107 protein-coding genes, 3 tRNA genes and 2 pseudogenes (2 of these 112 only partly in view) are annotated in these 113469 nt (G+C 60.5%); 44 read left to right on the top strand and 68 right to left on the bottom strand.

Features of this window, described 5'->3' with window-relative positions; all coding sequences use genetic code 11:
• The 7 genes from ACJ8IP_RS15505 to ACJ8IP_RS15475 all read right to left on the bottom strand — a co-directional run.
• Positions 1-247: the 5' portion of a patatin-like phospholipase family protein gene (locus ACJ8IP_RS15505; protein WP_033651706.1), read on the bottom strand. Its footprint begins 872 nt before the window's first position; only the first 247 of its 1119 coding nucleotides appear in the window; the start codon lies at positions 245-247; its stop codon lies beyond the left edge, outside the window.
• A 10-nt stretch (positions 248-257) separates the two neighbouring features.
• Positions 258-443, bottom strand: a complete 186-nt coding sequence (locus ACJ8IP_RS15500) for a CsbD family protein (protein WP_004933086.1) — start codon at positions 441-443, stop codon at positions 258-260.
• A 68-nt stretch (positions 444-511) separates the two neighbouring features.
• Entirely contained in the window at positions 512-673 is a 162-nt protein-coding gene (locus tag ACJ8IP_RS15495) for a DUF1328 domain-containing protein (RefSeq protein ID WP_004933089.1), read from the bottom strand.
• A 161-nt stretch (positions 674-834) separates the two neighbouring features.
• Positions 835-1449 carry a molecular chaperone OsmY gene (gene osmY / locus ACJ8IP_RS15490; protein WP_033641790.1) on the bottom strand — a complete coding sequence of 205 codons (615 nt, stop codon included), beginning with the start codon at positions 1447-1449 and terminating at the stop codon, positions 835-837.
• A 516-nt stretch (positions 1450-1965) separates the two neighbouring features.
• Positions 1966-3555, bottom strand: coding sequence for a peptide chain release factor 3 (gene prfC, locus ACJ8IP_RS15485; RefSeq protein ID WP_033641789.1), 1590 nt, complete (start codon positions 3553-3555; stop codon positions 1966-1968).
• A gap of 151 nt (positions 3556-3706) precedes the next feature.
• Entirely contained in the window at positions 3707-4150 is a 444-nt protein-coding gene (gene rimI / locus ACJ8IP_RS15480) for a ribosomal protein S18-alanine N-acetyltransferase (protein ID WP_033641788.1), read from the bottom strand.
• Complete coding sequence (locus tag ACJ8IP_RS15475) at positions 4095-4532, bottom strand: DNA polymerase III subunit psi (RefSeq protein ID WP_046688207.1); 438 nt, start codon at positions 4530-4532, stop codon at positions 4095-4097. The genes rimI and ACJ8IP_RS15475 overlap by 56 nt, the downstream gene beginning before the upstream one ends.
• A 146-nt stretch (positions 4533-4678) precedes the next feature.
• On the opposite strand from ACJ8IP_RS15475, the gene rsmC reads away from it, so the two are divergent.
• Complete coding sequence (gene rsmC, locus ACJ8IP_RS15470) at positions 4679-5719, top strand: 16S rRNA (guanine(1207)-N(2))-methyltransferase RsmC (RefSeq protein ID WP_033641786.1); 1041 nt, start codon at positions 4679-4681, stop codon at positions 5717-5719.
• A 51-nt stretch (positions 5720-5770) separates the two neighbouring features.
• Here rsmC and ACJ8IP_RS15465 read toward each other — a convergent pair whose 3' ends face one another.
• Positions 5771-6763, bottom strand: coding sequence for an aldo/keto reductase (locus tag ACJ8IP_RS15465; protein ID WP_164106951.1), 993 nt, complete (start codon positions 6761-6763; stop codon positions 5771-5773).
• Between the two features lie 118 nt (positions 6764-6881).
• Between ACJ8IP_RS15465 and ACJ8IP_RS15460 the strand changes: the two genes are divergently transcribed.
• The 4 genes from ACJ8IP_RS15460 (at position 6882) to ACJ8IP_RS15445 (ending at position 8237) form a co-directional block, all read left to right on the top strand.
• The gene (locus tag ACJ8IP_RS15460; protein ID WP_033651709.1) at positions 6882-7826 is read left to right on the top strand and encodes a LysR family transcriptional regulator; all 945 of its coding nucleotides are present in this window, start codon (positions 6882-6884) and stop codon (positions 7824-7826) included.
• Positions 7827-7898: 72 nt separating this feature from the next.
• A tRNA-Leu gene (locus tag ACJ8IP_RS15455) sits at positions 7899-7985 on the top strand.
• 36 nt (positions 7986-8021) lie between these two features.
• Positions 8022-8108 (top strand) — tRNA-Leu (locus ACJ8IP_RS15450).
• Between the two features lie 42 nt (positions 8109-8150).
• A tRNA-Leu gene (locus ACJ8IP_RS15445) sits at positions 8151-8237 on the top strand.
• Between the two features lie 89 nt (positions 8238-8326).
• Here the strand turns inward: ACJ8IP_RS15445 and ACJ8IP_RS15440 are convergent.
• Positions 8327-8611, bottom strand: coding sequence for a DUF1435 domain-containing protein (locus tag ACJ8IP_RS15440; protein ID WP_033641783.1), 285 nt, complete (start codon positions 8609-8611; stop codon positions 8327-8329).
• A 260-nt stretch (positions 8612-8871) separates the two neighbouring features.
• On the opposite strand from ACJ8IP_RS15440, the gene ACJ8IP_RS15435 reads away from it, so the two are divergent.
• Positions 8872-9951 (top strand): GGDEF domain-containing protein, encoded by a 1080-nt coding sequence (locus ACJ8IP_RS15435; protein ID WP_033641782.1) that lies wholly within the window; start codon positions 8872-8874, stop codon positions 9949-9951.
• A gap of 45 nt (positions 9952-9996) precedes the next feature.
• Here the strand turns inward: ACJ8IP_RS15435 and ACJ8IP_RS15430 are convergent, their stop codons facing one another.
• The gene (locus ACJ8IP_RS15430; protein ID WP_033641781.1) at positions 9997-10593 is read right to left on the bottom strand and encodes a TetR/AcrR family transcriptional regulator; all 597 of its coding nucleotides are present in this window, start codon (positions 10591-10593) and stop codon (positions 9997-9999) included.
• 136 nt (positions 10594-10729) lie between these two features.
• Between ACJ8IP_RS15430 and ACJ8IP_RS15425 the strand changes: the two genes are divergently transcribed.
• Positions 10730-11926, top strand: coding sequence for an MFS transporter (locus ACJ8IP_RS15425; RefSeq protein WP_033641780.1), 1197 nt, complete (start codon positions 10730-10732; stop codon positions 11924-11926).
• A gap of 10 nt (positions 11927-11936) precedes the next feature.
• Here ACJ8IP_RS15425 and ACJ8IP_RS15420 read toward each other — a convergent pair whose 3' ends face one another.
• A complete protein-coding gene (locus ACJ8IP_RS15420) occupies positions 11937-12848 on the bottom strand; it encodes a LysR family transcriptional regulator (RefSeq protein ID WP_033651358.1) in 912 nt (303 codons plus the stop codon).
• A 108-nt stretch (positions 12849-12956) separates the two neighbouring features.
• Between ACJ8IP_RS15420 and ACJ8IP_RS15415 the strand changes: the two genes are divergently transcribed.
• On the top strand, positions 12957-14159 hold the full coding sequence (locus tag ACJ8IP_RS15415) for an MFS transporter (protein WP_042783650.1): 1203 nt from the start codon (positions 12957-12959) through the stop codon (positions 14157-14159).
• 1 nt (position 14160) lies between these two features.
• On the opposite strand, the gene fucP is transcribed toward ACJ8IP_RS15415, so the two are convergent.
• Genes fucP through ACJ8IP_RS15380 form a run of 7 tightly spaced genes read right to left on the bottom strand, consistent with a single transcriptional unit; the run spans position 14161 to position 20322 of the window.
• Complete coding sequence (fucP, locus tag ACJ8IP_RS15410; protein WP_042783649.1) at positions 14161-15390, bottom strand: L-fucose:H+ symporter permease; 1230 nt, start codon at positions 15388-15390, stop codon at positions 14161-14163.
• A 40-nt stretch (positions 15391-15430) separates the two neighbouring features.
• The gene (locus ACJ8IP_RS15405; protein ID WP_197652758.1) at positions 15431-15790 is read right to left on the bottom strand and encodes an L-rhamnose mutarotase; all 360 of its coding nucleotides are present in this window, start codon (positions 15788-15790) and stop codon (positions 15431-15433) included.
• Entirely contained in the window at positions 15787-16563 is a 777-nt protein-coding gene (locus tag ACJ8IP_RS15400) for an SDR family oxidoreductase (RefSeq protein WP_033651361.1), read from the bottom strand. The genes ACJ8IP_RS15405 and ACJ8IP_RS15400 overlap by 4 nt, the downstream gene beginning before the upstream one ends.
• Positions 16541-17404, bottom strand: coding sequence for an amidohydrolase family protein (locus tag ACJ8IP_RS15395; protein WP_442524448.1), 864 nt, complete (start codon positions 17402-17404; stop codon positions 16541-16543). The genes ACJ8IP_RS15400 and ACJ8IP_RS15395 overlap by 23 nt, the downstream gene beginning before the upstream one ends.
• Positions 17405-17418: 14 nt before the next feature.
• On the bottom strand, positions 17419-18696 hold the full coding sequence (locus ACJ8IP_RS15390) for an L-fuconate dehydratase (RefSeq protein WP_094142306.1): 1278 nt from the start codon (positions 18694-18696) through the stop codon (positions 17419-17421).
• A gap of 14 nt (positions 18697-18710) precedes the next feature.
• Positions 18711-19556 (bottom strand): fumarylacetoacetate hydrolase family protein, encoded by an 846-nt coding sequence (locus ACJ8IP_RS15385; RefSeq protein WP_164106865.1) that lies wholly within the window; start codon positions 19554-19556, stop codon positions 18711-18713.
• A 25-nt stretch (positions 19557-19581) separates the two neighbouring features.
• The gene (locus ACJ8IP_RS15380) at positions 19582-20322 is read right to left on the bottom strand and encodes an SDR family oxidoreductase (RefSeq protein ID WP_164057718.1); all 741 of its coding nucleotides are present in this window, start codon (positions 20320-20322) and stop codon (positions 19582-19584) included.
• A gap of 235 nt (positions 20323-20557) precedes the next feature.
• Between ACJ8IP_RS15380 and ACJ8IP_RS15375 the strand changes: the two genes are divergently transcribed.
• Both ACJ8IP_RS15375 and ampH read left to right on the top strand, forming a co-directional pair.
• Positions 20558-21316 (top strand): FadR/GntR family transcriptional regulator, encoded by a 759-nt coding sequence (locus ACJ8IP_RS15375; protein ID WP_033641770.1) that lies wholly within the window; start codon positions 20558-20560, stop codon positions 21314-21316.
• Between the two features lie 125 nt (positions 21317-21441).
• Complete coding sequence (gene ampH / locus ACJ8IP_RS15370; RefSeq protein WP_033651366.1) at positions 21442-22584, top strand: D-alanyl-D-alanine-carboxypeptidase/endopeptidase AmpH; 1143 nt, start codon at positions 21442-21444, stop codon at positions 22582-22584.
• Between the two features lie 33 nt (positions 22585-22617).
• On the opposite strand, the gene hpaC is transcribed toward ampH, so the two are convergent.
• The 11 genes from hpaC to ACJ8IP_RS15315 form a co-directional block, all read right to left on the bottom strand.
• A complete protein-coding gene (gene hpaC / locus ACJ8IP_RS15365; RefSeq protein ID WP_089192550.1) occupies positions 22618-23133 on the bottom strand; it encodes a 4-hydroxyphenylacetate 3-monooxygenase, reductase component in 516 nt (171 codons plus the stop codon).
• A 16-nt stretch (positions 23134-23149) separates the two neighbouring features.
• The gene (gene hpaB, locus ACJ8IP_RS15360) at positions 23150-24712 is read right to left on the bottom strand and encodes a 4-hydroxyphenylacetate 3-monooxygenase, oxygenase component (protein ID WP_004933158.1); all 1563 of its coding nucleotides are present in this window, start codon (positions 24710-24712) and stop codon (positions 23150-23152) included.
• A 178-nt stretch (positions 24713-24890) separates the two neighbouring features.
• Positions 24891-25787, bottom strand: a complete 897-nt coding sequence (gene hpaA, locus ACJ8IP_RS15355; protein ID WP_004933161.1) for a 4-hydroxyphenylacetate catabolism regulatory protein HpaA — start codon at positions 25785-25787, stop codon at positions 24891-24893.
• A 34-nt stretch (positions 25788-25821) separates the two neighbouring features.
• Entirely contained in the window at positions 25822-27192 is a 1371-nt protein-coding gene (hpaX, locus tag ACJ8IP_RS15350; RefSeq protein WP_021505400.1) for a 4-hydroxyphenylacetate permease, read from the bottom strand.
• 3 nt (positions 27193-27195) lie between these two features.
• The gene (hpaI, locus tag ACJ8IP_RS15345) at positions 27196-27990 is read right to left on the bottom strand and encodes a 4-hydroxy-2-oxoheptanedioate aldolase (RefSeq protein ID WP_033641769.1); all 795 of its coding nucleotides are present in this window, start codon (positions 27988-27990) and stop codon (positions 27196-27198) included.
• A gap of 76 nt (positions 27991-28066) precedes the next feature.
• Entirely contained in the window at positions 28067-28870 is an 804-nt protein-coding gene (gene hpaH, locus ACJ8IP_RS15340) for a 2-oxo-hept-4-ene-1,7-dioate hydratase (protein ID WP_042783642.1), read from the bottom strand.
• Between the two features lie 14 nt (positions 28871-28884).
• A complete protein-coding gene (locus tag ACJ8IP_RS15335; RefSeq protein ID WP_004933172.1) occupies positions 28885-29271 on the bottom strand; it encodes a 5-carboxymethyl-2-hydroxymuconate Delta-isomerase in 387 nt (128 codons plus the stop codon).
• Positions 29272-29280: 9 nt separating this feature from the next.
• The gene (hpaD, locus tag ACJ8IP_RS15330) at positions 29281-30138 is read right to left on the bottom strand and encodes a 3,4-dihydroxyphenylacetate 2,3-dioxygenase (RefSeq protein WP_015376537.1); all 858 of its coding nucleotides are present in this window, start codon (positions 30136-30138) and stop codon (positions 29281-29283) included.
• A 50-nt stretch (positions 30139-30188) separates the two neighbouring features.
• Positions 30189-31643 carry a 5-carboxymethyl-2-hydroxymuconate semialdehyde dehydrogenase gene (hpaE, locus tag ACJ8IP_RS15325; protein WP_015376536.1) on the bottom strand — a complete coding sequence of 485 codons (1455 nt, stop codon included), beginning with the start codon at positions 31641-31643 and terminating at the stop codon, positions 30189-30191.
• On the bottom strand, positions 31640-32404 hold the full coding sequence (locus tag ACJ8IP_RS15320) for a fumarylacetoacetate hydrolase family protein (RefSeq protein ID WP_164106864.1): 765 nt from the start codon (positions 32402-32404) through the stop codon (positions 31640-31642). The genes hpaE and ACJ8IP_RS15320 overlap by 4 nt, the downstream gene beginning before the upstream one ends.
• On the bottom strand, positions 32401-33033 hold the full coding sequence (locus ACJ8IP_RS15315; RefSeq protein WP_033651368.1) for a fumarylacetoacetate hydrolase family protein: 633 nt from the start codon (positions 33031-33033) through the stop codon (positions 32401-32403). Before ACJ8IP_RS15315 ends, ACJ8IP_RS15320 begins: the two co-directional genes overlap by 4 nt.
• Before the next feature lie 328 nt (positions 33034-33361).
• On the opposite strand from ACJ8IP_RS15315, the gene hpaR reads away from it, so the two are divergent.
• On the top strand, positions 33362-33814 hold the full coding sequence (gene hpaR / locus ACJ8IP_RS15310) for a homoprotocatechuate degradation operon regulator HpaR (RefSeq protein WP_042783637.1): 453 nt from the start codon (positions 33362-33364) through the stop codon (positions 33812-33814).
• A gap of 104 nt (positions 33815-33918) precedes the next feature.
• Here the strand turns inward: hpaR and ACJ8IP_RS15305 are convergent, their stop codons facing one another.
• Genes ACJ8IP_RS15305 through ACJ8IP_RS15285 form a run of 5 tightly spaced genes read right to left on the bottom strand, consistent with a single transcriptional unit; the run spans position 33919 to position 38356 of the window.
• Positions 33919-34710 carry an SDR family oxidoreductase gene (locus tag ACJ8IP_RS15305; RefSeq protein ID WP_164106863.1) on the bottom strand — a complete coding sequence of 264 codons (792 nt, stop codon included), beginning with the start codon at positions 34708-34710 and terminating at the stop codon, positions 33919-33921.
• A 4-nt stretch (positions 34711-34714) separates the two neighbouring features.
• On the bottom strand, positions 34715-35512 hold the full coding sequence (locus ACJ8IP_RS15300; RefSeq protein WP_442524447.1) for a MoaF C-terminal domain-containing protein: 798 nt from the start codon (positions 35510-35512) through the stop codon (positions 34715-34717).
• Positions 35513-35522: 10 nt separating this feature from the next.
• The gene (locus ACJ8IP_RS15295; RefSeq protein ID WP_033641761.1) at positions 35523-36305 is read right to left on the bottom strand and encodes an SDR family NAD(P)-dependent oxidoreductase; all 783 of its coding nucleotides are present in this window, start codon (positions 36303-36305) and stop codon (positions 35523-35525) included.
• Positions 36298-36888, bottom strand: a complete 591-nt coding sequence (locus ACJ8IP_RS15290; RefSeq protein WP_033651372.1) for a DUF3156 family protein — start codon at positions 36886-36888, stop codon at positions 36298-36300. Before ACJ8IP_RS15290 ends, ACJ8IP_RS15295 begins: the two co-directional genes overlap by 8 nt.
• A complete protein-coding gene (locus tag ACJ8IP_RS15285) occupies positions 36863-38356 on the bottom strand; it encodes an APC family permease (protein ID WP_164106861.1) in 1494 nt (497 codons plus the stop codon). Before ACJ8IP_RS15285 ends, ACJ8IP_RS15290 begins: the two co-directional genes overlap by 26 nt.
• 96 nt (positions 38357-38452) lie before the next feature.
• Here ACJ8IP_RS15285 and ACJ8IP_RS15280 point away from each other — a divergent pair, with 96 nt between their 5' ends.
• The 5 genes from ACJ8IP_RS15280 (at position 38453) to ACJ8IP_RS15260 (ending at position 42966) form a co-directional block, all read left to right on the top strand.
• Complete coding sequence (locus ACJ8IP_RS15280; protein ID WP_164106860.1) at positions 38453-38617, top strand: hypothetical protein; 165 nt, start codon at positions 38453-38455, stop codon at positions 38615-38617.
• A gap of 361 nt (positions 38618-38978) precedes the next feature.
• On the top strand, positions 38979-39626 hold the full coding sequence (locus tag ACJ8IP_RS15275) for a helix-turn-helix transcriptional regulator (protein ID WP_033651375.1): 648 nt from the start codon (positions 38979-38981) through the stop codon (positions 39624-39626).
• Positions 39627-39766: 140 nt separating this feature from the next.
• Entirely contained in the window at positions 39767-40954 is a 1188-nt protein-coding gene (locus ACJ8IP_RS15270) for an MFS transporter (RefSeq protein WP_164106859.1), read from the top strand.
• On the top strand, positions 40951-42063 hold the full coding sequence (locus ACJ8IP_RS15265; protein WP_442524446.1) for a class II histone deacetylase: 1113 nt from the start codon (positions 40951-40953) through the stop codon (positions 42061-42063). The genes ACJ8IP_RS15270 and ACJ8IP_RS15265 overlap by 4 nt, the downstream gene beginning before the upstream one ends.
• 96 nt (positions 42064-42159) lie before the next feature.
• Positions 42160-42966 carry an alpha/beta hydrolase gene (locus ACJ8IP_RS15260; protein ID WP_164057711.1) on the top strand — a complete coding sequence of 269 codons (807 nt, stop codon included), beginning with the start codon at positions 42160-42162 and terminating at the stop codon, positions 42964-42966.
• Between the two features lie 46 nt (positions 42967-43012).
• On the opposite strand, the gene ACJ8IP_RS15255 is transcribed toward ACJ8IP_RS15260, so the two are convergent.
• From ACJ8IP_RS15255 to ACJ8IP_RS15245, 3 genes are all read right to left on the bottom strand, one after another.
• Positions 43013-43378 carry a cupin domain-containing protein gene (locus tag ACJ8IP_RS15255; protein ID WP_015376517.1) on the bottom strand — a complete coding sequence of 122 codons (366 nt, stop codon included), beginning with the start codon at positions 43376-43378 and terminating at the stop codon, positions 43013-43015.
• An 18-nt stretch (positions 43379-43396) separates the two neighbouring features.
• Entirely contained in the window at positions 43397-44698 is a 1302-nt protein-coding gene (locus ACJ8IP_RS15250; protein WP_033651379.1) for an NAD(P)/FAD-dependent oxidoreductase, read from the bottom strand.
• A gap of 101 nt (positions 44699-44799) precedes the next feature.
• Complete coding sequence (locus tag ACJ8IP_RS15245) at positions 44800-45558, bottom strand: helix-turn-helix transcriptional regulator (RefSeq protein WP_147838156.1); 759 nt, start codon at positions 45556-45558, stop codon at positions 44800-44802.
• Positions 45559-45787: 229 nt separating this feature from the next.
• On the opposite strand from ACJ8IP_RS15245, the gene ACJ8IP_RS15240 reads away from it, so the two are divergent.
• Positions 45788-46915: an iron-containing alcohol dehydrogenase gene (locus ACJ8IP_RS15240; protein ID WP_164106858.1), complete on the top strand. Its 1128-nt coding sequence runs from the start codon at positions 45788-45790 to the stop codon at positions 46913-46915.
• 135 nt (positions 46916-47050) lie between these two features.
• Here ACJ8IP_RS15240 and ACJ8IP_RS15235 read toward each other — a convergent pair whose 3' ends face one another.
• Positions 47051-47980 (bottom strand): LysR family transcriptional regulator, encoded by a 930-nt coding sequence (locus tag ACJ8IP_RS15235; protein WP_033651382.1) that lies wholly within the window; start codon positions 47978-47980, stop codon positions 47051-47053.
• Positions 47981-48115: 135 nt separating this feature from the next.
• Between ACJ8IP_RS15235 and ACJ8IP_RS15230 the strand changes: the two genes are divergently transcribed.
• The 4 genes from ACJ8IP_RS15230 to ACJ8IP_RS15215 all read left to right on the top strand — a co-directional run bounded on the left by ACJ8IP_RS15230 (position 48116) and on the right by ACJ8IP_RS15215 (position 53589).
• The gene (locus tag ACJ8IP_RS15230; RefSeq protein WP_033641748.1) at positions 48116-49456 is read left to right on the top strand and encodes an aspartate aminotransferase family protein; all 1341 of its coding nucleotides are present in this window, start codon (positions 48116-48118) and stop codon (positions 49454-49456) included.
• Between the two features lie 10 nt (positions 49457-49466).
• Positions 49467-50975 (top strand): CoA-acylating methylmalonate-semialdehyde dehydrogenase, encoded by a 1509-nt coding sequence (locus tag ACJ8IP_RS15225; protein ID WP_042783620.1) that lies wholly within the window; start codon positions 49467-49469, stop codon positions 50973-50975.
• 125 nt (positions 50976-51100) lie between these two features.
• Positions 51101-52477, top strand: coding sequence for an APC family permease (locus tag ACJ8IP_RS15220; protein ID WP_442524445.1), 1377 nt, complete (start codon positions 51101-51103; stop codon positions 52475-52477).
• 2 nt (positions 52478-52479) lie between these two features.
• A complete protein-coding gene (locus tag ACJ8IP_RS15215; protein ID WP_164106857.1) occupies positions 52480-53589 on the top strand; it encodes a DmpA family aminopeptidase in 1110 nt (369 codons plus the stop codon).
• Between the two features lie 34 nt (positions 53590-53623).
• Here the strand turns inward: ACJ8IP_RS15215 and ACJ8IP_RS15210 are convergent, their stop codons facing one another.
• From ACJ8IP_RS15210 to ACJ8IP_RS15190, 5 genes are read right to left on the bottom strand one after another with little or no spacing between them, the layout of a single operon-like run.
• Entirely contained in the window at positions 53624-54874 is a 1251-nt protein-coding gene (locus ACJ8IP_RS15210) for a phospholipase D-like domain-containing protein (protein WP_197752251.1), read from the bottom strand.
• Entirely contained in the window at positions 54867-55517 is a 651-nt protein-coding gene (locus tag ACJ8IP_RS15205; RefSeq protein ID WP_016929215.1) for a MotA/TolQ/ExbB proton channel family protein, read from the bottom strand. The genes ACJ8IP_RS15210 and ACJ8IP_RS15205 overlap by 8 nt, the downstream gene beginning before the upstream one ends.
• Before the next feature lie 46 nt (positions 55518-55563).
• The gene (locus ACJ8IP_RS15200; RefSeq protein WP_033651386.1) at positions 55564-57807 is read right to left on the bottom strand and encodes a TonB-dependent receptor family protein; all 2244 of its coding nucleotides are present in this window, start codon (positions 57805-57807) and stop codon (positions 55564-55566) included.
• 39 nt (positions 57808-57846) lie between these two features.
• On the bottom strand, positions 57847-58584 hold the full coding sequence (locus tag ACJ8IP_RS15195) for a TonB N-terminal domain-containing protein (RefSeq protein ID WP_089192536.1): 738 nt from the start codon (positions 58582-58584) through the stop codon (positions 57847-57849).
• 1 nt (position 58585) lies between these two features.
• On the bottom strand, positions 58586-58993 hold the full coding sequence (locus tag ACJ8IP_RS15190) for an ExbD/TolR family protein (protein WP_089192535.1): 408 nt from the start codon (positions 58991-58993) through the stop codon (positions 58586-58588).
• A 492-nt stretch (positions 58994-59485) separates the two neighbouring features.
• Here ACJ8IP_RS15190 and ACJ8IP_RS15185 point away from each other — a divergent pair, with 492 nt between their 5' ends.
• Entirely contained in the window at positions 59486-59788 is a 303-nt protein-coding gene (locus ACJ8IP_RS15185) for a DUF5862 family protein (RefSeq protein WP_033651388.1), read from the top strand.
• 174 nt (positions 59789-59962) lie between these two features.
• Here the strand turns inward: ACJ8IP_RS15185 and ACJ8IP_RS15180 are convergent.
• From ACJ8IP_RS15180 to ACJ8IP_RS15170, 3 genes and pseudogenes are all read right to left on the bottom strand, one after another.
• Positions 59963-60880: pseudogene (locus ACJ8IP_RS15180) on the bottom strand (L,D-transpeptidase family protein); the annotation flags it as partial.
• A gap of 233 nt (positions 60881-61113) precedes the next feature.
• A complete protein-coding gene (locus tag ACJ8IP_RS15175; protein ID WP_047025153.1) occupies positions 61114-61989 on the bottom strand; it encodes a helix-turn-helix domain-containing protein in 876 nt (291 codons plus the stop codon).
• Positions 61990-61999: 10 nt separating this feature from the next.
• Complete coding sequence (locus ACJ8IP_RS15170; RefSeq protein WP_103101794.1) at positions 62000-62377, bottom strand: hypothetical protein; 378 nt, start codon at positions 62375-62377, stop codon at positions 62000-62002.
• Positions 62378-62497: 120 nt separating this feature from the next.
• On the opposite strand from ACJ8IP_RS15170, the gene ACJ8IP_RS15165 reads away from it, so the two are divergent.
• Positions 62498-63319: an AraC family transcriptional regulator gene (locus ACJ8IP_RS15165; RefSeq protein WP_187048594.1), complete on the top strand. Its 822-nt coding sequence runs from the start codon at positions 62498-62500 to the stop codon at positions 63317-63319.
• Positions 63320-63355: 36 nt separating this feature from the next.
• Here the strand turns inward: ACJ8IP_RS15165 and ACJ8IP_RS15160 are convergent, their stop codons facing one another.
• The 7 genes from ACJ8IP_RS15160 to ACJ8IP_RS15130 all read right to left on the bottom strand — a co-directional run bounded on the left by ACJ8IP_RS15160 (position 63356) and on the right by ACJ8IP_RS15130 (position 70586).
• Positions 63356-64492, bottom strand: coding sequence for a porin (locus ACJ8IP_RS15160; RefSeq protein ID WP_442524444.1), 1137 nt, complete (start codon positions 64490-64492; stop codon positions 63356-63358).
• Positions 64493-64861: 369 nt separating this feature from the next.
• Positions 64862-65632, bottom strand: coding sequence for a 3-hydroxybutyrate dehydrogenase (locus ACJ8IP_RS15155; RefSeq protein ID WP_047025151.1), 771 nt, complete (start codon positions 65630-65632; stop codon positions 64862-64864).
• A 12-nt stretch (positions 65633-65644) separates the two neighbouring features.
• Positions 65645-67039, bottom strand: a complete 1395-nt coding sequence (locus ACJ8IP_RS15150) for a GntP family permease (protein ID WP_442524456.1) — start codon at positions 67037-67039, stop codon at positions 65645-65647.
• 42 nt (positions 67040-67081) lie between these two features.
• Complete coding sequence (locus ACJ8IP_RS15145; RefSeq protein ID WP_413714908.1) at positions 67082-68005, bottom strand: 3-hydroxyacyl-CoA dehydrogenase family protein; 924 nt, start codon at positions 68003-68005, stop codon at positions 67082-67084.
• Between the two features lie 18 nt (positions 68006-68023).
• A complete protein-coding gene (locus tag ACJ8IP_RS15140) occupies positions 68024-69208 on the bottom strand; it encodes an acetyl-CoA C-acetyltransferase (protein WP_442524443.1) in 1185 nt (394 codons plus the stop codon).
• Positions 69209-69222: 14 nt separating this feature from the next.
• Positions 69223-69876, bottom strand: coding sequence for a CoA transferase subunit B (locus tag ACJ8IP_RS15135; protein ID WP_025305151.1), 654 nt, complete (start codon positions 69874-69876; stop codon positions 69223-69225).
• An 11-nt stretch (positions 69877-69887) separates the two neighbouring features.
• Positions 69888-70586 carry a CoA transferase subunit A gene (locus tag ACJ8IP_RS15130; RefSeq protein ID WP_122004233.1) on the bottom strand — a complete coding sequence of 233 codons (699 nt, stop codon included), beginning with the start codon at positions 70584-70586 and terminating at the stop codon, positions 69888-69890.
• A gap of 168 nt (positions 70587-70754) precedes the next feature.
• On the opposite strand from ACJ8IP_RS15130, the gene ACJ8IP_RS15125 reads away from it, so the two are divergent.
• Positions 70755-71672 (top strand): LysR family transcriptional regulator, encoded by a 918-nt coding sequence (locus tag ACJ8IP_RS15125; protein ID WP_047572821.1) that lies wholly within the window; start codon positions 70755-70757, stop codon positions 71670-71672.
• Here ACJ8IP_RS15125 and ACJ8IP_RS15120 read toward each other — a convergent pair.
• A complete protein-coding gene (locus tag ACJ8IP_RS15120; protein WP_047572825.1) occupies positions 71662-71961 on the bottom strand; it encodes a helix-turn-helix domain-containing protein in 300 nt (99 codons plus the stop codon). The two genes, ACJ8IP_RS15125 and ACJ8IP_RS15120, sit on opposite strands and share 11 nt — an antisense overlap.
• Before the next feature lie 448 nt (positions 71962-72409).
• Between ACJ8IP_RS15120 and ACJ8IP_RS15115 the strand changes: the two genes are divergently transcribed.
• Together ACJ8IP_RS15115 and ACJ8IP_RS15110 are read left to right on the top strand one after the other, a co-directional pair.
• A complete protein-coding gene (locus ACJ8IP_RS15115; RefSeq protein ID WP_047572830.1) occupies positions 72410-72949 on the top strand; it encodes a hypothetical protein in 540 nt (179 codons plus the stop codon).
• Complete coding sequence (locus ACJ8IP_RS15110; protein WP_147880132.1) at positions 72946-73347, top strand: putative T6SS immunity periplasmic lipoprotein; 402 nt, start codon at positions 72946-72948, stop codon at positions 73345-73347. Before ACJ8IP_RS15115 ends, ACJ8IP_RS15110 begins: the two co-directional genes overlap by 4 nt.
• A gap of 15 nt (positions 73348-73362) precedes the next feature.
• Here the strand turns inward: ACJ8IP_RS15110 and ACJ8IP_RS15105 are convergent, their stop codons facing one another.
• Complete coding sequence (locus ACJ8IP_RS15105) at positions 73363-73662, bottom strand: hypothetical protein (RefSeq protein ID WP_164106855.1); 300 nt, start codon at positions 73660-73662, stop codon at positions 73363-73365.
• 236 nt (positions 73663-73898) lie between these two features.
• Here ACJ8IP_RS15105 and ACJ8IP_RS15100 point away from each other — a divergent pair, with 236 nt between their 5' ends.
• From ACJ8IP_RS15100 to ACJ8IP_RS15060, 9 genes are all read left to right on the top strand, one after another.
• A complete protein-coding gene (locus tag ACJ8IP_RS15100) occupies positions 73899-75269 on the top strand; it encodes a glutamine synthetase family protein (protein WP_413714905.1) in 1371 nt (456 codons plus the stop codon).
• A 32-nt stretch (positions 75270-75301) separates the two neighbouring features.
• Positions 75302-75712, top strand: coding sequence for a GNAT family N-acetyltransferase (locus ACJ8IP_RS15095; protein ID WP_033651400.1), 411 nt, complete (start codon positions 75302-75304; stop codon positions 75710-75712).
• 13 nt (positions 75713-75725) lie between these two features.
• The gene (locus ACJ8IP_RS15090; RefSeq protein ID WP_033641725.1) at positions 75726-76415 is read left to right on the top strand and encodes a trehalose-6-phosphate synthase; all 690 of its coding nucleotides are present in this window, start codon (positions 75726-75728) and stop codon (positions 76413-76415) included.
• A gap of 482 nt (positions 76416-76897) precedes the next feature.
• Positions 76898-78619, top strand: a complete 1722-nt coding sequence (locus ACJ8IP_RS15085; protein ID WP_033641724.1) for an ABC transporter permease — start codon at positions 76898-76900, stop codon at positions 78617-78619.
• Between the two features lie 16 nt (positions 78620-78635).
• Positions 78636-79427: an ABC transporter ATP-binding protein gene (locus tag ACJ8IP_RS15080; RefSeq protein ID WP_033651402.1), complete on the top strand. Its 792-nt coding sequence runs from the start codon at positions 78636-78638 to the stop codon at positions 79425-79427.
• A 31-nt stretch (positions 79428-79458) separates the two neighbouring features.
• Positions 79459-80541, top strand: a complete 1083-nt coding sequence (locus ACJ8IP_RS15075) for a porin (protein WP_108680133.1) — start codon at positions 79459-79461, stop codon at positions 80539-80541.
• A 585-nt stretch (positions 80542-81126) separates the two neighbouring features.
• On the top strand, positions 81127-81906 hold the full coding sequence (locus ACJ8IP_RS15070) for an ABC transporter ATP-binding protein (RefSeq protein ID WP_108680132.1): 780 nt from the start codon (positions 81127-81129) through the stop codon (positions 81904-81906).
• 111 nt (positions 81907-82017) lie between these two features.
• Complete coding sequence (locus ACJ8IP_RS15065; RefSeq protein ID WP_019453282.1) at positions 82018-82710, top strand: MgtC/SapB family protein; 693 nt, start codon at positions 82018-82020, stop codon at positions 82708-82710.
• 27 nt (positions 82711-82737) lie between these two features.
• A complete protein-coding gene (locus ACJ8IP_RS15060; RefSeq protein WP_033641720.1) occupies positions 82738-83622 on the top strand; it encodes a LysR family transcriptional regulator in 885 nt (294 codons plus the stop codon).
• A gap of 4 nt (positions 83623-83626) precedes the next feature.
• Here the strand turns inward: ACJ8IP_RS15060 and sfnG are convergent, their stop codons facing one another.
• Complete coding sequence (gene sfnG / locus ACJ8IP_RS15055; RefSeq protein WP_025305137.1) at positions 83627-84721, bottom strand: dimethylsulfone monooxygenase SfnG; 1095 nt, start codon at positions 84719-84721, stop codon at positions 83627-83629.
• Between the two features lie 436 nt (positions 84722-85157).
• On the opposite strand from sfnG, the gene ACJ8IP_RS15050 reads away from it, so the two are divergent.
• The 3 genes from ACJ8IP_RS15050 to yjiA all read left to right on the top strand — a co-directional run bounded on the left by ACJ8IP_RS15050 (position 85158) and on the right by yjiA (position 88805).
• Entirely contained in the window at positions 85158-87338 is a 2181-nt protein-coding gene (locus ACJ8IP_RS15050) for a carbon starvation CstA family protein (protein WP_046688159.1), read from the top strand.
• Positions 87339-87626: 288 nt separating this feature from the next.
• Positions 87627-87830 (top strand): YbdD/YjiX family protein, encoded by a 204-nt coding sequence (locus ACJ8IP_RS15045; RefSeq protein WP_004953088.1) that lies wholly within the window; start codon positions 87627-87629, stop codon positions 87828-87830.
• Positions 87831-87851: 21 nt separating this feature from the next.
• On the top strand, positions 87852-88805 hold the full coding sequence (gene yjiA / locus ACJ8IP_RS15040; protein WP_164106852.1) for a GTPase: 954 nt from the start codon (positions 87852-87854) through the stop codon (positions 88803-88805).
• Positions 88806-88892: 87 nt separating this feature from the next.
• On the opposite strand, the gene ACJ8IP_RS15035 is transcribed toward yjiA, so the two are convergent.
• The 6 genes from ACJ8IP_RS15035 to ACJ8IP_RS15010 all read right to left on the bottom strand — a co-directional run bounded on the left by ACJ8IP_RS15035 (position 88893) and on the right by ACJ8IP_RS15010 (position 96211).
• Positions 88893-90290 (bottom strand): lipopolysaccharide biosynthesis protein, encoded by a 1398-nt coding sequence (locus ACJ8IP_RS15035; protein ID WP_099785710.1) that lies wholly within the window; start codon positions 90288-90290, stop codon positions 88893-88895.
• Complete coding sequence (rffA, locus tag ACJ8IP_RS15030; protein WP_033651409.1) at positions 90287-91417, bottom strand: dTDP-4-amino-4,6-dideoxygalactose transaminase; 1131 nt, start codon at positions 91415-91417, stop codon at positions 90287-90289. Before rffA ends, ACJ8IP_RS15035 begins: the two co-directional genes overlap by 4 nt.
• A gap of 54 nt (positions 91418-91471) precedes the next feature.
• Positions 91472-92521, bottom strand: a complete 1050-nt coding sequence (locus ACJ8IP_RS15025) for a TDP-N-acetylfucosamine:lipid II N-acetylfucosaminyltransferase (protein ID WP_442524442.1) — start codon at positions 92519-92521, stop codon at positions 91472-91474.
• 75 nt (positions 92522-92596) lie between these two features.
• Positions 92597-93466: a glucose-1-phosphate thymidylyltransferase RfbA gene (gene rfbA, locus ACJ8IP_RS15020; RefSeq protein ID WP_033651411.1), complete on the bottom strand. Its 870-nt coding sequence runs from the start codon at positions 93464-93466 to the stop codon at positions 92597-92599.
• Between the two features lie 20 nt (positions 93467-93486).
• Entirely contained in the window at positions 93487-94551 is a 1065-nt protein-coding gene (rffG, locus tag ACJ8IP_RS15015) for a dTDP-glucose 4,6-dehydratase (RefSeq protein WP_042783600.1), read from the bottom strand.
• 640 nt (positions 94552-95191) lie between these two features.
• Positions 95192-96211: a LacI family DNA-binding transcriptional regulator gene (locus ACJ8IP_RS15010; protein ID WP_139276893.1), complete on the bottom strand. Its 1020-nt coding sequence runs from the start codon at positions 96209-96211 to the stop codon at positions 95192-95194.
• A gap of 284 nt (positions 96212-96495) precedes the next feature.
• Between ACJ8IP_RS15010 and ascF the strand changes: the two genes are divergently transcribed.
• Together ascF and ACJ8IP_RS15000 are read left to right on the top strand one after the other, a co-directional pair.
• Entirely contained in the window at positions 96496-97938 is a 1443-nt protein-coding gene (ascF, locus tag ACJ8IP_RS15005) for a PTS cellobiose/arbutin/salicin transporter subunit IIBC (RefSeq protein ID WP_182073998.1), read from the top strand.
• Between the two features lie 144 nt (positions 97939-98082).
• On the top strand, positions 98083-99513 hold the full coding sequence (locus ACJ8IP_RS15000) for a 6-phospho-beta-glucosidase (RefSeq protein ID WP_033651415.1): 1431 nt from the start codon (positions 98083-98085) through the stop codon (positions 99511-99513).
• 34 nt (positions 99514-99547) lie between these two features.
• Here ACJ8IP_RS15000 and ACJ8IP_RS14995 read toward each other — a convergent pair whose 3' ends face one another.
• From ACJ8IP_RS14995 to ACJ8IP_RS14985, 3 genes are read right to left on the bottom strand one after another with little or no spacing between them, the layout of a single operon-like run.
• A complete protein-coding gene (locus ACJ8IP_RS14995; protein WP_223084944.1) occupies positions 99548-99871 on the bottom strand; it encodes a contact-dependent growth inhibition system immunity protein in 324 nt (107 codons plus the stop codon).
• Positions 99868-100155, bottom strand: coding sequence for a contact-dependent growth inhibition system immunity protein (locus ACJ8IP_RS14990; protein WP_223084942.1), 288 nt, complete (start codon positions 100153-100155; stop codon positions 99868-99870). Before ACJ8IP_RS14990 ends, ACJ8IP_RS14995 begins: the two co-directional genes overlap by 4 nt.
• A gap of 4 nt (positions 100156-100159) precedes the next feature.
• On the bottom strand, positions 100160-100987 hold the full coding sequence (locus ACJ8IP_RS14985) for an RNase A-like domain-containing protein (RefSeq protein WP_223084940.1): 828 nt from the start codon (positions 100985-100987) through the stop codon (positions 100160-100162).
• Between the two features lie 515 nt (positions 100988-101502).
• On the opposite strand from ACJ8IP_RS14985, the gene ACJ8IP_RS14980 reads away from it, so the two are divergent.
• Together ACJ8IP_RS14980 and ACJ8IP_RS14975 are read left to right on the top strand one after the other, a co-directional pair.
• A complete protein-coding gene (locus ACJ8IP_RS14980) occupies positions 101503-101820 on the top strand; it encodes a hypothetical protein (protein WP_089192516.1) in 318 nt (105 codons plus the stop codon).
• A gap of 229 nt (positions 101821-102049) precedes the next feature.
• A complete protein-coding gene (locus tag ACJ8IP_RS14975) occupies positions 102050-103168 on the top strand; it encodes an HNH endonuclease (RefSeq protein WP_206356666.1) in 1119 nt (372 codons plus the stop codon).
• Between the two features lie 465 nt (positions 103169-103633).
• On the opposite strand, the gene ACJ8IP_RS14970 is transcribed toward ACJ8IP_RS14975, so the two are convergent.
• The 3 genes and pseudogenes from ACJ8IP_RS14970 to cspF all read right to left on the bottom strand — a co-directional run bounded on the left by ACJ8IP_RS14970 (position 103634) and on the right by cspF (position 106274).
• On the bottom strand, positions 103634-103861 hold the full coding sequence (locus tag ACJ8IP_RS14970; protein ID WP_241016028.1) for a hypothetical protein: 228 nt from the start codon (positions 103859-103861) through the stop codon (positions 103634-103636).
• Positions 103862-104690: 829 nt separating this feature from the next.
• Positions 104691-105504 (bottom strand): annotated as a pseudogene (locus tag ACJ8IP_RS14965) (primase-like DNA-binding domain-containing protein); the annotation flags it as partial.
• A gap of 557 nt (positions 105505-106061) precedes the next feature.
• On the bottom strand, positions 106062-106274 hold the full coding sequence (gene cspF / locus ACJ8IP_RS14960) for a cold shock-like protein CspF (protein ID WP_072022372.1): 213 nt from the start codon (positions 106272-106274) through the stop codon (positions 106062-106064).
• Positions 106275-107094: 820 nt separating this feature from the next.
• Between cspF and ACJ8IP_RS14955 the strand changes: the two genes are divergently transcribed.
• Together ACJ8IP_RS14955 and ACJ8IP_RS14950 are read left to right on the top strand one after the other, a co-directional pair.
• Positions 107095-107259, top strand: a complete 165-nt coding sequence (locus ACJ8IP_RS14955; RefSeq protein WP_216606217.1) for a YnfU family zinc-binding protein — start codon at positions 107095-107097, stop codon at positions 107257-107259.
• Between the two features lie 155 nt (positions 107260-107414).
• Positions 107415-113469 carry the 5' portion of a glycoside hydrolase family 94 protein gene (locus ACJ8IP_RS14950; RefSeq protein ID WP_135637751.1) on the top strand. 2528 nt of this gene lie beyond the right edge of the window, so 6055 of the gene's 8583 nt are visible here — the first part of the coding sequence; it begins with the start codon at positions 107415-107417; its stop codon lies off the right edge, out of view.

The raw sequence follows: 113469 nt of genomic DNA, 5'->3' as shown, positions 1-113469 counted from the left end.
TGATCACCCGACGCGCGTAGCCCATCTGCCCGCAGATATAGGCAGACAGATTCTGAGCGCCGGCCGATGTGCCGATCAGCAGATCGAAAGGGTTAAAGCCCGCGCGCTGAAACTCGTCCAGCACGCCGGCGGTGAAAATGCCGCGCTGGCCGCCGCCTTCGCAGACCAACGCCATTTTTCCTGGTCGAAAAGGTTTAGACGCCAGCGGTTCTATATTGCCGAGCGTGATGGGTATTCTGTATCCCAACTTGGCATCCTCAGTGAGACGTTTTCTCCGAGGATACCGCGTCTCGCTCTCTTCCGTAATCCTCTTGCAGCACGCCGACGAGGAAATCATTGCTGCCGGCCAACCAGGCACCATCGCTGCCGGACCATTCGGCCCAAGCCTGCCATACCTGACCTTTCAGCTGTTTCCAGCGCCCGACGATGATGTCGCTGTTCATGGCCGGCCCTCCCCGACGTGAGAAAAGGAATTAAGCTTTGTTACAGTTTGCAGGAAAATGCCGGCCGGCTAAGGGCGCCGACGGCCGGTGAACAGACTGACCAGGAACAGGATGATGCCGACAACGAACACGACTTTGGCGGCCCAGGCGGCGGTGCCCGCCAGCGAACCGAACCCCAGTGCCGCAGCGATAAGCGCGATGACTAAAAAGATAATGCCCCAACGAAACATAAGCTTCTCCTTACCATTGTGAAAAAATTCGCTGCCGTCTACCGCCCCGACAACGGGACATCGACGGCAAATCAGTTTCTTTTTTTGGTGGTACACGTCGGGCCGCCTTGACGGCCCGACAGATGCGGCTTGTTGTTACTTGTTACGGGCGCCTGGCGGGATTACTGCTTGACCACCAGGTCGTTTTTCACGCTTTTCACGCCGTCGATAGCCTTGGCGATGCTTTCGGCACGCTCAGACTGCGCCTGCGTTTTCACTTCACCGGAAAGCTGCACCACGCCATCGGTGGTTTCCACTTTCACATTGCGCGACGGCACGATGTCATCGGCCAGCAGCTTGGCTTTCAGCTCGCTGGTGGTGGCGGTGTCGCCGGCATACGATTTGATCGACTGATTGGCTTCATCTTTCACGTGCAGCTTGTCGCTGACGGTTTTGACGCCTTCCACCTTGCCGGCAACCGCAACCGCATGCTCCGCCTGCGCCTGGCTGCCGACAAACCCGCTCAGGATCACGGTGCCTTTTTCGGTTTTCACCGAAATGTCAGTGCTTTTGATGCTCTTATCGTCCACCAATGCACTTTTAACTTTAGCCGTTATCGCGCTGTCATCCATGTAACCGTCAACTTTTTTCATGGAGCTATCGATTTTGGCACCGGCACTGTCCGCGGCGTTAGACGCCTTGTTGAGCAGACTGTCTTCGGCCAGCGCAGTGCCGCTCACCAAAGCAGAACCCAAAACAACAGCCATCAGCGAGTGTGCAAATTTGGTCTTTTTCATCGATCTCTTCCTTTTGTTGGGGGCCCCAGCGCCAGAGCGCCGGAACCCTTCAGCCGCCTTCACGCGGACTCTCGGTAAATACTTCATCATCGCTATACGATTAAGCGTTCACGACAGGAATATTGCAACCGCCGTGCCAACTCCATAAACGCCTTAAAAATCAAACAAAAAAAGCGTTGAGTCGGATTTTTAATCAAAAAACTGTCGCCTATTGACGACAGACTAAGTGACACGAAACGGTAAAACAGTCATCTCATTGATATTTAAGGAAACAGACTGTCTCCTATCGGCAACACATCAGAATAACTCACCAAACAATAAGCGTATTACAGTGATTTACTCTCAAGCAATGTGCGGACATCTCGTTAAAGATAGACCATGCGGCGGAAAACGCAGGCCAATCGCGTCTCGCCTGGGCGACATCGATTCGCAGGATAAAATATGAGGAAGATTTATTAATTAGCGGAGTGAGAATACGGGGAATTGGCAGGGCGCACCGGGCGCCCTGCCGATGTATCAGTGTTCGCGGGTCTTGCGGAAGGTCACGTCAGGATAGCGTTCCTGCGTCAGGTTGAGGTTCACCATGGTCGGCGCGATGTAGGACAGGTTGTCCCCACCGTCCAACGCCAGGTTGATCTCGTTCTTGCGCTTGAACTCTTCGAACTTCTTCACGTCGTCGCACTCGACCCAGCGCGCCGTCGACACGTTGACCGACTCATACAGCGCTTCCACGTTGTACTCGCTCTTCAAACGCGCCACGACCACGTCGAACTGCAGCACGCCGACCGCGCCGACGATCAAATCGTTGTTGGCGATCGGGCGGAACACCTGCACCGCGCCCTCTTCCGACAGCTGCACCAGCCCCTTCAGCAGCTGTTTCTGCTTCAGCGGATCGCGCAGGCGAATGCGGCGGAACAGTTCAGGCGCGAAGTTCGGGATGCCGGTGAACTTCATGTCTTCACCCTGAGTGAAGGTATCGCCGATCTGGATGGTGCCATGGTTGTGCAGACCGATGATGTCGCCCGGATAGGCTTCTTCCACGTGCGAACGGTCGCCGGCCATAAAGGTCAGCGCGTCGGAGATCACCACGTCTTTGCCGGTGCGCACCTGACGCAGCTTCATGCCCTTCTCGTAACGGCCGGACACCACGCGCATAAAGGCCACGCGGTCGCGGTGCTTCGGATCCATGTTGGCCTGGATCTTGAACACAAAGCCGGTGAATTTCTCTTCCGCCGCCGTCACTTCACGGGTGTCGGTTTTGCGCGGCATCGGCGCCGGCGCCCAGGCCACCAGGCCGTCCAGCATATGATCCACGCCAAAGTTGCCGAGTGCGGTACCGAAGAACACCGGGGTCAGCTCGCCGCTCAGGAACGCCGCCTGATCGAACTCGTGGGAAGCGCCCTGCACCAGCTCCAGCTCATCGCGCAGCTGCGCCGCCAGATCTTCGCCTACGGCGACATCCAGCTCCGGGTTGTTCAGGCCTTTGACGATGCGCACTTCCTGAATGGTGTGGCCTTTACCGGTCTGGTACAGGTAGGTTTCATCCTTGTACAGGTGGTAAACGCCTTTAAACAGCTTGCCGCAGCCGATCGGCCAGGTGATAGGCGAACAGGCGATTTTCAGTTCGCGCTCGACTTCGTCCATCACTTCCATCGGATCGCGGATGTCGCGGTCCAGCTTGTTCATGAAGGTCAGGATCGGCGTGTCGCGCAGACGGGTGACTTCCATCAGCTTGCGGGTGCGATCCTCAACGCCCTTGGCGGCGTCGATCACCATCAGACAGCAGTCCACGGCGGTCAGGGTGCGATACGTATCTTCGGAGAAGTCCTCGTGCCCCGGGGTATCCAGCAGGTTGACCAGGCTGTCGCGATACGGGAACTGCATCACCGAGGTGGTGATCGAGATCCCACGCTGCTTTTCCATTTCCATCCAGTCGGATTTGGCGTGCTGGCTGGAGCCGCGGCCTTTTACCGTACCGGCGGTCTGGATCGCCTGTCCGAACAGCAGCACTTTTTCGGTAATGGTGGTTTTACCGGCATCGGGGTGCGAGATGATGGCGAAAGTTCTTCTTTTGGAGACTTCGCGGGCAAATTCACTAGGAGACATGGTTTTCAGGTTCTACGGTTAGTCCGCCCTGCGACATCATCAGAACGCGCCGATCGCGGCGCCGGGCAAAGCGGTGAATAAAAGATAACAGCCGGGCATTTTCGCCGATTTGCCAACCGGTGACAATCAATGCTTTTTCCGGCCGGGCTGATTACCCCAGCGGCAACGCCATCACGATCGCGTCTTCGCGGCCGTGGGCGCTCGGGTAATAATTACGACGCACGGTGACTTCGTTGAAACCGAGATCTTCATACAGCGCGATCGCCGCCTGGTTGGAGGCACGGACTTCCAGCCACAGCGTAACCACGCCGCGGCTCTCCAGCTGTTCGATCAACGCGTTGAGCAGCAGGCGGCCAAAGCCCCGGCGCTGGTGCTGCGGATGAATGGCGATGTTGAACAGCGTGGCTTCGTCCAGCACGATCTGCGTGATGGCGAACCCCGCCATCTCCCCATCGGCGCTCAGCTTCAGGTTAAGGTAGCGATCGCCCTGATTGCTGGCAAAGGTGGTTTCCGTCCAGGGGAAAGCGTGGCTGGCTTGCTCAATGTTGAAGGCCGTGGCCAGGTCGGCCGCCGTCAGGGTAGAAATCGTGTTCATGATGACAAATCTGCTGCCAGAGGGCGCGTTTGGCCCCCGCGTCTTGGGAAAGCTCGGCCAGCGCCGGGCTGTGTAGCTGCGCGCCGGCGACCGCGAGCGGTTCCGTCACGCCCAGCCGCCAACTGTTGCATGCGGTCTCTTCAGGCAGCATCGCCACCTGTTCCGGCGTCAGGCTGTAGGTTTGCGCCGGCGTCAGCCCCAGGCTGCGCAGCACGTCGCAAAACAGCGGATCGTCGGGCGCCGGCAGCGTCTGCGCCACCACCAGCAGGCGCGTCTCGGGCGGCAGACTGACCGCCACTTCGCCCTGCAACACGCCCGGGCGGCGCAATGTCCACTGCGTAATACCCAGTTGTTGTAACAGCCAGTCGCGTTTTGATGCCATGCCGATTCCTACCCGTTGTGGTGCGCCATGCCTGCCATGCGCCGCGCTATGCTAACAAACCCGCGCAGCCCGCGCCAACAAACCCGTCGAACATATCGCCACAAAGCTCTATAATCCCCGGTCTCATTTCCAGGAGCCAATATCTGATGTCTGCATTAACCCCCGCCAGTGAAGTCATGCTGCGCCACAGTGATGAATTTATCGAACGCCGCGTGCTGTTTGCCGGCGACCTGCAGGACAGCCTGCCGGCCCAATTCGAGGCCGCGGACGTGCGCGTCCACACTCAGCAATACCATCACTGGCAGTTACTGAACCGGACGATGGGCGATAACGTGCAGTTCGGTTTGACCGTCGATCCCGCTTTCGTCGCCGACTGCGACACGCTGGTTTACTACTGGCCGAAGAGCAAGCAGGAAGCGCAATTCCAGCTGTGCAACATCCTGGCGCTGCTGCCGGTGGGCGCGGACGTGTTCGTGGTCGGTGAAAACCGCAGCGGCGTGCGCAGCGCCGAGCCAACGCTGGAAGGCCACGTCACGCTGGTGAAAATCGACAGCGCGCGCCGCTGCGGCCTGTATCACGGCCGCCTGGACGCGCAGACCGAGTTCGACCTGAACGACTGGTGGGACAGCTATCAGCTGCACGATCTGGAAGTGAAAACGCTGCCGGGCGTGTTCAGCCGCGACGGTCTGGACGTCGGCAGCTCGCTGCTGCTGTCGACGCTGGAAAAACACATGAAAGGCAAGGTGCTGGACATCGGCTGCGGCGCCGGCGTCATGGCCTCGGTAATGTCCAAGCTGTCGCCGAAAGTCAAATTGACCCTCAGCGACGTCAACGCCGCCGCGGTGGAATCCAGCCGCGCGACGCTGGCCGCCAACGGCATCGAAGGGGAAGTGATCGTCAGCAACGTTTACTCCGACATCACCGGCCGTTTCGACATGATCATCTCCAACCCGCCGTTCCACGACGGGCTGCAGACCAGCCTGACCGCCGCCGAAACCCTGATCCGCGGCGCGGTGAAGCACCTGCCGATCGGCGGCCAACTGCGCATTGTCGCCAACGCCTTCCTGCCATACCCGGACATTCTGGACGCCACCTTCGGCAGCCACGAAGTGCTGGCGCAGAACGGCCGCTTCAAGGTGTACCAAGCGACCGTCGGCCGTCCGCCGCGCGCACCGAAGAAGAAATAATTCGCCGTTGGCGGAAAACGACAGAGCGCAGCCTGCAGGCCGCGCTTTTTTTTAACCGTTGATGTAGGTCATCGACTCCGCGCCGTAGCGATCGCCGGCCGCCGCGCTCAGCGGGAACACCGCTTCAATCGCCGCCAGCTCAGCCGCGCTCAGCGTTATCTCCGCCGCCGCGACGTTCTCTTCCAGGTAACGACGGCGTTTGGTGCCGGGGATCGGCACGATGTGTTCCCCCTGCGCCAACACCCAGGCCAGCGCCAGCTGCGAAGGTTTAACGCCCTTCTGCGCCGCCAGCTCGCTCACCTTCTCCACCAGCGCCAGATTGCGACTGAAGTTTTCCCCCTGGAAGCGCGGGTTGCTGCGGCGGAAATCGTCCTCGGCCAGATCCTCCGGCCGCTGGATAGCGCCGGTGAGGAAACCGCGCCCTAACGGGCTGTAGGGCACAAAGCCGATGCCCAGGCGCTCGCAGGCCGCCAGCACGCCCTGCTCGGCGTCGCGCGTCCACAGCGAATATTCGGTCTGCAGCGCGGTGATCGGATGCACCTTGTGCGCCCGCTCCAGCGTGGCGACCGACGCCTCGCTCAGGCCGATGTGGCGGATCTTGCCTTCGCGGATCAGATCCGCCATCGTGCCCACGACGTCCTCGATCGGCACCTGCGGATCGACCCGGTGCTGATAATAAAGATCGATCTCCTCCACGCCCAAGCGCCGCAGGCTGCCCTCGACGGAGCGCCGGATATACTCGGGCCGGCTGCTGACGCCGCGCGCCGAAGGATCCGCCGGATCGCGCAGAATGCCGAACTTGGTGGCCAGGAACACCTGTTGCCGCTTGCCTTTGATCGCTTCCCCCACCAGCTCTTCGTTGGTGTGCGGGCCATACATGTCGGCGGTGTCGAGCAGCGTGACGCCCAGCTCCAGCGCCCGGTGCAGCGTGGCGATGGCTTCCTGCCGATCGGCGCCGGTGGAGTAGAAGTCGCTCATGCCCATGCATCCCAACCCCAGGGTGGAGACGACGGGACCGTGGGAACCGAGTTTACGTTGTTGCATTGTGCTGCCCTCATGCGGTGAATGGATAACGCAGCAAAGTCTGGTTGTTTACGCGACAAAGATAAATAATGCAGATTGCACATCACTGTTCAAAAATCACCAACAATACGGAGTGGTAATGGATCAGGTTCAAGCCATGCGCATTTTTACCCGCATCGTCGAACTGGGCAGCTTCAGCCGGGCGGCCGAACGCCTGCAGCTGCCGCGCGCCACGGTCAGCAACGCGCTGAAACGGCTGGAACAGCGGCTGGGCGTGCGCCTGCTGATCCGCACCACCCGCCAGGTGCAGGTGACCAGCGAAGGCAGTCTCTACTATCAACGCTGCGTGCAGTTGCTGGGCGCGCTGGAGGAGGCGGACACGCTGTTCAGCCACCATAAGCTGCAGCCGTCCGGCAAAGTGCGCATCGATATGCCCCATTCGCTGGCGCGCGAGGTCGTCATTCCGGCGCTGGACGACTTCTACCGGCGCTATCCCGACATCACGCTGGCGCTGGGCGCCAACGACACCCACGTCGATCTGCTGCGCGAAGGCGTGGACTGCGTGCTGCGCGCCTGGGAAACCGAAGACGACAGCCTGGTGGCGCGGCGCATCGCCCAGTTGCCGCAGGTCACCTGCGCTTCTCCCGCTTACCTACAGGCCCACGGTACGCCGCTCGACATCGATAGCCTGACGCCGCACCGCGCGGTGGGGTATTTTTCGCTGGCCAGCAACCGCGATTACCCGCTGGAGTTTTGCCGCGGCGGCAAGCTGGAACTGCGCGAACTGCCCGCCCGGCTGAGCGTCAGCGGCGCCGACGCCTATATCGCCGGCGCGCGCGCCGGCATGGGATTGATACAGGCGGCGCGCTATTCGCTTGCCCCTTGGCTGGAACAGGGCGAACTGGTGGAAGTGCTGGCGGAAACGCCGCCTCCGCCGATGCCGATTTACATCATGTATCCGCCCGGCCGTTTCCTGGCGCCGCGGGTCAGAGTGTTGATTGATTGGCTGATTTGGCTGTTTGACCAGCAGAAAAGCGGCGATATGGCTGTTTTTCCAGCAAACGCCCGCAAAGCGGGGAAATAACTGTTGACGTGTCCGCCAAAATCTCTAGAATTCGCCTCCGTGGTAACGTTACTCCGGTAATGTTTCTGGTACGCGAAGGTGGCGGAATTGGTAGACGCGCTAGCTTCAGGTGTTAGTGTCCTTACGGACGTGAGGGTTCAAGTCCCTCTCTTCGCACCAAATAACCACATGATTTATATTGCACTCAGCATCGATGCGAAGGTGGCGGAATTGGTAGACGCGCTAGCTTCAGGTGTTAGTGTTCTTACGGACGTGAGGGTTCAAGTCCCTCTCTTCGCACCACGCTGGCGACGTAATATAAATCAAAGCAACAACATCGACTGTGCGAAGGTGGCGGAATTGGTAGACGCGCTAGCTTCAGGTGTTAGTGTCCTTACGGACGTGAGGGTTCAAGTCCCTCTCTTCGCACCAATTGATGATCTCCCCGGCAGTATCCTCGAAAAAATCCCAACGCATTGATGAATCACACGCTTAAGCGTGGTTTTGCCGTTTCCGGCGTTTCACCCGAAGCTGAAGTTCAGGCTGACAGCCGCCAGGCCGCCCGCCAGCGCCATACAGGAAGGCAGCAGCAGATAGTGGCGCAGCCGGCTGTTGAACAGCATCACCAGCGTGGCCAACATCGCTATCACGATCAGGGTGCGCAACTGCACCATATCCAGGTCGATCAAGGCCAGCAGCGGCATCAGCGCACAAGGCAGCAAAACGCCCCAGGCGCTGGCCAGGCGATCCCCGAGGCACCAACTGACGCCCCACAGCCCGCACGCGGCAATCATGGCGGTGAGCATGACAACCCCCCTTCAAGTGATAATGATAACCAATATCATATAACACTTTTTTGGCCGCCGCATCATTTTCACTGCGCTGACCAAACCCAGATGACACCAGCATGAAAAAATGATAATTTGACATAAGAAAATTCCTAGTCCTGTTTGCATGATAATAATCACAATACTCAACCATGCAATTCAAGTGGATATTCGCGCCAAAGGAATGCTTCTCAACCTTAATTATTCGACAGAACGACTTTGCAAAGAGTGACCTCCGTATGAACGCCCGTTCTTATCAGGAATTACTGAACAGCAAGCAGCGCCTGGCATTATTTCTTTTTCTGATAATGAATGCCGCCTCTTCCGTATTTACATTATTGTTCCCTTTTAGGGATACGCCCGCATTTACCCTACCTTTATTATGTATACCGCTATTTTGTCTGGTAGCCGCGCTATTGTCCCTGCAAACGCCACGCAAATACTTGTGCAAACTCAACCTGTTCGCCGGCGTGCTCGGCCTGCTCTGGGCCGCACATATTTACGTTAAAAGTCAATATTGCCTACCGAATAACCAAGATTTTTTATTAATTAGTTTGTTTAGCATCTTTTTTATCAGCGCTATTTCCCTGACGGACAACTTTACCGCCTTTTGTTTACACGCCGTGCCTTCCGCAATGGTGATCCTGGCTTTAGACGGCATGCATAATACCCTGCGGATATTATTCACCACGCTATTACCTATTATCGCTTTCTCCATCCACCACCTGATGTTGAAACGCAGTGAAATCTTTACTCACGCGCTGGTGGCCAACCTGTATAACGAGCGCGATAAATTCAATAATTTGAGCATGATCGATCCTCTGACCGGCCTTTATAACCGGCGCGGGCTGGAGAATAAGATCACGATGCTGCTGGAACCGCAAACCGGCCATCATTACGTGCTGTTGCTGGATATCGACCACTTCAAGGTCTATAACGACAGCTACGGCCACGCCATGGGCGATCGGGCATTGGTGCAGGTGGCGGTCGCCATCCGCGATGCGGTGCGTTCGCGCGACATCGTGGTGCGTTACGGCGGGGAAGAATTTTTGGTGCTGCTGACCAACGTGCACGAAGGCTACGCGGCGCAACTGGCCGAACGGGTGCGCCAGCGGGTGGCGGAGCTGAACATCCCGCACGGCGCCAGTCCGCAGCACAGCGGCACGCTGACGCTCAGCGCCGGCATCTCCGCGCTGGAAAAACTGGACATCGAATCGGCGATAGGCGCAGCCGACGCCGCGCTCTATCTGGCGAAGCACAGCGGCCGCAACAATATTCAGCTGGCGCAAAACGTCGAGCCCGCTGCCGTTCACTCTTAAGCCGCCGTGGTAACGGCGCGGCGGCTGACATCAACACTTATACGGCTATACGGCGGTGGAACGCAGCCCGTTCAGCAACAGGTTCAAACTGGCCAAGGCTTGTTCCAGCCCCACGTCTTTTTCCGGATGATGGGCGACCCACAGCGCGGCATCCATCAGGCCGCCGTTGATTAAATGCGCCAGCGCTTCCGGCTCGGCGATAGCGATACGCCGCTGCGCCATCAATACCTCCAATGCGCCCGTCATCCAGCTGATGCACGCCAGCTTGCTGGCCCGCAGATATTCAGCTCCCAGCACCGAAGGTGAATCACGCAACAGAATGCGTTGCGCTTGCGGCTCCGTCATCATGATCAGATAACTGCGGCAACGCGCCGCAAAAGCCTCCCAGTCATCCGCAGTACTCGCGGTTATCTCAGCCAGATGCGCATCCATCTCCGCGTCTATCGCCTGCACCACCGCCAGGAACAGCCCCTTTTTATCGCCAAAATGGTGATAGAGCGCGCCGCGCGTCAGGCCGGCCTGGGCGGTGAGATCATCCATCACCGTTTCGGCATACCCCACGTTGCCGAATTGCAGGCGGGCCGCCGCCACCAGCTTTTGTCGGGTTTCTTCAATCATTTCGGTACGCGCTTTACGTGCCATGGGTTCACTCCCGCCTCGTTATTGATGACGTTATAATTGACATACGCTATGTATGTCAATTAACGTAACATACGTGGCGTATGTCAATGATGGACATTGAGCGAATACCGAGCCGCAACATTCCGGAGCCCATTTTATGGCAAATCCTTATTTCAAACTGTTCACCGCCCCGGGCAGCAAGGCGTTTTCCTCTGCCGGGCTAATCGCGCGCCTGCCGGTCTCGATGACCGGCATCGGCATCATTACCATGCTCTCGCAGGTACGCGGCTCCTATTGGTTAGCGGGCGCGGTGGCGGCGACGTTCGCCTTTTCCATGGCGCTGCTCGCGCCGCAGATCGCGCGCGCAGCGGATCGCTTCGGCCAACGCCGAGTGCTGCCGTATGCCACCGGGACCAGCGCGATCGCCCTCTTGCTGCTGCTGATTTGCACTCGCTACCAGGCACCGGATTGGGCGCTGTTCGTCTTCGCCGCGCTCGCGGGCGGCATGCCCAGCATCTCCGCGATGGTCAGAGCTCGCTGGAGCGAAATTTATCGCGGCACGCCGCAGCTGCACACGGCATTTTCATTCGAGTCGGTGTTGGACGAAGTCGCCTTTATCATCGGCCCGCCGATCGCCGTGGGGCTCAGCGTTTCACTTTTCCCAGAAGCCGGCCCTCTGGTGGCCGCGCTGCTTCTGGTGGCGGGCGTCACGGCATTCGCCTTGCAAAAAAGCACACAGCCCCCGGTTTACACCCGCAACAGCGAGCGGCAGCGCGCCATTCTGGCTATGCCGTCAATGCAAATTCTGGTGCTGGCGCTGATCGCCCTGGGCACCATTGTCGGCACCGTGGACGTCATCAGCGTGGCCTTCGCCGAGCAGCAAGGCCAGCCGGCCGCCGCCAGCATCGTACTGTCGGTTTACGCGTTTGGCTCCTGCCTCGCCGGGCTGATTTTCGGCGCAATGAAGATCCCCGTCCCCTTGCCCCGCCTGTTCTTATACGCGGCGTTCGCCACCGCATTCACTACCCTGCCGCTGCTGTGGGTGCACAATGTCTTGACGCTGGCGGCGGCGATGTTTGTCGCCGGACTGTTTTTCGCGCCGACCATGATCATTGCCATGGGGCTGGTTGAAAACATCGTGCCCCCCGCCAGGCTGACGGAGGGATTGACCTGGATGGTCACCGGTCTGGGGATAGGCGTGGCGTTCGGCGCAGCCCTGGCGGGCCTGGCGATCGACGCTGCGGGGATAACGGCCGGCTTTGGCGTCACGCTCACGGCCGGCCTGGTCGTACTGCTGGTGGCGGCCGGCGGCTATCGCCTAATGCGGCGAACGCTGGCCTTGAAAGCGGCGTGAACCGCCTGCGCTAAACGGTTTCCCAAATCGCCTTGCCCTGCCAGCGCCGTTCGATCGCCGCCAGAAACAGTTTCACTTTGGGGGAGAGATGGCGTCGGCTGGGATAGACGGCGCAGATCGGCGGCCCCGGGCGACAATAGCGTTCCAGCACCGGCACCAGCGTGCCGGCCGCCATCTGTTCACCGACCAGAAACGCCCCTACCTGACACAGACCGGCCCCGGCGACGGCTGCATCCCGCAATGCCTCGACGTTGTTGAAACGCATCCGGCCGCGCACCGGCTGTTCGTGCAGTTGGCCGTTAACCCGATAGCGCCAGGGCGCCGGCAATCCCTGGTGGCTGAAGACCAGCGTCTCGTGATCGCCCAGCGCCTCCGGTGTCGCAGGCGTGCCGTAGCGCGCCAGATAGTCCGGCGCCGCGCAGGTGATCAGGCGGTGCGGCGCGAGCACCCGCCGCACCAGCCGACTGTCGTCGCTGCCGCCGACGCGGATCGCCACATCGATACCGTCGCGCACCAAATCGCTGTAATCGTCGGAGAAGCTGACGTCGGCGTCCACCTCCGGCCACTGCGCCAAAAATTCCCGCAGAATCGGCAAAATATGCAACCGCCCCAACGAGACCGGCACATCCAGCCGCAGCCGCCCGCGCGGGGTTTGCCGCCGCGTATTGAGCGCCGTTTCCGCCTCTTCGGCCTGCGACAGGATGCGCTGCGCATATTCGTAAAACACCGCGCCGTCTTCGGTCAGGCTGACGCTGCGCGTGGTGCGTTGCAGCAGCCGGGTCGCCAATCGCGCCTCCAATCGGTTCACGCATTTGCCCGCCGCCGATCGGGAGATGCCCAGTCTCTCGGCCGCCAGCGTGAAGCTGCAGGCGTCGGCGACGCGAATGAATACCAGCAGGTCGGTCAGGTTATCCAACGGCATAGACGGTAAATTAGCCACGCTTTGTCCCCAATGTTGCGCATTCAGGCCAGTTTATCAGCCATTTTGGCGCGGATACACTGAGGTTCGTCATCTGTTGGGAGAGTCATTATGAGTGCCTTACACGCCGACGGCGGCGCAAAAGCGTGGCTGGCGACCTTCGCGGTCGGCCTGTCCACCTTTACCGTCGTCACCGCAGAAATGCTGCCCGTCGGGCTGCTGACCCCGATCGTCAACACCCTGAACGCATCGATCGGCCGCGCCGGGCTGCTGATTTCCCTGCCGGCCCTGTTCGCCGCGCTGTTCGCCCCGCTGGTGGTGCTGGGCGCCCGGCGCACGGACCGCCGCAACCTGCTGGCGGGCTTTCTGCTGCTGCTGACAGCCGCTAACCTGCTGGCCGCCGCCGCCACCTCCCTGGCGCTGCTGTTCGCTGCGCGCATCCTGCTGGGCTTTTGCATCGGCGGTATCTGGGCCATCGCCGGCGGGCTGGCGGAACGCCTGGTGCCGCCGGCCTCCGTCGGATTGGCGCTGTCCATCATCTTCGGCGGCGTAGCGGCGGCCTCGGTATTCGGCGTGCCGCTCGGGGTATTCCTCGGCGAAGCGCTGGGCTGGCGCATGGCGTTTCTGGCGGTCGCCGTTCTGGCGGCGCTGACCCTGCTCCTGCTGGTGTGCGTGCTGCCGCCGCTGCCGGTCACGCAGGCGATCGGCTGGCGGTCGTTCACCGCGCAACGCGCGAATCGCCGGCTGCTGACCGGGCTGCTGCTGACGTTTCTGCTGGTCGCCGGCCACTTTATGGCTTACACCTTTGTCCGTCCGCTGCTGCAGACGGTCTCCGGCATCGAGAGCCGCTGGGTGGGGCCGCTGCTGTTCGCCTACGGCATCGCCGGCCTCGTCGGGAATTTTATCGCCGGCCAGGCCGCCGCCAAACGACTGCGCCGCACCCTGGCGCTGATCGCCCTCGGGCTGGCGCTCGCCGTCCTGCTGCTGCCGCTGCTGGGCCACACGCCGCTGAGCGGCGGCGCCTTCCTGCTGCTGTGGGGCATCGCCTACGGCGGCGTTTCCGTTGCGCTGATGGCGTGGATGCTCAAGGCGGCGCCCGATGCGGCCGAGGTCGCCTCTTCACTGTATATCGCGCTGTTTAACCTGGCGATTTCCTGCGGTTCGCTGGTGGGCGGGCTGGTGGTGGATGCCGGCGGCCTGACGATAAACGGCGCGCTGTCCAGCCTGGTGCTGCTGCTGGCGTTGGCCATCCTGATGGGGACCCGGCGGCAGAGGCCGAAAACGGCGGCGAAAGCCGATTCGCCGCCGGGGTGAGTCAGGCGCGGCGCTGCCGCAGGCCGTAAACCAACACCACCGCGAAACACAGCAGCGGCAGCAGATAAGAGAGCGCGGTGCTGTAACGGTCGGCCAGCGCCCCCATAAAGTAAGGCATGATGGCGCCGCCGACGATCGCCATGATCATGAACGAGCTGGCGCGCTTGGTGTGCTTGCCCAGATTTTTCACCCCCAGGGCGAAAATGGTCGGGAACATGATCGACATAAAGAAGAACACCGCGATCAGCGCCACCACCGAGACGCCGTCGACGCTCAGCATTACCACACCGCACAGCGCAATGTTGATCAGCGCATAGACCGCCAGCAGCGTCGCCGGTTTGACCCGTCCCATCAGCCAGGTGCTGAAGAAACGTCCGACCATAAAGCAGATCATGGCGATCGACAGCAGGTAAGAGGCGCTCTGGTTAGACACCTCGCGCCAGTGCTCGGTGGCGTAGTTGATGAAGAACGCCCCCACGCCCACCTGCGCCGCCACGTAGAAAAACTGCGTGATGACCCCGCCGACGAAATGCGGATGCTGCCACAACCCCTGCGCTATCACGCCGTGCACCGGTTTTTCCTCTTCGCGGATCGCCGGCAGCCGGGTGCGGCTGAACAACAGCGCGATCAGCAGCACCAGCGCGGCGATCGCCACATAGGTCATCTTCACCGCGCTCTGATCGCCGCCGCCGACGGACTGGCCGGCGGAGAAGAACAGCGTGCCGCCGATCAGCGGGCCGATAAACTGCCCGAGGCCGTTGAACGACTGGGCCAGGTTAAGCCGCCGTTCGGCGCCCTGCGCGTCGCCCAACACCGTGGCGTACGGGTTGGCCGCCGTTTCCAGGCAGCCCAGGCCGCTGGCGATAACGAACAGCGCGAACAGGAATACGGCGAAGCTGTTGGCCGACGCCGCCGGCACGAACAGCAGCGCGCCCAGTGCGTACAGGCACAGCCCGACCAGAATGCCCGCCTTATAGCCCTTGCGATCCATGAAATAACCGGCGGGCAGCGCCACCAGGAAATAGGCGCCGAAGTACGCCGCCTGCAGCAGCCCCGACTGCGCCTTGGTGACGTGCAGCGTCTCCTGAAAATGTTTGTTTAATACGTCCAGCAGGCCATAGGACAGCCCCCACATGAAGAACAGGCTGGTGACCAGGATAAAGGCCCAGCGCAGATTGGCGGTCACGGGGACGCCCGGCTGCGCGGAGGCCGCACTTTTTTCAGCAAGCATGGTGATACCCTCGTATCGTCTGGCGATGATGATGTTGGCGTTATTGCTGTTGCAGAGAGAAAATCCGCGCCATTTCCACCCATTTTTCGCCCTGCGGCGTCCAGGGGGTGGCGGCCTGGTAGTGCCACATCAGCGCTTCCCATCGCTGCACTTCGGGGTTGTTCAGGCTGGCGGCGTCAAAACGCGCGGCGTCGAAATCGGCGCTGACCTCCACGATCATGAACAGCCGGGTGCCTAACCGGTAAATCTCCATGTCCAGAATGCCGTGCTCGCGCAAATGCGCGGCGATGCCCGGCCAAATGCGCTGATGATGCTGCTGGTACTCCGCAATCAGCGCCGGTGAGTCAATCAGATCGAGCGCCTGGCAGAAACGGCGCCGCCCTGCCACCGCGCCGCTCACGTCAGCGCCCGATCGAGATGCAGGTAGCCGCCGTCCACCGACAGCCACTGTCCAGTGGTGTGTGATGACCGCGACGACAGCAGAAACGCCACGGTATCGGCGATCTCCTGCGGCGTGGTCATGCGCTGCCCGAGCGGAATGCGCGCGGTGATCTTCTCCATCTGCCGCTGCGGCTCGGCGAAGGTGTTGAGCCAGCGCTGGTACTGCGGGGTGATCACCTCCGCCGGCACCACCGCGTTCACCCGCACCCCATCATGGCGCAGCGACACCGCCCATTCGCGCGTCAGCGCCAGCACCGCGCCCTTGGCGGCGGTGTAGCCGCTGGTGCCCCCCTGCCCGCTGAGTGCGGTCTTGGAGGCGATGTTGACGATGGCGCCCCGGCTCTCCCGCAGCGCCGCCTGGCACAGGTGCGCCATCAGGTAGTAATGCACCAGATTCTTTTCCAGCGAGCCGACGAACGCTTCGCGCCCCGCCTCCAACCCGACGCCGTCGTTGACCCCGGCGTTGTTCACCAGCCCGTCAATGCGGCCGAAGGTCGCCAGCGTCTGGCTGACCGCCCGGCGGCAGGCCGCCTCGTCGCACAATTCGGTGAGGATCACCCCGGTGCGCGGCTGCAACCGCTGTAAATCGGCCAGCAGCGCCGCCTCCGGCGCGGCGTTGGTGACCAGCACCGGGATCGCCCCTTCCTCGGCCAGCACATGAGAAATCGCCGCGCCGATGCCGGCACCGCCGCCGGTGACCAGCACCACCTTATCTTGCAGATACAGATCCATAACCAGACTCCGTTAACCCGTAAATTTTCCAGGCGGTGTCGCCCCAAATCGCCGCCTGCTCGGCAGCCCCCAGCGTCGAGAGGGCCCGTTCACACAGTTGCACCACCTGGCGGTAGTCGCCGGCCAGCAGGCACACCGGCCAATCGGAGCCGAACATCAGCCGCTGCGGGCCAAACGCCTCCAGCGCGGCATCGAAGAACGGCAGCAGTTCTTCCGCGCGCCACCGGCCACCCGGCGCCTCGGTGATCAGCCCCGACAGCTTGCAGGCCACGTGCGGCAGCGCCGCCAACGGCCGGATTTGCTGCGCCCAGTGCCGCGCGCCGCGCATGATGTCCGGCTTGCCGAAGTGATCCAGCACCAGCCAGTGTTGGTCGTGGCGGCCGGCAAACGCCGCCGCGGCCGCCAGATCCCGGTGCGTCACCAGGATCTCGTACACATACCCGGCGCGCTGCAGCGTTTGCATGCCGCGATCCACCTCCGGCCGCGCCAGCCAGGCCGCCGGATCCGCTTCGTCCTGCACCTGATGACGCACCCCGCGCAGCGCGCTGTAAGGCCGCCAGGCCTCCAGACGCTGCGCCAGCTGTGGCGCGGCGATATCCAACCAGCCCACCACGCCGCATACGCCCTCGCTCTGCTCAGCCAGCGCCAGCAGGGCCAGCGTCTCGTCCTCGCTGGGGCGCGCCTGCACCGCCAGTGCGCCGTCGAAGCCGTGTTCCTGCAACAGCGGCCGCAGCCGGGGCGGATCGAAATCCTGTCGCAGCACGCGCATCCGCTCGTCGATCCACGGGTAGTGCTGCGGGTGGTAGCGCCAGTAGTGCTGGTGAGCGTCGATGCGCGGCATGCGATCCTCCCGCCTCACCCGCGGAACCGATACTGCTCGATCGACGACGGATGCATCTCGATCGAGTAACCGGGACGGCTCGGCGGCATGTAGGCCGCGCCGTTGATCACGCAGGGATCGACAAAGTGTTCATGCAAATGATCGACGTACTCGATCACCCGCCCTTCGTGGGTGCCGGCGATGCACAGGTAGTCGATCATCGACAGGTGCTGCACGTATTCGCACAGCCCGACGCCGCCGGCGTGCGGGCAGACCGGCAGCTGGTATTTGGCCGCCATCAGCATCACCGCCAGCACTTCGTTGACGCCGCCGAGACGGCAGGCGTCGATCTGCACCACGTCCACCGCGCCGCGCATGATGAACTGCTTGAACATGATGCGGTTCTGGCACATCTCACCGGTGGCCACCTTGACCGGCGCCACCCCTTCGCGGATGCGGCGATGCCCTTCCACGTCGTCCGGGCTGGTCGGTTCTTCGATAAACCAGGGGTTGGCGAACGCCAGATGTTTCACCCACGGAATGGCTTCGCCCACCTCCCACACCTGGTTGGCGTCGATCATCAGCCGGCGATCCGGGCCGATCACCTCACGGGCGATGCGCACCCGGCGAATGTCGTCTTCCAGATCGCGCCCGACCTTCAGCTTCAGGTAGGAGAAACCGGCGTCGACCGCTTCCTGGCACAGGCGGCGCAGCTTGTCATCCGGGTAACCCAGCCAGCCGGCGGAGGTGGTGTAACAGGGGTACCCTTCCTGCAGCAGTCGCTCCAGGCGCCGTTCTTTGCCCTCGGCCCGCTGTTTCAGCAGCGCCAGCGCTTCCTGCGGCGTGATGCAGTCGGTGATGTAACGGAAGTCGATGCAGCGCACCAGTTCCTCCGGCGTCATCTCCGCCACCAGCCGCCACACCGGCTTGCCGACCGATTTGGCCCACAGATCCCACACCGCGTTGACCACCGCGCCGGTCGCCAGGTGAATGGCGCCTTTGTCCGGCCCGATCCAGCGCAGCTGGCTGTCGCTGGTGAAGCGCCGCCAGAAGGCGCCCATGTCGGCGGCGATATCCTCCAGCCGCTCGCCGACGATCTGATGCTCCAGCGCGCGGATCGCCGCGCAGCAGATCTCGTTGCCGCGGCCGATGGTGAACGTCAGTCCGTGGCCGCTGAGATCCGCGCGATCGGTCTCCAGGATCACGTAGGCGGCGGAATAGTCGGGATCCGGATTCATGGCGTCGGATCCGTCCAGCCCCAACGAGGTGGGGAAACGAATGTCTTCAACCCGCAGTGCGGTAATGGTGGTCATGGCGGCGCTCCCGGTTAAGCCTGTACGGTTTGCTGGCGCTGTTCGCCCAGCCCTTCGATGCCCAGACGCATCGTCTGGCCCGCCCGCAGATAGACGGGCTGCGGTTTCTGCCCCATGCCGACGCCCGGCGGCGTGCCGGTGGAGATCACGTCGCCCGGCTGCAGGCTCATAAAGCGGCTGAGGTAGCTGACGATTTGCGGAATGCGGAAGATCATGGTGCTGGTGTTGCCGTCCTGATAGCGCTTGCCGTCCACCTCCAGCCACAGGTTCAGGTTGTGCGGATCGGCGATTTCGTCGGCGGTCACCAGCCAGGGGCCGATCGGCCCGAAGGTGTCGCAGCCTTTGCCCTTGTCCCAGGTGCCGCCGCGCTCAATTTGATACTCGCGTTCGGAGACGTCGTTGATCACGCAATAACCGGCGACGTGGCGCATCGCGTCCGCTTCGCTGATGTAGCGCCCGCCCAGGCCGATCACCACGCCCAGCTCCACTTCCCAGTCTGTTTTCTGCGAGCCGCGCGGGATCTCCACCCGGTCGTAGGGGCCGACCACCGCGCTGGTCCATTTGTTGAACACCACCGGTTCTTCAGGAATGGCCGCGCCGGTTTCCGCCGCGTGATCGGCGTAATTCAGGCCGATGCAGATGAACTTGCCGATGCCGCCGACGCAGGCGCCGAGGCGCGGCTGCCCCTCGACCAGCGGCAACGCGGCGCTGTCCAGCGCGCGCAGTTTGGCGAGCGACGCCGGCGATAACGCGGCGCCGCCCACGTCGGCGATATGCTGCGACAGATCGCGCAGGCGGCCCTGCGCATCCAACATGCCGGGGCGCTCTTGCCCGGGTTCCCCGTAACGTAAAAGTTTCATGCGTTCCTCTCTCAAAAATGGCGGCTCAGTTGCTCCAGCCGCCGTCGATGATCTGCACCGTGCCGGTGGTGTACGAACTGGCGTCGGAGGCCAGATACAGCGCCAACTGGGCAATTTCCTCGGTGGTGCCGATGCGCCCGATCGGCTGGCGGGCGACGAACGCCTGATACACCTCTTGCTCGCTGCGCCCCTGCTCGCGCGCCTGCTCGGCGATGCGCTGGCGCAGCGACGGCGATTCCACCGTGCCGGGGCAAATGGCGTTGCAGCGGATGCCCTGGGTGACGTAATCCGCCGCCACCGAGCGCGTCAGGCCGATCACCGCCGCCTTGCTGGCGCCGTAGGCGAAGCGGTTCGGCACCCCTTTCACGCTCGAGGCCACCGAAGACATGTTGATGATCGAACCTTTACCGCGCGCCAACATGCCCGGCAGGAAGGCGCGGATCATGCGGAACATTGCGGTCACGTTGAGATCGAGCGCGAACGCCCACTGATCCTCGCTGCAATCGAGGATCGATCCGCTGTGCACCACGCCGGCGCAGTTGAACAACACGTCGATCGGGCCGATCGCTTCCGCCGCCGCCGCGATGGCGGCCGGATCGGTGACGTTCAGCGTCAGCGCGCGGATCCCGGCGCAGCCCTGCAGGCGCTCGAGGTTGATGTCGCTGGCGATCACGTCGGCGCCGGCGGCGGCGAACAGCCTGGCGGTGGTGAATCCGATCCCTTGCCCGGCGGCGGTGATCAGTACGCGTTTCCCGGTTAAATCCATCTTGACTCCTCGGCCTAAAGGTCTAATGGTCAGGCCACTAAGGGCGATTAAAGGTCAGGCCTCTAACATGACAAAAGACGCTTTACGCGTTATCGTTGGGGGAAGAAGTTAATAAAACAGCCTTGAAACCACATTTCAATTAACCATTTTTTTACACTTGAATAACGATTACTCAAGCGCCTTGTCGCATAATTGTGCGCCAAATCACTGAACGCCGAATCGTCAAAGGTCAAAAATGCCGATTACCCGACTGGAAAACCCAAGGATTTACAGACAGATAGCCGACCAGCTCAAACGTCTTATCGAGAACAACGAATTTCCGCCGGGCAGCCGCCTGCCCTCGGAGCGCGATCTTGCCCAGCAGTTGCAGGTCAGCCGCGCGTCGGTGCGCGAGGCGCTGATCGCGTTGGAAGTGATTGGCCTGGTGGACGTCAAGGTGGGCAACGGGGTGATCGTGCGTTCGCAAACGCCGCCGCCGGCGTCGCAAGAACCGGTCATGGCCCAGGCCGGCCGCAACCAGTGGGCGGAAATCGACGACGAACTGAATATCGAGCTGGATTTCAACGCCGAGCTGCCGCCGTTTTCACTGCTGCAAACCCGCCTGTTGATCGAACCGGAGACCGCCGCGCTGGCCGCGCGCCACGCCACCGACGAAGAGCTGGCGGGCATCCGCGCCGCCTATGAGCAGAACTGCCGCGATAACCGGGCCGGCTCCGCCACCCACCCCGGCGATCGGCTGTTCCACATCCGCATCGCCCAGGCCAGCGGCAACCCGGCCTATGCGTTCATCATCGGGCACCTGCTCGGCCACCGTTACGGCAGCATGTTCCGCGTGCTGCAGCGCCACTATACGCCGGACGACATGCCGCACCGTTCCGAGCTGGAACACCGGGCGATCCTGGCGGCAATTGAAGCGCGCGATGTGCGCGGCGCCCGCAAGGCGATGAAGGCGCACCTGGACGAAGTGATCGCCATTTTCGCCCGCGCGCAATAGGCCGCGGCGGTTAAAAATTTTTATCGCCACCGCTCTTTTTTCTACATGCAGCAGGGGCCTGGGGGCATTACACTGGGCGACGAATAACGCCCTTTCCCGCTGCATTGTTAAATGGATAACGACCGTTGAAGAACTCTGTCTCCGCTTTATTGCTGGCGCTGGGCCTGTGCGCCGCGCCGCTGGCCGTGCAGGCCGCGCCCCCGCAGCTGGCTTCGCAAATCGTCGACCAGTATGCCGAACATATTTTCTACAACAGCGGCGCCACCGGCATGGCGCTGGTGGTGATCGACGGCAATCAAGTGGTTAACCGCAGCTTTGGCGACACCAAGCCCGGCAACAACCTGCGCCCGCGCCCGGATTCGCTGATCCGCATCGCCTCGATCACCAAGCTGATGACCAGCGAAGTGATGGTGAAGATGGCGGCGGAAGGCCAGGTCAAGCTGACCGACCCGCTGCGCAAATATGCCCCCAAGGGCGCCTATGTGCCGGCTTACAACGCCGGCCAGCCGATCACCTTATTGAACCTGGCGACCCACACCAGCGCGCTGCCGCGCGAGCAGCCGGGCAAGAAGCCGCCGAAAACGCCGGTGTTCACCTGGCCGACCAAGGCCCAGCGCTGGCAGTGGCTGGCGCATGCCAACATCACGACGCCGCCGGGCGTGCACGCCGCGTATTCCAACCTGGCGTATGATCTGCTGGCCGACGCGCTGTCGCGCGCCGCGGGCAAGCCATACAACGCGCTGCTGAAAGAGAAAATCACCGCACCGCTCGGCATGGTCGACACCACGCTGACGCCGAGCCCTGAACAATGCTCGCGCCTGATGGTGGCGGCGGCCGGCCCAAGCGCCTGTCGCGACACCACCGCCGCGGCCGGCAGCGGCGGCGTCTACTCCACCCCGCGCGACATGCAGCGCTGGATGCAGCAGTTCCTCTCCTCCAGCGCCAGCGGCCCGCGCAAAGCCACCGCCGCCAGCGAGCAAACCATGTACTTCCAGCGCCACGATCTGGTGTCGCTGAAGGGCATGGACGTGCCGGGGCAAGCGGATGCATTGGGATTGGGCTGGGTGTATATGGCGCCGAAGGACGGGCTGCCGGGCATCATTCAGAAGACCGGCGGCGGCGGCGGATTCATCACCTACATGGCGATGATCCCGGCGAAAAACGTCGGGGTGTTCGTGGTGGTGACCCGTTCGGAGCTGAGCAAGTTCACCAACATGAGCGATCCGGTCAACCGACTGGTGAGCGATCTGGCGGCCAACAAGAGTTGAGATGGGGGGCGCAGCTGGCTGCGCCCCCAGGCGTCAGGCCGGCACCGCCATCTGATGAATCACCGTATGGAAGTTGCGCTTGAAGTAGATCAGGCCGTTGCCCGCTTCGCTCAGCGCGATCTGCTTGATCTGCACCAGGTACATCTGGTGGGTGCCGATGCTCTGGATCTGCTCGATCTCCCCTTCCAGGCTGGCCAGGGTATTGCGCAGCACCGGCTGCCCCAGCGCGCCGAGCTGCCACTCTTCCAGCCGGAAACGATCTTCCATGCTGACGCCGGTCATGCCGGCGAAGTGGCGCGCCATCAGCTCCTGCTCGTGGTTAAGCACGTTGACGCACAGCCTGCGGTTTTCCTGAAACACCGGGTTCATCGCGCTGTTGCGGTTGATGCACACCAGCAGCGTCGGCGGCGTATCGGTCACCGAACACACCGCCGTGGCGGTGATGCCGCAGCGCCCCGCCGGGCCGTCGGTGGTGACGATATTCACCGCCGCCGACAGGCTGGCCATGGCGTCGCGAAAGCGCAGGCGCTGTTCATTTTCCTGAGACATACAACCTCCTCCTGAATTACTTCAGCAGATTATCCAACTGATTAATATCGTCATTGTTACGCAGGTGCGGCACCTTCCAGCCGTGCTGATCGTAATCGGCCAGGCACTTGTCGACCATCTGCATCATGCGATCCATGTTGCCGGATCCCTGCGCGTGGCGCAGGCACTGCAGGCGGATCTCATCCTGGCTGCCGGCGTAGTTGATCTCATACAGCTCGTGGCGCCCGCCGAACTCGCTGCCGATCGCATCCCACATCAGTTTGAGGATCTTGATACGCTCAACGTGATCCATGCCGTCCGATCCGCGCACGTAGCGCGCCAGGTACTTGTCGATCTCCGGGTTGTTCATGTCGCGCACGCTGGACGGCAGGTAGATCAGGCCGCTGGTGACGTTCTTCTCGATGATGTGTTTCACCTTGGTGTAGGCCATCGGCGCCATCACGCGGTAGGTTTGCAGCGCGGCGGAATCCGGCAGGTAGGCGCCGTTTTCCCATTGCGTGGCTTCGGCGCACATCGCGTCGCTCAGCGACCAGAACAGGTTGCGCCAGGCCACCACTTCGCCCAGATCGGCCTGCACGCCGCGGAACTCCAGCACGCCGGTGCACGAGAGGCTCTTTTGCAGCAGCGCGGTGATGAAGTCCATCTTCACCGCCAGGCGCACGCAGGCCTGCAGCGGGAACAGCCGGGCGAAACCGCCCTGGGTGCTCCAGCGCCGACAGCGGTCGAAATCGCGGTAGATCAGCACGTTTTCCCACGGGATCAGCACATGATCCATGATCAGGATTGCGTCGTTCTCGTCGAAGCGGCTGGTCAGCGGGTAGTCGAACGGCGAACCGGTCGCGCCGGCCACCAGCTCGTAGGAGGCGCGCGAAATCAGCTTCACCCCTTCGGCATCCATCGGCGCCACGAACATCAGCGCAAAGTCCGGATTATCGCCCATCACCTGCGCCGAACCGAAGCCGATGAAGTTGTAGTGGGTCAACGCCGAGTTGGTAGCCACCACTTTGGCGCCGCTGACGATGATGCCGGCGTCGGTTTCTTTCTCCACCTGAATGTAAACGTCCTTCACCTCGTTGACCGGCTTATGACGATCGATCGGCGGGTTGACGATAGCGTGGTTGAAATAGAGCCCAGTTTCCTGAATGCGTTTGTACCAGTGGCGCGCGTTGTCGGCGAACTGGCCGTAGAACTCCGGATAAGCGCCCAGCGCGCAGCCGAAGGCCGCCTTATAATCCGGCGTGCGCCCCATCCAACCGTAGCTTTGGCGCGACCAGTCGGCGATGGCGTCACGCTGCTGGCGCATCTCTTCCGGGCTGCGGGCATAGCGGAAGAACTTGTGGGTGTAACCGCCGTTACCGGTGTCGGTATTCCAGCACAGGCGATCCTGGCTGGCCGGATCGTGCAGCGCGTCGTACAGCTGGCCGACCGAGGCCGCCGCATTGCGGAACGCCGGGTGGGTGGTGACGTCTTTTACGCGTTCGCCGTAAATGTAGATTTCGCGGCTGTCCTGCAAACTTTTCAGGTACTCGGCGCCGGTGAACGGACGCTTGCTGTCGGCACGAAAGTCTTCTGGTTTCATCGGGTCTTCCTCGTAATCGGCATTTTTCAGGCCGTGGAGTCGGCCATTTGTTAAAATAATGTTTTCTTTTGGTTGCTTAATTGAAGCTGCCAAAGCCGGTTTCGAGAAGAGACTTTTGCGGCAATCGCCGGTACTTTTCAGGTCAGTTTGCCGCTTTCGCGGCAAACTGTGATCGCGGTTACGAAAGGGCGTGTTGCGCCGCGCGGTAGGTTGAAGGGGAACAGCCTTCCAGCCGATTGAAAAAACGGGCGAAATAGGCCGGATCCTTGAAGCCGAGGCTGTAGGCGGTTTCATGCACCGTGCAGGCGCTGAACAGCAGCATGCGCTTGGCCTCGCGCAGCAATCGATCGAAGATCAGCCGCTTGGGCGGCCGGTTGGCGAAGCGCCGACACAGGTCGTTGAGCCGCGATTCGGTCACGCCCAACGCCTGCGCATACTCCGGCACCGGCAGATGCTCACGGAAACGCTCGTCCACCATCTTGTTGAAGCGTTGAAACAGCTGCAGTTCGCCGCGCACGCCGCTGTTGGCGCTGTCTTCCAGCGCGGTGTTGCGCAGCAGCAGCGTGAACACCGCCTGCGCCAACAGCGCCAGCGTCTGTTCGCGCCCGGCCAGGTTCTGCGCGAACTCGCGGCGGATCAGCGCCCAATAATGGCTGAGCGCAGTCAGCTCCTGCGGCGCATCGGCCAGCGACAGGCAGATGCCCGGCATGTCCAGCGCCAGATTGCTGCCGGGATACAGGCGCTCCAGCAGCGGCCAAATCAGCTCCTGACGCACCGTCAGCACGTGGCCGTCGCTGTCCGGTTCGGTGAAGAACGCATGCGGCACCGACGGCGGCGTGAGGATGAACAGCGGCGCCTGCACCGAATAGTGCTGATCGTCGAGCTGCAGCTCTATCTTGCCGGTCTCCAGAAAATGCACCTGGAAGAAGCAGTCGTGCCAGTGCACCTGCATGTCGCGGCCGAAGAACGCCGCCAGCCCGGCGAAGGTTTCGTAGTGCACCTCGTCGGCGGCGTAGCGCGCGTCATACTCTTTGCAAATATCGATGTTGGCGATAAAACCGGTACTTTTCCGCACCTCATTACCTCCTGCAATCCTGCCTATCTGCGTATCAAGGTGTCGCTCTCGGGCGCGAATCCTTCATCGGGATGCGCCACACCAGCACGGCGCCGACGATCAACAGCGCCGAGACGAAATACAGCCCGGAGTTGAAGCTGCCGGTCATGTCCTTGAACCAGCCGATCAACAGCGGGCTGAGCGCCGATCCGATATTGCCGGTGGCGTTGATCACGGCGATCCCCACCGCCCGCGCTTCCAGGCTGATCGACTGATCCGGCGTGGTCCAGAAGATCGCCATGGCGGTAAAGGAACCGACCGACGCCATCACGATCCCCAGCAGTTGGATCAGGCTGTGATCGGTGGCGGAAGCCAATAGCCAGCCGGCGGCGGCGAACAGATACGGCAGCGCGGTGTGATGCTTACGCTCCTGCAGCCTGTCGGATCGTTTGCTCCACCACACCATGCCGGCGATGGTGCAGATCTGCGGGATCGCCGCCAGAATGCCGATCGTCACGTTGCTGCTGCCCTGGTTGAAGCTCTGCAGGATCTGCGGCGTCCAGATGTTGATCGCGCTCAGGGTGTTGGTCAGACAGAAATAGGCCAGCGTGTACATCAACACGATCGGCGTGAAGATCTCGCGCCACAGGCTGCGCTGCTGCAGCGCGCGGTGGCTGCTCGGCCCGTTGGGTTGCACCAGCTGCAGCTTGTCGGCCTCCATCATCGCCTTCAGGCTGGCTTTTTCCTCGTCGGTCAGCCACTTGGCCTTGGCCGGGGTGTCGTCGAGGTAGAACCACACCACCACGCCCAACAGCACCGACGGGATCCCTTCCAGCAGGAACAGCCACTGCCAGCCCTTCAGGTTCATCACCCCGTCCAGCGCCAGAATATAGCCGGAGACCAGCGAACCGATCGCCATGGTCACCGGCATGGCGATCATGAACAAGGCGTTGGCCCGGGCGCGGTAAAACGCCGGGAACCAGTAGGTGAGGTACACCAGAATGCCCGGCAGGAAGCCGGCCTCGGTGATGCCGACGATCATGCGCAGCACATACAGGCTGGTCGGCCCGGTGGCGAACATCGTGCAGGTGGAAGCGATGCCCCACAGCACCATGATGGTGGCGATCCAGCGCCGCGCGCCGACCCGGCTCAGCATCATGTTGCTCGGAATGCCGAAGATCACGTAGGTGGCATAGAACAGCGTCGCCGCCAGCCCGAACATGGTCGAGCTGAGGCCGAGATCCTTGCCCATCGTCAGCCCGGCGAAGCCGATGTTGATGCGGTCGAGGAAAGAGAAAACAAACAACACGAACAGGAAAATAATCAGGCGCCGAAACAACTTTTTAATCACCGATTGCTCGGCGGCGGTTAACGCTTTATGTTGCTGCGCCGGGTTGGCCGGCGGCAGCGAATCGACGTGGTTCATGGTTCAGTAGACTCCCGATGAAGGCGCTTGCGCCCCGCCCTGTTTGAACTCGTTCGCCAGGGCTTCCGCCGCCCGCGCCAGCAGGGTGGTATCCACTCCTACCGCGACGAACAGCGCGCCGGCTTCCAGATAGCGCTGCGCCAGCGCCTTGTTGGCCATCAAAATGCCCGGCGCCTTGCCGGCAGCGCGGATGCGCGCAATGGCGTCATCGATGGTGCGCTGCACCTCCGGATGCTGCGGATTACCGGCGAAGCCCATGTCGGCGCTGAGATCCGCCGGGCCGATAAACACGCCGTCCACCCCTTCCACCTGCAGGATCGCCTCCAGGTTTTTCACCGCCTCGCGGGTTTCAATCTGCACCAGCACGCACATCTGCTCGTCGGCCTGCTGCAGGTAATCGGGCACTCGGTTCCAGCGCGAGGCGCGCGCCAGGGCGCTGCCGACGCCGCGCACGCCATGCGGCGGATAGCGCGTGGCGCGCACCGCGTCGCGCGCCTGTTCGGCGTTCTGAATCATCGGGATCAATAAGGTTTGCGCGCCGACGTCCAGCAACTGCTTGATGATCACCGCATCGTTCCACGGCGGCCGCACCACCGGCTGACTCGGGTAAGGGGCGACCGCCTGCAGCTGCCCCAGCACCGTCTGCACGTTGTTGGGCGCATGTTCGCCGTCGATCAGCAGCCAGTCGAAACCGGCGCCGGCCAACAGTTCGGCGCTGTAGCTGCTGCACAGCCCGAGCCACAGCCCGATCTGCGGGCGTTTTTCCTGCAGCGCTCGCTTGAAGTGGTTGGTTAACATCGCATTCTCCCTGACAAGCGGGCGCGGCACGTGGCCCCCGCCCGGTTATTGCGGCTCGGTTCGCCGAGCCTGCTTATTAGACGAAGCGGCAGCTGATGCAGCCCATCGGGCCGTAATCGACGTGGAAAGTATCGCCGCGCCGCGCCGGCACCGGCCGGGTGAAAGAACCGCCGAGGATCACCTGCCCCGCTTCCAGCTCCACCTCATACGGCGCCAGCTTGTTGGCCAGCCAGGCCACGCCGTTAGCCGGATGATTGAGCACCGCCGCCGCCACGCCGGACTCTTCAATCACGCCGTTGCGGTACAGCAGCGCAGAGATCCAACGCAGATCCAGCGCATCCGGCTTGATCGGCCGCCCACCCATCACCACCCCGGCGTTGGCGGCGTTGTCGGAGATGGTGTCGAACACCTTGCGCGGCCGCTGCGTCTCGGGATCGACGTTGTGGCTGCGCGCGTCGATGATCTCCAGCGCCGGAATGACGTAGTCGGTGGCGTTGTAGACGTCGAACAGCGTGCAGTTCGGCCCGCGCAGCGGCTTGGCCAGCACGAACGCCAGCTCCACCTCCACCCGCGGCACGATGAAGCGATCGATCGGAATGTCGCTGCCGTCGTTGAAGAACATGTCGTCCAGCAGCGCGCCGTAGTCCGGCTCGGTGATCTGCGAGCTGACCTGCATGGCGCGCGAGGTCAGGCCGATCTTGTGGCCTTTGAGCGCGCGCCCCTCGGCGATCTTCAGCTCCACCCACTGCCGCTGAATGGCATAGGCGTCTTCAATGGTGATCTCGGGATGATCGAGCGACAGCGCGCGGATCTGCTCACGACTCTTTTCCGCCTGATGCAGGCGCTGCACGGCGCGGTTAACCTGCTCTTTATCCAGCATTTACGACCCCTTATTCACGCTTTATTGAACAGCGCGTGGACATTGTTCTGTTTGTAATTCAGCACCGGATCCAGCTCTTCCATGGTGAAAGAGAGCGCCAGGTAACGCTGCGCCATCAGCGCGGCGAAGTGTTCCTTGATCAGCGCAAACAGCATCTCGCCCACCTGCTGACGGCTTTCCAGACTGCGGCCGTGGCCGATTTTCAACGTCATGTGCACGAAGGCGTAATCCTGCTTGCCGTCGGCCATCTGCCAGGTATCGAGCCAGATGGCCCGGCTGCGCACGCCGGCCAGCGGGAAGATGCCGGTCGCCGCCAGCGCCTCGTTAACCTTGGCGAACAGGGTAGGCAAATCCGCCTCGCGGCGGATGTTGTCGGTACATTCAGCGTAAAAATGGGGCATTCACACACCTCAGGCTTCAGCGGGCAAAGGGAACACGGCGTTGACCTGCCCGGTGCCGGAACTGGCGAACAGCGGGGTGATGAATTCCACCTTGCCGTCGTACTTGTCCCAGCCGAGCAGGCCCAGCAGCATCACGGTGTCGTGCATGTTGCCTTCGCCGTAGCAATAATCGGCATACTCCGGCAGCATTTCGCAGAACTCGCGAAAGCGCCCCTCTTCCCAGAGCTTGACCACCCGTTCGTCCATTTGCTGGTCGAACTGACGGGTGTAGCTGTTCATGCCCTCTTCGGCGCGCTGATCGTCGATAAAGCGGTGCGACAGCGAGCCGCTGGCCAGCACCGCCACGGTGCCGTCGTATTTCTCGATGGCGCTTTTGAGCGCCTCGCCCAGCCGGCGGCTGTCGGCGAAGTCATGCACGGTGCAAAACGCCGAGATCGACACCACCTTGAAATGCTTGTCGGCGTTCATGTAACGCATCGGCACCAGCGTGCCGTATTCCAGCTTCAGGCTCGGGATGTCGTGCGCCTTGGCGCGTACGCCCCGCTTGCAGGCCTCATCGGCGATCAGCTGGCCCAGCGCCGGGTTGCCGTCGTAGTCGTAAGTCATGTCGCGGATGAAATGCGGCAGCTCGTTGCTGGTGTACACGCCGGAGAAATGCGCGCTGCAGTTGATGTGATAGGCGCTGTTCACCAGCCAGTGGGTGTCGAACACCACGATGGTGTCGACGCCCATCTCGCGGCAACGCGCGCCGATCTCTTTATGGCCGTCGATGGCCGCCTGCCGGCAGCCAAAGTTTTTCCCAGGGATTTCCGACAGATACATCGATGGCACATGTGTAATCTTGGCGGCTAACGCTAACTTACCCATAAGTCCTCACATGAAACAAAAATGATTCCGTGAACGATGCCGGGGCCTGATTAAACGCCCCAGCGTGGGATCGGGTGATCACCCATGGAAATGCACACGTTCTTCATCTCGGCGAACACTTCGAAGCTGTATTCCCCGCCTTCGCGGCCGGTGCCGGAGGCTTTCACGCCGCCGAACGGTTGGCGCAGATCGCGTACGTTTTGGGTGTTGACGAAAACCATGCCCGCTTCGATACCGCGGGCCAGGCGCAGAACCTTGCTCACATCCTGCGTCCAGATGTACGACGCCAGGCCGTACTCCACGTCGTTGGCCATGCGCAGGCCGTCTTCTTCTGATTTGAACGGCAGCAGGCAGGCCACCGGCCCGAAGATCTCCTCCTGCGCCACGCGCATCCGGTTGTCGACATCCGCCAGCACCGTCGGGCGCAGGAAGTTGCCGTGGCTCAAGCCGGCCGGTTTATCCGGGCCGCCGGCCAACAGGGTCGCCCCTTCCTCCACCCCGAGGCGGATATAGCCGGAGACTTTTTCCCAGTGCTGCGGGCTGATCAACGCGCCCACCTGGGTGTTGGGATCTTGCGGATCGCCGACGCGCAGACGGTTGGCGCGCTCGGCGAAACGTTTGACGAATTCCGGGTAGATGCTCTCCTGAATGAAGATGCGTGAACCGGCGGTGCAGCGTTCGCCGTTGATCGAGAAGATGGTGAACAGCGCGGCGTCGAGCGCCCGCTCGATGTCGGCGTCTTCAAAGATCAGCACCGGCGACTTGCCGCCGAGCTCCATGGAGAATTTCTTCAGCCCGGCGCTTTCAATGATGCGCCGGCCGGTGGCGGTGCCGCCGGTGAAGGAGACCGCGCGCACGTCTTTATGGCGCACCAATGCGTCGCCGGCGGTGGCGCCGTAGCCCTGCACCACGTTCAGCACCCCGGCCGGAATGCCGGCTTCCAGCGCCAGCTCGCCCAGGCGATCGGCGCTCAGCGGCGACAGTTCGGACATTTTCAGCACCGCCGTGTTGCCCAGCGCCAGGCAAGGCGCGGTTTTCCAGGTGGCGGTCATGAACGGCACGTTCCACGGCGACACCAGCGCGCATACCCCCACCGGCTGCACCAGCGTGTAGTTGAGCATCTTGTCGTCCACCGGGTAGGTCTTGCCGTTCATCTGCTGGCACACCTCGGCGAAAAATTCGAAGTTGTGCGAGGCGCGCGGGATCAGCACGTTTTTGGTCTGATGGATAGGCAGACCGGTGTCGGCGGTTTCCATTTCGGCGATCTGCGGCACGTTCTGGTCGATCAGTTCACCCAAACGGCGCATCAGGCGCGCGCGCTCTTTCATCGGCGTATTCGCCCACTTGGGGAACGCCTCTTTCGCTGCGGCCACCGCCTGGTCTATCTCCAGCTGGCCGCCGGAGGCCACTTCCGCCAGCACCTCGCCGTTCGCCGGGTTGGTGGTGGTGAAATACTCTTTGCTGGCGACGTTCTTACCGTTGATCCAGTGGTTGATGGTTTTCATCGCAGGCTCTCCTCGTAATCTTTTTCACTGATAATGTGGTTAACCAAACGGCCGATACCTTCGATCTCCACCACCACTTCGTCGCCCGGCTGCACGTCGGCCAGCCCTTTCGGCGTGCCGGTGGCGATCATGTCGCCCGGCTGCAGCGTCATGAATTCGCTCAGGTAGGCGATCAGGAACGGAATGTCGAAAATCATGTCGGCGGTGCTGCCGCGCTGGCGCAGCTCACCGTTGACGTAGGTGCTGAGCGCCAGCCGATGCGGATCGGCGACGTCGTCGCGATCGACGATATACGGCCCGATCGGCGTCAGGGTATCGCGGCTCTTCACCCGCAGATTCGGCCGGTAGTAGTTCTCCAGGTAGTCGCGGATGGCGTAGTCGTTGCACAGGGTGTAACCCGCCACATACTCCATGGCGCGCTCGCGGCTGACGTTGCGCGCGGTCTTGCCGATCACTGCCACCAGCTCGGCTTCGTAATGCATGTACTCCACGCCGGCCGGACGCACCGACACCTGACGGTGACCGATCAGGGTGTTCGGCGCCTTGAGGAACACCAGCGGCTCTTCCGGTGCTTTAAATTCCAGCTCGCTGGCGTGGTCGGCATAGTTCAGTCCCAGGGCGAACACCGTGCCCTGCGCCGGCGGCAGCCATTCCACTTCACGCTCCTGCAGCACCTCGCCGTTCGGCAGCGTGACGCGCAGCTGGTCATCTACCTGAACGTTGACGATCTGGCCATGATGGCGAATACGGGCATGTTTCATGATGCGGCTCCTGCCTGGGTGACGCGGTTGGTCAACGTGGGCAGGCCGGCGGCGCGCACCGTCACCTCATCCCCCGGTTTGATCGCCACCCGCTGGTGCGGGGTGCCTATCAGCACCGCATCGCCCGGCTGCAGGGTGATGAAATCGCTGATGGCGGCGATCAGCTCCGGTACCGAGCGCACCAGATCGGCGGTGGACCAGCGATCCTGCTCCACGCCGTTGATCTCGGTGACGATCTCCAGCCGATCGGCGTTCTCCAACTGCCCCATCTCCCCCAGCGGGCAGAAGCCGTCGCGGCATTTGGCCTTGATCGCCGGGCGATAGAAGCTGCTCTCCGGCAGGCTGACGTCGTTGGCCAGCGCGTAACCGGCCAGATAACGGCTCACCTGCGCCGCCGGCACCTTGCGCGCGGTGTCGCCGATGATCACCGCCAGCGTGCCGCCGCTCTGCACGGTTTCACCGGCCGGAAACGGGATCGCCCCGCCGTTGGCGAGGTGGGTATTGCGCGGTTTGATAAACCACACCGGGGTTTTGGGCGGGGTTTGATACGGCGGCTGGTGAAACGCCTGATCCCAGGCGTCCAGTTGGCTGCGGTGGTTCAGCGCAACGGAAAATACGGTGCCTTTCATGCGAACTCCTCCAATGGCAAAAACATGACAACCGGCATTCATTAATATATTAATGATTACTTTTATACGCTGTGCAGCTTTTACGCAACGCGCTTGGAGTGATTTGTGATCGTGATAACAAAATATTCACAAATTACGAACATTAGCGTGATTATTCAATGCATTAACCATTTTTCACGCCATTTTTAGCTGCGCCTCGCATTTTTGCTTTATCCCTACGGGTAACTTTGGCTACTATTAAGTTATTAACAAAATCGGGCTTTGCGGGGCAGGCGCCCCCATAACGAGCGCCGTAACAACGAACACCTTGATAGCTAAGGCCAAACTTATGCATGAATCGTTAACCATCGCCCTGCTGCAGGCGCGTGAAACCGCCATGGGGTTCTTCCGCCCGATCCTGAAAAGCCACAATCTCACCGAGCAGCAGTGGCGCATCATCCGCGTGCTGGCCAACAGCCGTTCGATCGAATTCCACGAACTGGCGGCGGAAACCTGCATCCTGCGTCCCAGCCTGACCGGCATTCTGTCGCGCATGGAGCGCGATAAGCTGATCTTCCGCCTCAAACCGGTCAACGATCAGCGCAAGCTGTACGTGTCGCTGACCCAGCAGGGTCAGGAGCTGTATGAAGTGGCGCGCCATCAGGTGGAGCAAGGCTACGCCGAGATTGAAGCCGCCTTTTCGCGGCAAAAAATGGACCAGTTGATGACGTTGCTGGACGAGCTGATCACCCTGGGCGACAGCCTGCCCGCCAACGTCACCGCGCATCCCGCCAAGAAGTGATTTAACCAACCGGAATTCTCACATTAATTGGCGTTGCAGCCAGGCGGCCAAAGCGTAAATCCCCCGTCGCTTACTCAAGTAAGCGACGGGGGTGCGTGGCTGCGTCAAGTAAGCAGAGCATTCGTTTCCGGCAACAGCGCGCCGCCGTCCACCACCAGCGTCTGGCCAGTGATGTAGGCCGCCGCCGGCGAGGCGAGAAACACCATCGCCGCGGCGATGTCTTCCGGTTCCCCCAGCCGCCCGAGCGGCACCGCGGCGGCGATCGCCTGATTCACCTGCGCGTCGCCCAGGTTGGCCATCGCCGGCGTGCGGATCATCCCCGGCTCCACGCCGTTGACGCGAATGTTCTCCGCCGCCAACTCCAGCGCCGCCGCGCGAATAAAGCCGTTTACCCCGGCCTTGGAGGCGGCGTAATGCGCCAGCCCCGGATACGCCACCCGCGGGCCGGTCACCGACGAGGTCACCAGCAGGCTGCCGCCGCCGGCGCGGCGCATCCACGGCAGCGCCGCCTGCGCCAGAAAGAACGGCGCCATCAGATTGACGCTCAGCGTGCGTTGCAACAGGGCCGCGTCGATGGCGGTAAACGGCGTCAGCGGAAAATAGGCGGCGTTGTGGATCACCACGTCCAGCCGTTGGTGCCGCTCGCCCACCGCCGCCACCAACTCGGCAATCTGCCCCGGCTCGGCCAGATCGCAGGCCAGCGCCTGCACTTTCCACCCTTCGCCCCGCAGCGTTTGCGCCGCCGCCTGCGCCTGCGGCAGCTGCACGTCCGCGATCGTCACCTCGGCGCCCAGCCGGGCAAAGGCACTGACGATCGCCAGCCCAATGCCCTGCGCGCCGCCGGTCACCAGCACCGCCTGCCCGGCGAAGGCGTCGGCCGCATAGGTTGCGCTCATCGGCCTATCCTCGCGGGTGGCGCGTGGTGTTCAGCACCTGTGCGTGGGCACCGACCGCAAAGTTGCTCAGCGCGCTGAAATCGCTGCCCTGATAACCGAGGATCTTGCCGTCGGTGCGCATGCCCTGCAGATCGATCACCACCACGCCCAGCGTCGGAATGATCTTCTCGCGCCAGACGAACAGATAAAGCTGCTCCGCCACCTTCACGTAGTGGCAGCGATCGACGTCCGCCAGCCCCTTCTCCACTCCGTCCAGACACTGCCAGGCGTAAAAGTTGTCGTTCAGGTAGATGTGCTCGTACCGTTCGGTCGGGCTGTAGGTGTACATGTTGCGCATGCCGATCAGCTCATCGGTAAAGCCCGGCGGCGCCGCGTCGGCGTCATCCAGCGTGCCGAAGCGGAATTCGGCCTCGACCGCGGTCAGCGGCAGCCCCTGCTCCACCCGGCTGAAGGCGTCGAGCCGCGCCTGCGCTTCGTCCGGCAGCTGGCCGTATACCGCAGTGAAGTTGCCCTGATTGCGGTCGCACACCAGCGTAATGCTGGCGTTGGCACGGGCGAGATCGAGAAAATCGATGAACAGCACGCCGGGGCGAATGCTGGTGGCGCGATAGGCGATACCGCGCCGCGCCCCCCACTCCAGCGTCTGCGCATCGGTAAACCGACAGCGCTGCGTCGCGCCGTCGCTGAAACGCAGCGTCAGCGTGGTGCCCGCCAGGCCGTGCTGGCGTTCCAGCGTATTGCTGTGCGGCGCAAAGCCTTCCGCCAGCGCGCCAACCTGAATGAATACCGCTTCTGAACTCATGGAATGCTCCTTACAGGGAAGTGAAAGCCAGGGTCGGCACATCGACAATGGTGGAGCCGCCGTCGGCCACCAGCGCCGCGCCGGTAATGATTGAAGCTTCGCTGGAGCAGAGGAAACGGCAGACGCGGGCGATCTCCTCGGCGCTGGCCGGCCGGCGCAGCGGCACGTCGCGGCAGACCATCTGGTAAGCCTGTTCCAGCGAAATCTGATGGGCGTCCATCAACAGCTGCATCTCTTCGTCCGCCATCGGCGTGGTCACCCAGCCCGGGCACACCGCGTTGGCGCGCACGCCCAGCGGGCCATAGTCGCGGGCGATGGAACGCATCAGGCCGATCAGCGCGTGCTTGGCGGTGACGTAGCCGCAGACCTCCGGCCCGGCGGCCAGCGAGGCGATCGACGCGACGAACAGCAGGTTGCCGCCGCTTTTAATCAGTTCCGGCAGGCAGGCGCGCGCGCTGGCGAAAGCGCTGTTGAGGTTGCTGTCCATCGCCCCTTGCCACTGCGCGTCGCTCATCTCGGTAATGCGCTTGAAGCCCATGCCGCCGGCGCTGCCGATCAGGCAGTCGATGCGCCCGGCGTCGCGCAGAATCGCCGGCAGCAGCGTGTGGGCCCAGCTCTCGCCGCTGGCGGCGTCGCCCACCAGCGCCTGCGCGCCGATCTCTTGCGCCAGCGCCGCCAACGGTTCCGGGCGGCGGCCGATGATGAACACCCGATCGCCCTGCGCCGCCAGCAAACGGGCGCAGGCGGCGCCGACGCCGGTGCCGCCGCCGGTAATCACAACCACTCTATTCATGATTCAGCTTCTCCATCAGTTGGCCGATCATCAGCAGGCTGCTCAACAGCAACCGCCGCTGTTCGGCATCCAGCCGCAGATAGCGGCGGCCGGCCGGCACGCGGCTGACCACCTCCGAGGCGGCGAAATGCTCGATATCCGCCTGCCAGCGCCCGTCGCTCACCGTCAGCCGCACGCGGCGAAAATCCAGCTGCGCCAGCGTCTCGCCGATCTGCGGGTAGCGCAGCAGACCGTCCAACAGCCGCCGCGCGGCCGCATGGCGCTGGCGCAGCAGATAGCGCACTCCGCGCCGCCGCAGCCAGCCGCCGGCCACCACGTCCAGCGTCAGCGGAGGCTGCGCTGTGCACGTGCCCTGCAACCGAAAGCGGTGGCTGACGATATGCGCCATAAACAGCCCCTGCACCTGTTCGCTGACCTCGATCTGCGGCCCCTGCGGCAGCGTCAGCCGCAGCAGGCCCGGCGCCAGGCGTTCGCACGCGTAGGGTTCCAGGTTGCGCGCCAGACGATCCAGCGCGGCGCCCGGCCGATAGCCCGATGGCGCTCGCCGCCAGGCGCGATTAAGTGAGGGAAGTAAGCCGATCAAACTGCGCCTCCTCGTTTTCGCCCTTGGCGAACGCGTTCTCCAGCACCTGCTCGACCGGCACCGGCTTGAACGGATTCACTTTCTGCACGCACAGCGTCCAGAACAGCGCATAGGCGGCGGTCAGGCCGATCATCCAGCCGAAGGGAATGTAGACGTCGCGCGGGTTCATCCCCGGCGGCGTGATGTAGACGATGGCCAGCACGATGCCGACGCTGGAGACGATCTGCGGCAGCGGGAACCACGGCGATTTATAGGCGCGCGGCAGATCGGGGCGGCGCAGGCGCAGCAGCACCACCGAGCAGGTCACCAGCAGGTAGGCCACGCCCCAGGCGCACACCGCCGCCAGCACCAGCGGAATGATCCTGTCGAGGTTGCCCTGAATGGCGAAGGCGTGTACGCAGGGGATTAACACCGCCACCAGAATGCCGACCACCGGCGTTTTAAAGCGCGGGTGCAGATAGGCGAACATGCGCGGCAGCGCGCCGTCCAGCGCCATGCCGTACAGAATGCGCGGCACCGCCGCCATCAGCGTGTTAATGGTTGCTGCGCCCGCCAGCAGCAGGCCGACGCCCAGCCAGTATTTGCCGAACTGGCCCATCACCTGGCCGGCGAACGCCGGGATGGCCATCGGCGTTTCCAGCAGGCGCGTGCCGCTGGCGGCGTCGATTACCACGTTTTCCACCTGGTGGCTGAGCGCCGCGCCGTACAGCGCCATGCATACCGCCACGCCGCACAGCCCGAGCGCCATCGCCCGCGGGATCACCCGATCGCAGCGTTTGATCTCCGGCGCCATCGGCGTCACCAGTTCGCAGCCGACGAACATGAACATCGCCATGCCGATCAGGCTGAACACCGCGAAGGGATCGTTCAGGTTCAACGTGCTGCCGAACCAGCCTTCGAGCGGCACCGCATGCGGCGACAGCAGCCCGACGATGCCAAAAATCACCAGCGTGCTCCACATGGCGAAGGTCAGCACGATCTCCGCCTTGCCGAAGGCCTCGATGCCGAACGCGTTGAGCATGCCGAACACGACAACCAGCCCGACGCCGACCATCCAGGAGGCGTTGTGGCTTTCCATCAGGGTGTTGAGGTGTTCGAAGTTCACCAGCGCCATAATGCCGGAGAGAATGGTCTCGGCGGTGCCGGCGAAGATATGCACGATCAGGTAGGCCGACAGCGCGCCGGTGATGGCGAAAAAGCGCCCCATGCCGCAGGAAATATAGTCGTAAACGGAACCGGAGGTCGGCAGCAGCGCCGCCGCTTCGGAGAAGGTGGTGAGCTGCGCCTGCATCATGACGAAAGCGATCAGCATCGCCAGCGCGAAGGTGTCGCCGCCGATGCCAAAGCCGCTGGTGACGGTCAGGATCACCGGGCTGGCCATGATCACCCCGACCGAACTGGCCAGGGTGGTGGGAAAGCCGACCTTGCCTCGAGCCAGGTGGGCGTGCAACCGCGACGACAGGTTCATGGTTATTTCCTCTTATAGTTTTGGCCTGATGCATGCAGGTGCTTGCAGGTTTTTCACCGCCAGCGGCGGTCATCTCACTATAGAGAGGAAAGGAAAATGCTGACTATCGTCCTTAAGGACGAGACGGTTTCAACCTGCGGCCGCGCTCACGGCGGCGCGCTCGCTCAGCATGAAGCGGATCGGCTCAGCCCAAGCAAGGTCATCATTTTTTCGTCTTATACGTTTGGCGCCGCCTGGCGCTATCTTCAATTCGCAGTGTAGGAAGCGGTGGAAAAGCCTGGCTATCGTTCTTAAGAACGAGGGGCGGCGACGGTCGCGCCGGTTGTAGCACGCGCAGGGCGGCGAGGGCTTCGTCCAGGCAAGCAGTGAAAAGCGCTGTAAATTCAGCGGGAAAAGCGGTGAATTATTTCATTAACCTATTAATGAAAACCGCAGAAAATCCGACCTGAAAACCCCTGACCATTGCAGTGTCATCTTGTTATTTCTGTGTTTTATTGCAATAGGCCTCACGTTGTTAATATGTTTTTATTGTGTTGCCAAATTGCTACAACTATGCTTGTATCGTTCATATATTGACCGCCAACATTCTCCAGATTGAACGATAAAGGGAGGAACACGAATCATGCACAGCACAGCATCCGATGCCTTTATCAACAGTTGTTTGGCGACCATCACGCACCTGATCCCGGTGTCCGCCGGGGTGTTTTATCTGGTCGATCGCGACCTGCGGCCGGATCACTACATCCTGCACGGCATGCCCGATAAAACGCATCAGCAATACCTGAACCACTTCCAGCAAATAGACCCGCTGCAGCCGGCCAACTTCCATCGGCAAGACATCACCATGGTCGGCATGAGTCCGGCGGCGATCGCCGACAACCGCCGCTATTACCACGACTTTATGCTGCCGAACGACATGCGCGACATGACGGAAATTTTCATTCGCCAACGCAAACGCATCGTCGCCGGGGTGTCGTTGATCCGCGATACGCCGTTTACCGAATTGGAGCGCGGCCGCCTGCGCGCGGTGCTGCCGCTGATTGAGCTGGCGACGCGCGATCTGCTGCCCGACAGCGAGGCGCAGCTGCTGACCGCCAAGGAACAAGAGATCGTCAACCTGGTGCGCGAAGGCGCCAGCAATAAGCGCATCGCCCTAAAGCTGGGCATTTCTCTGTCCACGGTGAAAACCCATATGCGCAACATTTTCGCCAAAACCGACGTGGTGAACCGCACCGAACTGGTCGCCGGCGGCTTTCTCGCCCACGGTTAACGCCCAATAACGGCCGCCGCTGCCGACGGCCGGAAAATAACGCCAAAACGTATTCGCCATTTATGGCGCGGCTCCCCCCTGCCCGCAATCGGGCCGGGCGGGATATTTCATCGTCACTCAACGCTTGGGGAATAAGGTTTATGTCCAGTGATTCGGTTTCCGCGCCCGCCGCCGGCGCGGCGCTCCCCTGCCCGCCGCGGCTGCTGACCGCCATTATCGTCTTCGCCGCCATCGCGCCGGGCATTCTGATGACCGCCCCCGCCGTGGCCGCCCAGCTCGCCGCGCAGTGGCAGCTCGGCCCGGCGCAGATCGGCCGCCTGTTCTCCACCGAACTCGGCGCCATGAGCCTGGCCACGCTGCCGGCGTGGTGGTGGATCGGGCGCATCAACTGGCGGCGGGTCGCTGCGCTGTCGGCGCTGGTGTTTATCGCCGGCAACCTGGCTTCGGCGCTGGTGCAGGATTTCACCCTGCTGCTGCCGCTGCGCTTTATCGCCTCGCTGGCGGGCGGCACCCTGATGATCCTGTGCATCACCTGCGCCGCCGGCACCGCCAATCCCAGCCGCGTCTATGCCTTCTGGGTGCTCGGCCAGCTGGTGCTGGGCGCGGTGGGGCTGCTGGCGCTGCCGCCGCTGTTCGCGCACTTCGGCCTGATGGCGGTCTACCTGATTTTGGCCGCCATCATGCTGTGCTGCCTGCCGCTCATCCCGGCGTTTCCCAACGGTTTCACCGCCGCGCGCAGCGCCCGCAGCGGCCCCGCCGCCTCGCCGACGCGCAAGCTGTGCGCCGTGCTGGCGGTGCTGACCTTTTACATCAGCCTGAGCGCGGTCTGGACCTTTATCGGCGGCATCGCCGCCGGCGCCGGGCTGTCGCCGGCCCACAGCGGCCAGGTGCTGGCCGTCGCCACCTTGCTCGGCATCATCGGCGCCGGCGCCGCAGCGTTGATCGGCGCGCGCTTCGGCGGCGGGCACCCGATCGCGCTCGGTTACGCCCTGCTGCTGGCCAGCGTGGCGCTGCTGGCGGGTCAACCCTTGCTGCTGCGCTTCGCCCTAGCGGCCCTGCTGTTCAAATTCACCTGGACCTTCGTGCTGCCGTTCATTCTGGCGCGGGTCGCCGGGTTGGATAACGACGGCAAGCTGATGAACGGCATCAACCTGGTGATCGGCGGCGGCATGGCCATCGGCCCGACGCTGGCCGGCTATCTGATCGAATCTTCCGGCGGTTTCAACGCCTTGCTGTTCGGCGCGCTGGGCTGCGCGCTGCTGTCGCTGCTGTTGATTTCGCTGGCTGCACCGCGCGCACCGCGCCGTATAACAGGAGGAGAAAGGTGAAAAGAACAACCGGTTTCTTGTTTGATGAACGCTGTTTCTGGCACAGCACCGGCCTGCACGCCACCACCCTGCCGGTCGGCGGCTGGGTGCAACCGCCCTCGAGCGCCGGCCATGCCGAATCGCCGGAAACCAAACGGCGCATGAAGAACCTGATGGACGTGTCCGGCCTGTCACGCCAGCTCACCCTGCTGAGCGCCGAACCAGCGACGGAAGAAGACCTGCTGCGCATCCACCCCGCCCACTATCTGCAGCGCTTCAAACAGGTGAGCGACAGCGGCGGCGGCCTGCTGGGGGAAGAGGCGCCGCTGGGGCCGGGCAGCTATGAAATCGCCAAACTCTCCGCCGGGCTGGCCTGTGCGGCGGTGGAGGCGGTGCTGCAGGGAGAGCTGGATAATGCCTATGCGCTGTCGCGCCCGCCGGGCCACCACTGCCTGCCGGATCAATCGATGGGCTTCTGCTTCCTGGCCAATATCCCGATCGCCATCGAGCGCGCCAAGGCCCGTTACGGCCTCGGAAAAGTGGCGGTGCTCGACTGGGACGTGCACCACGGCAACGGCACCCAGCACATCTATTGGCGGCGCGGCGACGTGCTGACGCTGTCGCTGCATCAGGACGGCTGCTTCCCGGCGGGCTATTTCGGCGAACAGGATCGCGGTGAAGGCGCCGGGGCGGGCTGCAACGTCAACGTGCCGATGCTGGCCGGCGCCGGCGACGACGGCTACCTGCACGCCATGCGGCGCATCATCATCCCGGCGCTGGAAAAATTCGAGCCGGAAATGATCATCGTCGCCTGCGGTTACGACGCCAACGCGCTCGATCCGCTGGCGCGCATGCAGCTGCACAGCGACAGCTTCCGCGCCATGACCGCGCTGGTGCAGGAGGCCGCCGATCGGCTGTGCGGCGGCAAACTGGTGATGGTGCATGAAGGCGGCTACGCCGAATCCTACGTGCCGTTCTGCGGGCTGGCGGTGATGGAACAGCTGAGCGGCGTGCGCACGGAAGTGCAGGATCCGCTGCTGGCGTTCATCCAGCAACAGCAGCCGCGCGACGCGTTCAACCGCTTCCAGCGCGAAGCGCTCGACGCGTTGGCGCGCCAGTTCGGCCTGTAATCCCCCTCTCTGCGGGCGCCGCACCCGGCGCCCCTGACAACCTCGCCGCCAGCCGCTACGCTGAAGGGCAACCCTACCCACCATGAGAACAATAACATGTCCGAACAAACCGTCAGCTTTATCAAAGGCCGTCACGGCGACATCGCCGTGCACGACTGGGGCAACGACAAGCCGCGCTATCTGGCGCTGCTGGTGCACGGCTACGGCGAGCACCTCGGCCGCTATCAATACGTGGCGCGTACGCTGCAGGCGCAGGGGGCGCGGGTGTTCGGCCCCGACCACCTCGGCCACGGCCTGTCGCAGGGCGAACGCGTGCTGATCGAAGATTATGACGCCGTGGTCGACGACGTGCAGCGCGTGGTCAGCCATTTCCGGCAGCAATACCCCGCCTTGCCGCTGGTGGTGATCGGCCACTCGATGGGCGGCATGATCGCCACCCGCTACGTGCAGCGCTACGGCGAGGAAGTGCGCGCCTTGGTGCTGTCCGGCCCGCTGCTCGGCGACAGAACGGCGATTTCCGATCTGGCCGAACTGCCGACGATCCCCGACGCGCCGCTGGATACCGCCACCCTGGCGCGCGATCCGGCGGTTGGCGCGGCCTATCAGGAAGATCCGCTGGTGTGGCACGGGCCGTTCAAGCGCCCCACCCTGCGCGCCATGCAGCGGATCCTCGCCGCCATCAACGCCGGGCCGGGCTTCGGCGCGCTGCCCACGCTGTGGATCCACGGCGACGACGATCGGCTGGTGCTGCTGAGCGAAACGCAAACCGCGCTCGATCGTCTGCAGGGCGACGATTTCGAACGGATGATCAATGCGGGCGGGCGGCACGAGAGCTTTAACGAAACCAATAAGGATCAGATCCTCACGCGGGTGACCGATTTTATTGCGCGGGCGTTAGGCTAAGGCGCTCCCCCTCGGCATGCAGCCTGCTGAGGGGGGCATGACGGCGTCAGCCTTCGACGATGGCGAGGTAGTGCTTGACGAAGCGATCCGAGGTGATGTCCCAGCGCACCGGGGTGCCCTTCTCGACGAACCAGGAATCGCCGGCCTGATACTGCACCGATTCGCCGGTGCGTTCGTTGGTCAGGGTGGCGCTGCCTTCCCACACCGTGGCGTGCTCTGCGAACGGGTACTCCATCACGAAGCTGCCGCGGGTGCAGCTGAACACGCCGCAGTTCAGGTTGTCGGTCGGTTCGCCGAAGATGCTGGCCACGCCGACGTTCGGCGTGCCGGCGATCACCGTGGCGCCCAGGTTGCTGACGCTGCCGATCTCCAGCAGTTCCGGCAGCGGTTGTTTAAGCAGTAACGGTTTCATGTCATTCTCCTCTGAGGGTTAACGGCGGCCTTTCCAGTAGCCGGATGTCTGGTGCCAAACCTTGCCGGCGGTGGTCATCACCCGCCGCAGCTTGTCCTTGCCGAAAATGTTGACGTGCGGGATCGAGCTCATCAGATCGTAGCGATCGGATCCTTCGCTCATGCCCTCCGCCAGCACCTTGCACACGATGTGGCTCGGCGTCACGCCGAAGCCGGAGTAGCCCTGCACGTAAAACACGTTGTCGCGATCCGGCAGCGTGCCTATCTGCGGGAACAGGTTGGCGCTACAGCACAGCGGGCCGCCCCAGGCCAGATCGATCTTCACGTCTTTCAGGTACGGGAACACCTTCAGCATCAGGTTGCGGTTCCAGGCCTTGAGATCCGACGGGAAGTATTCGATCAGGCGGGTGGCGCTGCCGAACAGCAGCCGGTTCTCGTTGGTCACCCGGTAATAGTCGATCACCGGGCGGATGTCGCTGTAGGCGCCGCGGATCGGGCTGATCTGACGGATCAGATCGTCAGACAGCGGCTCGGTGGCCAGCTGGAAGGCGTAGGTATTGATGGTCTTGCGGTAGATCTGCGGCTCCATGCCGTTGAGAAAGCCGTTGCAGGCCCACAGCATCTTGTTGGCGCGCACCGAGCCCATGGCGGTGCGCACCGTGATGCGCGGGCCATACTCGACGTTGAGCACGCTGCTGTTCTCGAAGATTTTCACCCCGTAGCCGCTCAGAGCCTTGGCCTCGCCCAGCAACAGGTTAAGCGAATGCACGTGGCCGCCGCCCATGTGTTTCAGCGCGCAGGTGTAGGCGTCGGAGCCCACCACCTGCTTCACTTCTGCCCCGGTGTAGAGCTCAATTTCCTCCTGCGGCGCCACCGCCCTGAACTCCTTCAGCCAGCCGCGCAGGGTCTTCTCCTGGCGCGCATTGCTGCCGAGGTAGCCGTAACCGAAGCAGAAGTCGGCGTCGATGTCATATTTCTTGATGCGCTCGCGGATAATGCCGGCGCCGAGGTTGCTGATCTTGAAGATGGTTTCCAGCCCGGACGGGCCGACGTGGCGTTTGATCTTCTCCAGATCGTGGCCGATGCCGGCCATCACCTGGCCGCCGTTGCGCCCGGTGCCGCCGTAGCCCAGATAGCGGCCCTCGAGAATGGCGATGTTGGTGATGCCCTTCTCCGCCAGCTCCAGCGCGGTGTTGATGCCGGAGAAGCCGCCGCCGATGATCACCACGTCAACGTCCAGATCCTCTTCCAGCGTCGGGAAGCGCAGATCGTATTTTTTGGTCGCCGCGTAGTAGGTTAAGGACTCGATTTCGTTGTTCACTGCCGCACTCCCGATTGCCTATGCCATGACATCGGATTATCGGGAGCAGTGGGATCGTCCGCTATGTCCCCTTAGGGACATTCGCTACAAAAAATTAACATTCACGCGCTGCGTCGCTGCGGGGCGGCCAGCAGCAGGCTGAACAGTTCGGCTTGCGAACCAATGTTCAGCTTGCCGTAGATGTTTTTGCGGTGGTTTTTTACCGTGCCGAGGCTGATGAACAGCCGGTCGGCAATCTGCTGCGAACCGCAGCCGGCGAGGATCAGATCGACAATCTCACGCTCGCGCGGCGTCAGCAGATAGCGCGCCTGGGCGCCGTCATCGTTCACCGTCGCGGCCTCGGCCGGCGCCACCACCACTTCGCCGTGCAGCCGCGCCACGCTTTTCACCAGCGTCAGCGCGCTGCGCAGATCCGCCCGCTGCGGGTAGCGCACCGCCACCGTGCGGCGCGCCGAACCGAAAAAGACGCCCAGCCCGCGCTCCGGCGTCAGTTGCAGCAGCACGCCGGCCTCGTCGTGCCAGCCGGTCTTGCGATAAAAATTACGGTAATAGTCGCTGTGATAAAACCCGCAGGGCGCCAGCTGGCGCAGCGTGAGCACCTCGCCTTCGCCGCCGTCGTTCAGCGCGCGGTAAAACGGATCCTGCAGGTAGGCGCCCTGCTGGTAGAGCTGATTGACCGCGTCGCTGTTTTCGCGCTCGGTTTTAATCAGGCAGCGCGGCGGCCGGCCGCGTTCGAAGGCATAGACGATGGCGTTGTCGAAGGCGAAAAACCCTTCCAGCCAGTTCAACAGGCTGGGATAAAAGCGTGGGCTGGCCACCGCATCGATCACCGCAGACAAGCGTTCAACCTGAATTTCCATACCCGCCTCGCCATTATTAATACATTAACAATCTACCGATTTCGGATGGGGTTGGCCGCACGACGGCCGGTACTGTTAAAAAAAGCATCCGCAGCGCCGAAATGCAAGAGCGCGATCGTTTACATGTTAAACAACTCACAGGTTGCCGCGGCGGGGAAAGCGGTGGCCGCTCCGCGCCCGCTGGCTTATGCTGTGGCATCGCGACCTGCAACGCCGTCAAGGAGACCTCATGTCCGTCAGCCACATCATCGCCAACCGCCAGACCTGGTTCGGCCGCGGCAGCATCCAGCAGCTGCCGCCGCTGCTGCTTGCCGACCCGCAGCCGACGCTGCTATTCAGCTGCCGCTCTTTTCTCAACGGCCCGGTGTACGCCGGCCTGCGCGAAGCGCTGGCGCCGCTGCTCATCGGCACCGAAATCGTCAGCCACGAGGCGTCGCCGCAGGAAATCGACGCCTGGGTGGCGCGCTGGCGCGGCCAGGCGCGGCGCGTGGTGGCCATCGGCGGCGGCAGCGTGCTGGACGCCGCCAAAGCGTTCTCCGCGCTGGTTGAGCACCCGCTGCCAACGCTGCGCTATATGGAAAAGGTGGGCGACAGCAAAATCAGCGGCGCCACCCTGCCGCTGATAGCCATTCCCACCACCGCCGGCACCGGCAGCGAGGTGACCCAGAACGCGGTGATCACCGATACCCAGGTCAGCAAGGTGAAAGCCTCGCTGCGTCATAACAACTTCGTGCCGCACACCGCCATTCTCGACCCGCAGCTGCTGACGGGCGCCCCGGACAAGGTGCTGGCCTACTGCGCCATCGACGCCTTCACCCACCTGTTCGAGGCCTATCTGTCGAAAACCGCCGGCGCCATGACGCGCGATATGTCGCTGAGCGGCATCCGCCACTTCCTCGCCGCCTGGCCGGCGCTTAACCGCAGCGACGCGGCGCGCGAAGCCATTATGCAGGCTTCCTACCTCGGCGGGCTGACGCTGAGCGCCGCCGGGCTGGGGGTCATTCACGGCATCGCCGGCGAGATCGGCGCGCTGCGCGACTACCACCACGGGCAGGTGTGCGGTCGCCTGCTGCTGCCGTTCCTCGCCCTGTTGGAAACCAGCGAACAGCCGCAGCAGCGCGCGCTGATGGCCGAGCTGGCCGCCAGACTGTACCCGCACTGGCAGGGCAGCCCGGAGAGCTACCTGACCGATTTCATCACCCGCCACGCCATCGCGCCGTTCTGGCAGGACGATTTGCCGATTTCCGGCCAGGAGCTGGCGGTGGCGCTGGAGAAATCCAACAGCAAGAATTCCTGGATCGACTATGCGCCGGCGCAGCGGCAACGGATGATCAAAGAGGCGTTTCGCGTCGAATGATTATATAATCAGATCAACGCACTAGCAGGAGTTAAGGAAATGGGCATCATCGGCTGGATCTTCGCCGGCATCGCGGTCGGCATCCTGGTCGGCGCGCTGATCAGAATCTTCGGCAAGAAGAAAGAGCAGTAAGCGTCACGCTGTTCCGTGGGCCGCCAGCAGGCACTCATGGAACAGCTTCACCACCCGTTGCGGCACCGGCGAGCGGCGCAGCACGCTGGAGTACTCGCAGTGATAGCGGAACAGCGCCGGTTTGATCGCCCGCATCAGGTTCTGCGCCACAAAAAACGCCGCGTAGTGATCCGGCAAAAAGCCGACGTATTTGCCGGACAGGATCAGCGTGGCGATCGACTCTTGCGCGAACCCCGTCGCCTTGCGATGCAAATGTTGCTGCAGGCTCAGTTCCATATTCGGCGAATGGTAGCCCAATCCGGCGAAAGCATAATTGTGCAGCAGATCCCAATTTAATGTTTCATGGCGGGCGGAAAATAATTCATGCTGCGCGCCGCAATATAAGAACATCCTCTCACTGAATAACGAATGATAAGATAAACTTTCCGCACTGCGGTGCATGGGAATAACACCAACCTGAAATTGCCCGTCAATAACGCCACGTTCAATGGTATTAATCGGCTCCACGTACATTTGCAAAGAAACCTCCGGCGCGCGCTCGCTGAATAACGCGATGGCCCGGCCGATCTGCGCCTGCGGATTGCTGACCGTATGGTCGAATATCGCCACGTGCAGCTGCCCGCCCATGCGCTGGTGCACCTCATCCACCCCGCGCCGGAACGCCTCGGTGGCCGCCAGCAGGTTGACGGTTTCCTGGTAGATAATCAGCCCCTCGTCGGTGACCGCAAAGCCCTCGCGCCCGCGCTGGCACAGCGTCAGGCCCAGCCGCTGCTCCAGATCCTTGATGTGCTTGCTGATAGTCGACAGGCTGATATTCAGCTCCAGTTCGGCGGCGCTCATGCCGCCGCAGTCGACCACGGCCTTGAATACCCGCAGCAAACGCAGATCCATATCCGACAATTGTCCCAGCAACGCGCGCTTTTTTACTTGCATAAAACCTTAAGTAAGTTTCGACATATGATTATTCACAGTAGAGAACAAGCGGTACATAGTCAATTTCGCACAACAATTCGTTAACAACTCATTTTATTTAATTAATCGCTCTTATTTTCCTGCCCGGAGGAAAACATGGCCGCTGAAAATTATTCGCTTAATCGTCTCGATGCCGAAGGGTTAGAAGCCCATTGGATGCCTTTTACCGGCAACCGCAATTTTAAAGCGCAGCCGCGCATCATTACTCAGGCCGCAGGGGCGTATTACACCAGCCACGACGGCAGAAAGATTTTCGACGGCCTGTCCGGATTGTGGTGCTGCGGATTGGGGCACGGCCGGCAGGAAATCACCGACGCCGCCCAGCGCCAGTTGGCGACGCTGGATTACTCGCCGGCGTTTCAGTTCGGCCACCCGCTGTCGTTCGAGCTGGCCAACAAAATCAAGGCGCTGACGCCGGCGGGGCTGGATTACGTGTTCTTCACCGGCTCCGGCTCGGAAGCGGCGGACACCTCGCTGAAAATGGCGCGCGCTTACTGGCGCGCCAAAGGCCAGGCGGGCAAAACCTGCTTTATCGGCCGGGAAAAGGGCTATCACGGCGTTAACTTCGGCGGCATCTCGGTCGGCGGCATCGCCGGCAACCGCAAGGCGTTCGGCGCCGGCGCCGAGGCGGACCATCTGCCGCACACCCTGCTGGCCGGCAACGCTTTTTCGCGCGGCATGCCGCAACAGGGGGCGGAGCTGGCGGAAGAGCTCAACCGCATCATCGCGCTGCGCGACGCCTCGACGATCGCCGCGGTGATCGTCGAACCGTTCTCCGGCTCCGCCGGGGTGATCGTGCCGCCGGTCGGCTATCTTCAGCGCCTGCGCGAGATCTGTACCCAGCATGACATTCTGCTGATCTTCGACGAAGTGATCACCGCCTTCGGCCGCTGCGGCGCGATGACCGGCGCCGAGGCGTTCGGCGTCACGCCGGACATCATGAACATCGCCAAACAGGTGACCAACGGCGCGCAGCCGATGGGCGCCGTGGTGGTGCGGCCGGAGATCTACCAAACCTTCATGAACGGCGGCGAGCCGGACTACCAGCTCGAATTCCCGCACGGTTACACCTACTCCGCCCATCCGGTCAGCTGCGCGGTGGCGCTGGCGACGCTGGACATCCTGCAGCGCGAACAAATGGTGGAGCGCGTACAGGCGCTGGCGCCCTACTTCGAGCGCGCGGTGCACAGCCTGCAGGGGGCCAAACACGTCGCCGACATTCGCAATATCGGCCTGGCGGCCGGCATCACGCTGGCGGCGCGGCCCGGCGAACCGGCGCGGCGGCCCTTCGAAGCGGCGATGCGCTGCTGGGAAAGCGGGTTTTACGTGCGCTACGGCGGCGACACCCTGCAACTGGCGCCGCCGTTCATCAGCAGCGAAGCGCAGATCGATGCGCTGATCAACGCCGTCGGCGATGCCCTCAACGCCACCGAATAAGGAGCGAACCATGACCATTACCCATTGGATCAACGGCGAACCCGCCGCCGGCGGCGAACGCAGCCAGCCGGTTTACGACCCGGCCACCGGCCAATCGGCGCAGGAGGTGCTGCTGGCCGATCGCGCCACGGTGGAGCGCGCCATCGCCGCCGCCGAGCAGGCTTATCCCGCCTGGCGCGACACGCCGCCGCTGAAGCGCGCGCGCATCATGATGAAGCTCAAGGATCTGCTGGAGCAGCACGCCGATGCCATCTGTCAATTGATCACCGCCGAGCACGGCAAAGTGCTCAGCGACGCCCTGGGCGAACTGCAGCGCGGCATCGAGAATATCGAATACGCCGGCTATGTGCCGGAACTGCTGAAAGGCGAACACAGCAAAGAGGCGGGCCCGGGCATCGACAGCTGGAGCGAGTTTCAACCGCTCGGGGTGGTGGCGGGCATCACCCCGTTCAACTTCCCGGCGATGGTGCCGCTGTGGATGTGGCCGATGGCGGTCGCCTGCGGCAATACTTTCGTGCTGAAACCTTCCGAGCGCGTCCCTTCCGCCGCGCTGTATATCGCGCGGCTGGCGGCGGAGGCCGGGCTGCCGCCGGGGGTGCTCAACGTGGTCAACGGCGATCGCGAAGCGGTAGAGACGCTGCTGCATGACGGACGCGTGAAGGCGATAAGCTTCGTCGGTTCGACGCCGGTCGCGGAACACATCTATCACACCGGCTGCGGCCAAAACAAACGGGTGCAGGCGCTGGGCGGCGCCAAAAACCACGCGGTGGTGCTGCCGGACGCCGATATCCCCGGCGCGGTCGGCGCGCTGATGGGCGCGGCGTTCGGCTCCTGCGGCCAGCGCTGCATGGCCATCCCGCTGGTGGTGGCGGTGGGCGACGGCACCGCCGACGCGCTGATCGCCGGGCTGCGGCAACAGATGGCCGCCATGCGCGTCGGCCCCGGCAGCGACAACCGCAACGACATGGGGCCGCTGGTGACTCAACAGCATTATCAGAAGGTGAAAGGCTACATCGATCAGGGCGTGGCCGAAGGCGCCGAGCTGCTGGTGGACGGCCGCGAACTGCGCGTGACGGACGCCGACGGCCGCCCCAGCCAGGGGTATTTCCTCGGCCCGACGCTGTTCGACCGCGTGACGCCCGGCATGCGCATCTATCAGGAGGAGATCTTCGGCCCGGTGCTCGGCGTGGTGCGCGCGGCGTCGCTGCAGGAGGCGATGGCCTTGATCGACGCCCACGAATACGGCAACGGCACCTGTCTGTTTACCCGTGACGGTGAAGCGGCGCGCCACTTCTCCAGCCGCATTCAGGTCGGCATGGTGGGGATCAACGTGGCGCTGCCGGTACCGGTGGCCTACCACTCGTTCGGCGGCTGGAAGCGCTCGCTGTTCGGCGATCTGCACGCCTACGGCCCGGACGCGGTCAGGTTCTACACCAAACGCAAGACCATTACCCAGCGCTGGCCGGCCTCCGGCGACGCCCGCCGCGCCAGCTTCAGCTTCCCGTCGGGGCAGGGGTAACACATAAGAACAATAAACTTCCGGGGAGCAACGCTCCCCGGCATTTAGCGCGCTCCATTTGATTTCTGCGTACAGCCTGTGCAGCAAAACAATTACTCACTCACACGTTAATGGAGTCGTTAACCATGAAAGAGTCCGCCCCTGAACACACTTTCAAAGGCAATCTCAGCGTCCTCGACGTGGTGATGATTACCGCTTCCGGCGTGACGCCGGCCAGCTCGATCTTCGTCATCGCGCCGCTGGCGATCGCCAGCGCCGGCAGCGGCGCCTTTCTGTCGTTTCTGATCGCCGCCTGCGTCGCCGCCACCATCGCGCTGTGCTATGCCGAGCTCGGCGCCGCGCACCCCAGCGCCGGCGGCGAATACAGCATCATCAAACGCCTGTTCGGCACCCTGTGCGGGTTGCAGACCTATCTGTTTATTCTCAGCGCCGCGCTGTTCGTGCCGGCGGTGCTGGCCACCGGCGCCGTGCCCTATCTGAATACCGCGTTGGGCACCTCATTCGACGCCTCCACCGCCGGCATGATCACCGTGCTGATCGGCGGCGCCTGCGCCATTTTCAACATCAAGGCCAACGCCCTGCTGACCGGCGCCTTTCTGGTGGTGGAAGTGGCGGTGCTGGCGCTGATCGCCTGGCTCGGTTTCAGCCATCCGCATCAAAGCGCGGAGATCCTCACCGCGCCGGTGATGCTGGACGCGCAGGGCAGCCTGGCGCCGGTTTCGCTGCCGCTGATCGTCGCCATGGTCGGGGTCGCGCTGTTCTCCTACAACGGCTACGGCGCGGCGGTGTACATGGCGGAAGATATGCGCGAGCAGGGCAAACCGATGGCGGTCGCGATCATGCTGACGCTGGTCATCGTGGTGCTGGTGGAACTGGTGCCGTTCACCGCCCTGCTGATCGGCTCGCCGTCGCTGGCGGAGATGGCCAAACAGGCCGATCCGGTCGGTTATGTGGTCACCCAGCTCGGCGGCCCGACGCTGGCGCGGGTGGTGAGCGGCGCGATCTACCTGTCGGTATTCAACGCCATCATCGCCATCGTGGCGCAGTTCAGCCGCATGATGTTCGCCAGCGGGCGCGACGGCTTCTGGCTGCCGACGTTCAACCGCGCGCTGAAAATCATCCACCCGCGCTTCGGCACCCCCTGGATCGCCACCCTGCTGTTCGGCGTTCCCTCGGCGCTGCTGGCGTTTTGCTCCGACCTCGAATCGCTGACCTCATTCACCGTGATCCTGCTGCTGCTGGTGTACATCATCATGGCGGTGGCGGCGCTGATCAGCCGCCGTCGACGCCACTTCCATCACCCGTACCTGATGCCGCTGTGGCCGCTGCCGGTGGCGGCGGCGCTGCTGTGCTGCCTGTACGTGCTGTGGACGATTTTGATCGCCAGCAGCCTGAAAGACTTTATTATCATTGCCGGCATCATCGGCTTCGGGCTGGCGCTGAACCACTTGCGCGGCCGCCAGACGGTGCCCCTCGCCACCCCCTCAATAGAAGGAGAATAACCATGACGCAGCGCGCTCAGGATCTGGGCATCACCATCGGCCAGGGCATGCCCGGCCCGCTGAACGCCATCACCGACGTGCCCGGCGTGCGCGTCGGCCATGCCAGCCTTCATGCCGATTTGGCGGACGGGCGCAGCGTGCGCACCGGCGTGACGGTGATCGAACCGCGCCCCGGCTCCGCTCGCCACGCGCCCTGCTTCGCCGGCGTGCACGTGCTGAACGGCAACGGCGACGCCACCGGCCTGGAATGGGTGCGAGAAGCGGGCCTGTTGACCAGCCCGATCGCCTTCACCAACACCCACAGCGTGGGGGTAGTGCGCGATGCGCTGATCGCGCTGGAGCGTGAAACGCTGCCCGCGAGCGACAACGCGGTGTACTGGAATATGCCGGTGGTGATGGAAACCTTCGATGGCCTGCTCAACGACATCAACGGCTTTCACGTCAAGGCCGAGCACGTACGCCAGGCGCAGCAGGCGGCCCGAGGCGGCTTGCCGCAGGAAGGCGCGGTCGGCGGCGGCAGCGGCATGATCTGTCATGAATTCAAGGGCGGCAGCGGCACCGCATCGCGCCGCTTGCCCGCCGATCAAGGCGGCTGGACGGTGGGCGCCATCGTGCAGGCCAACCACGGCAAACGCGAGTCGCTGCTGGTCGGCGGTTACCCGGTGGGCCGCCACCTGGGGCATATCCCCTCGCCGTTCACGCCGCAGTTGCCGCATCCCGGCATGGGCTCCATCGTGGTGGCGCTGGCGACCGACGCGCCGCTGCTGCCGCACCAGTGCGCGCGGCTGGCGCAGCGCGCCAGCATCGGCATCGCCCGCACCGGCGGCGGCACCGAGGATTCGAGCGGCGATATCTTTATCGCCTTCGCCACCGGCAACGACGGCCTGCCGCCCGCTGACTACGCCAATAAAGGCGATTTCACCACGCCGCTGCGCATGGTGAACAACGACTACATTTCGGCGCTGTTCGCCGCGGCGGCGGAAGCGGTGGAAGAGGCGATCGTCAATGCGCTGCTGGCGGCCAATACCGTCAGCGGCAACGGCCATCGGGCGGAAGGGTTGAGCGCCGAACAGCTGGTGACGGCGCTGGAGAAGGCCGGCTGGCGGCGGTAAACAACGCGGGGCGCGGGTTAATGCGCCCTGATTATCAGGATTCGCCGCCCGGTTTGGGCGTCGGGTAATCGTAATCCAGCTTCAACGGCTCGGCGTAGACGCTGTCCCACAGCTGTTGGTACAGCCTGTCCAACCGCCCGCTCATCGCCGTGCTGTGCAGCACCAGCTCCAGATTGCGCGAGTTGTCCAGATAGCCGCCGGTCCAGTTGCTGGTGCCCACCCAGGCAATCTCATCGTCGATGGTCATCAGCTTGCTGTGGATCACCCGGGCAAACGGGATGAAGCCGCTGCTGGCCGGCGGAATGGTCACCACCTTGATCTGCACGTTCGGCACCAGCGCCAGGCTCTTCAGCCAGGCGATATCCGGCTTTTTGGTGTTCCAGTTGGCTACCATCAACTCGATCTGCACGCCGCGCGCCGCCGCGCCGCGCAGCGCGTTGTCGATGACCGCATAGAAGGGGCGACTGCGCTCCGGGCCAAACGACAGCGGCGCGTAATCCATTACCTGCACCCGCACCCGCCGCTTGGCGTCAGCCAGCAGACGCGGCAGCTCGGCCTGCGAATCGAGCACGCCCGCCGGGTTGTAGGCGCGCGGGCTGGCCACCAGATAGTTGCCCTGCGGGGGCGCCGTCGGCGGCGAATCGGGCAGCGTCGGCACCGGCTTATCCTGCGCCAGCAGCGCCTGCGCCCGCCAGTCCTGTTCGAAGATCGCCTGGATCTGCCCTACCACCCTGGCGTCGCTGATGCGCAGCCCGGTTTCGTGAATGTGTTCCAGCGCGCGCCAGTCAAAGTTCTGGCTGCCGACGAACGCCTGCTCGCCGTCCACCAGCAGATACTTGGCATGCAGAATGCCGCCGCTCAGCTTCTGGTATGGGATGATGCGCAGCTCCAGATTGGGGATCGCCTTCAGCCGTTCCAGCGTCTCGGCGGTGGAGAGGCGAATGCCCTTCTCTTCCAGCAAAAAGCGGATTTTCACCCCGCGCTCACCGGCAGCCTTCAGGTGCTGCAGCACGCCGTCCAGCAGCGAACCGTCCTGATTCGCCACGTAGAACTGCCCCAGATCGATGCGGGTTTTCGCCGCGTCGAACATCTCGCGCCATACCTCGGCGGTGTTGCGCAGGTCGTCGGCCTGCAGCGCGGTTTCCACCGGCGCGGTGTACACCAGCTCGTAACCGGGAATAGCAAAACGCGCCGCAGCGCTCTGGCTCAACATCAACAAACAACCGCTCCACAATGCCGTATAAAGGCGGCCTCTCGGCCGCCGTGCTGGATGGCCATTAGGCATAGCGCGGCGCTCCGCTGTCAACCCATTGTTCGCCGCTGCCGCTCTCCGGACGGCTGGCCGGTTGACCGGCGCGGATCAGCAGCACCTTCAGCAGTTCGTTGATGCGCTCCATGCGGCTCTGCAGGAAATTGTTGGCCACCAGGCACAGCAGCGCGATGGCGATGCCCAGCCCGGTGGCGTACAGCGCGGTGCCCATGCCGGCCGACACCAGACTCGGCTCGGACACCCCCGAGGCGGCCAGCGCCTTGAAGGTTTCGATGATCCCCATCACCGTGCCCAGTAGCCCCAGCAACGGCGCGGCGGTGACCACGGTTTCCAGCAGCCACAGGCCGCGCGCCATCGGCGGCTTGCTCAGCAGGTACTGGGCGTCGATCAGATCGCCGATCGCCTCACGGTCGCCGGCGCGGTGTTTCTGCGCCAGCACCGGCGCGATCACCGCCATCGGCAGGCTGTTGCGCTGCGTCAGCGCGTCGGGCAGATCGGCCGCTCGGCGTACCTCCGGCGTCAGCGCCTGCTCCAGCCGGCGCGCCTGACGCTGGGTGTAGGCGAAGTACAGCGTGCGTTCGATGATGATCACCAGCGCGATCGCCAGCGCGGCGTACATCACGTAGAAAATAATGTCGTGCAACAGATTGGCGTCCATACAGGGTTCCTCTTCCCCGCCGCCGGGCAGACGGCGGGGCATTCAGTTAAAAGGTGGCTTCCAGCGAGACGCTGAAGGTGCGTTCTTCGCCGACGTTGTAATACGGGGTGCTGGCCTTCACGCCGCCGTAGGGCGCCGCGTTGAAGGTGGTGGTGCGCACCGAGGTCAGGTATTCCTTGTCAAACAGGTTGCTGATGCCAAAACGCAGCGCGGCGCTTTTGACGATTTTCTTGTCCACCGGCAGATGCACCCCCGCCGCCAGATCGAACACCGTGCGCCCGCCGATCTTCTCGTCGTTGGTCAGATCGCCATAGAATGCGCTGACGTACTTGCCGCTGACGCTGCCGTAGTACAGGCCGTCGTCATAACCCAGCGTCATGTTCAGCAGGTTTTTCGGCACGTTCGGCACCTCTTTGCCGGAGGTCGGCAGCGGCAACCCGCCGTTGCTGACGATGTCGCTCTTCTGCTTCGATTGGGTATAGGTATAGGACGTGTAGTAATTGAAGTTATGCGGCAGTTGGCCGCTCCACTCCAGCTCCAGCCCTTTGTTCTCCACGTTGCCGATGTTCATCATCTCGTAGTCGCCGGCCGCGTTGGTGGTGGAGATCTGGCGGTCGCTGTAGCGCATGTAGAACAGCGTGGCGCTCAGCAGCATGTCTTCCTGTTGGAAGCGCCAGCCCAGCTCGTGGTTCCAGCTCAGCTCCGGCTTGGTGCTGAGCGAATCGCCGACGTTGTACAGCACATAGTTCGGCGGCGTGCGCATGTTACGCGTCAGGTTGTAGAACACCTGGTTTTCCTGATTCACCTTATAGCTGGCGCTGAAGTTCGGCAGGAATTCATGATAGGTGGCTTTGCGTTTCTCCGGCGCGTTGTACAGGCTGCCGCGATTGTCCCCTTTACGTTCCACGTACTGATAGGCCAGGCCGCCGACGAAGGTCCAGTCCGGCGTGGCGAACCAGGTATCCTGCAGCCACACCTTCTGCGCCGGGGTGATGGTATACTGGTTGCGCCCCTGAACGGTGTTGCCGTTGGCGTCCTTCACCTGATCGGAACCGCCCGGCGGCCCCCAAATCTGCGACGGGTTGCCGTCGCCCTTGATGCTGATGAACGGCTGGGTCTGCAGCTGGCGCGCGCGCTCATACCAGTAACCGATATCCAGACTGTGCTGATCGTTGATGTCCCACTTCAGCTTGGTGGTGATGCCCGGCCGCCAGGTCTGCGTCCACGACGGGCGGTAGTAGGTGTTGGATTTCAGGTTGCTGAGATCGTACTGCCCTGCCCTGTCCGACGTGCTGGACAATACCGACGCGGTTTGACCGTTGAAGCTGCCGCCGTTGCCCCAGTAGTAATACGGTTGCAGGGTCAGCGACAGGTTGTCGCGCAGCTGCAGCTTCTGGGTGAACGACAGCGTGAAGTTCTCGAACGGGTTGCGCTCGAGCTTGTAATACTTGTTCAACTGTCCGCGGCTGTTGTACTCCGGCGTGGTGGCATAGTCGGTGTCGCGGCCGTCGTTTTGGAACTGCGCCTTGCTCAGGGTGTTGTAGTTGGTGTTGTTCTGGCGGTTGTACTTCATCACCAGATTGCTGCTGTTGCCGTTGCCGTCTTCGTACAGCGAGTTCATCTCGAACTTGTCGGAGTACAGCCGCCCCTCGCCGCGCCACTTCTTCGCCTCGGTGTGCGAATAGGAGAGCCAGTTGCTGAAGCCGTTGTACTCGCCGGTGTCCAGCCGGGCGAAGGTTTTGCTCAGGCTGTTGCTGCCCAGCGTTTGCTTGACGAAACCGCCGAAGTCTTTCGCCGGGCGGCGCGTTACCAGGCCGATGTTGCCGCCGCTGGAGCCGATATGCGGGCCGTCCGCTTCGGAAGAGCCCTGGGTGACGAACACCTCTTCCAGGTTCTCCGCATCGCCCAGCAGGTTCGGGTATACCGCGTAGTTGCCGGAGTCGTTGATCGGGATGCCGTCCATCGACAGGCCGATCTGATCCGAGTTCATGCCGCGCATGGTGTAGTCCACGCCGCTCAGGCCGCTGGCGTCATTGCTGTTGACGTTGAGGCCCGGCGTGAACTTCAGCTTGTCGATGGCGTTGGCCGCCGACGGCATTTTATCCATCGCCTCTTTGGTGACGGTGGAGCGCGCTTTGGCGCTGTCGTCCTGCACCATCATGCCGCCGCCGAGCGACTGCCCCTTGACGCTGATGGTGCCGACGTCGGTGCCGTCGGCCGCCAACGCGGCGCCCGGCAGCATCGCCGACATCACCGCCAGATAGATCCCAGAACGATTGAACGATTTCATGGTGTGCATCCCTTAAAAATCAAACGATTAACCCTTGCGCTAAGGCGCCTGATAATTGAACGTCGCGGTAAATCTTTTGGTTGTTTGCCCGGCGAACGCGTCGCTCGGGAATGGCTTTACTGAACTGATGCTTTGCAGGCTGCTCATCGCCGCGCGATTCAGCAGCATGCTGGCGGCTTTGTTGGCGATGCCGGAAGAGACCACCCGCCCGCTGCGATCGACCTCCAGCCACACCTCGACGTTGCCCTGCGGGCGCTCGAGGGAGGCCTGACGGCCGGTCGGGTAGCGCTTGCGCTGTTCCAGTTCGCGGCGCAAGGCCAGCAGATAGCCGTTTTCAATCGCCTGCGCATTCACCTTCGGCGCCGCCGGGGCGGCCGGTGCGGGTTGCGCCGCCGGTTTACTGACCAGCGCGCGCGGCGCGGCGGGCGCCGGCGTCGGTTTAGGCTTTTCCACCGGTTTGGCTTTCTCTTTCACCGGCTTGGGTTTGGGCTTCGGTTTCGGCACCGGCTTGGCTTCCACGATCGGTTCCGGCGCCGGCACCACCGGTTCGGGGATCGGCTCCGGCTCGGGCGGCGGTTCGGGCTGGGGGTCCGGCGGCGTTTGCGGTTGAGGTTCAGGCGCCGGTTCAGGCTCCACCAGCGCCAGTTCGATGGCGGTTTCGTCGTAGCGCGGCTGGATCTTCAGCGCCGCCTGCTGGCTGGCGAACAACAGGCAGCCGGCGACAATCAGCGCCGGCAACCAGCTGAAAAGATGACGTGAGCGATAGAGCAGATACATGTCACAGCTTCCGTGTCGCGATGGAGACGGAGAAGAAACCGCCCTGGCGCAGGTTATCCATGACCGCCACCAGCCGCTCGACCGCCACGCCTTTGTCGCTGTTGACGATGATGGTGGTGGTCTGGTTGGCCTGCTGCTGTTGCTTGAGCGTCGTGACCAACGCGTCGAGCGCGATCGGCTGGCCATCCAGCTGCAGCTGTTCGTCGGCCCCCAGCGTGATAATCGCTTTCTTCTGCGGTTTCAGCTGTTGCGCGCTGCCGGCGGACGGCAGCTGCGTTTTCAACCCGATCGCCGGAATGACGTTCAGGCTGATCAAGACGAAAAACACCAATAAAAACATCATCACGTCGATCATCGGGATCAGTTCGATGTGCGCTTTGTTCTTTTTCGGTTCGTTCCAGTTACGCATGACACTCCCTCACAAAAGCGAAGCAGCCAATATAGGAGGGGTTTGTTTACCTTTTGTTACGCTTGTGTGATCTTATTTTCACAGTGCGGATTTTTTGCGAGAATTTTTTCAATAACTAACGATGGCAAGGGCTATATAACCCATTAATTAGCGATAGTTTTTATCGGAATAATTGCAATGTGGGCCTAACGCCGTGCGGATGACGAGACAATAAATGTGAAAATAGTGACAAGCTGCGCCAACCGGCGGCGGCTTTGCCTCTCACCTTCCAGCGATATCTGCTATTTTTCCCAAGAACATTCCCAACCCCCCTCTTTAAAACACTCGCCAAAAATGAATGCGCCTATATTTAACCAAATAATACCCTTCATTGAATAGAATATTGCCAATCAAATATCAGCTGTTATATTTTTAAAGTGAAATAGCGCTACGGCGTTATTTTAGAATTTAATTAAACCCACTAAGTCACCCTTTTATTTATAAGGATTGTATATGAAAGTACTTAGTCAATATGAAGAACAGTACGTTAGCGGTGGCGATCTGAACGCGGCCTGGGATGGGCTGTTGGACGGCGCCATGACCGGCGCGCTGATTGCAGGCAAATCCGCAGGCGCAGGCGGCTTTATTGCCGGTGCGGTCGGCCAATTGGTTGGCACCCTCATCGGCGGCGTTGCAGGCGGTGTGGGGCTGGGTCTTTATGGCCTGACGCATACGCAGCAGGAAGTGGCCGACTACGCGAAACATTTCCGCGAGACGATCGGCTCCACCTCGACCTCGGTCGGCGGCAGCCTGTAATAGAAATAAAATGGCCGCCGGCGCGGCGGCTATTTTATTTTTGACGCGCGGGGAATAAAAAAACCGTTAATCCCGGAGACGCGCCGGCGCAAATATCCTGACAGCACTTCGGCTCATAAAAAAAGACGCCCGCAGGCGTCTTCTTGGTATTGTCACTGAAGCCCGAGGCGATCAGTTCACTTTCACCGGCATACCGGAACGAGCCTTGATCGCCGCATCCACTTCGCTCTGGTTGACGCCGGCGTCCATCAGCACTTTGCCGACCGGCGCGGAAATGGTCAGCGGCACCGGATCCTTGGATTGCAGCTGCTCTTCGTTGGCCGACAGCGGGTTGTGCACTTCCACGTAGCGCGAGCCGTCCGGTTCGACGGTGGCCTTCATCGGTTCGTTGATGAACTGCACGCGGGTGCCGACCGGCACGTTCTGGAACAGGTACTTGATGTCGTCGGCGCGCAGACGCACGCAGCCGTGGCTCACGCGCAAGCCGATGCCGAAGTTGGCGTTGGTGCCGTGAATGGCATACAGGCGGCCAACATACAGCGCATACAGCCCCATCGGGTTATCCGGGCCGGCCGGGAACACCGCAGGCAGGATCTCGCCGTCAGCCGCGTATTCGGCGCGCATTTTGGCGGTCGGCGTCCAGGTTGGGCCGTCTTTCTTGCGCTGCACGGTGGTGGTCCAGTTCAGCGGGGTGTCTTTACCCAGCTGGCCGATGCCGATCGGCAACACCACGACGGTGTTGGAACCTTTCGGGTAGTAGTACAGACGCATTTCGGCGCTGTTGATGATGATGCCTTCACGCGGCGCGTCCGGCAGGATCAGCTGTTGCGGGATGGTCAGGGTGCTGCCGGCCTTCGGCAGGAACGGATCCACGCCCGGGTTGGCCTCCAGCATGTTGCTCAGCCCCATCTGATACTGGGCGGCGAAGCTCTCCAGCGGCAGTTTGCTGTCTTCCGGTACGGTGATTTGGATATTTTCGCCCACCAAACGGCTGTCTTTTGGCGGCAGCGGGTAGACGACGGCGAAGGCAGCCTGGCTGAATGCAACCAGTGCCGTAAACAGGGTTAATAACGCGCGAATGCTCATTTTCATCTTCGTGTTGGTCAAGGCCACTGGCGATTATGGGTATTGGTTTCTACGGCCACTTTGCCCCGTTGAATTTCAGCCGGCAGCCAACGGCGCTGCGGCCTGAAAACCCAGGGGGGATTTGACCGGATGCGCATTATATGTGCACATCAATCAAAGTGTGAACCATTACCGATGTAATATCGCAATTTTTTGTAACCTGACGCGCCACGAAGGCGATTTTCTGCGAGAACCGCCGCCTAACTGGCGGCGGCCAGCGCCTCCGCCCGCCGAATGGGGATCAGATATTCACAACGGATCGCCGCGCCGCCAAGCGGGCAACTGCCCTCCTGCGCCGGGTAGAACCGCTCGATATCCTGCCCTGGCCGGCGGATGGCGTTCATCTGCGGCATGGCGGTGTCATACAGCCGGACAATAAAGTTTTGTAACCCTTCCGCCTGCCCCTGATAGGTGAAACGGGCATATTCCCCCTGTTCGATGGTCACCCGTTCCCCCACCGCCCCTTCGTCCGGCAAAGCGGCGGTATACGCCATGCGCGGGCAGCCCCGACGCTGCCGGTCGATCTCCAGGCTGGTAAGGCCATACATCACTTCGGGCAGCGTCTGCGGCCGCAGCAGTTGCCGCCAGGCATGGCGACGCAGCTCGCATTTGGAAGCCGCCAACTGCCCCAGCGTAAAGCTGCGGCGTTGCGTGTTGCCCACCAGCTGCATGGCGGGCAGCGTCACGATATCGGCCTGCGGCAGCGGCGCTTCGGTCAGCCGCAGCGGCGGCTGCAGACCGTAGCTCGACCAATCCTGGCTGCGACGATAGCTGGCCGGCGGCAGACCAAACTGCTTGCGGAAGCAGCGGGTGAAGGTCTGCTGCGAATCGAACTGGTACGTATCGGCGATACAGGCCACGCTGGTGCCGGTCAGGCGCAGTTCGCGCGCGGCGGCGGTCAACCTTCTGCGGCGGGCGTACGTGCCAAGGATATGGCCGGTGTGCTGCTTGAACATCCGCTGCAAATGCCACTTGGAATAGCCGGATTTGGCGGCGATGTCGTCCAGCGTCAGCGGCTGATCCAGGCTCTGCTCGATCCAGGCCAGCAGCTGCTCAATCACCTGTTGCTGGTGCATGGTGTTCCCCTTATTTGCTCAGTAATGTCAGCGCCAACATCCGGCCTGCGGCTTCATCGGCGGCCACCAGTACCGGATAGCCCCAGAATTTGGCGCCGTATTCGGCGAATGCTTCCGCCGCCGCGCGTTTGGCGTCGTCCGGTTCCAGCATGATCATGCCTTTCGCCCACCGCTTCAGCGCCGCGCGGTTATCGCGCTTCCACAGCGCTACCTGAGTGCGGGCGTCGCGATCGTGCTCTTCACCTTCATCGCCGACGCTGCGATCGGTCATCAGGACGAAAGGCTCGGCGCGCGCCAGCAGCGCGCTGAATTCAGCCAGCTCGGCCTGGGTATCGCGCCCGTTTCGGCGCATCCACACCAGCGGAAAATCGGCGGTATCGAGTGACATAATCAGTTTCCTCGCGAAAGGGTTTAGGACTGGCGCTTACTTTATCGGCACCGGCGCTAGACCACATTGCGCAATCAGGACATAATACTTTTCAATTCCGCCAAATTGAGAATTGTTCTCATGAAAGTCCAGATCCCACGCCGCAATATCGATATCGATCAGGTGCCGCGCCCGCTGTTCGCCGTGCAGAGTTCCACCATCGCGCAGGACTGGGAAGTCGAGCCGCATCGTCATCAAAAGGCGCAGCTGATCTATACCGTGCGCGGCATGATCCGCTGCGAAGTGGAAAACGGCCTGTGGCTGGTGCCGCCGCAGTGCGCGCTGTGGATGCCGGGCAACGTGTTGCACAACGCCCAGGGCGCCGGCTCGACCGAGGCTTACTGCCTGTTCGTCGATCAACACGTCGTCGCCGGCTTGCCGCAGAGTTGCTGCACGCTGTCGGTCTCGCCGCTGCTGCGCGAACTGCTGCTGCAGGCCACCACCTTCGAACCGCTCTACGACGAACAGGGCGCCGAAGGGCGCCTGACGGCGGTGTTGCTGGATCAGCTGGTGGCCGCGCCGATCGAGAATCTGCATCTGCCGGTATCCGACGATGCGCGCATACGGCAGTTGACCGAAGGCATGCTGAGCTGCCCGGCGGACAAATCCACCCTCGGCCAGTGGGCGCAGCGCATCGGCATGAGCGAGCGCTCCCTCAGCCGCACGCTGCAACAACAGATGGGCATGAGCTTCGGCCACTGGCGTCGCCAGCTGCACGTGATGCTGGCGCTGCAGCGCTTGACGCAGGGCGAGAGCGTACAGACGGTGGCGCTGGATCTGGGTTACGAGAGCGCCAGCGGCTTCGTCACCATGTTCAGAAAGGCGGTGGGCAAACCGCCGGCGCGCTACCTGGCGGAACGCAACGCCGCCGGGCAATCTCCGGGCGGCGCGATCAGCATGTGAACGGCCGGCACCCGCGCCGGCCTGGCAAGAGGCGGATCAGAAGTCGTAGAACACCGTTATCCAGGTGGAATCCGGCTCGTTGTCGCTGCTGTTGGCCAGCGTGCGCTCCACATACACCGACAGACCGTAACCGATGGTGGTGCCCGCGCCGAGGTAGACGTGGTTGGCGTGATACGCCTCGTCTCCTTTCAGCCGCAGCGAGTCCGCCGCGACGTAAGGCTGAACGGATTTGAGGAACGGCTTGTCGATATTGAAGGTGTAACCGACGAAGCCTTCCAGCCCGTAGCCGTCGCCGGCGAATAAGTGCGACAGCGTGCGCTGGCGGGTGCTCGGCACATAGTCTTTGTAATAGCTGGCGGTGCCGACGATGTACCAGTTGTTCGGCTGCCAGGTCAACGCGGTGCCGGACAGCTGCTGGTGATAATCCTTTTCGTTGTACAGATTATCTTTGATCTTCGCCTCGGTATAACTGTAGGCGGCGCTGAAGGTGAAATCCTTCGTCACCTTATAATCGAAGCCCAGCCCGCCACCGCCCTTGCGGCGGTAAATCAGGTTATCCGCGGTGTGCAGATCGTCTTCCGGCAATAAATAGTTGGCGTACAGCGTTACCGGCCCGAAATCATTGGTGTATTTGATGCTGTTTTTCGGTTTATTGCCGCCGTCATAATCGCCGGAAATACCGATGCCGGTGCCGCCCGCGTGGCCGTCGTTATCCCAGACGTCGCTTTTGATGCCGACCACGGAATAATAGATGCCGTACTGGTGGCCATAGGTCAGGGTGCCGTAACGATCGTCCTTGAAACCGGCGTACAGCTGGCGCTGATAGTCGCGTTTGCCGTCCTCATTGTAGTGCCCGTCCCAGCTGAGCGCGTGCGCCAGATCGACGCCCCACTCGTAATAGCCGATGATCGAGGTGTCCTGCGTCAGCGCATAGTCGCCGCTGAAGCGAAAACGCGTGCCGCCGTCGTGACCGTTTTTGTCATAGCCCGGCTCCGGGCCGTTATTGAAGATCCACTCGGGGCGAATGCTGCCGCCCACCTTTAAACTGAGCGGCGCCAGCAACACATTGCTCTGCGGGTTTTTATCCAGAATGGTGATCTCGGCCTGTGCGCCGGCGGATAACGCCGACAGCAAGACGCCGCCAATGAATATTGGCGTTGTATTCTTTCTCATTATTACCCCTGCCCGAAAAAATTATTGTTATAAACACGGTGGTCTTAAGCCACGCGGAAATAATTACCCGATGTCAACAGCGCACGCAAGATATAAAAATTCACATCATAATCTGCCATTATTTCAGGTTGGGCTTATTTTCAGCAGAAACGTGTTCACCTGTAACACGGAGAAAAATAATGTAATAACCGCAGCACGAAATAAACCAATCCGCATCTTTTACCCAAAATAACCCGGCGTGATTATCTGGGAATAAAGATAGCAAATAACAAATAAATATTATTGCCGCAGGTAAACCGTCACGCGATGGAATTAATTAATGGCGGGAAATAACGACGGAGCGCGTTGCGCGCTCCGAGAGAGAATTCACTACTGCGCCAACCAGCCGCCGTCCATGTTCCAGGCGGCGCCGCGCACCTGCGCCGCCGCATCGCTGCACAGGAACAGCGCCAGCTCGCCGAGTTGCTCCGGCGTGACGAACGCTTGCGACGGCTGCTTCTCCGCCAGCAGCTCATCGCGCGCCCGCTGCGGATCGATGCCGGCGGCAATGCGCTTGTCGATCTGCTGTTGCACCAGCGGCGTCAGCACCCAGCCGGGGCAGATGGCGTTGCAGGTCACGGGCGTGCGGGCGGTTTCCAGCGCCAGCGTCTTGGTCAGCCCCACCACGCCGTGCTTGGCCGCCACATAAGCCGATTTGTCTTTCGACGCCACCAGCCCGTGCACCGACGCCACGTTGATGATGCGCCCCCAGTTGCGCTCGCGCATGCCCGGCAGCGCCAATCGGCAGGTGTGGAACACCGCCGACAGGTTGATGGCGAGGATGGCGTTCCATTTCTCCACCGGGAACTGATCCAGCGGCGCCACGTGCTGAATGCCGGCGTTGTTCACCAGAATGTCCACGCCGCCGAACTCACGCTCGGCATAGTGCATCATGTCCGCTATCTGGGCCGCATCGCCGAGATCGGCGCCGTGATACCCCGGCGCGGCGCCCAGCCGGGCAACCTGCGCCTTCGCCGCTTCCACATCGCCAAAGCCGTTGAGGATCACGCGCACGCCGGCGGCGGCCAGCACGGACGCTATCCCGAGGCCGATGCCGCTGGTCGAGCCGGTCACCAGCGCGGTTTTGCCTTGTACACTCATGGTATCGCTCCTTTAAACAATGCCGGTCAGGTAGAACACGCCAATCACAAACAGCACCGCGGCGCTTTTGATCAGGGTGATGGCGAAAATGCCGCCATAGGCCTGCCGGTGGCTAAGGCCGGTGATCGCCAGCAGGGTGATCACCGCGCCGTTGTGCGGCAAGGTGTCCATGCCGCCGCTGGCCATCGAGGCCACCCGGTGCAGCACTTCCAGCGGAATGTGTGCCGCATGGGCGGCGGCCACGAAGTTATCGGCCATCGCCGCCAGCGCGATGCTCATGCCGCCGGAGGCCGACCCGGTGATGCCGGCCAGCAGGGTGACGCTGATCGCTTCGTTCAGCAGCGGATTGGGGATCGCCGACAGCGCCTGCGACAGCACCAAAAAGCCCGGCAGCGCGGCGATCACCGCGCCGAAGCCGTATTCGGAGGCGGTGTTCATCGCCGCCAGAATTGCGCCGCCGACCGCCGTCTTGCTGCCTTCCGCCAGCCGCCCGCGAATATTGCGAAAGCCGAACGCCACCACCAGCAGAATACCCGAAACCAGCGCCGCTTCCACCGCCCAGATGGCGGTGATCTTCGCCACATCGGTGGTGATGGGCTTGGCCAGCCCCGGCAGCGTCAGCTCGTGGCTGGCGCCGTACCACTGCGGGATCCAATGGGTGAAGCCAAGGTTGAATACCCCGACCAAAATCAACGGCAGGATGGCGATCAGCGGGTTCGGCAGGTTGATGTCGTCTGGGGTTTCCGGCTCGTTCAGCAGATCGATGCCGTACCCCTCCCCCTTCAGCTGCGCCTTGCGCCGCTGGCGTTCAAGATACAGCAAACCGACCGCGATGATGAACAGCGAGCCGATCAGCCCCAGCCAGGGCGCGGCCCAGGCGTTGGTGCCGAAGAAGCTGGTCGGGATGATGTTTTGGATCTGCGGCGTGCCGGGCAAGGCGTCCATGGTGAAGGAGAAGGCGCCGAGCGCCACGGTGGCCGGGATCAACCGCTTGGGGATGCCGCTCTGGCGGAACAGCTCGGCGGCGAACGGATAAACCGCGAACGCCACCACGAACAGCGACACCCCGCCGTAGGTCAGCAGCGCGCACACCAGCACGATCACCGGAATGGCGTGGCGTCGGCCGAGAATGCGGATCGCCGCCGCGACGATCGAACGGGAGAAGCCGGACAGCTCTATCAGCTTGCCGAATACCGCCCCCAGCAGGAACACCGGGAAGTAGAGCTTCACGAAGCCGACCATCTTCTCCATAAACAGCCCGGTGAAGGTCGGCGCCACCGCGCCGGGGTCGGTCAACAGCACCGCGCCCAGCGCGGCTATCGGGGCGAACAAAATCACGCTGTAGCCGCGGTAGGCGGCCAGCATCAGTAATCCCAGTGCTGCCAGGGCAATCAAAACGCTCATCAGGCACCTCGCTATCGTTGTTATTGTCAGGTACGGCGTGCGAAATTACGGTTTCAGCGCAAAGCGCAGCTGATGCGCCCGTCGCCGTTGAATGCGTTCCCTGCGCGCTTCATCCCAAAGATAAAATCCCCGGCCGCTGCGCTGGCCGATATCGCCGCGCTGCAGCCGCTGTTCCACCAGCGCCGTCATCTCGTCGCCGGTCGCCAGTTCCGGGAACAGGTGGCGGGCGATGTCCGCCACCGTCGAGAGCCCGGTCATGTCGGCGGCCTCCAGCGGGCCGACCATGGCGTAGCGCCGCCCCAGCGAGGCGCGCATCACCTGATCCACCACCTCAGCGCTGGCGATGCCGCTGTGGACGATGTGCAGCGCTTCACGCAGCACCGCAAACTGCAGCCGATTGCCGACAAACCCCGGCGCGGCGCGTTCCAGCAGCACCGCCTCCAGCGCCATCTCGCCGAGCAGCGCCTGCACCGCCGCCAGATGGCGCGGCTCGGTGGCGCTGCCGGGCACGATCTCCACCAGCGGGATCAGGTGCGGCGGGTGCCAAAAGTGGGCGATCAGCAGCCGCTGCGGATGGGTCATGCGCGCCGCCAGCTCGTCCGGCGGCAAGCCGCTGGTGTTGCTGGCAATCACCGCGTCGTCAGCGATCAGCCCTTCCAACTGCTCATACAGCGCGTGCTTCAGCTCGAGCCGTTCCGGGATCGCCTCGATAAGCAGCCGGGCGCGCGCTACCGCGTTCAGATCGCCGGTCACGCGCAGCCGCGCCAGCGCCGCTTCGCGTTCGCCGCGATCAAACTGCCCGACGTCGCTCAGCTCGGCCAGAATGCCGCTCGCTACCGCCGGCGCTTCCGCCCGGCGCTGCGGATCCGGTTCATACAGCAGCACCTCATGGCCGTGGCGAATAAAGTGGGTGGCGATGCCCACCCCCATAAGCCCGGCGCCCAGTACCGCATAGTCAGATGACTGCATCGTGCCTTCCTCGGTTGTTTACGGGCGCTCTACCGCCAGCGCCACGCCCTGCCCGCCGCCGATGCACAGCATCGCCAGCCCCTTGTTCACCTCGCGGCGCTGCATTTCGTACAGCAGCGACACCAAAATGCGGCAGCCGGACGCGCCGATCGGATGCCCCAGCGCGATCGCTCCGCCGTTGACGTTCACCCGCTCCGCCTCCCAGCCCAGTTCTTTGCCCACCGCCAGCGCCTGCGCGGCGAAGGCTTCGTTGGCTTCGATCAGATCGACCTCCTCCAGCCGCCAACCGGCTTTATCCAGGCAGCGGCGCGCGGCCGGCGCCGGGCCGATGCCCATGATCGCCGGATCGACGCCCGACGAGGCGTAACCGGCGATGCGCGCCAGCACCGGCAAACGCAGCGCGGCGGCTTTTTCCGCGCTCATCAGCAGCACCACGGCGGCGCCGTCGTTGAGCGACGAGGCATTGCCGGCGGTCACCGTCCCCTCTTTGCGAAACGCCGGGCGCAGCCGCGCCAGCGCCTCCAGGCTGGTGTCGCGCGGCTGTTCGTCGCGCTCTACCCGCAGCGCTTCGCCCTTCGGCTGCGGCACCGTCACCGGCGTGATCTCCTGCGCGAAACGCCCGGCCTGCTGCGCCGCCTGCGCCTTCTGCTGCGAGCGCAGCGCGAATCTGTCTTGTTCTTCTCTGCTGATGGCGTATTTCTCCGCCAGGTTCTCGGCGGTGATGCCCATGTGGTAGTCGTTGAACGCGTCCCACAGGCCATCGTGGATCACGCTGTCCACCATCTGCGCGTGACCGAGACGCAGACCGGCGCGCGCGCCGGTCATCAGGTAAGGCGACCGGCTCATGCTCTCCTGGCCGCCGGCGATCACCGCGTCGGCGTCACCGCTGCGGATCGCCTGCACCGCCAGATGCACCGCCTTCAAACCGGAGCCGCACACTTTGTTGATGGTCAGCGCCGGCGTCGTAAACGGCAGCCCGGCGTTCAGCGCGGTCTGGCGCGCCGGATTCTGCCCGCAGCCGGCGGTCAGCACCTGGCCGAGGATCACTTCATCGATCTGCTGCGGCGCCACGCCGCTTTGCGCCAGCAGCCCCTGCACCGCCGCCGTGCCCAGTTCCACCGCCGTCAGCGGCGCCAGCGCGCCATGAAAACTGCCGACCGGCGTGCGCGTCGCCGCCACGATCACCACTTCACGTTGTTGCACATTCACCTCCCGTTTCAGAAACGCATTTCCGGCACTTGCTCCGGCACGATCAGCCGGCCGGCGGTTTTGGCGACAATCTCCGCCACGCTGACGCCCGGCGCGCGTTCGCGCAGCACGAAGGCGCCGTCTTCAATTTCCAGATAGGCCAGATCGGTCAATACCTTGCGGATGCAGTTGGCGCCGGTCAGCGGCAGCGTGCAGCGCGGCAGCAGCTTGGACTCGCCGCCCTTCGCTGCGTGGGTCATCACCACGATGATGTTCTCCGCCCCCGCCACCAGATCCATCGCGCCGCCCATGCCCTTGACCATCTTGCCGGGGATCATCCACGAGGCGATGTTGCCCTCGACGTCCACTTCAAACGCCCCCAGCACGGTCAGATCGACATGGCCGCCGCGGATCATGGCGAACGACTGCGCCGAATCGAAGATCGACGCGCCGAGGCGCGCGGTGACCGTCTGCTTGCCGGCGTTGATCATGTCGGCGTCCAGCTGTTGCTCGGTCGGGAACTCGCCCATCCCCAGCAGACCGTTTTCCGACTGCAGCATCACGTCCATGCCCGCCGGCACGTAGTTGGCCACCAACGTCGGGATGCCGATGCCCAGATTGACGTAGTAACCGTCCCTCAGCTCTTGCGCCACGCGCTGCGCCATTTGTTCACGGGTAAGCATGCGAATTCTCCTTATGCCCGCAGGGTGCGTTGTTCGATACGCTTTTCGAAGGTGCCCTGGATCAGCCGATCGACATAGATGCCGGGGGTGTGGATCGCCGCCGGATCCAGCTCGCCCGGCGCGACGATCTCTTCCACTTCCACCACCGTGATGCGCCCGGCGGTCGCCATCAGCGGATTGAAGTTCTGCGCGGTGTGGCGGTAGATGACGTTGCCGAAGTGATCGGCCTTCCAGCCTTTCACGATGGCGAAATCGCCGGTGATGGCGGTTTCCATGATGTAGGGGCGGCCGTTGAACTCGCGCACCTCTTTGCCTTCGGCGATCGGCGTGCCGTAACCGGTGGCGGTGAAGAATGCCGGGATGCCGGCGCCGCCGGCGCGGATCTTCTCCGCCAGCGTGCCCTGCGGCGTGAGATCCACCTCCAGCTCGCCGCTGAGCGCCTGCTGTTCGAACAGCGCGTTTTCGCCGACGTAAGATCCCACCACCTTGCGGATCTGATGGGTTTCCAACAGCCGCCCGAGGCCGAACCCGTCGATGCCGCAGTTGTTGGAAACCACCGTCAACCCGCGCACGCCGCGCCGGCGGATCTCTTCGATCAGATTCTCCGGGATGCCGCACAGGCCAAAGCCGCCCGCCAGCACCGTCATGTTGTCCGTCAGGCCTGCCAGCGCTTCCTGGTAGCTGCCGACGCGTTTGTCGAGCCCTGCCATATCGTTGCCCCTGCATGTTGCGGCGCAGGGCGAAATGCCCTGGCTTGCGTGAGGGCATCTTCAGGTCACAAAAATGATTTGTTAATTTTGTTTTTATGCCGCATTCATTTAGAATTTTTATTAATCACTCGTTAACCGACAATTAACAAAGAGTTAACGCCAGCCAAAATGAAAATGAGCATCAAACAGTTACGCGCGTTTTTAGCGGTAGCTCACACTCTGAATTTCGCCCAGGCCAGCGAGCGGCTGAATATTTCTCAGCCGGCGCTCAGCCTGGCGATCCGTGGGCTGGAAGACGCGCTGGGCGGGCCGCTGCTGCTGCGCACCACCCGCCGGGTGACGCTGACGCCGGAAGGAGAAACCTTCTTCCCGATGGCGCGCCAGCTGCTGGCGGATTGGGATAACGCGGAAGAGGCGATGCGTCAGCGCTTCACCCTGCAGATGGGCAAGGTGGCGATCGCCGCCATGCCGTCGTTCGCCGGCAACCCGCTGCCGCCGATCCTCAAGGCGTTTCGCGATCGCTATGCCGGCATCAACGTGGCGGTGCACGACGTCATCAACGAACAGGTGTTTGAAATGATCCGCGAAGGCCGGGTGGAGATGGGCATCGCCTTCGAGCCGGAGCCGAGCGACACCCTGCACTTCACCCCGCTGTGCCGCGATCGCTTTCTGGCGGTGGTGCCGAAGGATTCGGCGCTGGCGCGCAAGGCGCAGGTGAGCTGGAAGGAGCTGCTGACGCTGGATTTCATCACCCTGCAGCGGCCATCGGCGGTGCGGCTGCTGCTGGAGCAGGAACTGGCTCGCAGCGGGCGAACGCTGGAGGTGGCGTTTGAGAGCCACCAGCTGGTGACGGTCGGGCGCATGGTGGCCAACGGCCTCGGCGCCAGCGCGGTGCCGGCGCTGTGCGAGCAACAGATGGATGAACTGGGGGCGGTGTGCGTGCCGCTGATCGGCCCGATCATCGAACGGCGCGTGGGCCTGATCCGCCTGGCGCAGCACCAACTCTCTTCCGCCGCGCAGGCGCTGGCGACGGTAATCGAACGGGAGATGGCGGGGAGTGGCGGGCAGCCTGCGCTTAAACCGTAAACCCGACGTGCTTGCCGCCCGGCAGTTCAATGTCCAGGCGCAGCGTGCCGCCCATCGCTTCCACGTAGCGTTTCAGGGTCGAAATCTTCAGCTCATTACCGCGCCCTTCGATGGCCGCGACCGAAGGCTGAGAAATGCCCAGCGTTTTCGCCAGTTCCTGTTGGGAAATATTCAACGCTTCCCGCAGCTGATGCAGGTGCGTTTCAAACAGCATCTCTTCGGCCATTTCTTCGATACGCCGGCGGCTCTCCGGGGAGCGGGAGGCCAGCAGTTGCTTTAGGGTGCTCATGGGTTACTCCTTGAAAACTCTTTACGTTGTCATTACCGTCCACATGGCATCGCCAGATTATAGATTGAAATCTATATAAACGATAGACTGGAATATATAATTCTCTCCAGACCGCCATTGGCGTTTTGCCTGGCAGCTGGCAAAAGAAAGTGGTTATTGCCTTGCGGCTTGAACAGGGGATGCAACGAGAGACGGGAACAGCGACATCAGCATCGGAAAGAGATGAAAACATGCGGGTTTGGCGAGGTAATAAAGCACGCAACCCGGTTTTTATTTATGAATGAATATAAAAATAATAAAGTCATTCCCCATATCAATCAATTAATTACGCCAAACACACTTTTGCCTTTCCGTCTTGTGAGCGAACGCAAAAGATTGTGACAAAGTGGGTTAATCATGTCTGAACTTTCGTTATGGTGTTTTTTTCATGTTTTAACGGATTAAAACCATGGCCACAACTCACGGAAAGTCAAGAAAGCTTACGGCCGGTGAAATCACATTGGCCAGGCAGCTCTACAAAAATGCTGTCGATTACTCACGCGTTCGCGTCCATAACGGCAGTTATTTCCCCTTCGGCTTACAGCATGAAGATACGGCCGTAACACCAAATGGCACGCTCTATTTTATGCCCAAACACTTCAAAGAAGACTTTGCCACGGCAAACGCCTACGATCAGCATTGGTTTATCCATGAAATGGCGCATGTCTGGCAATATCAATTAGGCATGAACGTACGCCTGCGCGGGTTGGCTAGTTGGGCGGTGTCCTATCAGTATTCCTTGCCCAATTATCATCTTCTATCCGATTATGGAATGGAGGCGCAGGCAAGTATCATTGCAGACTATTTCTATCTCACTAAATTCGGGCGCAATGGCTTTCAAGTAATCACCAACTACAGCGGCATTATTGGGCCAGACATCAAAAAACGTTATGAATGGGTATTGCGAGCTTTCCTGAACAATCCAAAGAACCGGAACACCTTGCTATGACAAGACCTTATTTCTCTTTACTGTGCGCACTGCTGCTGAACGGCTGCCAATCCACTCAGCCTTGGTACCATCCGTTAGACGTCTCGCTCAAAGACAACCAACCTTGCTTTGCCGTGCCTATCAACAGCGTTCGCAGCGGCGACAGCCTGCAAAACAGGGGAGTGATCGTCTCACGACAGGAACAACAGCAATGGCATATCGTCTGGACCTCACCAGAAGTCACTCCGTTGCCCGACCTGAAGCCAGGGCAATGCGTCACTTATCCGCAGGTAAACTGGGCTGCGGGAGAATACTCGGTCTTGCTCGGCGTCTCGATGAATAACGATACGGAAAGGCGTAAATACATGAAAGAATTCAACTTAATAATTAATCCCAAGGGAGAAATACAGCTACAGTAAGGAGGCTGGGATTATTTATTCCCCCTCCACCGCCTGCACCGCCGCCTTCTGTGTGGCGCGCTGATATAAGCACAGCTCCCTGCCCGGCTGGTTTTTCATAAACGGCTGCGGGTAGCGCCCGCCGATAAACAGCGCCGAATAGCCGACGTCATCACCGTAGTGAATAATATCCCCTTCCATCCTGGCGTTTTTTAGCCCGCTGGCTTTCAGGCAGGCGGCGCGCATCGCCCGTTCGCTCTCGGCCCACGCCTGTGGGGAAGACGCGGTGGCGTGGAACGCGGCCAGCGCGGCGATAAGCAACCCTATTCTCTTCATCGTTATCTCTCCTTCTACGGCCCGTCTCGCCAGTATAGACCGTGCCGCCCCTGCCAACCCGCCGCGCTCTTTACGGCATTTTTATTCCGCGCCCCGTTAACGTTACGGCGTTTTTACAGACAGTTTTTGCCGCCGCAGATACCCTTTTCACATCGCCGCTATGGCCTCACAAGAGAGTTGTCTCATGCGTTTATCCCTGCCTCTGGCCGTGACCGGTCTTCGTTCTGGAGCGCGCCATGCATTCTAATATTATCGGGTTCAATCCTCTGCTGGCAGAGCTGCCCGCATCGCCGACGCGCACCTTTCGCAAAGAGCTGGAACACTACCTGCAGCGCTATCCGGATACCGAACAGCTGGATATTTATCTGCACGATCTGAACGGCCAGCTGCGCGGCAAGCGCCTGCCGATCTCCGAAGCCTTTGGCCTGGAAAAAGGCTGCTACTTCCCGCTGTCGATCTACGCCCTGGATCTGCACGGCCGGGTGATTGAAGAAAGCGGGCTGGGGCAACGGGCGGGCGAGCCGGATCGGCTGTGCCTGCCGGTGCCCGGCACGCTGCGCCCCTGCGCGCGCGATCCCGAACGCCACGCCCAGCTGCTGCTGACGATGCAAAACGCCGACGGCGACGCCTGCGAGCTGGAACCGCGTGTGGTGCTGCAACGGGTGCTGAAGCGCCTGCACGAGCGCAACTGCTTCCCGGTGGTGGCGGCCGAACTGGAGTTCTACCTGCAGGATCCGCAGCGCCCCGCCGAGGCGGAAGCCTGCCCGACGCAGAGCTTCGCGGTGGATGCGCCCGAGCGCCACCATGCGCTGCTGAGCGACATCGAACGGCACGCGCGGCTGCAAAGCCTGCCGCTGACCGGCGTGGTGGCCGAAGCCGCTTCCGGCCAGTACGAGCTGAACCTGCATCACAGCCGGCGCGTGCTGGAAGCCTGCGACCAGATCATGGCGCTGAAGCGCCTGACGCGGCAGATTGCCGAGCAACATCACCAGCACGCCTGCTTTATGGCCAAGCCCTGCGCCCATGCCGCCGGCAGCGGGCTGCATTTTCACATCAGCCTGCAGAACGAGCACGGCGAGAACCTGCTGACCGGCGCGCCGGGCGAACTGAGCGACAACATGCAGCAGGCGATGGCGGGCATGCTGGCGCTGATGCCGGCGTCGATGGCGATCCTGGCGCCCAACATCAACGCGTTTCGCCGCTTCCGCCCCGGCATGCACGTGCCGCTGCGCGCCTCCTGGGGCCACAACAATCGCACGGTGGCGCTGCGCCTGCCCTGCGCCGACAGCGCCAACCAGCGCATCGAATACCGCCTGGCCGGCGCCGACGCCAACCCCTATCTGGCGCTGGCGGTAATGCTCGGCGGCCTGCTGCACGGGCTGGAACACCCGCTGCCGCTGCCGCCCGCCGCCAACGGCTGCGAGAGCGACAACGCCGCGCCCTTGCCGCTCGGCCAGCAGGAGGCTCTGGCGCTGTTCCGCCACAGCGATCCGCTGCGCGAACTGCTCGGCCCGGCGTTCTGCACCCTGTGGCACACCTGCAAAAGCGCCGAACTGCGCCGCTTCGAGGAACAGGTCACCGCCGCCGAACTCGGCTGGATGCTGTAACCGCCCACTGATTCGTTAACTTAAGGATAATCATGAATATGCAACCGCAACGGGCGCCCGCACAGCCGCTGCTCTGCTGGCGCAAAGGCGTTTTTCATATCAGCACCGATCGGCAGTTGTTGGATATCGACGCGATCCAGCGTTTTCTCAGCCTGCAGGATCGAGCGGCGGCGGAGCGCCTGGCGCGCCACGGCCTGTGCTTTGGCCTGTATCGCAAGCGCCACCAGCTCGGCTTCGCCCGCATGGTGACCGATTACGCCACCTTCGCCTCGGTGAGCGAACTGTTCGTCAGCGCCGAATACCGCGGCGTCGGGCTGGGAAGCTGGCTGGCGCGCTGCTGCCTGGCGCATCCGGCGTTGCGCGGCCTGCGCGTCACGCTGCCCGCGCTGCAAGCGCCCTGGCGCGCCGACTGCGCGGCGCACGCCCCGCGCGCCCTTCACTGATAAGGAGACCCCCATGTCTCGTTTGGTGCTGATTTCCAACAAGCAGTGCGACGGCAAGGATCTGGCCTGCGCCGGCCGGACGCTGGCGGCCGACGCAGAACCGGGGCTGTGGCTCGGCTGGAACGGCGACGTACAGAATTTCGCGCAGCGCCCGATCCACTGCCGTCAAGACGCCGGTTACGATCAGGTGACCTTCCCGCTGTCGATCGAAGAGTTCCGCCGCCACTATCAGGGCTACTACCACGACGGCCTGTGGCCAGTGTTCCACAACCAGCCGGAGAAGGCGCACTTCACGCCGGAAAACTACCGCGCCTACCGGCAGCTGAATCGCCGTTTCGCCGATATCGCCTGCGAACACCTGTGCCCGGGCGACATCGTCTGCATCGACGATTACCAACTGCTGCCCTGCGCCCAGGCGCTGAAGGAACAGGGGCTGCTGAACGACTGCGCGTTCTTTTTCCATCTGCCGTTCCCGTCGGCGGCGCTGCTGCGGCGCATCCCGGAACATCGCCAGCTGATCGCTTCGCTGCTGTTCTACGATCTGATCGGCTTTACCACCACCGACGATCGCAACGCCTTTCTCAACTGCCTGGCGGCCGAGTTTCCGCTGGAGATGCTGCCCGACGACCAGATCCAGGCCAACGGGCATCTCTTCGCCACCGGCATTTTCCCCGCCGGCATCAACGGCAGGCAGGTTTATTAATGTTACGGCGCGCGGTATTCAGGCGCGCCGTTTTATTTCGCCGCGATTTATTTTCACCGCATTTACCGCCATCAAAATAGGTTATTTTATCTTCTGAATATAGCGATTAAAAAATGAATATTCATCCTGTTACATATCAACCGTAAAAACCGCGCGCCGCCAATTGCTTTTTATTAGCAAAACACATTACCCTCTCCGTGCCATATTTAAACCGAGGAGGGCCCTATGGGCGATGAAAGTTTTAGTTTTACGCTAATGCTATTGGGCACCTTTCAGTAATGCCATCCACGTTGCATTCTGAAAGATACGGAATGCGGCAACCGCTCCCCTTCTGACGGCCTTTCCCGCTCTGCCTGCCCGCCCATCGCCTCGCTGCGAAAATAATGTTTGTCTCAACCGCTGTGGCGGTATTTATCTGATGTCGCCGGGCCTATTACCCGAGCGCCGACGGATTTCTTATGGGAAAAATAAGGTATTGCGTTATGCAAAATAACCGGGGTACATCTGTTTTCAGAAAGTCTTATTTAAATGACTTTATCGTTATCGCCATCGGCGTTTTCTTCATTGCCTTTTTTATTCGCGCGTGGGGCGACATGCACGGCGACTTCAATGAACAAAACGTCTCTGCCATTAGTCTCGATGCCTGGAACCTGCTTTATTATTCGCTCAGAACCAGCATGCGTTTTCTCCTCGGCATGGCCTGGTCGCTGCTGTTTTCTGTGGTGTTCGCCGTGCTGGCCGCGCGCTATGCGCCGCTGCGCCGGGTGATCTTGCCCTTCGTCAACTTTATGGAGTCGGTGCCGCTGGTGGGGTTCCTGACCTTCACGACCGTGTACTTTCTCAACCTCTACCCACACAGCGTGATGGGGCTGGAGTGCACCGCCATCTTCGCGGTGTTTACCGGCCAGGCCTGGAACATGATGCTGACGCTGTATCAGACGCTGCGCATCGTGCCCAAGGAGCTGGACGAAGCCGCCCGCAGCTTCAATTACAACCCGTGGCAACGTTTCTGGCGGCTGGAATTCATCTATTCGGTGCCGGGCCTGCTGTGGAACGCCATGGTGTCGCAATCCGCCGCCTGGTTCGCCCTGGTGGCCTCCGAAGCCATTCCGGTCGGCGATCGCTCGGTCGAACTGCCCGGCGTCGGCTCCTATATCGCCGAAGCGCTGGCGCAGCAGAACGTGCCGGCGATCCTGTATGCGATCGTCGCGCTGGCCGCCAACATCGTGCTGCTCGATCAGCTGGTTTTCCGCCCGCTGGTGCGTTACACCGCCCGCTTCAAATACGAAGACGTTACCGCCAATCGGGCGCTCGGCAATCCGTGGTTCTACAACAGTCTGGCCTTTTCGCACGTCGGCGCGGCGCTCGGCCGCACGCTGCGCGCGCTGGCTGATCTGTGGCTGTTCAAGCTGCCGCGGCTGTGGTACGCCCTCGGCCTGCACCGCCTGTTTCGCCTCGCCGCCAAAGGCAATTGGCTGTGGCGCAGCCTGTGGTATCTCGGCGTGGTGCTGGCCTGCGTCTGGTTCGGTTACCGGCTGTGGGAATACTTCCCCAAACAGTACTTCGCCATGCTGCCGGAGTGGATGCTGCTCACCACCGCGCGCGTGGCCGCGGCCATGCTGCTCAGCGTGGCGATCTTCACGCCGCTGGGGGTGTGGATCGGCCTGAATCCGCGCCTGGTGAAGATCTTCCAGCCGATCATCCAGATCCTGGCGGCCATTCCGCCCAACATTTTCTACCCGCTGATCGCCGCCTTCATCGCCATTTATCATCAGGATCTCGGCTGGTGGGCCATTCCGATGATCATGCTGGGCACCCAGTGGTACGTATTGTTCAACGTGATCGCCGGCGTTTCCGCCATTCCGACGCAGATCACCGAGGTCAGCGAAACCTTCGGGCTGCGCCGTTTCCGCTGGTGGCGCTACTACATGCTGCCGGCGATCTTCCCCTACATCGTGACCGGCATCATCTCCGCCGCCGGCGGCGCCTGGAACAGCGCCATCGCCGCCGAAGTGATCCAGTGGGGCAGCACCACCCTCAGCGCCACCGGGCTGGGCGCGTTCATTTCCGTCGTCACCGACGCCGGCAAGAACCCGGAGTCCGCACTGGGCTGCGCCGCGATGTGCGCGCTGGTGGCGCTGTGCATCATCTTCGTCTGGCAACCGCTGTATCGCATTGCGGAAACCAAATTCAAATATGACTGATCAAAGGGGGAACAACATGCTGACTCAAGACGTGATTATCAGCGCCCGTCGATTGAACAAGACGTTTATCGGCGAAAACAAGCGCCCCACCCCCGTGCTGCGCGACGTGTCGCTGACCGTGCACGCCGGCGAGTTCGTCACCATTCTGGGGCAATCCGGTTCGGGCAAGTCCACGCTGCTGCGCATGCTGGCCGGGCTGATCCCGCCGGACAGCGGCACGCTCACCCTGGCGGGCAAACCGGTCTGCGGCCCGAGCGCCAACGCCGGCATGGTGTTTCAATCCTACGCGCTCTACCCCTGGCTGACGGTGTACGACAACATCGCCTTCGGCCTGCTGGCGCAAAAGCTGCCGCCGCAGACGATCGCCGAGCGGCTGGAGGCGCTGCTGCGCCTGGTGGGGCTGAGCGGCTATGAGCACGCCTGGCCGCGCGAGCTGTCGGGCGGCATGCGCCAACGGGTGGGCTTCGCCCGGGCGTTGGCGGTAGAGCCCGATGTCTTGCTGCTGGACGAGCCCTTCTCCGCCCTCGATATCTTTACCGCGCAAAAACTGCGCAGCGATCTGCTGGCGCTGTGGGGAGACAACCGGCTGCGCACGCGCGCCATGGTGATGGTGACGCACGACGTCGAAGAGGCGGTGCTGATGTCCGATCGGGTGCTGATCCTGGACGCGACCAGCAAACGGATCGATGACGAATTCAGCATCAATATTCCCCGCGCGGCGCGCAACCGGGACAGCCTGCGGCACCTCACCGATCGGATCCGCAGCTGCCTGTACAAAAAAATCGCGCGGGCGCAACCGGCCGGATAAGGCCGCATTTTCGTTAACTCAGGGTAGTGAAATGAAACATAAAAGCTTACTGATGGCGCTGGTCATCCTGATGCCGGCGGCCGCCGCCGGGGCAGAAATCGTCAATAAAGACGGCAATAAACTGGATCTGTACGGTCAACTGAACGGGGTGCATTACTTCAGCAGCGATGCCGACAATAACGGCGATCGCTCCTACACCCGTTTCGGTTTCAAAGGCGAGACGCAGATCGCCGACGGGCTGACAGGGTATGGCCAATGGGAATATCAGGCGGGGCTCGATCAGCCGGAAAGCGCCGGGCCGGGCAATAGCTATACCCGGCTGGGCTTCGCCGGGCTGGCGTTCGGCCGCTGGGGCAGCCTGGACTACGGCCGCAACTACGGCCTGCTGTATGACGTGGCCGGCTGGACGGACGTGCTGCCCGAATTCGGCAACGACAGCTACGAAGCGGCCGACAACTTCATGACCGGCCGCGCCAACGGCCTGCTGACCTACCACAACCGCGGCCTGGGCGGGCTGTTGGACGGTCTGGATCTCGGCCTGCAATATCAGGGGAAGAATCGGGGGGACGACACTCTGCGGGCGAAGGATATTCAGACGCAAAACGGCGATGGCTACGCCTTTTCCGCCACCTACGACACCGGCGCGGGGCTAAACTTTGGCGCCGCCTACGCCAACTCTGCGCGCACCCTGGCGCAGCAGCGCTTCGGCCTGGCTGACGGCGATCGCGCCCGGGCCTGGACGCTGGGGCTGAAATACGATCTGGACAACCTCTACCTGGCGGCCAGCTATGCGCGCACCGAAAACATGACCTATGTCGACGGCGATCGCTACGCCGGCTTCGCCCCCCGCGCGGACGCCGTCGAGGCGGTCGCGCAGTATCACTTCGATTCCGGCGTCACGCCCTCGGTGGCCTACCTGCAAACGCGCGGCCGTAACCTGCCCGGCATTGGCGACGCCGATCTGGTCAAATACCTGGATCTGGCGCTGAACTACAGCTTCAACGCCAATATGTCGACCTACGTGGAGTACAAGCTCAACCTGCTGCAACGGCAGAACGCCGTCGGCGCCGGCGCCGACGACATTGTCGAAACCGGCATCATGTATCAGTTCTGACCCGATACCGGCCGCAGCGCGCGCTGCGGCCGGTTCATTATTTGTCTTGCGCCCGCCCTGTTATTCTCTCGTTTAATTCAGGTTTATATTTCCATAAAATAGCGCCTATATTCACTCTCATGATTTTCGTTGACGCTCCGTTTAATAAATAAAGAAAAACTTTCCCGTATTCATATTAAATTACATTTTGCCGCGATAATTCCGCCTAACCACATTGAATCACAGGCAATATCACGCGTATTATGGCCACACGAAAAATAACGGGGAAATGATATGGACGGCGACAGTTGGTTGTTTATTTTATTGTTGGAATCGCTGAGGTCACAGGAGCAATAGTCATCCCATTGCATCCTGAAAGTGTCAGGATATGCGTCAGTTACCACATCCCTTCGCTTTACCCCTTCAGCGCATGGCCTCCGCGCACGCCGCTCCGGCGCGCCTGACAGGCTAATCCTTCCAGCATACGCTTATTAACAGTCCGATAACGCTCAGGCTTATTTGCGCTCGCATTTATTTTACCCCTGCGCGGCGATAACTATCGGCCATTTTTCCATGCTCATATTTTTAATTGAGTGGAGAAACATCATGATGGTAAAAAAAACCACGCTGCTGACGGTTAATAACGTCAGCAAAAGCGTTCAGCCTACCGGTAAAGAAAAACGCCTGGTGCTGAATGAAATCAACCTGCGCCTCTACGATAACGAGGTCGTCAGCATTTTGGGGCAGTCCGGCTCGGGCAAATCCACCCTGCTGCGCATACTTTCCGGCCTGATCGCGCCGGATCTGGGCACCGTGATGCTGGGGGATAAAAAAGTCTCGGGGCCGAATCCGCAGATCAACATGGTGTTCCAGACCTTCGCCATTTTCCCGTGGCTGAACGTCTACCAAAATATCGCCTTCGGGCTGCAGGCGCAGGATCTGCCGCCGCAGGTGGTCGAAACCCAGACGCAGAAAATGCTCAATCTGGTCGGGCTCGCGCCCTACCGCGACGCCTACCCGCGCGAGCTTTCCGGCGGCATGCGCCAGCGGGTCGGCTTTGCGCGCGCGCTGGCGGTAGAACCGATGCTGCTGTTGCTGGACGAGCCGTTTTCCGCGCTGGACGTCTATACCGGCGAACACCTGCGCAGCGATCTGCTGCGCATCTGGAGCACGCGCCAGATCAAAACCCGCTCCATCGTGCTGGTGACCCACAGCGTAGAGGAAGCGGTGATGATGTCTGATCGCATCCTCCTGCTGGGCGCCGGCACCCTCGACGGCTGCTATCACATCGCGCAGCGCCGCGAGACGCGCACCCGCGAGGGGATGCAACCGCTGACGGACAAAATCAGCGAGACGCTCAGCCGGCAGATCGCCGCCGCGCACTGAGCGCCGCCCTGGCCTGGCGGGACGGATCCCGCCAACTTAACTACCTGTTTATCAAGAGTCACCCCGCCACGGGTGGCTCATGATAAGCGGATAATACATCGAGTTATTATCATGCATTTCATTCATACACTGCTGACGCTGCTGACCGCGTCCGTCCTGGGCGCCGCCATCGGCTATGAAAGACAATTCCGCCAGCGCACCGCCGGGCTGCGCACCAATACGCTGGTGGCCACCAGCGCGGCGATCTTCGTCCACCTGGCCATGACCATCGACGGCAGCGGCGGCGCGGTGCGCGTCATCTCCTACGTGGTCTCCGGCGTCGGCTTTCTCGGCGCCGGGGCCATCATGAAAGAAGGGATGAACATCCGCGGCCTGAACACCGCCGCCACGCTCTGGGGCTCCGCGGCGGTCGGCGCCTGCGCCGGCTGCGGCCTGTACGGCGATGCGCTGGCCGCCACGCTGTTCGTGCTCGCCGCCAACACCCTGCTGCGCCCGCTGGTCAATATGGTCAACAAACAGCCCTTCAATGACGTTAACGGCGAATCCACCTACCAGATTTGCGTCATTGCCTTCGAGCATGAACAGCGTGAAGCGCTGGCCAAATTCAAACAGGTGCTGCAAGGAGAAAACTGCTTTATCTCGCATCTGGATATCGAACCCTTTGGCGACGACGACGTGGAGATCACCGCCACGCTGATGCCGGCCTCCGTCACCACGCCGGTGCTCGACCAGACCATCAATAAACTGCTGAACGACAGCATGATGAAACAGGCCTATTACAGCCGCATCGCCGGCTCCGGCTAATGCCGTTCACTTCCAGGGAGATCCACCATGAAAACCATGCCAAAACTGGCTCATCTGACGATGTTCAAAGACATCGTTCACTGCGGAAGTTTGCACGATGCCGCGAAAAAACTGGCCGTCTCGCAACCGACGCTCAGCCGGGTGCTCAAAGAGCTGGAAATGTCCATCGGCGCGCGGTTGCTGGAGCGCAGCAACCGCGGCGTGCGCCTGACGGCGGTCGGCGAGCTGTTTTACCGGCGGATAGACGCCGCCACCAATCAGTTGCTCAGCGCGTTTGACGAGCTGCGCGGCATGAGCGCCGGCGGCGAGAAGCGCCTGCGGGTGGGGATGAGCGTCGATCCGCTGCTGTGCTACCTGCCCCAGGTGCTCGAAGGCTTCAACCGCCGCTACCCGCATACCCGGGTGACGGTGGTGGAAGACGGCCCGGAAGGCCTGCTCGCCCGACTGAGAAACTGCGAGCTGGATTTGGCGGTCAGCAGCCTGAACGGCGCGGCGGGCGGCGCCGATCTGGCCATGCAGGCGCTGAAGAGCGAGCGCTTCTCGCTCTATCAAGGGGGCGACCTGACCGCCGCCGGGCAGCCGCCGGCCGAAGCCAAATGGGTGGTGCCGCGCTCCTGCTCGGTGGGACACGCCGCCATCCGCGAGATCGCCGAGCGTTACACGCCGCACGGCCAGATCGTCGAGACCGACTCCTTTCTGGCGACCTGGTGCCTGGTCAGGCAGCAGGGCTATATCGCGCTGCTGAGCGATCGGGTCGTCGCGCACTACGCCCCGCAGCTGCACCTGCAGAAAATCCCGACACAGGGGATCGACATCAGCGCGCGCTTTTATGTCTTTACCCGCCATGAGCCGGCCACGCCGCCGCTCAGCGCCGCCTTTATCCACCTGCTGCAAACCCTGCAAACGGGTTGAACGCTCAGGCCGCCGCCCGCTGGCGCTCCAGTTCGCGCACCAGCGGGATCACTTCACGGCCGAAGTACTCCACCTCTTCCTGGAAGTGCAGAAACGCCAGCAACAGCAGATCCACCCCGGCGTCTTTCAACGCGATGATGCGCTCGGCGATCTGCTGCGGCGTGCCGATCAGGTTGGTTTTAAAGCCGTCGTTATACTGCACCAAGTCTTCGAAGGTGGACTTGGCCCAGTTGCCCTCGCCCTCGGGCGAGGCCGCCCCGGCGTTCTTCACCTCGTGCCCGAAGCCCTGCACCGCCTCCGGGTTGGCGTGATCGATGATCTCCTGCAGCACCGCCTGCGCCGCCTGTTCGCTCTCGCGGGCGATGACAAAACCGTTCACCCCCACCTTCACCCGATGGTGATTGGCCTGCGCCTTGCTCTGGATGTCCTCCACCTGCCGGCGAATGCCCTCCACGCTGTTGCCGTTGGTGAAATACCAGTCCGAGACCCGCGCCGCCATGTCGCGCGCCGCGCGTGAGCTGCCGCCCTGGAAAATTTCCGGCAACGGCGCCAGCGGCTTCGGCTTCAGCGAGTAGTCGCGGAAACGGTAGAAATCGCCGGCGAAGGTGAAACTGGGCTCAGTCCAGATGCCGCGCAGGCAGCGGATAAACTCTTCCGAACGCAGGTAGCGCTCCTCATGATCCAGCCACGGCTCGCCGATGGCCTTGAACTCGCCGCGGAACCAGCCGCTGACAATGTTCACCGCGATGCGCGCGTTGGAAAGATGGCTGATGGTGGCGATCTGTTTGGCCGCCAGCGTGGGGTTCCACGGCCCCGGCAGCAGTGCGGCGATCACTTTCAGCTTTTCGGTGGCGTCCAGCAGGGCCTGTGAGAACGACACCGACTCGTGCTGGTTCTCCGCGCCGTAACCGGCGGTGAAGCGGATCTGGGTAAGCGCGTAGTCGAAACCGGCGCGCTCGGCGATCTGCGCCAGCTTGCGGTTATAACCGATGTCCCAACCGGTGCGCTGCGGGATATTGCTGATCACCAGGCCGCCGGAAACGTTCGGCACCCAGTAGGCGAACTGAATCGGCTGCTGCGAGTGGTTTGCTGCTGACATGCTTCTCTCCCTCTGACCGTCGGCGCCGTTATGCGGCGCGCATATAACCATTATTGATTTCCAAATATTGAAAACCTTGTTTTGGTTATAAATCCGATAGCAGGATGCGTGCCAATCGCCACGTTAAGGCATCTGGCTGAAAAACCGGGCGTTTAAAGCCGACGGGTGCGGGCGGGTGCTGCATTGGCAACAGCGGCTGACGGGCGGTTGTTGGTTATGCAACAAACCGCTCACCCCGCCAATCCAACCGTTCACCCGGCGGATCTGACCGCTGACCGAAATACGCCTGTCTTCCCCCCTTACCCCCGGCGATGATGAGCTGTTCCTAAACCCGCCTTACCTCGGGAAAGACGCTACGGCTCACCGCGCCACTCTGACATCTCTTACAAGCGGATGAGTTCATTCATATTTTGCAGACTGGAATTAAGGATACCTCATGAAACGAGAGGGGATTTTAAAGCACATTCCGTGGATGCTGCTGGGGATACTCGGCGCAGCCTGCCTCGGCGTGGTGGCGCTGCGCCGCGGCGAACACATCAGCGCGCTGTGGATCGTCGTCGCTTCGGTGGCGGTGTATCTGGTGGCCTACCGCTACTACAGCCTGTACATCGCCACCAGGGTGATGAAACTGGACGCCGGCCGCGCCACCCCGGCGGTGGTCAACAACGACGGCCTCAACTACGTGCCGACCAACAAGAACGTGCTGTTCGGCCACCACTTCGCCGCCATCGCCGGCGCCGGGCCGCTGGTGGGGCCGGTGCTGGCCGCGCAGGTCGGCTACCTGCCCGGCACGCTGTGGCTGCTGGGCGGCGTAGTGCTGGCGGGGGCGGTGCAGGACTTTATGGTGCTGTTCATCTCCTCGCGCCGCAACGGCGCCTCGCTCGGTGAGATCATCAAAAAAGAGATGGGGCCGATACCGGGCACCATCGCGCTGTTCGGCTGCTTCCTGATCATGATCATCATCCTGGCGGTGCTGGCGCTGATCGTGGTGAAAGCGCTGGCGGAAAGCCCGTGGGGCGTGTTCACCGTCTGCTCCACCGTGCCGATCGCGCTGTTTATGGGCATCTACATGCGCTACCTGCGCCCCGGCCGCGTGGGTGAAGTGTCAATCATCGGCATCGTGCTGCTGGTGGCCGCCATCTGGTTCGGCGGCGTGGTGGCGCACGACCCGTACTGGGGCCCGGCGCTGACCTTTAAAGACACCACCATCACCTTCACGCTGATCGGCTACGCCTTCGTCTCCGCTCTGCTGCCGGTGTGGCTGATCCTGGCGCCGCGCGACTACCTGGCCACCTTCCTGAAAATCGGCGTGATCGTCGGGCTGGCGATCGGCATCGTGATCCTCAACCCCGAGCTGAAAATGCCGGCGGTGACCCAGTTCGTCGACGGCACCGGCCCGGTGTGGAAAGGCACGCTGTTCCCGTTCCTGTTCATCACCATCGCCTGCGGCGCGGTCTCCGGCTTCCACGCTCTGATCGCTTCCGGCACCACGCCGAAGCTGCTGGCCAATGAGACCGACGCGCGCTTTATCGGCTACGGCGCGATGCTGATGGAGTCCTTCGTCGCCATCATGGCGCTGGTGGCGGCTTCCATCATCGAGCCGGGCCTGTACTTCGCCATGAACACCCCGCCGGCGGCGCTGGGCATCACCATGCCGGATCTGCACCGCCTGGGCACCGAAGACGCGCCGATGATCATGGCTTCGCTGAAGGACGTGACCGTGCACGCGGCGGCGGCGGTCAGCTCCTGGGGCTTCGTCATCAGCCCGGAACAGATCCTGCAGACCGCCACCGACATCGGCGAACCTTCGGTGCTGAACCGCGCCGGCGGCGCGCCAACGCTGGCGGTGGGCATCGCCCACGTGTTCCACCAGATCATTCCGGGCGCCAACATGGGCTTCTGGTATCACTTCGGCATTCTGTTCGAGGCGCTGTTCATCCTGACCGCGCTGGACGCCGGCACCCGCTCCGGCCGCTTTATGCTGCAGGATCTGCTGGGCAACTTCGTGCCATTCCTGAAGAAAACCGACTCGCTGGTGGCCGGCATCATCGGCACCGCCGGCTGCGTCGGGCTGTGGGGCTACCTGCTGTATCAGGGCGTGGTGGATCCGCTCGGCGGCGTGAAGAGTCTGTGGCCGCTGTTCGGCATCTCCAACCAGATGCTGGCCGCCGTGGCGCTGGTGCTGGGCACCGTGGTGCTGATTAAGATGAAGCGCGCGCAATACATCTGGGTGACCGTGCTGCCGGCAGTGTGGCTGCTGATCTGCACCACCTACGCGCTGGGCCTGAAGCTGTTCAGCGACAACCCGCAGCTGGAAGGCTTCTTCTTCCTGGCCGGCGAGTACAAACGCAAAATCGCCGAGGGCGGCGCCGAGCTGAGCGCCCAGCAGATCGCCAACATGAACCACATCGTGGTGAACAACTACACCAACGCCGGGCTGAGCATTCTGTTCCTGCTGGTGGTGTACAGCATCATCTTCTACGGGGTGAAAACCGCGATGGCGGCGCACAAGAACCCGAAACGCACCGATCAGGAAACGCCTTACGTGCCGGTGCCGCAGGCGGCGCCCGCCGACGGCGTAACTGAGGGGGAGGTCAAAGTTTCGACCCAGCATTGATGTGATTTAACGGATACCCTGCATAATGAAATCAGTTATGCAGTACCGACATGAAAGCTAACCGGTACCCAAAGGATTTCGGGCCGCAGCAAGGCGGCAAGTGAGCGACAAATCGGTAGGGAACCGATTTGAACAGCGTTTGCGCTGGCCCAAAGGGTGAGCCTCAGGGATGAGGCTCATTAATCCCCAGGAGCTTACTCAAGTAAGTGACTGGGGTTCGGGAGTGCAGCCAACACCGCTGCGGTTCGAAAGACGAAGGGTAAGCAGGGTATTTGGGAGTAAGAAACTATGTTCGGAAATCTCGGCCAGGCGGGGAAATATCTTGGGCAGGCGGCGCGCATGTTGGTGGGCGTGCCTGACTACGATACCTACGTCCAGCACATGAAAGACAACCACCCGGACAAGCCGGTGATGACCTATAAAGAATTTTTCCGCGAGCGCCAGCAAGCGCGCTACGGCGGCGACGGCAAAGGCGGCATGCGCTGCTGTTAACCCGCAGTCACAAGGACCCGTATGAAACCCATCGCAGTTACCATCCTGACCGGCTTTTTGGGCGCCGGCAAAACCACCCTGCTGCGCCACATCCTGAACGCCGACCACGGCTATAAAATCGCGGTCATCGAGAACGAGTTCGGCGAAGTGCCGATCGACGACGCGCTGATCGGCGATCGCGCCAGCCGCATTACCACCCTGAGCAACGGCTGCATCTGCTGCAGCAAGTCCAACGAACTGGCGGACGCGCTGCTGGATCTGCTGGACGGCGTCGACAGCGGCCAGCTGGCGTTCGATCGGCTGATCATCGAATGCACCGGCATGGCCGATCCCGGCCCGATTACCCAGACCTTTTTCTCGCACGAAATCCTGTGCGAGCGCTTCCTGCTGGACGGCATCATCACCCTGGTGGACGCAGCGCATGCCGAGCAGCAGCTGAGCCAGTTCAGCATCGCCCAGGCGCAGGTGGGCTACGCCGACCGCATCCTGTTGACCAAAACCGACGTGGCGCCGGACTGCGAGGCGCTGATCCAGCGGCTGCAGCGGATGAACGCCCGCGCGCCGGTCTACAAGGTCACGCACGGCGATATCGATCTAAGCGTGCTGTTCGACATCGAAGGCTTCACGCTGAACGACAAGCTGAACCTGACGCCAGCCACCCCGTTGTTCCGCCGTATCCCGCAGCCACAGAGCGACATCCGCTCAATTGTCGTGACGCTGGAGCGCCCGCTGCCGCTGATGCAAATCTCCGACGTGATGGAAGGCCTGCTGCTGGAATACGCCGACAACCTGCTGCGCTACAAAGGCATTCTGTCTATCGAAGACGAACCGCGCCGCCTGCTGTTCCAGGGCGTGCAGCGGCTGTATAACGCCGACTGGGATCGGGAATGGCTGCCTGAGGAAGAGCGCAAGAGCACGTTGGTGTTTATCGGTGTGGATCTGCCGGAGGAGGAGATTCGGCAGCGGCTGCGTTGAGCCAGGAGAAGTGAACGCCATCGGATAGCGCTGGATGGGGGAAGTCAAAACGGCGGCAACCCGCAACGGGTTGCCTGACCGAAAACGTTATCTTTTGGCGAACGATTTAAGGAACCGCAGGTTCCTCACCAGCACAACGGCCAGCAGGACGCCCCAATAGACAAACAGCTCGTATTTCATTTTCTCGCCCGCCAGCGCGGAAGCCGACGCCCCCGCCAGACACAGGAAAGTGAAGAAATACATTTCAAAACGCGGCATGGTCTTCCAACTGATAATCGAGAACTCCGTTCTCAGGATCAGGAATGCCCAGAAGGCCAGGCAGGTGCTGACCGCCGCGCCACCGGCGCCGAAACGAGGCACCAGCAGTGCGTTGGCCGCCACGTTGATAATCAACGCGATCAAGGAAGCCAGCATGGTGTAACCGGTCTTTCTGCTCAGGCCGATGCCGACCGCCGTCGTTTCCGACAGCGTGAACAGCAAAGGGAAACCCAAGCTCGCAACCAGAATGTATTTCACATTCACGTAGTTAGCGGGCAAGACAAAGTCAACCAGCCAGGAAAATAGGCCCCCCAGACTGAACAGGCAAACCACGGCAATCAGCATGCACTGCGTGACCTTGTTGATCATCTGCTGCTCGCCGCCCTCGTTGGATTCCGCCAGCTTGTAGACCATCGGCGCCCAAACGGTAGAAAATACGCTTTGCAGAATGCTCGCCACGCCGGCGAAGCTGACCGCCACCGAGAAAATAGCCAACTGTTCAAAGCCGGAATAGGCTCGCACGAACATCCGATCGATGGTGGTTAGCCCCCAAAACGCCAGCCCGCCCAAAATCAGCGGATAGCCGAACTTGAGCATCGCTTTCAGTTTGCCGGCGTCCAGCGAACTGCGCAGCGCGGCGATCCAATCCGCCCGGGAAGACCACATCAGCATCAGCGACACCGCGATAAAACCGACGGCGTTCGCCACCACCAGCTGCATCAGCGTATGCTGGGTGAACAGGACATAGCACAGGCCGATAACGATCAGCGTCATCAGCTTGGGCATCAGTTGGCTGAGCGAAAACGCCATCCCCTTCTCCTGCATCCTGAGTATCAGGGACAGGAAACGGTTGATGAACGAAGCCAACAGAATCAGCATGACAAGCCAGCTTATCGCCGTGTCTTTCTGTTCGAATAGCAACGTGGACAAACTGCCGGGGAACAGCAGGAACACGGCGCTGATGATGACGATCATCAGCAAGCCGGGGAAAGCAACGTTCTTCAACAGCTGCCCGCGATCGGATTCGCCGTGGTATTCCCGAACGTAAGCCTGATCGAGCCCCAAACTGAAAAACAGCACGCAGAAAGACACGGCCACGTTCAGCATGCTGATTCGGCCTACGTCGTCCGCCGAAAACAGCCAGGTGATCACCGGCAGGGTCAACAATCCCAGCGCGGCATTACCGATCGGCCCGATAGCGAACGCCAGGATCTTGCGGGCGTTCACTCAAAGAACCTCACTACGCTTTCAATGACTTTATTCAGATCGGCATCGCTCATTTTGTAGTACAGCGGCAAGCGAACCAGTCTCTCGCTTTCGCGGGTAGTGTAGTTGTCTTCGCCGATGAAGGTGCCGAAGACCTTGCCCGCCGGCGCCGAGTGCAGCGGAATATAATGGAACACCGCCATGACGCCACAGGCCTTCAGGTGAGCGATGAACTGCGTTCTTTGCTCGATATCCTTCAGCTTCACATAGAACATATGCGCATTATGCTCGCAGTCCGCCGGGATGGTCGGCAACGTCAGCAGCCCTTTCTCCGCCAGCGGCGCAAAGCTCGCATAGTACTTGTGCCAGGTCGCCAGGCGGTTATCGTTGATCTCATCGGCCAGTTCCAACTGCCCCCACAGGCAAGCCGACTGCAGTTCGCCCGGCAGGAAGCTGCTGCCGAAATCGACCCAGGTATACTTGTCTACCTGGCCGCGCAGGAACTGGCTGCGATCGGTGCCCTTCTCACGCAGAATTTCGGCGCGTTTGATAAAGCGTTCGTCATTGATCACCAACGCGCCGCCTTCACCGCCGCTGGTGTAGTTTTTGGTTTCATGGAAGCTGAAAGCCGCCAGATGGCCTTTAACGCCGACGAAATCGCCTTTGTATTTGCTCATGACGCCCTGCGCGGCGTCTTCAACCACCAGCAGGTTATGTTGGTCGGCCAGGCGCATGATCGCATCCATATCGCAGGAGACGCCGGCATAATGCACGGGCACGATGGCTTTGGTTTTATCGGTGATCGCCGCAGCCACCAGCGCTGCATCCATATTCATGGTTTCAGGATGGATATCGACGAATTTGATTTTTGCGCCGCGCAACACGAAGGCGTTGGCGGTGCTGACGAAGGTGTAGCTTGGCATGATAACTTCGTCGCCCGGCTGGATATCGACCAGCAGCGCGGCGATCTCCAGCGCGGCGGTGCAAGACGGGGTCAACAGCGCGTGTTTGCACCCCAGCTTGTTTTCAAACCATTGCTGGCACTGTTTGCCGAACGGGCCATCGCCCGACAGTTTCCCATTCTCCAACGCCGCATTGATATATTGAATTTCGTTGCCGGTTACCGGTGGTTTGTTGAACGGTATCATGTTATCCCTTGTTGTCGATTCTGAATGCATGCCGAGGCGGTGAGCCGTGCGGCATCAGGAAGTAAAGACGGCCTTTAACTGCGCGGTCAGGTTCTCAGCGGAGAAATAGGCTTCGATTTTTTGCTCGTTGTCATCCTTTTCCGCCGCGCTCAAGCTGCGTAGCGAAAACGTTTGAAGATCCAATACCTGGATACCCTTTTCCTGAAAGAAATCCCACTGCGTGGTGCCCGGATTCAAGAACACCGTTTTTTTCAGCCCCAGCAGGGAAATGGTGTTGCCCATCGCCTGCTGGCGATGGTGATTGAACACCGCGATATCCACTTTCCCCAGCAGCGCCAGGTAGTGCTGGAAAGGCATAAAGTCGGTCAAGGGGACAAACTTCTCGCCAAAGCGCCGCGTGCCTTCGGCCACCACTTCTGCCGCATAGCGTTTATTGCCGTAGGAGAGCGGCACGACCAGTTCGATATTCTCGTTTTTGTAGGTTTCCAAAACGTCGAACGCGGCAAAATGATTATTGGTCGGATCGGCGGAATTACCCAGCAAAATGGTGGTTTTATCGTCCGCGTCCGCCGCACGTTCGCCGATGACGTTTTTCTTGTATACGTTACTGGTATACAGCAGGCACTCATGCCACCGGCCGGCGCAGCCGTACCACTTTTTAGCCAGCTCGTAATCGCCCTTGATGTAAGTGACAAAGTTGCCTATACGCTTGATGGCCGGGCGGCGGAGCAGCTCCGTCAGGCGCCATTTGAAGTTGCGCTTGCCGATTTGGTATTGGTAGAGATCGCCGCCCCACATGAACCAATAGCATTTCTTTAATACCCAGGGGGTCAACAGCAGCAGCAGCGCCATCTTGATGCCGTGGAAGCTGTGCAGAATCACCCGGTCGTGGCGTTGAATGGCCTTCATCAACTTCAGGGTCGGCTTGACGTTGCCGAACAGATCCGCCCCGAGATAATGAACGTTGTCCGCCGGCGGCAAAGCGAAACGCGCCTTATCGCCGTAAACCCAAAAGGTGTGCTCATCGGGATCGAATTTCTCATTCACAAATTCAATGAATGAAGGGATGAATTTATCCAGAGGACAAATATGTACAGTGCTCATATCCGCTCTATATGCAGGTTCGTCCAGCGCCCCGCCGCGCGCCGGATGTTCGGAGCACGACGGGCCGGGCCGGGGTTATTTTTCCGCGATCAGCTGCGACAGATACTGGCCATACAGCGTTTTGCCGAGCAGCTTGGCTTCGGCGGCCAGCTGCTCGCGCGTCAACCAGCCTTTTCGGTAGGCGATCTCTTCCAGACAAGCGACCTTGAAGCCCTGACGCTTCTCAATGGTATGTATAAACTGAGAGGCTTCGATCAGACTGTCGTGCGTGCCGGTATCCAGCCAGGCGAAACCGCGCCCCAGCAGCTCGACGTTTAGCGTGCCGCGCTCCAGATACATCTGGTTGAGAGTGGTGATTTCCAGCTCGCCGCGCGCCGACGGCTTCACCTGCTTGGCCATCTCGACCACGTGATGGTCATAGAAATAAAGCCCGGTGACCGCCCAGTTGGATTTCGGCACGGCCGGTTTTTCTTCCAGCGACAACGCGCGAAAGTTATCGTCGAACTCCACCACGCCGAAACGTTCAGGATCCATCACCTGATAGCCGAAGACGGTCGCCCCTTCGCTGCGCTTCACCACCGACTCCAGCTTGTTGCCGAAGCCCTGGCCGAAGTGAATGTTGTCGCCGAGCACCAGCGCGCAGCTGTCGCCGCCGATGAACGCTTCGCCAATGAGGAAGGCCTGCGCCAGGCCGTCCGGGCTCGGCTGGATTTCATAACTCAGATTGATGCCGAAACGGCTGCCGTCGCCCAGCAAGCGCTTGAAGGAGGGCATATCTTCCGGGGTGGAGATGATCAGGATATCCCGGATCCCCGCCAGCATCAGCACGGAGATCGGATAATAGACCATCGGCTTATCGTAAATCGGCAGCAGCTGCTTGGAAACGCCGCGCGTGATGGGGTAGAGACGCGTGCCGGAACCGCCCGCTAAAACAATGCCTTTCATGCTTCTTCCTTAAAAATCGATTAACGGGTCAAACCCAGACGTTCGCCGGCATAGGAACCGTCTTTCACCCGGCGCCACCAGGTCTCATTCGCCAGATACCATTCCACGGTTTTGCGAATGCCGCTTTCAAAGGTCTCCTGCGGCTTCCACCCCAACTCCGCATCGATTTTGGCGGCGTCGATCGCATAGCGCATATCGTGCCCAGGGCGGTCGGTGACAAAGGTGATGAGATCCGCATAATGCGCGATGTCGCCCGGTTTGTTCGGCACCAGCTCATCCAACAGCGCGCAAATGGTTTGCACCACTTCGATATTTTTGCGCTCGTTGTGGCCGCCGATGTTATAGGTTTCGCCCACCGCGCCTTCAGTGACCACCTTATACAGCGCCCGCGCGTGATCCTCGACGTACAGCCAGTCGCGCACCTGGGCGCCGTTACCGTATACCGGCAGCGGCTTGCCTTCCAACGCGTTCAGGATCGTTAAAGGGATCAGCTTTTCCGGGAAATGGTAAGGACCGTAGTTGTTCGAACAGTTGGTGACGACGGTCGGTAAACCGTAGGTGCGCAACCAGGCGCGCACCAGGTGATCGCTGGCGGCTTTGGAGGCGGAATACGGGCTGCTTGGCGCATACGGCGTGGTTTCGGTAAACAGATCGTCGGTGCCGTGCAGATCGCCATACACCTCGTCGGTGGAGATGTGATGGAAGCGGAACGCCTGCTTGCGCTCGGCGTCCAGGGCGTGCCAATACTGGCGAGCCGCCTCCAGTAAGGTGTAGGTGCCGACGATGTTGGTTTCGATAAAGGCGGCCGGGCCGTCAATAGAACGATCGACGTGGCTTTCGGCGGCCAGGTGCATCACCGCATCGGGCTGGAAGGCGGCGAACACGCGATCCAACGCCTGACGGTCGCAGATATCGACCTGCTCGAAGGTGTAACGATCGCTATCGGCGATCGGCGCCAGGGATTCGAGGTTGCCGGCATAGGTCAGGCTATCCAGCACCAAAATGTGATCAGCGGTATCATTGATAATATGGCGGGCAACGGCCGAGCCAATAAACCCGGCGCCGCCGGTAACGATAATTTTCATAGAATCCTCTAAAATACGCCGTGGTCATTTCATCGCCACATTGTTTTACATGCGCATAAAACGGCTAAAGGCCTTGTCGTGGGTAAACACCCTGCCGACCATCGAATCACAGCATTCCCCAATCCCGCGCGAGCAAGCCCCTAAAACCAACAGAGCTGCATCGCAGCTCTGTTGGTTTTAGGTCGGCACGCAACCGTCGTGTTCGGGTATCGCCGCCGGAAACGCCGGACGGCTACGCTACCGCCCTTGGCTCACAGACGCCAATCTCTGGTGGTCGCTCGGGTATTGCCGCCGGACGGCGACACGCTCAGGCCGTTCATCCGCAGGGCCGCAAGGTTTGCCACTGAAACCGTTCACCGACGCAACGCAGGAAGCCATGCCGTCGCAGAAGACAGCGTGATGCTTTCAATCGCTAAAAGCGGGTGGGAACGGCCAAACTTTCGGGGGATAACATAACGTATAGCGGCCCGAAAGAGCAGCCTTGGGGCGCTCTTTCAGATTATTACTCAGGGTGGTAAGGGGAGCGACTGACGCGCCATCGCGAAAAGTCATGGCTATGGGGTGACGGCGCTGCGCCGGGTGATAACGGCTTGTACGGCCAACCTACGCCTTCACAAACCACATGGACGCATTGCCGAGTTCAACTTCGCTCGTACGGCCCCGCCGCCACCGACTCGCGCTCGATCAGGCTGGCCGGGAAGCTGGGGCGCTTGCTGAGCTCGCCGCCGTCCAGCATCGACAGCAGGCGGTTGATGGTCTCCTGGATCATCTCGGTGACCGGCATCTTCATGCTCGACAGCGACGGCACGGTATAGGGCGCCAGCGGGATGTCGTCGAAGCCGATGACCGATACCGCCTCCGGCACCGCCACGCCGCGCTCCGCCAGCCGCTTCATCGCGCCGATGGCCATTTCGTCGTTGCCGGCGACGATGGCGCTGAACGGCTGCCCGCCGGCCAGCAGCGCATCGACCGCCGCCACGCCGCTTTGCGCGTTCCATTTTCCTTCGACGATCAACGCCTCGTTAACCGCAATGCCCTGCTGCGCCAGCGCGGATTTGTAGCCGGAAAGCCGCTCCAGCCCGGTGGGGGAATCGAGCGAACCGGTGATAAAGGCGATGTCGCGATGGCCGCGCGCGATCAGGTGCGCCACCGCCGCCGCGCCGGCGGCGTGCTGATCGCTGAAGATGCAGTAGCTGTCGTTCAGCCGCAGCCGCCGGTTGATCACCAGAATCGGCTGGCGGTGTTGGGAGACGATCTCGTCCATTTCCGCGATCGACAGAAAACGCGGATAGATGATCACCCCGTCGCAGCGCAGATCCAGCAAAAACTGAATGGCGGCCCGCTCCTCTTCGGCGGTGTGCTTGCCGTCCGCCAGGATCAGTTGACGGCCGTTCGCCTCCATGATGCGCGCCGACTGCGCCATCAGTTCGCTGAAATAGTTGCCGCTGTAGAGGGTGTTGGTGACCACCAGGCCGAGGGTTTGGGTGGTGTTGGTCGCCAGGCTGCGCGCCAGCAGGTTGGGCCGATAGCCGGTTTCCGCGATGGCTTTATCCACCAATGCGCGTTTCTCCTCGCTGACATAGCCGCTGCCGGACAAAACGCGCGACACCGTCGCCTTTGAAACGCCGGCCTTTTTCGCCACCTCGAGTATCGTTGCCATCTGTGCGCCGCCAAAATCCATGGGTTCAGCGCAGTCTACCCAAGACGCCCGGCGTTTGGAACGCTTTCGCGCCCCTGCGCGTCGGTGCGCACTTACCTCTGACGATCCAGATCACGAAAACGAAACGCCAAAAATCATAGTTCTTGCCAACCACAAAACACCAATACATGATTTTGTGAAACCGGTTTCTTGTGGGCGTTTCATACGGATGGAACGACGGATCGCCCAGGCAGTAAATATTCGCCTTTGGGCTATCCGAATTGCTATCTGAGAGACGACACGCCATGCCGAAGAACTACGCAGAGATCTCGCACGCCATCGTGGCCGCCCTGGGCGGCACGGGCAATATCGAGGCCGTGACCCACTGCATGACCCGCCTGAGATTCGTGGTGAAAGACAAAGCGCGGATCGACACGCCGGCGCTGAAGGCCATCAACGGCGTGCTGGGCGTGGTGCACAGCGGCGAGCAGTGCCAGGTGATCATCGGCAACGAGGTGGCCAAAGCCTATCAGGCGGTGCTGGCGCTCGGCATGCCAGGCGCGGCGGCCCCCGCCGCCCCGGTAAAACGCAAGCTCACCCTGAAGGGCATCGGCGCCGGCATTCTCGACGCGCTGGTGGGCACCATGTCGCCCCTGATCCCCGCCATCATCGGCGGCTCGATGGTGAAGCTGTTGGCGATGATCCTGGACATGGCCGGGGTATTCGAGAAAGGCTCCTCGACCCTCGTCATCCTCAACGTGATCGGCGACGGCGCGTTCTTCTTCCTGCCGGTGATGGTCGCCGCCTCGGCGGCGCTGAAGTTCAAAACCAACATGTCTTTGGCGATCGCCATCGCCGGGGTGCTGGTGCATCCCAACTTTATCGATCTGATGGCCAAGGCGGCGCAGGGCCAGGCGGTGGAATTCGCCTTCATCCCGGTGACGGCGGTGAAATACACCTACACGGTGATCCCGGCGCTGGTGATGACCTGGATCCTGTCGCACATCGAACGCGGGGTGGATCGCATCACCCCGGCGGTGACCAAGAACTTCCTCAAGCCGATGCTGATCGTACTGATCGCCGCGCCGATCGCCATTCTGCTTATCGGGCCGCTCGGCATCTGGATAGGCAGCGGCATCTCTGCGCTGGTGTACACCGTGCACGGCTACCTGGGCTGGCTTTCCGTGGCCATCATGGGGGCGATCTGGCCGCTGCTGGTGATCACCGGCATGCACCGGGTGTTCACCCCGACCATCATCCAGACCATCGCCGAGACCGGCAAAGAGGGCATGGTGATGCCTTCGGAGATCGGCGCCAACCTGTCGCTGGGCGGCGCTTCGCTGGCGGTGGCGCTGAAAACCAAGAACCGCGAGCTGCGCCAGACCGCGCTGGCCGCCGCCGCCTCCGCCATCGTGGCGGGGATTTCCGAACCGGCGCTGTACGGCGTGGCGGTGCGCCTGAAACGGCCGCTGATCGCCAGCCTGATCAGCGGCTTCGTCTGCGGCGCGGTCGCCGGCATCGGCGGGTTGGCCAGCCATTCGATGGCCTCGCCCGGGCTGTTCACCAGCGTGCAGTTCTTCGATCCGGCCAACCCGATGAGCATCGTGTGGGTGGTGGCGGTGATGGCGCTCTCGGTGGTGCTGTCGTTCGCGCTCACGCTGATGCTGGGCTTCGAGGATCTGCCGGAAAACGCCGCCGCGCCCGGCCAAACCGCACCGGCGGCGAACGCCGCCAGCGCAACGCATTAACGTATATTTATACCCTAAATAGTTGGAGCGGCATCAAGGCGGCAAGAGAGCGAATCCCGATGAGCTTACACAAGTAAGTGATTCGGGTGAGTGAACGCAGCCAACACGGATGCAGCTTCAAGTATGACGGGTATTGAGGATTGCATGTCTGACTCAACATTCCCTAAAGGATTTTTATGGGGCGGCGCTTTAGCCGCCAACCAGGCTGAAGGCGGCTATCGCGAGGGCGGCAAAGGGCTGACCACCGTCGATATGCTCCCGCACGGCGCCAACCGCATGGCGGTCAAACTCGGGCTGGAGAAGCGCTTTAGCCTGCGCGACGACGAGTTTTACCCCAGCCACGACGCCATCGATTTCTATCACCGCTACCGCGACGACATCGCGCTGATGGCGGAGATGGGCTTTACCGTGTTCCGCACCTCCATCGCCTGGAGCCGGATTTACCCCAACGGCGACGAGCTGACGCCCAACCCCGAAGGCATCGCCTTCTACCGCAGCCTGTTCGAAGAGTGCCGCCAATACGGCATCGAGCCGCTGGTCACCCTGTGCCATTTCGACGTGCCGATGCACCTGGTGACCGAATACGGCTCCTGGCGCAGCCGCAGGATGGTGGAGTTTTTCACCCGCTACGCCCGCACCTGCTTCGAAGCCTTCGACGGGCTGGTGAAATACTGGCTCACCTTCAACGAGATCAACATCCTGCTGCACAGCCCGTTCTCCGGCGCGGGGCTGGTGTTTGAAGCGGACGAAAACCCTGAACAGGTGAAATACCAGGCCGCGCACCACGAACTGGTGGCCAGCGCGCTGGCGACGCGCATCGCCCATGAAGTGAACCCCGCCAACCAGGTGGGCTGCATGCTGGCCGGCGGCAACTTCTACCCGTGGTCCAGCAAGCCGGAAGACGTGTGGGCCGCGCTGGAGAAAGACCGCGAGAACCTGTTCTTTATCGACGTGCAGGCGCGCGGCGCTTACCCCTCCTACGCCGCCCGCGTCTTCCGCGAGAAAGGCGTGAGCATCGCCATGGCGCCGGAAGACGCCGACATCCTGAAGCACACCGTCGACTTCGTCTCCTTCAGCTACTACGCCTCGCGCTGCGCCTCCGCCGACATGAACGACAACAACAGCAGCGCCGCCAACGTGGTGAAATCGCTGGCGAACCCGCACCTGCCGCGCAGCGACTGGGGCTGGGGCATCGATCCGCTGGGGCTGCGCATCACCATGAACATGATGTACGACCGCTACCAAAAGCCGCTGTTCCTGGTGGAAAACGGCCTGGGCGCACACGACGAGTTCAATGCAGCAGGCGAGATTGAGGACGACTACCGCATCAGCTACCTGCGCGAACACATCCGCGCCATGGCCGACGCCATCGCCGACGGCGTGCCGGTGCTGGGTTACACCACCTGGGGCTGCATCGACCTGGTGGCCGCCTCAACCGGCGAAATGAGCAAGCGCTACGGCTTTGTCTACGTCGACCGCGACGACCAGGGCAACGGCACCCTCGCCCGCACCCGCAAGAAATCGTTCTGGTGGTATAAGAAAGTGATCGCCAGCAATGGGGGGGATTTGGGGTAGGTTTGGGCGGTGGGGTTGGGGGGCTTAAATTCGTTTAAGCTGCCCCAGCTTTTGCTCTGCTTTTCGTTGCAACATGGCAAAGAACGCTACCGCGGTAGTACCCCCAGCTCTCCGGCATAAATTCATCTGAAAAATGCTCCGCCATGCCTTCGTATATACGTCCTGCATAAGTAGCCTGAAACTCTTTAGCCTCCTCGAGGATAGCGCGGATGACTTGAGTGCCGTTTTGCTCCAGGAAGCCGTCAATCACACCCTCGGCCGTTTCGGCATCAGTAAACAAATCATAATCCTGACCGAAGTAAATACTGAATAAGCTACTGAGCTCGCTAAAGTGATTGTGAATCATGATGGTGCTCAAAGCGCTTTCACCGCAGCGCTTCTGGCCTGTTGCAGGAATGCGGGAACCGTGGTTCCCCATAGCTCCGGGCTGAAGGTAAAGCCGAAACGTTGGCTGAATAATGACTCCACATTATCCTGCGCCAGTAACTCATCTATCTCATTAACCAAAGCCTCGCGCTGCTGATGAGTCGCCAGACGAATGTACTCTGCGATCAGCGCAGTAATATCGCCCTCTGCATTTATCAGGTCATAATCTTGACCAAAATAAACGACGATCAGGTTCTCAAGTTCGCTGGTTTTCATCGGCTTATCTCGCAGGGAAAGCGCTAAGGATAAAGTAAGGTTTGCCATTATAGCGGGTAAATTCAATCACAACGCCAACCCGGTGACATTGATAGACGTCAGTACTGCCGCGTAATACCCCATAACCCACTGATTCTGTGAAATTGTGATACACACTCAAACGGCTGCCGGGAGACGCGTACTTTACCCAATTCACAATATCTGCGCGGTTTGCCTTTACCGTAACAGAAACATACTTTTCGGCCTCTTTTACCGACCTGAAGGTGCTTGCTGCAATCAGTTTCGGGCGCCTGGCTAGCCTGGCAATAAGCGCTTCCGGAGTTATGTTTATATGCCGAGCCAATGTGTGCCCGCCCGGATATTTACCGCTAACGGACTCATGCTCAACCAGCTTAACCCGCCCCATACGCACGGATGCGACTCTGGCAGCGCCAACCGCTCCGGCAAAGACAAAAGGCACGGCAATATCGACCGTTAAACCAACGTTATAGGCCGTTTCCCGATCGGCACCCAATGTTTGCGCCAATAAAACGGCAGACTGATAAGTATCGGTAGTTGTTGGATGCCCGGTAATCATCTGATTGGAAGCGGCCTTGATGCTGTCCAGGCTATGCGTTCCCACCACCACACACCCAACTTTGGTGATAAACGTCGGATCCGGCGCATAGCACAACACCCCTGCCCCCATCAGCTCAACGACACCACCGGCAAGCCCCAAACCGCCAAGCAGACGGTTACTGAGCGTTTCGCCTTCAGTGACGCTTTCATCAGACAGCACCGCCGCAAGCTGCACCGGCGACAGGGCAATGCGCAACTCATCTTCATTCGCCATGTTCGTTCATCCGTGAATGAGCAAAGCCGTATGATTAACATAAGCTCTAGAAAGGATAAATACTGGAACGGTTAATATTTCGTAGCGCGAATAGAGGATTACTGAGCATAACATTCATTTAGAGAATGGAATGCCATGAATTATATTCACTATATATAGACAACATTACAAATATAAAAGAGCACCATAAATAACTGCGATCTGTATTCCAATGCTGAAAGCAAACAAACTGTAATTCCATACAGCTTATTTTTTCCTTTTACTGATAACGCTATAGTTTTTTCGCTGCGGCAAAATCCGTAGCCGGAGTTAGCGTTCCGAATCCCCCAACCCTGTTCGAATATGGTATAAATTCGAGCATGCCGATGCGCACCCAAACAATGGTGGCTCGGGCGGTGCTTCCTCCGGGAAGGCCGGTATCCGTTGGGGCCGGTACGCTAACGCCGTTCGAGCTACCACCCGAGTTTAGCGTCTCTTCTGGTAGCGGTATTTCTCACCCAATGGAAATAGCCGATATGGAAAACACTTACTTACCCAACGCTTCTGAAACCATCGCCAACACCCTTACCCTTTATCGCCAACTGTTTAACCACCTCGATCTCAGCGCTTTTAACCCCTCTGAACTTTTAGATCTGGCCGCCCTCTCTGCCGAGCAGGCGGAAGGTCTGTGCCACGGGCTGATGCTGTTCGGCCACTTGCTGCAAAAACACCCACAGCTGGATGCCGAAGGCTGGGAACAGTTGAATCGCTATCTCAACGCCACGGCGCATCTGGTTCCTGCGTTGTGTAATCTTTATGGGCAGGCGTTGCGGGAGATGGAAGCCTGCGGCTAACGTAAATGGCAATCAGGGCGATGCTCGTCGCCCTTCCCACCCACGATTTCCAATAGATCTGACTGACATATCACAACAAAAGCATTCATCAAGGTAGGCATTTCCTCCCCTACCTGGCATAGTTAACGCATTCGGTAAATCGATGAGTTAACTGCTGGGTATTGATGCATACTGCTCTCGTCAGCAAGCACATTGCTCAGAGCCAACTCGGCAATGTGAGGGAGTGGTTTTGGCAACTGCAATAGAGGCGTTATCTTCAAAAGAATCCGTTTTAAAAGCCATCGAAGAATATAAGAAACTTGGCCGAGATGAATTCTTAAAACAACATAAAATTAAGCGATTTAAAAAACACACCCTTCTTTATAATGGCGAGAAGTACGATATACGAGGCATTGCCGCTAGAGCATACAGTGAGCAGCATGGCTATCCGTTTAAGGGAATCAACACCGATAGCGGAACGGAAAAAGCCATCCAATTTCTCAAAGACCTCGGTTTTGAGATCGTCGAAACACCGCATCCTTTTGAGATACTGGAAAAAGACGAAGTTTATAAACGTAAATACCTCCACGACCTCTATGGAGGGCAAGAACAGGGCGGAATATCGACACCTAAAGAATTCCCCGTGATCTTCATTTTCACCGGCGAGACTGGCGAAACTCATGGGTACAAAGATGGATGGTCTAACAACGACCACTTCTCCTACACGGGAGAAGGCCAGAAAGGTAACATGCAGTTTACCAAAGGCAATAAAGATATCCGCGACCATAAAGAGAATGGTAAGGATATACTTTTATTTGAATATAACAAAAAACGTACGGGCGTGAAATTTGCTGGGCTATTTGAGTGTGATTCATGGAACTACGCTGAATGTAAAGATACCCAAGAAAACATGAGGCAAGGGATAATTTTCAATCTATTCCGTGTATCTTCTGCCCAAGATTCTGCTCATGAGATTATCTCATCAGAAGTAGGCCAGAAAGAGGAGAGTTTAGAACAGTTGCGCGCAAAGGCTATAAAGTCTTCAGAGATATCAGGCCAGCGCCAACAGAGCGACAGCAAAAAATCCTGGTTCAAACGCAGCGAAGACGTAAAAAAATACGTGCTCAAACGCGCCAATGGCATCTGCGAAGCCTGCGATCAGCCGGCACCATTCAAGAAAAGGAACGGCGAGCCCTACCTCGAACCCCACCACACCAAACGCTTAGCCGACGAAGGCCCCGATCACCCGCAGTGGGTGGGTGCTATTTGCCCTACTTGCCATCGGCGGATTCATAGCGGAGTGGATGGAAAAGAGGTGAACAAGGAGCTGATGGTGAAGTTGGAGTTGAAAGAGGCCGATTTCATATAGATTAGCTTTATAGAAAATAATTCTCCTATGTCGCTTACGTGAATATAGGAGGGTTATTTTTCATTAAAGAATCTATTTCTTTTCTTAAATATTACTTTTCCCTTGACAAAGACTAGACCTATAACACTTTGGGCAACCAGAGAAAAGATAGGAATAAAGAGTAAGAGGAATTTTTTCATAGTGGCAGTCCTGCGCTTCTGATTATGGGTTGAAATTTTGACAATGTACTTCTGTCTACTATCCCTGAGTAATTCCTACCGCATAAACCGATAAAATCGCTAACGCCAAACTTCTTGAGATAGAAATAGTCTGCAATTATCGATGCTTGCTGTTCCATACTATACTCACGCAACAGCAAACGATCGAACCGATATTGATCACAGCCCAACTGAGAAGCCCACGGGTACGCACCCACATGCCTCTTTGTTGCAGCCAAACATGTGCCATTTCGTGGATAAACAGGTGCTATGCCAAATGATGCACCGTAAAATCAGGTCGGTATAAAGCTCTGCGAAAGTACAACTCCCCATTCGGGCTCATCGCCGTGTACTGATTCTGCAACCCAAACAGCAGGTAGCTGTCGCAGTGAACCAACACGCTCTGATAGAAAATGGTGCTGCCAAACACCGAACGCGCCAGATTGACTTCGCCCGGCGTTAACGCCCGCGTGGTCCCTTCCTGTTGTGGCTCCATCCTGGAACTCCTTGATCCGAAAGAGTTCAATGAAACGCCATTTTAGCCTTTCAGGTCAATTAGATAGGCCTTAGGAAAGCATCAGGAAGATCTGGTTTTTACGGGGATGAGAAATGCGTCAATACAGAGTGAAAATAGGCAGGTAGTGATGGCGGGCAAATTCCAGACACAAAAAAACCACCTTTCGGTGGCTTCTTGTTCGCGCAGTACTTAATGGTGCGAAGGCCGGACTCAAATCAATAATCAATGCATTGAAAAATATAGAATTATTAAAAGATAATTAAGATCATGCCCCCTTTTGTGCCCCCAGTATAAATTTCGTGAAACGCTGGAAGATTAGACTATCGCTCTGACAACAGCATAAAATTCAACCATACAAAGAACTCGGTTAGGTTCCGTGTCACGAACCCAAACCCAAAATATTGTTACGCATAAATTTACCGTCGCCCTTTTCTGATCGCAGCATTCATTTCTTGGACTTACAGCCAAAAAAAAAGATTTATAGAAAAACTGTTCACCCTATACACCCTTTCATTTTATCCTTTTATTTCAATGCATTGATGGGTGTATGGCTGCCTTCTCAGTGTACACCCCTGTTCACCTATAGGGTGAACAGTCTAAATCGCAGGCACAAAAAAACCGGCCTGAGCCGGTTTGGGGAGCGCTTGTCGTTGTGATATTGGCCGTTCAGCGGCCGATAGGATGCCCTGGTGTTGCTGCGTGTGTTTGGATCACTGCCACTATAGGCGTCGCGGCGATTGAGCGTCCAATGGGTTCGGCAGATCAATAATGGCCTATTGATCGGCCCGGCCGATCGACCCACTCATCGTCACACCGCCCCGCACTTCGGCAGCCAGTCCGCTTCACACTCCTCACTCAATATCAGGTTGGTTTGTATTCTCTACTTGGTGCGGCGTTTCAGCAGCGTATGCTCATACTTTTTCAACGTCTGCGGCACGGCCTGGCCGAACGCCGTCAGGTTCATCACGTGCTGATAGCCTCTTGCGGCCATAAACGACAGGTAGGCGTGGTACAGGTAGTGGCGCGGATTCGGCGGGGTGATGTTGGCATTACCGATCATCCCCCTTCCGGGGTGCCCAGCACCGTCAGGTAACCACAAAATCAATAAGCGGATCGGCATGCCGTTTGATTTCCAGGGTTTCTGCCGAGATCTGCTGCGCCTGGAGCAGTGCGCGGGCCTCGTTCGGGTTGGCAAAGCGTTGCATCAGGTGACGCACGATGACCGCCAGCTTTTCGGTGATCTTCGCTAGCAGCGGGTCACGCTCTTCAGAGGCGATAGCCTCTGGGAACGTCAGGATCACCCGGCGGCGCGAGATGCCGCCGCTGCGCTCGCTGAACTGCATCGGGTTGTTATTCACCGCCAGTATAACTGCAGGGATGTAGGCCGCGTAGGCGTCGCGGTATTTCGGATCGATGACGACCGCATCGCCGCCGGTGATGGCCTTGATACCCGCCTCGTCACCACTCCACTTTTCCTAGTCGGGCAGGATAATCAGCGAGTAACCGACGACCTAGGCACATTTGCGCGCCGACTCCAGTTTGTCGATAGTGGCGGCGGGGTTATTAACGGCACTGGCCAGCCACCGGGCGATAGTCGCCATCACGCTCATGCTGTTGATACCTACGACGTTAAGATTCTATCAACTCCTGTCACAGCGCGGCAGCCTCACAGGCCCAATAGTTGTGGTAGTAGGGATATATCAGGCACCATATGTTTAGTGCATAGCCCTTTTCCTACCAATGCACCGATTAATGCCAAAGTCTTATAGACAGGGCCTGACTGGTATCGTTTTTGTCGTAGTTGTTAATATTCAGAACTACGCTGACTATTTCAACAGTGGCGCGTTTGGTTGCTTTGCCTTCTATCAATCAGATATGGCGCGGTTCAATGTCTCCGACTGCTCGCAGTCGCATCGATCGTCAATCCGCATTTTCCCCATACAGCCAACTGTGGCACGTCTACCAGGAGGTCCCATAGCACTCTAAATCACTCTTGAGACAAATATTTCGAGGGAGGGTGGACGGATGATGAGCAAATTATTTTTATTAACCACCTTAACTCATGTTAGCCTGAAAATTAATAAGGTGGAGTGAATCTCTCTATAGCCTTAATTATTAATCAAGCATTGGATGTGGATTTTTAATCATGTTACTGTTAATAAAGATAATTCTAATGATGTTAGGAAAGATAGACATTTGCTGCCGTAGGCCCATTAAGCCCATTCACTCTTCTAAATTCCACTCGAATTCCAGGGGTGATTGTTTGAGTTTCACGTGATGATAATGCTGAAATGTGTACTCGTACGTCTTTTCTTCCATCAGAGGGAATAATTAATCCTTTACCTGTTTTATTATCAAATATTTTGATGATGCCTGTCATTTTTTGGAACAAAGAACAACCTTATAAGATGAAAACAGCCTTGAGTATACATTAAATGAATAAAAAATCCATCTCAATCTTACACATTCATCCTGGTCTTTTAGACGGCTAAAAATAAACATTGCTATCTCTTTAATAAGGGTGTAAGACTAAGTTATTAAAAATAAACCGCAGAAAATGTCGGTTTAAATGAGTCATATATTCAGCCCCTATAGCTAATGTTTTCAATCTACCTTTCTTTGATTAGTGCACTATTCTGACTTCTCACACCCAAGTAGGAATTTAATAATATGCATCACATTGAAATAGCTTTTGTGTTGAAGGCTATATCTTTTGTTTTTGGACGATTAATTCCCCACTAAATATTTTGTAACAAATACGCATCCATCAATAAGGTAACACCATGATAAAAGTCATTATTTTTTTAATTCTGCGCCATCTTGTATCACTGAGCTTCAGGACGGCGTAAAAACAATTTCACGCTCTTATCCGAATGGAGAGAGAGTACAATTACCTATAATGACGGCGGGATTAGCCTCTCGGACAGGTGACCACACAATTGTTCATGTCGCCTCTGATCGTGATTTAACATCCGACGAGATTTTTGCTGCTGCTGAAAAGTTGCTGTAAAACGTTCAAGGAAGTAAAAATCAGTAAAATACAATTTTTTCTTGCAACCTGACTTGATTGACATCGTATATTTTATAATTTCGGGCTAATGCTTAGCATAAGCATATGATAATTATGCACTATAATAAAAGCAAAACATTAACAGTACAAAAAACGACCATCAATGATATGATAAATCTCATTCATTGAAAGGTTAATCCATATGTCTTTTATCGATTACGCAATGAAGTACATCGGCGGCATATCTAGATCTGCTGTAATTTGCCCTGTTTGTGGATTCAAGTCATCTCAGGCGGTTAGCAAGCTTCGACTGAAACAAGCAATGCTTTGCCCTGAATGTAAAGCGCTATTTGTCAAGTCACGCTAAACTCTGATACATGGTGATGCTAAATTTTGTGAGTACACCTAAGACATATTCAAGCAGCTGTTAAATCCCGGATGGCTTACATCCATCCTGAGAGAACGCTTCTGAACTGATTTCGCAACTGCTCCTGCGCATTAACGTCGCAACTGAGCAACTCTATGAAAATGAACCCCAGGGCATGGTTTAGCCACTCCCGAATTCTGGCAAAAAAAACCGAACGATCGCCGCTTGCCGCTAACGATCCTGCAGGTGAGGGGGCGGTACGATCAGAGTTGTTTTCAACATCTCAGATGGAACGTTACGGCCAAAAGTTGGCACGTGCCCATAAATTATCTCCAGATAAGCTTCCCTACTACCTTCTCAAAAGGCTCGGCAACAATGAGGCCGCTATCACGCAGAACTGCTACGAGCTTAACTCAGGTATAAAAGCGAGCATTATGCCTGCCGGGGAGTGGTTGTTGGATAATTACTACCTTATTGAGGAGCAAATTCGCATCGTTCGCCAACACTTGCCGAAAAGCTTCGGCAAAGGTCTCCCATCCCTGATATCGCCTCAGAATTGTCCGCGAATTTATGATATTGCATCAGAAGCCATTGCGCACGGCGATGGCCGCTGGGACACTGCCAGCCTGACCAGCTATATCACTGCCTATCAACAGGTCACCCCACTGACGTTGGGCGAAATTTGGGCCCTACCGGGCATGCTGCGCCTGGCTCTGATTGAAAATCTTCGCCGCATCAGCATGGAAGTCGTAAAGGCTCAGCGGGAACGAAACCTGGCAGATGCGTGGATAACAAGAATTTTCGAATGTGCAGAGAATGCTCCCGCTGACTTAATCATGGTAGTCGCCGATATGGCGCGCTCACGTCCTCCGTTGAGCAGTGCATTTGTCGCGGAGTTAATACGGCGTCTGCAGGGGCATGGCAATGCTGTGTCGTTGCCTCTGACCTGGGTTGACCAGTGCCTGGCGGAACAGGGGGTCACAACCGAGGCACTGATTCATCGCTTCAATCAACAGCTCGCTGCCAGTCAGCTTTCAGTCAGTAATAGCATCGCTGGGTTGCGTTTACTGAGCGAAACGAACTGGGCTGATTTCGCTGAGGCGATAAGCACCGTTGAACAGGTATTACGCCGTGATCCTGCCGGTATCTATACCCAAATGCACTTTGATACTCGGGATCATTACCGCCACGTCATTGAGATTCTGGCCAGAGATAGCGGCCTCAGTGAGCCTGAGGTAGCCAGCCGGTTACTGGCTCTTACCAGGGAGAACGCTCCCGACACATCGAAGTCCCACATTGGCTATTATCTGGTAGGCGAAGGTCGAGAGGAGTTGGAAATTCATCTGCTGGCTGACACCTCAACGTTTATACGCCTGCGGCACAGTTTCAACAGAATATCCCTGCTGTCATGGCTTGGCAGTCTGAGTTTGTTGACCACAGCAACGGTGGCCGGGGTATTGCATGAAACTGCGCAGCAAGGAACTTATTGGCTGCCGATCGTTGTGGCATTGCCTCTTGTCATTGCTGTTAGCCAATTAGCAAGTGATCTGCTCAGCGATGCCACCACTCGTTTTCGAATCCCCCGCCCATTACCGAGGATGGATTTTTCAGCCGGTATTCCCGTAGATAGTGCAGCCATGATCGTCATCCCTTGCATGCTGACAAGTCACGAAAGCTTCAGCAAACTTCTCACCAGTCTTGAAGTATGTTGGCTGGGGAATCAAAACGAAAACATCTGTTTCGCTCTGCTCACCGATTTTGCCGATGCAGAAAATAAACAAGCGTCTGCAGACAGAGCCCTCCTCAGACAGGCGATCGCCGATATGCAGGCGCTTAACCGCCGCTATCCATCCCGACACCCTCGTTTTTATCTGCTGCACCGGCAGCCTGAATGGAACCCTTCTCAGCGGACCTGGATGGGTTATGAACGCAAGCGGGGCAAACTGGCGTTGTTGAACGACTGGCTGCGCCATCCTGCGGCGCAATTTGTCAGCGTTGCAGACATGCCAGCTCATCTTTTACCGGGCTATATAAAATATGTCATTACGCTGGACAGCGACACGGTGCTGCCACGCGATACGGTACACAAGCTGGTCGCGACGATGGCGCATCCGCTGAATAAGCCAGAGTATGATCCGGTACGCCAGAGGGTGGTCAAAGGATTCGGCATTCTACAGCCCGGACTGGCGGAGGCGATGCCGCATAATGGCCAGGGGCGATACGCGGCCATGCGCAGCAGCGCACCTGGCAATAACCCCTATTCCATGATGTCTTCCGATATCTACCAGGATCTCTTTGGGGAAGGATCGTTCGTGGGCAAGGGGATTTATGATGTCGATACCTTTGTTCAAGCTACGGCCAACGTTTGTCCTGAAAATCTGGTTCTCAGCCATGATTTACTGGAAGGGTGCTACGCGCGTTCGGGGCTGCTGAGTGAAGTTTTACTCTACGAACAGTACCCCAATAATTACCTTTCGGATGTTGCACGCCGCTCACGCTGGATCCGGGGTGACTGGCAACTGCTGAACTGGTTGAAACTACGCGTCAGAAAAGCGGATGGAAGCCGGGATAAGAATCCTCTATCCGCACTATCTTACTGGAAACTGTTTGATAATTTGCGCCGTAGTCTCGTCGCCCCCTCTTTACTGATATTGCTGTTCTTGACACTGCTTTGGGTGCCTAATCCGGTTTATTGGCTTGGCATGCTGGCGCTGATATGGCTGTTACCTGCAATGCTGAGCATCCTCTATGACCTGCTGCATAAGCCCCTTCGCCGCCACCTGAAACCGCATTTGTTGCTGGTAGCTTCAGGGGCGCTGAAGCGTCTGTCAGGCATCGGGCTTAATTTTGCGATACTGCCGCACGAAGCCGGATATTCATTGTATGCGATTATCGTGACGCTATGGCGTCTGGGCGTGAGCCAGCGCAATCTCAGCCAGTGGGTCAGCCATCGCCCTGACGACAATCAGGCCAGAACTTCGGTTGGCCGTTTCTACCAGGCTATGTGGCTGAACGTCGTTGGCGGAGTGGCACTCACCATTCTGACCGTACATATTGCGCCGCAGCTACTGGCGATCGCTTTGCCGGTCAGTGTGTTATGGTGCCTGGCCCCCCTGCTGATGAAAGGGTTGAGCCGCCAACCCGTTCGTAAGGCCTTTTCGCCGAACCAAGAGCAAAAACAGCTGCTACGCCAGACAAGCCGTGAAATCTGGGCATTTTTTGAGACCTTTGCCACAGCGCAAGAGAACTGGCTTCCGCCTGACAACTATCAGGAAATACCGCAACCGACAGTGGCTCACCGTACTTCTCCTACCAATATTGGCCTTTCCTTGCTGGCCAATCTGACGGCCTGGGACTTTGGTTATCTTTCCGGCGGGGAGGTATTGCAGCGCGTGTCGCTAACGCTTGATACGCTGGACAAAATGGAACACTACCGAGGACATCTCTATAACTGGTATGACACCCGTACGCTGGCACCACTCAGCCCACGCTACGTTTCAAGTGTCGACAGTGGCAATATGGCGGGTCATTTACTGACATTGCGTGAAGGGCTATCTGCCATGCGCCATCAGCCTGTTTTAAACATCGAACAGATGCTGGCCGGGCTGAACGATACGCTGGATATTCTAGAGAAACATTGGGGCTCAAGCGCGCCTACCGCTTTGCGGCTACTGCGCAAACACTGCCAAAGTGCGGTGCCACTGTCTCCGCCAGCGCTTTTCAGCGAACTGAAAAAAATGCGCACTCAGTGCAACCATCTGACAACGCAATGTCATCAAGACTCCCCCCTTCAGGTACGCTGGACAAAACATCTGGAAAATCAGCTGGTGCAACTTGGCCATGAATGGTCGCTACTACTCGACTGGTTGCCAGCGTCCTGGAACAAACAGACGCTGCCGACGCTGAACTGGTTGGCCCGTGCGACATTTACCGGTGAAGGAACGCCTCCGGCGTCCGTGACGGCGCAAGCTCAAATGCGGCTGAAAATTATCGCCGAGCTTGAACAACGGCTGAATGACCATGCTCGGATGGATTTCGCCTTTCTGTACAGTGAGGCAACCAGTCTGCTCAGTGTCGGTTACAACTGTGACACGAATACGTCAGACAAAAGCCATTACGATCTTTTCCCATCTGAAATCCGACTGACCAGTTTCCTCGCCATTGCGGCGAATCAGTTGCCACTCAAAAGCTGGTACGCGCTGGGAAGGTTGTTCACCACCATAGACAATGAAACTGCCCTGATGTCATGGAGCGGTTCGATGTTTGAATACCTGATGCCTAATCTGGTGATGCCCATGTGGCCAGGCAGTCTGCTTGATGAAATGAGCCAGTCGGCGGTGATGCGCCAGATACACTGGGGTAAAGAGCGTGGGGTGCCTTGGGGGGTATCAGAGTCTGGCTATCATGCTTTTGATGTTCAGCAAAATTATCAGTATCAGGCATTTGGCGTGCCAGGGCTCGGTCTGCGTCGGGGACTTGCCGATGATATGGTGGTTGCCCCTTACGCCACCCTGCTGGCGCTGATGGTCTCACCGCAAAAAGCGTGTGAAAACCTGTTCCGACTGCAAAAAAATGGCGCACAGGGTGAGTATGGCTTCTATGAAGCGCTGGATTATACCCCTTCACGCCTCGCAACCGGTCAACTGTATGCGGTAGTGCAATCCTGGATGGCACATCATCAAGGCATGGCATTTCAGGCGCTCGCCCACGTGCTGCTTGACGCCCCCATGACTGAGCGATTTATGTCCAGCACGCTCTTCCAGTCAGCGAGTTTATTGTTACAGGAGCGCGTGCCGGATGCGGTCGATCTCTACAGCCCGCGCCGTCATTTTGAATCTCATGAAGGGAGGGTCAAACCCGTACGCTATGAACCTCGTATTTTCAACGGGGTGGACACACCGGTTCCGGAAATTCAGCTGTTGTCCAACAGCCATTATCATCTGATGTTGACGGCTGGCGGGGGAGGCTACAGTCGCTGGAATAATATTGCCCTAACCCGCTGGCGAAGTGATACCACCCGGGATAACTGGGGAACGTTCTGCTATATCCGCGATATGCAGACGGGTGAGATATGGAGCAATACCTGGCAACCGGCAGGCAACGCTATCGGGCTCGACGAAGAAGTGATATTTACCGATGCGGGGGCGGAATTCAGGCGCACCTTCGGGACGCTCAGCGTCAAAACCCAGGTTGTTGTTTCACCCGAGGATGATATTGAACTGCGACGTATCACCCTGGTGCACCGTGGCCGCCAGCCGCGCTCTCTGGAACTGACAACCTACGCCGAAGTGGTACTGGCGTCTGATGCCAGCGATCTGGCACATCCAGCGTTCAGCAATTTGTTTATCCAGACCGAGCTTGATCCTGAACGTGACGCTATCCTCTGCCACCGGCGCCCGCGCTCGCCGGATGAGTCGAGCCCTTGCCTGTTTCACATGATGGTGGTGCATGGAGCTCATCATAAGAGCGTCTCGTTTGAAACAGACAGGGCAGAGTTCATTGGACGTGGCAGAAGCCCAGCTGATGCTCGGGCAATCGAGGAAGGCGGATCGCTCAGCAATACATCGGGCTCAGTGTTGGATCCTATACTGGCGATACGTCATGCCATCATCCTGCAGCCTGGGCAACCGGTCACGATTGATATCGTTTATGGCATTAGTGAAAGCCGCCAGCAAAGCCTAGCGTTGCTCGAAAAATATCGCGACTATCCTATCGCTGACCGCGTGTTTGAACTGGCGTGGTCGCATAGTCTGGTGGCATTACGTCAGATAAACGCCAGTGAAGATGATGCCACCTTGTTTAATCGTCTTGCCAGCGCAGTACTTTATCCCAGTCAGGAGTTGCGTGCCGAGGGCCAGACCATCAGCCATAATCGGCGTGGTCAGTCCGGCCTGTGGGGTTGGGCAATCTCAGGTGATCTGCCGATAGTGCTGCTCAGCATTTCCAGCGAGGAAGGTGTCGCCTCCGTCACCACCCTGATTCAGGCACACCGCTACTGGCGGCTGAAAGGGCTGGAGGTGGACTTGGTGATCCTGAATAACAGCCCAGGGGGATACCAGCAGGGATTGCAAAATCAAATTATGGATTTAATTTATGCCGGGTCAGAAGCCAGTCTGCTGGATAAAACGGGCGGCCTTTTTGTTCGTAATGGCGAGCACCTCACCACTGAGGATAAGCTGCTGCTGATGAGCGTGGCTTGTCTTTATCTCG

The organism is Serratia sp. CY52157, from assembly GCF_052168495.1.
Classification (GTDB): domain Bacteria; phylum Pseudomonadota; class Gammaproteobacteria; order Enterobacterales; family Enterobacteriaceae; genus Serratia; species Serratia ureilytica.
This window is presented reverse-complemented; position numbering and strand designations above follow the sequence as displayed.

Bases quoted from the DNA above. Each gene is read 5' to 3' on its own strand.
- ACJ8IP_RS15070 (WP_108680132.1), top strand. From the start codon at position 81,127: ATGATGGTAAAAAAAACCACGCTGCTGACGGTTAATAACGTCAGCAAA.
- ACJ8IP_RS15095 (WP_033651400.1), top strand. From the start codon at position 75,302: ATGAATATGCAACCGCAACGGGCGCCCGCACAGCCGCTGCTCTGCTGG.
- ACJ8IP_RS15315 (WP_033651368.1), bottom strand. From the start codon at position 33,033: ATGAAAGGCACCGTATTTTCCGTTGCGCTGAACCACCGCAGCCAACTG.
- ACJ8IP_RS15110 (WP_147880132.1), top strand. From the start codon at position 72,946: ATGACAAGACCTTATTTCTCTTTACTGTGCGCACTGCTGCTGAACGGC.
- ACJ8IP_RS15155 (WP_047025151.1), bottom strand. From the start codon at position 65,632: ATGAGTGTACAAGGCAAAACCGCGCTGGTGACCGGCTCGACCAGCGGC.
- ACJ8IP_RS14980 (WP_089192516.1), top strand. From the start codon at position 101,503: ATGGAAAACACTTACTTACCCAACGCTTCTGAAACCATCGCCAACACC.
- ACJ8IP_RS15400 (WP_033651361.1), bottom strand. From the start codon at position 16,563: ATGGATCTGTATCTGCAAGATAAGGTGGTGCTGGTCACCGGCGGCGGT.
- ACJ8IP_RS15135 (WP_025305151.1), bottom strand. From the start codon at position 69,876: ATGCTTACCCGTGAACAAATGGCGCAGCGCGTGGCGCAAGAGCTGAGG.
- ACJ8IP_RS15465 (WP_164106951.1), bottom strand. From the start codon at position 6,763: ATGCAACAACGTAAACTCGGTTCCCACGGTCCCGTCGTCTCCACCCTG.
- ACJ8IP_RS15270 (WP_164106859.1), top strand. From the start codon at position 39,767: ATGTCCAGTGATTCGGTTTCCGCGCCCGCCGCCGGCGCGGCGCTCCCC.
- ACJ8IP_RS15500 (WP_004933086.1), bottom strand. From the start codon at position 443: ATGAACAGCGACATCATCGTCGGGCGCTGGAAACAGCTGAAAGGTCAG.
- ACJ8IP_RS15010 (WP_139276893.1), bottom strand. From the start codon at position 96,211: ATGGCAACGATACTCGAGGTGGCGAAAAAGGCCGGCGTTTCAAAGGCG.
- ACJ8IP_RS15130 (WP_122004233.1), bottom strand. From the start codon at position 70,586: ATGGCAGGGCTCGACAAACGCGTCGGCAGCTACCAGGAAGCGCTGGCA.
- ACJ8IP_RS15320 (WP_164106864.1), bottom strand. From the start codon at position 32,404: ATGAAACATGCCCGTATTCGCCATCATGGCCAGATCGTCAACGTTCAG.
- yjiA (WP_164106852.1), top strand. From the start codon at position 87,852: ATGAAACCCATCGCAGTTACCATCCTGACCGGCTTTTTGGGCGCCGGC.
- ACJ8IP_RS15045 (WP_004953088.1), top strand. From the start codon at position 87,627: ATGTTCGGAAATCTCGGCCAGGCGGGGAAATATCTTGGGCAGGCGGCG.
- ACJ8IP_RS15390 (WP_094142306.1), bottom strand. From the start codon at position 18,696: ATGACCACCATTACCGCACTGCGGGTTGAAGACATTCGTTTCCCCACC.
- ACJ8IP_RS15275 (WP_033651375.1), top strand. From the start codon at position 38,979: ATGCACAGCACAGCATCCGATGCCTTTATCAACAGTTGTTTGGCGACC.
- ACJ8IP_RS15210 (WP_197752251.1), bottom strand. From the start codon at position 54,874: ATGCCTAATGGCCATCCAGCACGGCGGCCGAGAGGCCGCCTTTATACG.
- rimI (WP_033641788.1), bottom strand. From the start codon at position 4,150: ATGAACACGATTTCTACCCTGACGGCGGCCGACCTGGCCACGGCCTTC.
- ACJ8IP_RS15090 (WP_033641725.1), top strand. From the start codon at position 75,726: ATGTCTCGTTTGGTGCTGATTTCCAACAAGCAGTGCGACGGCAAGGAT.
- sfnG (WP_025305137.1), bottom strand. From the start codon at position 84,721: ATGTCAGCAGCAAACCACTCGCAGCAGCCGATTCAGTTCGCCTACTGG.
- ACJ8IP_RS15195 (WP_089192536.1), bottom strand. From the start codon at position 58,584: ATGTATCTGCTCTATCGCTCACGTCATCTTTTCAGCTGGTTGCCGGCG.
- ACJ8IP_RS15160 (WP_442524444.1), bottom strand. From the start codon at position 64,492: ATGAGAAAGAATACAACGCCAATATTCATTGGCGGCGTCTTGCTGTCG.
- ACJ8IP_RS15215 (WP_164106857.1), top strand. From the start codon at position 52,480: ATGACGCAGCGCGCTCAGGATCTGGGCATCACCATCGGCCAGGGCATG.
- ACJ8IP_RS14985 (WP_223084940.1), bottom strand. From the start codon at position 100,987: ATGGCGAATGAAGATGAGTTGCGCATTGCCCTGTCGCCGGTGCAGCTT.
- ACJ8IP_RS14990 (WP_223084942.1), bottom strand. From the start codon at position 100,155: ATGAAAACCAGCGAACTTGAGAACCTGATCGTCGTTTATTTTGGTCAA.
- ACJ8IP_RS14955 (WP_216606217.1), top strand. From the start codon at position 107,095: ATGTCTTTTATCGATTACGCAATGAAGTACATCGGCGGCATATCTAGA.
- rffA (WP_033651409.1), bottom strand. From the start codon at position 91,417: ATGATACCGTTCAACAAACCACCGGTAACCGGCAACGAAATTCAATAT.
- ACJ8IP_RS15220 (WP_442524445.1), top strand. From the start codon at position 51,101: ATGAAAGAGTCCGCCCCTGAACACACTTTCAAAGGCAATCTCAGCGTC.
- ACJ8IP_RS15260 (WP_164057711.1), top strand. From the start codon at position 42,160: ATGTCCGAACAAACCGTCAGCTTTATCAAAGGCCGTCACGGCGACATC.
- ACJ8IP_RS15060 (WP_033641720.1), top strand. From the start codon at position 82,738: ATGAAAACCATGCCAAAACTGGCTCATCTGACGATGTTCAAAGACATC.
- ACJ8IP_RS15185 (WP_033651388.1), top strand. From the start codon at position 59,486: ATGAAAGTACTTAGTCAATATGAAGAACAGTACGTTAGCGGTGGCGAT.
- ACJ8IP_RS15420 (WP_033651358.1), bottom strand. From the start codon at position 12,848: ATGCCGTTGGATAACCTGACCGACCTGCTGGTATTCATTCGCGTCGCC.
- prfC (WP_033641789.1), bottom strand. From the start codon at position 3,555: ATGTCTCCTAGTGAATTTGCCCGCGAAGTCTCCAAAAGAAGAACTTTC.
- ACJ8IP_RS15025 (WP_442524442.1), bottom strand. From the start codon at position 92,521: ATGAGCACTGTACATATTTGTCCTCTGGATAAATTCATCCCTTCATTC.
- hpaH (WP_042783642.1), bottom strand. From the start codon at position 28,870: ATGCTGGATAAAGAGCAGGTTAACCGCGCCGTGCAGCGCCTGCATCAG.
- ACJ8IP_RS15495 (WP_004933089.1), bottom strand. From the start codon at position 673: ATGTTTCGTTGGGGCATTATCTTTTTAGTCATCGCGCTTATCGCTGCG.
- hpaR (WP_042783637.1), top strand. From the start codon at position 33,362: ATGCATGAATCGTTAACCATCGCCCTGCTGCAGGCGCGTGAAACCGCC.
- ACJ8IP_RS15200 (WP_033651386.1), bottom strand. From the start codon at position 57,807: ATGAAATCGTTCAATCGTTCTGGGATCTATCTGGCGGTGATGTCGGCG.
- ACJ8IP_RS15165 (WP_187048594.1), top strand. From the start codon at position 62,498: ATGAAAGTCCAGATCCCACGCCGCAATATCGATATCGATCAGGTGCCG.
- hpaD (WP_015376537.1), bottom strand. From the start codon at position 30,138: ATGGGTAAGTTAGCGTTAGCCGCCAAGATTACACATGTGCCATCGATG.
- ACJ8IP_RS15375 (WP_033641770.1), top strand. From the start codon at position 20,558: ATGCCGATTACCCGACTGGAAAACCCAAGGATTTACAGACAGATAGCC.
- ACJ8IP_RS15300 (WP_442524447.1), bottom strand. From the start codon at position 35,512: ATGAGTTCAGAAGCGGTATTCATTCAGGTTGGCGCGCTGGCGGAAGGC.
- hpaC (WP_089192550.1), bottom strand. From the start codon at position 23,133: ATGTCTCAGGAAAATGAACAGCGCCTGCGCTTTCGCGACGCCATGGCC.
- ACJ8IP_RS15240 (WP_164106858.1), top strand. From the start codon at position 45,788: ATGTCCGTCAGCCACATCATCGCCAACCGCCAGACCTGGTTCGGCCGC.
- ACJ8IP_RS15170 (WP_103101794.1), bottom strand. From the start codon at position 62,377: ATGTCACTCGATACCGCCGATTTTCCGCTGGTGTGGATGCGCCGAAAC.
- ACJ8IP_RS15085 (WP_033641724.1), top strand. From the start codon at position 76,898: ATGCAAAATAACCGGGGTACATCTGTTTTCAGAAAGTCTTATTTAAAT.
- ACJ8IP_RS15460 (WP_033651709.1), top strand. From the start codon at position 6,882: ATGGATCAGGTTCAAGCCATGCGCATTTTTACCCGCATCGTCGAACTG.
- ACJ8IP_RS15075 (WP_108680133.1), top strand. From the start codon at position 79,459: ATGAAACATAAAAGCTTACTGATGGCGCTGGTCATCCTGATGCCGGCG.
- ACJ8IP_RS15425 (WP_033641780.1), top strand. From the start codon at position 10,730: ATGGCAAATCCTTATTTCAAACTGTTCACCGCCCCGGGCAGCAAGGCG.
- ACJ8IP_RS14970 (WP_241016028.1), bottom strand. From the start codon at position 103,861: ATGGAGCCACAACAGGAAGGGACCACGCGGGCGTTAACGCCGGGCGAA.
- ACJ8IP_RS15295 (WP_033641761.1), bottom strand. From the start codon at position 36,305: ATGAATAGAGTGGTTGTGATTACCGGCGGCGGCACCGGCGTCGGCGCC.
- ACJ8IP_RS15000 (WP_033651415.1), top strand. From the start codon at position 98,083: ATGTCTGACTCAACATTCCCTAAAGGATTTTTATGGGGCGGCGCTTTA.
- ACJ8IP_RS15285 (WP_164106861.1), bottom strand. From the start codon at position 38,356: ATGAACCTGTCGTCGCGGTTGCACGCCCACCTGGCTCGAGGCAAGGTC.
- ACJ8IP_RS15125 (WP_047572821.1), top strand. From the start codon at position 70,755: ATGAAAATGAGCATCAAACAGTTACGCGCGTTTTTAGCGGTAGCTCAC.
- ACJ8IP_RS15120 (WP_047572825.1), bottom strand. From the start codon at position 71,961: ATGAGCACCCTAAAGCAACTGCTGGCCTCCCGCTCCCCGGAGAGCCGC.
- rffG (WP_042783600.1), bottom strand. From the start codon at position 94,551: ATGAAAATTATCGTTACCGGCGGCGCCGGGTTTATTGGCTCGGCCGTT.
- ACJ8IP_RS15255 (WP_015376517.1), bottom strand. From the start codon at position 43,378: ATGAAACCGTTACTGCTTAAACAACCGCTGCCGGAACTGCTGGAGATC.
- ascF (WP_182073998.1), top strand. From the start codon at position 96,496: ATGCCGAAGAACTACGCAGAGATCTCGCACGCCATCGTGGCCGCCCTG.
- ACJ8IP_RS15115 (WP_047572830.1), top strand. From the start codon at position 72,410: ATGGCCACAACTCACGGAAAGTCAAGAAAGCTTACGGCCGGTGAAATC.
- hpaE (WP_015376536.1), bottom strand. From the start codon at position 31,643: ATGAAAACCATCAACCACTGGATCAACGGTAAGAACGTCGCCAGCAAA.
- ACJ8IP_RS15205 (WP_016929215.1), bottom strand. From the start codon at position 55,517: ATGGACGCCAATCTGTTGCACGACATTATTTTCTACGTGATGTACGCC.
- fucP (WP_042783649.1), bottom strand. From the start codon at position 15,390: ATGCTTGCTGAAAAAAGTGCGGCCTCCGCGCAGCCGGGCGTCCCCGTG.
- osmY (WP_033641790.1), bottom strand. From the start codon at position 1,449: ATGAAAAAGACCAAATTTGCACACTCGCTGATGGCTGTTGTTTTGGGT.
- ACJ8IP_RS15065 (WP_019453282.1), top strand. From the start codon at position 82,018: ATGCATTTCATTCATACACTGCTGACGCTGCTGACCGCGTCCGTCCTG.
- ACJ8IP_RS15435 (WP_033641782.1), top strand. From the start codon at position 8,872: ATGAACGCCCGTTCTTATCAGGAATTACTGAACAGCAAGCAGCGCCTG.
- ACJ8IP_RS15080 (WP_033651402.1), top strand. From the start codon at position 78,636: ATGCTGACTCAAGACGTGATTATCAGCGCCCGTCGATTGAACAAGACG.
- ACJ8IP_RS15380 (WP_164057718.1), bottom strand. From the start codon at position 20,322: ATGGATTTAACCGGGAAACGCGTACTGATCACCGCCGCCGGGCAAGGG.
- ACJ8IP_RS15475 (WP_046688207.1), bottom strand. From the start codon at position 4,532: ATGGCATCAAAACGCGACTGGCTGTTACAACAACTGGGTATTACGCAG.
- hpaI (WP_033641769.1), bottom strand. From the start codon at position 27,990: ATGTTAACCAACCACTTCAAGCGAGCGCTGCAGGAAAAACGCCCGCAG.
- rsmC (WP_033641786.1), top strand. From the start codon at position 4,679: ATGTCTGCATTAACCCCCGCCAGTGAAGTCATGCTGCGCCACAGTGAT.
- ACJ8IP_RS15280 (WP_164106860.1), top strand. From the start codon at position 38,453: ATGCTGACTATCGTCCTTAAGGACGAGACGGTTTCAACCTGCGGCCGC.
- ACJ8IP_RS15440 (WP_033641783.1), bottom strand. From the start codon at position 8,611: ATGCTCACCGCCATGATTGCCGCGTGCGGGCTGTGGGGCGTCAGTTGG.
- ACJ8IP_RS15235 (WP_033651382.1), bottom strand. From the start codon at position 47,980: ATGCAAGTAAAAAAGCGCGCGTTGCTGGGACAATTGTCGGATATGGAT.
- rfbA (WP_033651411.1), bottom strand. From the start codon at position 93,466: ATGAAAGGCATTGTTTTAGCGGGCGGTTCCGGCACGCGTCTCTACCCC.
- ACJ8IP_RS15100 (WP_413714905.1), top strand. From the start codon at position 73,899: ATGCATTCTAATATTATCGGGTTCAATCCTCTGCTGGCAGAGCTGCCC.
- hpaB (WP_004933158.1), bottom strand. From the start codon at position 24,712: ATGAAACCAGAAGACTTTCGTGCCGACAGCAAGCGTCCGTTCACCGGC.
- ACJ8IP_RS15335 (WP_004933172.1), bottom strand. From the start codon at position 29,271: ATGCCCCATTTTTACGCTGAATGTACCGACAACATCCGCCGCGAGGCG.
- ACJ8IP_RS15245 (WP_147838156.1), bottom strand. From the start codon at position 45,558: ATGGAAATTCAGGTTGAACGCTTGTCTGCGGTGATCGATGCGGTGGCC.
- ACJ8IP_RS15385 (WP_164106865.1), bottom strand. From the start codon at position 19,556: ATGAAACTTTTACGTTACGGGGAACCCGGGCAAGAGCGCCCCGGCATG.
- ACJ8IP_RS15225 (WP_042783620.1), top strand. From the start codon at position 49,467: ATGACCATTACCCATTGGATCAACGGCGAACCCGCCGCCGGCGGCGAA.
- ACJ8IP_RS15105 (WP_164106855.1), bottom strand. From the start codon at position 73,662: ATGAAGAGAATAGGGTTGCTTATCGCCGCGCTGGCCGCGTTCCACGCC.
- ACJ8IP_RS15050 (WP_046688159.1), top strand. From the start codon at position 85,158: ATGAAACGAGAGGGGATTTTAAAGCACATTCCGTGGATGCTGCTGGGG.
- ACJ8IP_RS15415 (WP_042783650.1), top strand. From the start codon at position 12,957: ATGAGTGCCTTACACGCCGACGGCGGCGCAAAAGCGTGGCTGGCGACC.
- ACJ8IP_RS15175 (WP_047025153.1), bottom strand. From the start codon at position 61,989: ATGCACCAGCAACAGGTGATTGAGCAGCTGCTGGCCTGGATCGAGCAG.
- ACJ8IP_RS15230 (WP_033641748.1), top strand. From the start codon at position 48,116: ATGGCCGCTGAAAATTATTCGCTTAATCGTCTCGATGCCGAAGGGTTA.
- ACJ8IP_RS15395 (WP_442524448.1), bottom strand. From the start codon at position 17,404: ATGCCGCGCATCGACGCTCACCAGCACTACTGGCGCTACCACCCGCAG.
- ACJ8IP_RS15430 (WP_033641781.1), bottom strand. From the start codon at position 10,593: ATGGCACGTAAAGCGCGTACCGAAATGATTGAAGAAACCCGACAAAAG.
- ACJ8IP_RS15190 (WP_089192535.1), bottom strand. From the start codon at position 58,993: ATGCGTAACTGGAACGAACCGAAAAAGAACAAAGCGCACATCGAACTG.
- ACJ8IP_RS15145 (WP_413714908.1), bottom strand. From the start codon at position 68,005: ATGCAGTCATCTGACTATGCGGTACTGGGCGCCGGGCTTATGGGGGTG.
- ACJ8IP_RS15305 (WP_164106863.1), bottom strand. From the start codon at position 34,710: ATGAGCGCAACCTATGCGGCCGACGCCTTCGCCGGGCAGGCGGTGCTG.
- hpaX (WP_021505400.1), bottom strand. From the start codon at position 27,192: ATGAACCACGTCGATTCGCTGCCGCCGGCCAACCCGGCGCAGCAACAT.